The organism is Pseudomonas sp. 5.2 (assembly GCF_059025405.1).
Window position 1 is genome coordinate 57672 of record NZ_JBYBHH010000008.1, and the last position, 114787, is coordinate 172458.

Annotated in this window: 95 protein-coding genes and 16 tRNA genes (2 of these 111 only partly in view); 34 read left to right on the forward strand and 77 right to left on the reverse strand. The window is 63.1% G+C overall.

What is annotated here, in order from left to right; all coding sequences use genetic code 11:
- The 9 genes from AC5PZ0_RS14140 to AC5PZ0_RS14180 form a co-directional block, all read left to right on the forward strand.
- A protein-coding gene (locus tag AC5PZ0_RS14140; RefSeq protein ID WP_027596692.1) for an AAA family ATPase crosses the window boundary here: on the forward strand, positions 1-878 show its 3' portion. It extends 82 nt beyond the left edge of the window; 878 of the gene's 960 nt are visible here — the last part of the coding sequence; the start codon falls outside the window, past its left edge; it ends in the stop codon at positions 876-878.
- Positions 879-882: 4 nt separating this feature from the next.
- Entirely contained in the window at positions 883-1827 is a 945-nt protein-coding gene (locus AC5PZ0_RS14145) for a DUF58 domain-containing protein (protein ID WP_027596693.1), read from the forward strand.
- The gene (locus AC5PZ0_RS14150; RefSeq protein WP_027596694.1) at positions 1824-2318 is read left to right on the forward strand and encodes a DUF4381 domain-containing protein; all 495 of its coding nucleotides are present in this window, start codon (positions 1824-1826) and stop codon (positions 2316-2318) included. The genes AC5PZ0_RS14145 and AC5PZ0_RS14150 overlap by 4 nt, the downstream gene beginning before the upstream one ends.
- Positions 2311-3387 (forward strand): vWA domain-containing protein, encoded by a 1077-nt coding sequence (locus tag AC5PZ0_RS14155; RefSeq protein WP_027596695.1) that lies wholly within the window; start codon positions 2311-2313, stop codon positions 3385-3387. Before AC5PZ0_RS14150 ends, AC5PZ0_RS14155 begins: the two co-directional genes overlap by 8 nt.
- On the forward strand, positions 3384-5102 hold the full coding sequence (locus AC5PZ0_RS14160; protein WP_493855222.1) for a vWA domain-containing protein: 1719 nt from the start codon (positions 3384-3386) through the stop codon (positions 5100-5102). Before AC5PZ0_RS14155 ends, AC5PZ0_RS14160 begins: the two co-directional genes overlap by 4 nt.
- A complete protein-coding gene (locus tag AC5PZ0_RS14165) occupies positions 5099-6733 on the forward strand; it encodes a BatD family protein (RefSeq protein WP_493855223.1) in 1635 nt (544 codons plus the stop codon). Before AC5PZ0_RS14160 ends, AC5PZ0_RS14165 begins: the two co-directional genes overlap by 4 nt.
- Before the next feature lie 441 nt (positions 6734-7174).
- Positions 7175-8413, forward strand: coding sequence for an exonuclease SbcCD subunit D C-terminal domain-containing protein (locus tag AC5PZ0_RS14170; RefSeq protein WP_027596698.1), 1239 nt, complete (start codon positions 7175-7177; stop codon positions 8411-8413).
- A complete protein-coding gene (locus tag AC5PZ0_RS14175; protein WP_493855224.1) occupies positions 8410-12054 on the forward strand; it encodes an AAA family ATPase in 3645 nt (1214 codons plus the stop codon). Before AC5PZ0_RS14170 ends, AC5PZ0_RS14175 begins: the two co-directional genes overlap by 4 nt.
- A complete protein-coding gene (locus tag AC5PZ0_RS14180; protein WP_099430076.1) occupies positions 12051-12644 on the forward strand; it encodes a glutathione S-transferase in 594 nt (197 codons plus the stop codon). The genes AC5PZ0_RS14175 and AC5PZ0_RS14180 overlap by 4 nt, the downstream gene beginning before the upstream one ends.
- A 218-nt stretch (positions 12645-12862) precedes the next feature.
- On the opposite strand, the gene AC5PZ0_RS14185 is transcribed toward AC5PZ0_RS14180, so the two are convergent.
- The 10 genes from AC5PZ0_RS14185 to AC5PZ0_RS14230 all read right to left on the reverse strand — a co-directional run bounded on the left by AC5PZ0_RS14185 (position 12863) and on the right by AC5PZ0_RS14230 (position 24621).
- On the reverse strand, positions 12863-13993 hold the full coding sequence (locus tag AC5PZ0_RS14185; protein ID WP_493855225.1) for a lactonase family protein: 1131 nt from the start codon (positions 13991-13993) through the stop codon (positions 12863-12865).
- Entirely contained in the window at positions 13959-14249 is a 291-nt protein-coding gene (locus AC5PZ0_RS14190) for a DUF5629 family protein (RefSeq protein WP_027596702.1), read from the reverse strand. The genes AC5PZ0_RS14185 and AC5PZ0_RS14190 overlap by 35 nt, the downstream gene beginning before the upstream one ends.
- Before the next feature lie 148 nt (positions 14250-14397).
- Positions 14398-16773 (reverse strand): efflux RND transporter permease subunit, encoded by a 2376-nt coding sequence (locus tag AC5PZ0_RS14195; RefSeq protein WP_027596703.1) that lies wholly within the window; start codon positions 16771-16773, stop codon positions 14398-14400.
- A 20-nt stretch (positions 16774-16793) separates the two neighbouring features.
- Positions 16794-17819: a WD40/YVTN/BNR-like repeat-containing protein gene (locus AC5PZ0_RS14200; protein WP_493855226.1), complete on the reverse strand. Its 1026-nt coding sequence runs from the start codon at positions 17817-17819 to the stop codon at positions 16794-16796.
- A gap of 284 nt (positions 17820-18103) precedes the next feature.
- Positions 18104-20761, reverse strand: a complete 2658-nt coding sequence (gene pepN, locus AC5PZ0_RS14205; RefSeq protein ID WP_493855227.1) for an aminopeptidase N — start codon at positions 20759-20761, stop codon at positions 18104-18106.
- 13 nt (positions 20762-20774) lie between these two features.
- The gene (locus AC5PZ0_RS14210; protein WP_454242294.1) at positions 20775-21605 is read right to left on the reverse strand and encodes a DUF2797 domain-containing protein; all 831 of its coding nucleotides are present in this window, start codon (positions 21603-21605) and stop codon (positions 20775-20777) included.
- Positions 21602-21862: a YeaC family protein gene (locus AC5PZ0_RS14215; protein WP_051099822.1), complete on the reverse strand. Its 261-nt coding sequence runs from the start codon at positions 21860-21862 to the stop codon at positions 21602-21604. Before AC5PZ0_RS14215 ends, AC5PZ0_RS14210 begins: the two co-directional genes overlap by 4 nt.
- A 13-nt stretch (positions 21863-21875) precedes the next feature.
- Positions 21876-22763 (reverse strand): rhomboid family intramembrane serine protease, encoded by an 888-nt coding sequence (locus AC5PZ0_RS14220; protein ID WP_027596708.1) that lies wholly within the window; start codon positions 22761-22763, stop codon positions 21876-21878.
- The gene (locus AC5PZ0_RS14225; RefSeq protein ID WP_027596709.1) at positions 22760-23731 is read right to left on the reverse strand and encodes a metallophosphoesterase; all 972 of its coding nucleotides are present in this window, start codon (positions 23729-23731) and stop codon (positions 22760-22762) included. The genes AC5PZ0_RS14220 and AC5PZ0_RS14225 overlap by 4 nt, the downstream gene beginning before the upstream one ends.
- Positions 23731-24621, reverse strand: coding sequence for an NAD(+) kinase (locus AC5PZ0_RS14230; protein ID WP_027596710.1), 891 nt, complete (start codon positions 24619-24621; stop codon positions 23731-23733). Before AC5PZ0_RS14230 ends, AC5PZ0_RS14225 begins: the two co-directional genes overlap by 1 nt.
- A gap of 88 nt (positions 24622-24709) precedes the next feature.
- Between AC5PZ0_RS14230 and AC5PZ0_RS14235 the strand changes: the two genes are divergently transcribed.
- Together AC5PZ0_RS14235 and cybB are read left to right on the forward strand one after the other, a co-directional pair.
- Positions 24710-25645, forward strand: coding sequence for a DUF1853 family protein (locus AC5PZ0_RS14235; RefSeq protein WP_493855228.1), 936 nt, complete (start codon positions 24710-24712; stop codon positions 25643-25645).
- Positions 25646-25782: 137 nt separating this feature from the next.
- Entirely contained in the window at positions 25783-26328 is a 546-nt protein-coding gene (gene cybB / locus AC5PZ0_RS14240) for a cytochrome b561 (protein ID WP_099430082.1), read from the forward strand.
- On the opposite strand, the gene AC5PZ0_RS14245 is transcribed toward cybB, so the two are convergent.
- Together AC5PZ0_RS14245 and AC5PZ0_RS14250 are read right to left on the reverse strand one after the other, a co-directional pair.
- Positions 26319-27212, reverse strand: coding sequence for a 1-aminocyclopropane-1-carboxylate deaminase/D-cysteine desulfhydrase (locus AC5PZ0_RS14245; RefSeq protein ID WP_493855273.1), 894 nt, complete (start codon positions 27210-27212; stop codon positions 26319-26321). The genes cybB and AC5PZ0_RS14245 overlap by 10 nt on opposite strands.
- A 78-nt stretch (positions 27213-27290) precedes the next feature.
- On the reverse strand, positions 27291-29327 hold the full coding sequence (locus AC5PZ0_RS14250; RefSeq protein WP_493855229.1) for an oxidoreductase: 2037 nt from the start codon (positions 29325-29327) through the stop codon (positions 27291-27293).
- Positions 29328-29517: 190 nt separating this feature from the next.
- Between AC5PZ0_RS14250 and AC5PZ0_RS14255 the strand changes: the two genes are divergently transcribed.
- Both AC5PZ0_RS14255 and AC5PZ0_RS14260 read left to right on the forward strand, forming a co-directional pair.
- On the forward strand, positions 29518-30636 hold the full coding sequence (locus AC5PZ0_RS14255; protein ID WP_027596715.1) for a nitrilase-related carbon-nitrogen hydrolase: 1119 nt from the start codon (positions 29518-29520) through the stop codon (positions 30634-30636).
- A 4-nt stretch (positions 30637-30640) separates the two neighbouring features.
- Positions 30641-31681 (forward strand): AraC family transcriptional regulator, encoded by a 1041-nt coding sequence (locus AC5PZ0_RS14260; protein WP_027596716.1) that lies wholly within the window; start codon positions 30641-30643, stop codon positions 31679-31681.
- Between the two features lie 230 nt (positions 31682-31911).
- Here the strand turns inward: AC5PZ0_RS14260 and AC5PZ0_RS14265 are convergent, their stop codons facing one another.
- The 16 genes from AC5PZ0_RS14265 to AC5PZ0_RS14340 form a co-directional block, all read right to left on the reverse strand.
- Positions 31912-32760, reverse strand: coding sequence for a DUF2242 domain-containing protein (locus AC5PZ0_RS14265; RefSeq protein ID WP_493855230.1), 849 nt, complete (start codon positions 32758-32760; stop codon positions 31912-31914).
- A gap of 189 nt (positions 32761-32949) precedes the next feature.
- Positions 32950-33026 (reverse strand) — tRNA-Asp (locus AC5PZ0_RS14270).
- A 140-nt stretch (positions 33027-33166) separates the two neighbouring features.
- Positions 33167-33243 (reverse strand) — tRNA-Asp (locus AC5PZ0_RS14275).
- 101 nt (positions 33244-33344) lie between these two features.
- Positions 33345-33421: transfer RNA gene (locus tag AC5PZ0_RS14280), tRNA-Asp, on the reverse strand.
- A gap of 92 nt (positions 33422-33513) precedes the next feature.
- Positions 33514-33589, reverse strand: a tRNA-Val gene (locus tag AC5PZ0_RS14285).
- A gap of 321 nt (positions 33590-33910) precedes the next feature.
- Positions 33911-34684, reverse strand: a complete 774-nt coding sequence (locus AC5PZ0_RS14290; RefSeq protein ID WP_027596718.1) for an SDR family oxidoreductase — start codon at positions 34682-34684, stop codon at positions 33911-33913.
- Entirely contained in the window at positions 34681-35892 is a 1212-nt protein-coding gene (locus AC5PZ0_RS14295) for an O-succinylhomoserine sulfhydrylase (protein ID WP_099430085.1), read from the reverse strand. Before AC5PZ0_RS14295 ends, AC5PZ0_RS14290 begins: the two co-directional genes overlap by 4 nt.
- 15 nt (positions 35893-35907) lie before the next feature.
- Positions 35908-37413, reverse strand: a complete 1506-nt coding sequence (gene purF / locus AC5PZ0_RS14300) for an amidophosphoribosyltransferase (protein ID WP_027596720.1) — start codon at positions 37411-37413, stop codon at positions 35908-35910.
- 42 nt (positions 37414-37455) lie between these two features.
- Complete coding sequence (locus tag AC5PZ0_RS14305; protein WP_012313468.1) at positions 37456-38013, reverse strand: CvpA family protein; 558 nt, start codon at positions 38011-38013, stop codon at positions 37456-37458.
- A gap of 250 nt (positions 38014-38263) precedes the next feature.
- A complete protein-coding gene (locus tag AC5PZ0_RS14310) occupies positions 38264-38923 on the reverse strand; it encodes an SPOR domain-containing protein (RefSeq protein ID WP_493855231.1) in 660 nt (219 codons plus the stop codon).
- Between the two features lie 4 nt (positions 38924-38927).
- Positions 38928-40214 (reverse strand): bifunctional tetrahydrofolate synthase/dihydrofolate synthase, encoded by a 1287-nt coding sequence (gene folC, locus AC5PZ0_RS14315; RefSeq protein ID WP_493855232.1) that lies wholly within the window; start codon positions 40212-40214, stop codon positions 38928-38930.
- The gene (accD, locus tag AC5PZ0_RS14320; RefSeq protein WP_027596723.1) at positions 40214-41107 is read right to left on the reverse strand and encodes an acetyl-CoA carboxylase, carboxyltransferase subunit beta; all 894 of its coding nucleotides are present in this window, start codon (positions 41105-41107) and stop codon (positions 40214-40216) included. Before accD ends, folC begins: the two co-directional genes overlap by 1 nt.
- Positions 41108-41325: 218 nt before the next feature.
- On the reverse strand, positions 41326-41946 hold the full coding sequence (locus AC5PZ0_RS14325; RefSeq protein ID WP_099430089.1) for a phosphoribosylanthranilate isomerase: 621 nt from the start codon (positions 41944-41946) through the stop codon (positions 41326-41328).
- Between the two features lie 59 nt (positions 41947-42005).
- Positions 42006-42863, reverse strand: coding sequence for a tRNA pseudouridine(38-40) synthase TruA (gene truA / locus AC5PZ0_RS14330; RefSeq protein ID WP_027596725.1), 858 nt, complete (start codon positions 42861-42863; stop codon positions 42006-42008).
- A gap of 110 nt (positions 42864-42973) precedes the next feature.
- Positions 42974-45667, reverse strand: a complete 2694-nt coding sequence (locus AC5PZ0_RS14335; RefSeq protein ID WP_493855233.1) for a motility hub landmark protein FimV — start codon at positions 45665-45667, stop codon at positions 42974-42976.
- A 70-nt stretch (positions 45668-45737) separates the two neighbouring features.
- Positions 45738-46742: an aspartate-semialdehyde dehydrogenase gene (locus AC5PZ0_RS14340; protein ID WP_493855234.1), complete on the reverse strand. Its 1005-nt coding sequence runs from the start codon at positions 46740-46742 to the stop codon at positions 45738-45740.
- Positions 46743-46952: 210 nt separating this feature from the next.
- Between AC5PZ0_RS14340 and AC5PZ0_RS14345 the strand changes: the two genes are divergently transcribed.
- Positions 46953-50027, forward strand: a complete 3075-nt coding sequence (locus AC5PZ0_RS14345) for a TagA domain-containing protein (RefSeq protein WP_493855235.1) — start codon at positions 46953-46955, stop codon at positions 50025-50027.
- A 111-nt stretch (positions 50028-50138) separates the two neighbouring features.
- Here AC5PZ0_RS14345 and asd read toward each other — a convergent pair whose 3' ends face one another.
- The 5 genes from asd to leuC all read right to left on the reverse strand — a co-directional run bounded on the left by asd (position 50139) and on the right by leuC (position 55440).
- Positions 50139-51251, reverse strand: coding sequence for an aspartate-semialdehyde dehydrogenase (gene asd / locus AC5PZ0_RS14350; protein WP_027596728.1), 1113 nt, complete (start codon positions 51249-51251; stop codon positions 50139-50141).
- Between the two features lie 63 nt (positions 51252-51314).
- Positions 51315-52397: a 3-isopropylmalate dehydrogenase gene (gene leuB / locus AC5PZ0_RS14355; protein WP_027596729.1), complete on the reverse strand. Its 1083-nt coding sequence runs from the start codon at positions 52395-52397 to the stop codon at positions 51315-51317.
- A 54-nt stretch (positions 52398-52451) separates the two neighbouring features.
- Positions 52452-53216: a class I SAM-dependent methyltransferase gene (locus tag AC5PZ0_RS14360; protein WP_027596730.1), complete on the reverse strand. Its 765-nt coding sequence runs from the start codon at positions 53214-53216 to the stop codon at positions 52452-52454.
- A gap of 149 nt (positions 53217-53365) precedes the next feature.
- On the reverse strand, positions 53366-54010 hold the full coding sequence (leuD, locus tag AC5PZ0_RS14365; RefSeq protein ID WP_085273679.1) for a 3-isopropylmalate dehydratase small subunit: 645 nt from the start codon (positions 54008-54010) through the stop codon (positions 53366-53368).
- Entirely contained in the window at positions 54007-55440 is a 1434-nt protein-coding gene (gene leuC, locus AC5PZ0_RS14370; RefSeq protein ID WP_027596732.1) for a 3-isopropylmalate dehydratase large subunit, read from the reverse strand. The genes leuD and leuC overlap by 4 nt, the downstream gene beginning before the upstream one ends.
- Positions 55441-55570: 130 nt before the next feature.
- Here leuC and AC5PZ0_RS14375 point away from each other — a divergent pair, with 130 nt between their 5' ends.
- Together AC5PZ0_RS14375 and AC5PZ0_RS14380 are read left to right on the forward strand one after the other, a co-directional pair.
- Complete coding sequence (locus AC5PZ0_RS14375; protein ID WP_027596733.1) at positions 55571-56449, forward strand: LysR family transcriptional regulator; 879 nt, start codon at positions 55571-55573, stop codon at positions 56447-56449.
- 61 nt (positions 56450-56510) lie between these two features.
- Positions 56511-59807, forward strand: coding sequence for a PAS domain S-box protein (locus AC5PZ0_RS14380; RefSeq protein WP_493855236.1), 3297 nt, complete (start codon positions 56511-56513; stop codon positions 59805-59807).
- A 56-nt stretch (positions 59808-59863) separates the two neighbouring features.
- On the opposite strand, the gene AC5PZ0_RS14385 is transcribed toward AC5PZ0_RS14380, so the two are convergent.
- From AC5PZ0_RS14385 to gltX, 12 genes are all read right to left on the reverse strand, one after another.
- Positions 59864-60307, reverse strand: coding sequence for an Hsp20 family protein (locus AC5PZ0_RS14385; RefSeq protein ID WP_027596735.1), 444 nt, complete (start codon positions 60305-60307; stop codon positions 59864-59866).
- Between the two features lie 261 nt (positions 60308-60568).
- Positions 60569-61540 carry a tRNA dihydrouridine synthase gene (locus AC5PZ0_RS14390; protein ID WP_274887376.1) on the reverse strand — a complete coding sequence of 324 codons (972 nt, stop codon included), beginning with the start codon at positions 61538-61540 and terminating at the stop codon, positions 60569-60571.
- Between the two features lie 51 nt (positions 61541-61591).
- The gene (locus tag AC5PZ0_RS14395) at positions 61592-62026 is read right to left on the reverse strand and encodes an acyl-CoA thioesterase (RefSeq protein ID WP_027596737.1); all 435 of its coding nucleotides are present in this window, start codon (positions 62024-62026) and stop codon (positions 61592-61594) included.
- Between the two features lie 49 nt (positions 62027-62075).
- Positions 62076-62909 carry an alpha/beta hydrolase gene (locus AC5PZ0_RS14400; RefSeq protein WP_274887375.1) on the reverse strand — a complete coding sequence of 278 codons (834 nt, stop codon included), beginning with the start codon at positions 62907-62909 and terminating at the stop codon, positions 62076-62078.
- A 25-nt stretch (positions 62910-62934) separates the two neighbouring features.
- A complete protein-coding gene (locus AC5PZ0_RS14405) occupies positions 62935-63474 on the reverse strand; it encodes a TetR/AcrR family transcriptional regulator (protein WP_493855237.1) in 540 nt (179 codons plus the stop codon).
- A 165-nt stretch (positions 63475-63639) separates the two neighbouring features.
- Positions 63640-63715: transfer RNA gene (locus AC5PZ0_RS14410), tRNA-Glu, on the reverse strand.
- Between the two features lie 42 nt (positions 63716-63757).
- Positions 63758-63833: transfer RNA gene (locus tag AC5PZ0_RS14415), tRNA-Ala, on the reverse strand.
- A gap of 65 nt (positions 63834-63898) precedes the next feature.
- Positions 63899-63974 (reverse strand) — tRNA-Glu (locus tag AC5PZ0_RS14420).
- A gap of 41 nt (positions 63975-64015) precedes the next feature.
- Positions 64016-64091: transfer RNA gene (locus tag AC5PZ0_RS14425), tRNA-Ala, on the reverse strand.
- 53 nt (positions 64092-64144) lie between these two features.
- Positions 64145-64220 (reverse strand) — tRNA-Glu (locus AC5PZ0_RS14430).
- Between the two features lie 72 nt (positions 64221-64292).
- Positions 64293-64368, reverse strand: a tRNA-Ala gene (locus AC5PZ0_RS14435).
- A gap of 280 nt (positions 64369-64648) precedes the next feature.
- Positions 64649-66130 carry a glutamate--tRNA ligase gene (gene gltX / locus AC5PZ0_RS14440; protein WP_027596096.1) on the reverse strand — a complete coding sequence of 494 codons (1482 nt, stop codon included), beginning with the start codon at positions 66128-66130 and terminating at the stop codon, positions 64649-64651.
- 143 nt (positions 66131-66273) lie between these two features.
- Between gltX and AC5PZ0_RS14445 the strand changes: the two genes are divergently transcribed.
- Together AC5PZ0_RS14445 and AC5PZ0_RS14450 are read left to right on the forward strand one after the other, a co-directional pair.
- Entirely contained in the window at positions 66274-67329 is a 1056-nt protein-coding gene (locus tag AC5PZ0_RS14445; RefSeq protein WP_186682014.1) for an HlyD family secretion protein, read from the forward strand.
- Positions 67319-68869, forward strand: coding sequence for an MDR family MFS transporter (locus AC5PZ0_RS14450; RefSeq protein WP_027596094.1), 1551 nt, complete (start codon positions 67319-67321; stop codon positions 68867-68869). The genes AC5PZ0_RS14445 and AC5PZ0_RS14450 overlap by 11 nt, the downstream gene beginning before the upstream one ends.
- Positions 68870-69059: 190 nt before the next feature.
- Here AC5PZ0_RS14450 and uvrB read toward each other — a convergent pair whose 3' ends face one another.
- Complete coding sequence (gene uvrB, locus AC5PZ0_RS14455) at positions 69060-71075, reverse strand: excinuclease ABC subunit UvrB (RefSeq protein ID WP_493855238.1); 2016 nt, start codon at positions 71073-71075, stop codon at positions 69060-69062.
- 287 nt (positions 71076-71362) lie between these two features.
- Here uvrB and AC5PZ0_RS14460 point away from each other — a divergent pair, with 287 nt between their 5' ends.
- Together AC5PZ0_RS14460 and AC5PZ0_RS14465 are read left to right on the forward strand one after the other, a co-directional pair.
- The gene (locus tag AC5PZ0_RS14460) at positions 71363-72559 is read left to right on the forward strand and encodes an amino acid aminotransferase (protein WP_027596092.1); all 1197 of its coding nucleotides are present in this window, start codon (positions 71363-71365) and stop codon (positions 72557-72559) included.
- 73 nt (positions 72560-72632) lie between these two features.
- Positions 72633-72708: transfer RNA gene (locus tag AC5PZ0_RS14465), tRNA-Asn, on the forward strand.
- A gap of 126 nt (positions 72709-72834) precedes the next feature.
- On the opposite strand, the gene AC5PZ0_RS14470 is transcribed toward AC5PZ0_RS14465, so the two are convergent.
- The 4 genes from AC5PZ0_RS14470 to AC5PZ0_RS14485 all read right to left on the reverse strand — a co-directional run bounded on the left by AC5PZ0_RS14470 (position 72835) and on the right by AC5PZ0_RS14485 (position 75778).
- A complete protein-coding gene (locus AC5PZ0_RS14470; protein WP_493855239.1) occupies positions 72835-73395 on the reverse strand; it encodes a DUF1285 domain-containing protein in 561 nt (186 codons plus the stop codon).
- Between the two features lie 10 nt (positions 73396-73405).
- A complete protein-coding gene (locus AC5PZ0_RS14475; protein WP_027596090.1) occupies positions 73406-74011 on the reverse strand; it encodes a DUF4823 domain-containing protein in 606 nt (201 codons plus the stop codon).
- Positions 74012-74077: 66 nt separating this feature from the next.
- A complete protein-coding gene (locus AC5PZ0_RS14480) occupies positions 74078-75046 on the reverse strand; it encodes a GTP 3',8-cyclase MoaA (protein WP_493855240.1) in 969 nt (322 codons plus the stop codon).
- Between the two features lie 96 nt (positions 75047-75142).
- Positions 75143-75778, reverse strand: a complete 636-nt coding sequence (locus AC5PZ0_RS14485) for a TetR/AcrR family transcriptional regulator (RefSeq protein ID WP_027596088.1) — start codon at positions 75776-75778, stop codon at positions 75143-75145.
- Between the two features lie 72 nt (positions 75779-75850).
- Between AC5PZ0_RS14485 and AC5PZ0_RS14490 the strand changes: the two genes are divergently transcribed.
- Positions 75851-76984: an aminotransferase class V-fold PLP-dependent enzyme gene (locus tag AC5PZ0_RS14490; RefSeq protein WP_493855241.1), complete on the forward strand. Its 1134-nt coding sequence runs from the start codon at positions 75851-75853 to the stop codon at positions 76982-76984.
- A 222-nt stretch (positions 76985-77206) separates the two neighbouring features.
- On the opposite strand, the gene AC5PZ0_RS14495 is transcribed toward AC5PZ0_RS14490, so the two are convergent.
- The 12 genes from AC5PZ0_RS14495 to AC5PZ0_RS14550 all read right to left on the reverse strand — a co-directional run bounded on the left by AC5PZ0_RS14495 (position 77207) and on the right by AC5PZ0_RS14550 (position 87099).
- Entirely contained in the window at positions 77207-77992 is a 786-nt protein-coding gene (locus AC5PZ0_RS14495) for a TatD family hydrolase (protein ID WP_027596086.1), read from the reverse strand.
- Positions 77993-78023: 31 nt separating this feature from the next.
- Complete coding sequence (locus AC5PZ0_RS14500; protein WP_099453311.1) at positions 78024-79010, reverse strand: DNA polymerase III subunit delta'; 987 nt, start codon at positions 79008-79010, stop codon at positions 78024-78026.
- Positions 79003-79635, reverse strand: coding sequence for a dTMP kinase (gene tmk, locus AC5PZ0_RS14505; RefSeq protein ID WP_027596084.1), 633 nt, complete (start codon positions 79633-79635; stop codon positions 79003-79005). The genes AC5PZ0_RS14500 and tmk overlap by 8 nt, the downstream gene beginning before the upstream one ends.
- 9 nt (positions 79636-79644) lie before the next feature.
- On the reverse strand, positions 79645-80847 hold the full coding sequence (gene mltG / locus AC5PZ0_RS14510; protein WP_493855242.1) for an endolytic transglycosylase MltG: 1203 nt from the start codon (positions 80845-80847) through the stop codon (positions 79645-79647).
- Between the two features lie 4 nt (positions 80848-80851).
- Positions 80852-81667: an aminodeoxychorismate lyase gene (gene pabC / locus AC5PZ0_RS14515; RefSeq protein WP_493855243.1), complete on the reverse strand. Its 816-nt coding sequence runs from the start codon at positions 81665-81667 to the stop codon at positions 80852-80854.
- A complete protein-coding gene (gene fabF / locus AC5PZ0_RS14520) occupies positions 81667-82911 on the reverse strand; it encodes a beta-ketoacyl-ACP synthase II (protein ID WP_027596081.1) in 1245 nt (414 codons plus the stop codon). The genes pabC and fabF overlap by 1 nt, the downstream gene beginning before the upstream one ends.
- Positions 82912-83099: 188 nt before the next feature.
- Complete coding sequence (gene acpP / locus AC5PZ0_RS14525) at positions 83100-83336, reverse strand: acyl carrier protein (RefSeq protein WP_008096410.1); 237 nt, start codon at positions 83334-83336, stop codon at positions 83100-83102.
- A gap of 204 nt (positions 83337-83540) precedes the next feature.
- Positions 83541-84281: a 3-oxoacyl-ACP reductase FabG gene (gene fabG / locus AC5PZ0_RS14530; RefSeq protein ID WP_027596080.1), complete on the reverse strand. Its 741-nt coding sequence runs from the start codon at positions 84279-84281 to the stop codon at positions 83541-83543.
- Between the two features lie 15 nt (positions 84282-84296).
- Entirely contained in the window at positions 84297-85235 is a 939-nt protein-coding gene (fabD, locus tag AC5PZ0_RS14535; RefSeq protein WP_493855244.1) for an ACP S-malonyltransferase, read from the reverse strand.
- Positions 85236-85361: 126 nt separating this feature from the next.
- The gene (gene plsX / locus AC5PZ0_RS14540; RefSeq protein WP_099430112.1) at positions 85362-86372 is read right to left on the reverse strand and encodes a phosphate acyltransferase PlsX; all 1011 of its coding nucleotides are present in this window, start codon (positions 86370-86372) and stop codon (positions 85362-85364) included.
- Between the two features lie 3 nt (positions 86373-86375).
- Positions 86376-86558, reverse strand: a complete 183-nt coding sequence (gene rpmF / locus AC5PZ0_RS14545) for a 50S ribosomal protein L32 (RefSeq protein WP_003247154.1) — start codon at positions 86556-86558, stop codon at positions 86376-86378.
- Between the two features lie 13 nt (positions 86559-86571).
- Positions 86572-87099, reverse strand: coding sequence for a YceD family protein (locus AC5PZ0_RS14550; RefSeq protein WP_027596077.1), 528 nt, complete (start codon positions 87097-87099; stop codon positions 86572-86574).
- 95 nt (positions 87100-87194) lie between these two features.
- Between AC5PZ0_RS14550 and AC5PZ0_RS14555 the strand changes: the two genes are divergently transcribed.
- Entirely contained in the window at positions 87195-87773 is a 579-nt protein-coding gene (locus tag AC5PZ0_RS14555) for a Maf family protein (protein WP_265968195.1), read from the forward strand.
- A gap of 225 nt (positions 87774-87998) precedes the next feature.
- Here the strand turns inward: AC5PZ0_RS14555 and sppA are convergent, their stop codons facing one another.
- The 3 genes from sppA to rluC are packed head-to-tail and all read right to left on the reverse strand — an operon-like array spanning position 87999 to position 90631.
- Positions 87999-88988, reverse strand: coding sequence for a signal peptide peptidase SppA (sppA, locus tag AC5PZ0_RS14560; protein ID WP_027596075.1), 990 nt, complete (start codon positions 88986-88988; stop codon positions 87999-88001).
- A gap of 23 nt (positions 88989-89011) precedes the next feature.
- Entirely contained in the window at positions 89012-89671 is a 660-nt protein-coding gene (locus AC5PZ0_RS14565) for an HAD family hydrolase (protein WP_265968194.1), read from the reverse strand.
- A gap of 3 nt (positions 89672-89674) precedes the next feature.
- A complete protein-coding gene (rluC, locus tag AC5PZ0_RS14570) occupies positions 89675-90631 on the reverse strand; it encodes a 23S rRNA pseudouridine(955/2504/2580) synthase RluC (protein WP_493855245.1) in 957 nt (318 codons plus the stop codon).
- Between the two features lie 800 nt (positions 90632-91431).
- Between rluC and rne the strand changes: the two genes are divergently transcribed.
- Complete coding sequence (gene rne / locus AC5PZ0_RS14575; protein WP_493855246.1) at positions 91432-94641, forward strand: ribonuclease E; 3210 nt, start codon at positions 91432-91434, stop codon at positions 94639-94641.
- A 203-nt stretch (positions 94642-94844) separates the two neighbouring features.
- Here rne and bkdR read toward each other — a convergent pair whose 3' ends face one another.
- Positions 94845-95330, reverse strand: coding sequence for a Bkd operon transcriptional regulator BkdR (bkdR, locus tag AC5PZ0_RS14580; RefSeq protein ID WP_027593063.1), 486 nt, complete (start codon positions 95328-95330; stop codon positions 94845-94847).
- 197 nt (positions 95331-95527) lie between these two features.
- Between bkdR and AC5PZ0_RS14585 the strand changes: the two genes are divergently transcribed.
- Genes AC5PZ0_RS14585 through lpdA form a run of 4 tightly spaced genes read left to right on the forward strand, consistent with a single transcriptional unit; the run spans position 95528 to position 100489 of the window.
- Positions 95528-96760, forward strand: a complete 1233-nt coding sequence (locus AC5PZ0_RS14585) for a 3-methyl-2-oxobutanoate dehydrogenase (2-methylpropanoyl-transferring) subunit alpha (protein WP_027593064.1) — start codon at positions 95528-95530, stop codon at positions 96758-96760.
- A 1-nt stretch (position 96761) separates the two neighbouring features.
- On the forward strand, positions 96762-97820 hold the full coding sequence (locus AC5PZ0_RS14590) for an alpha-ketoacid dehydrogenase subunit beta (protein ID WP_027593065.1): 1059 nt from the start codon (positions 96762-96764) through the stop codon (positions 97818-97820).
- The gene (locus AC5PZ0_RS14595; RefSeq protein ID WP_493855247.1) at positions 97821-99107 is read left to right on the forward strand and encodes a dihydrolipoamide acetyltransferase family protein; all 1287 of its coding nucleotides are present in this window, start codon (positions 97821-97823) and stop codon (positions 99105-99107) included.
- A 2-nt stretch (positions 99108-99109) separates the two neighbouring features.
- Positions 99110-100489: a dihydrolipoyl dehydrogenase gene (lpdA, locus tag AC5PZ0_RS14600; protein WP_099430116.1), complete on the forward strand. Its 1380-nt coding sequence runs from the start codon at positions 99110-99112 to the stop codon at positions 100487-100489.
- A gap of 127 nt (positions 100490-100616) precedes the next feature.
- Here the strand turns inward: lpdA and AC5PZ0_RS14605 are convergent, their stop codons facing one another.
- Positions 100617-101615 carry a sensor domain-containing diguanylate cyclase gene (locus AC5PZ0_RS14605; RefSeq protein WP_493855248.1) on the reverse strand — a complete coding sequence of 333 codons (999 nt, stop codon included), beginning with the start codon at positions 101613-101615 and terminating at the stop codon, positions 100617-100619.
- Between the two features lie 215 nt (positions 101616-101830).
- Between AC5PZ0_RS14605 and AC5PZ0_RS14610 the strand changes: the two genes are divergently transcribed.
- The 6 genes from AC5PZ0_RS14610 (at position 101831) to AC5PZ0_RS14635 (ending at position 106918) form a co-directional block, all read left to right on the forward strand.
- Positions 101831-102346, forward strand: a complete 516-nt coding sequence (locus tag AC5PZ0_RS14610; RefSeq protein ID WP_493855249.1) for a hypothetical protein — start codon at positions 101831-101833, stop codon at positions 102344-102346.
- A gap of 125 nt (positions 102347-102471) precedes the next feature.
- Positions 102472-103092: a GntR family transcriptional regulator gene (locus AC5PZ0_RS14615; RefSeq protein ID WP_274885234.1), complete on the forward strand. Its 621-nt coding sequence runs from the start codon at positions 102472-102474 to the stop codon at positions 103090-103092.
- Positions 103093-103356: 264 nt separating this feature from the next.
- A complete protein-coding gene (gene abaF, locus AC5PZ0_RS14620; protein WP_099430119.1) occupies positions 103357-104730 on the forward strand; it encodes a fosfomycin efflux MFS transporter AbaF in 1374 nt (457 codons plus the stop codon).
- Between the two features lie 37 nt (positions 104731-104767).
- Positions 104768-105712 carry a dihydrodipicolinate synthase family protein gene (locus AC5PZ0_RS14625; RefSeq protein ID WP_420876197.1) on the forward strand — a complete coding sequence of 315 codons (945 nt, stop codon included), beginning with the start codon at positions 104768-104770 and terminating at the stop codon, positions 105710-105712.
- A 139-nt stretch (positions 105713-105851) separates the two neighbouring features.
- The gene (locus tag AC5PZ0_RS14630; protein ID WP_027593073.1) at positions 105852-106592 is read left to right on the forward strand and encodes an AzlC family ABC transporter permease; all 741 of its coding nucleotides are present in this window, start codon (positions 105852-105854) and stop codon (positions 106590-106592) included.
- Entirely contained in the window at positions 106592-106918 is a 327-nt protein-coding gene (locus tag AC5PZ0_RS14635) for an AzlD domain-containing protein (protein WP_099430121.1), read from the forward strand. The genes AC5PZ0_RS14630 and AC5PZ0_RS14635 overlap by 1 nt, the downstream gene beginning before the upstream one ends.
- A gap of 69 nt (positions 106919-106987) precedes the next feature.
- Here AC5PZ0_RS14635 and AC5PZ0_RS14640 read toward each other — a convergent pair.
- Together AC5PZ0_RS14640 and phnN are read right to left on the reverse strand one after the other, a co-directional pair.
- Positions 106988-107064 (reverse strand) — tRNA-Arg (locus tag AC5PZ0_RS14640).
- A 121-nt stretch (positions 107065-107185) separates the two neighbouring features.
- Positions 107186-107782, reverse strand: coding sequence for a phosphonate metabolism protein/1,5-bisphosphokinase (PRPP-forming) PhnN (gene phnN / locus AC5PZ0_RS14645; protein WP_274885231.1), 597 nt, complete (start codon positions 107780-107782; stop codon positions 107186-107188).
- 347 nt (positions 107783-108129) lie between these two features.
- On the opposite strand from phnN, the gene AC5PZ0_RS14650 reads away from it, so the two are divergent.
- Positions 108130-108456, forward strand: coding sequence for an Arc family DNA-binding protein (locus tag AC5PZ0_RS14650; protein ID WP_003254499.1), 327 nt, complete (start codon positions 108130-108132; stop codon positions 108454-108456).
- 191 nt (positions 108457-108647) lie between these two features.
- On the opposite strand, the gene mgtE is transcribed toward AC5PZ0_RS14650, so the two are convergent.
- The 8 genes from mgtE to alaS form a co-directional block, all read right to left on the reverse strand.
- Complete coding sequence (gene mgtE, locus AC5PZ0_RS14655) at positions 108648-110090, reverse strand: magnesium transporter (RefSeq protein ID WP_027593075.1); 1443 nt, start codon at positions 110088-110090, stop codon at positions 108648-108650.
- Between the two features lie 377 nt (positions 110091-110467).
- A tRNA-Arg gene (locus AC5PZ0_RS14660) sits at positions 110468-110544 on the reverse strand.
- Between the two features lie 72 nt (positions 110545-110616).
- Positions 110617-110693: transfer RNA gene (locus tag AC5PZ0_RS14665), tRNA-Arg, on the reverse strand.
- A 72-nt stretch (positions 110694-110765) separates the two neighbouring features.
- Positions 110766-110842 (reverse strand) — tRNA-Arg (locus AC5PZ0_RS14670).
- Positions 110843-110949: 107 nt separating this feature from the next.
- Positions 110950-111040: transfer RNA gene (locus tag AC5PZ0_RS14675), tRNA-Ser, on the reverse strand.
- Positions 111041-111112: 72 nt separating this feature from the next.
- On the reverse strand, positions 111113-111301 hold the full coding sequence (gene csrA / locus AC5PZ0_RS14680; protein ID WP_003254503.1) for a carbon storage regulator CsrA: 189 nt from the start codon (positions 111299-111301) through the stop codon (positions 111113-111115).
- A 159-nt stretch (positions 111302-111460) separates the two neighbouring features.
- On the reverse strand, positions 111461-112696 hold the full coding sequence (locus AC5PZ0_RS14685; RefSeq protein ID WP_027593076.1) for an aspartate kinase: 1236 nt from the start codon (positions 112694-112696) through the stop codon (positions 111461-111463).
- An 84-nt stretch (positions 112697-112780) separates the two neighbouring features.
- Positions 112781-114787 carry the 3' portion of an alanine--tRNA ligase gene (gene alaS / locus AC5PZ0_RS14690; protein WP_085272489.1) on the reverse strand. It continues 618 nt past the right edge of the window, so the window shows 2007 of its 2625 coding nt (coding positions 619-2625); the start codon falls outside the window, past its right edge; the stop codon is at positions 112781-112783.

Below are 114787 nucleotides of genomic sequence, written 5' to 3' on the forward strand. Positions count from 1 at the left end.
TGTTGATCGTGCTTTTGGCCGACGGCCATATGCTGGTCGAAGGTGCCCCCGGGCTGGCAAAGACCAAAGCCATCAAAGAACTCGCCGAAGGCATCGAGGCGCAGTTCCATCGCATCCAGTTCACCCCCGACCTGCTGCCGGCCGACATTACCGGCACCGAAATCTACCGCCCGGAAACCGGCAGCTTCGTCTTCCAGCAGGGGCCGATCTTCCATAACCTGGTCCTGGCCGACGAAATCAACCGCGCCCCGGCCAAGGTCCAGTCGGCGCTGCTCGAAGCCATGGCCGAGCGCCAGGTCAGCGTGGGCCGCAGCACGTACGACCTGTCACCGCTGTTCCTGGTCATGGCCACCCAGAACCCCATCGAGCAGGAGGGTACCTACCCGCTGCCCGAAGCCCAGCTCGACCGCTTCCTGATGCACGTAAAAATCGGCTTCCCCGACGCTGCGGTGGAACGGCGCATCCTGCTGCAGGCCCGCGGCGAGGCACTGGGCGGCGAGACCAAGCCCGAGCGCCGGGTCAGCCAGCAGGCCATTTTTGCCGCGCGCAAGGAAATCCTCGGCCTGTACATGGCCGATGCCGTGGAGGAATACCTGGTGCAACTGGTCATGGCCACGCGCACGCCGGCCAAGTTCGACGCCGAACTGGCCGACTGGATCGCCTACGGCGCCAGCCCGCGCGGCTCGATCTCGCTGGACCGCTGCGCGCGTGCGCACGCCTGGCTGGCCGGGCGCGACTTCGTCAGCCCCGAGGACATCCAGGCGGTGCTGTTCGATGTGCTGCGCCACCGCATCATCCTGTCGTTCGAGGCCGAGGCTGCGGGGATCGACCAGGACCGCGTGGTCCAGCGCATCCTCGACGTCGTCGCCGTTGCCTGACCCCATGCCCACCGCGCAGCTGGCCGAACCCGGCATCCGCATCGGCCTTGCCGAGCTGATCGACATGCGCCACCGCGTGCGCGAAATCCAGCTGTTTTCCCGGCCCGGCCAGCGCAGCCCGCTGGTGGGCCTGCACCACTCCAAGCTACGCGGGCGCGGCGTGGACTTCGACCAAGTGCGCGTGTACCAGGCTGGCGACGATGTGCGCAACATCGACTGGCGGGTCACTGCCCGCACCCAGGAGCCGCACACCAAGCTGTTCCATGAAGAACGCGAGCGGCCGATCTTTATCCTGGTCGAACAGAGCCAGCGGCTGTTCTTCGGCTCGGGGCTGATGTTCAAGTCGGTGCTGGCGGCCCAGGCTGCGGCCCTGTTCGGCTGGGCGGCACTGGGCCACAACGACCGCATCGGCGGGCTGGTGTTTGGCGACAACGAACACCACGAAATCAAACCCCGGCGCAGCAAGCAAAGCCTGCTGCAGCTGCTTAACCGCATGGCCAAGGTCAACCAGGCGCTGCACACCGAAGCCACGCCCCAGGCCGACAGCCTGGGCCTGGCCTTGCGCCGGGCGCGTGAAGTGCTGCGCCCTGGCAGCCTGGCGATCGTCATCTGCGACGAGCGCTCGCTGACCGACCAGGTCGAACAGCACCTGGCCATGCTCTCGCGCCACTGCGACCTGCTGCTGCTGCCGGTCTCCGACCCGCTCGATCATGCCCTGCCCGCAGCCGGCCTGCTGCGCTTCGCCCAGCGCAGCGCGCAACTGGAGCTCGACACCCTCGACGCCAGCTTGCGCCAGGCTTACCGCCAGCAGGCCGAGTCACGTATCGCCCGCTGGGAACTGATGGCACAGAAGCTGCGCGTAGTGCTGATGCCGCTGAGTACGCAAAGCGAGATGATCGAGCAACTGCGCGAATACCTGAACGCCCAGCGCCCGGGGAGCAGCAAATGACCCCGCTGGACCAGTTGCAACCGCTGATTGCCCCGCCGGCAGTCGGCCTGTGGCCACCGGCACCGGGTTGGTGGGTATTGCTGGCCTTGCTGCCGCTGCTTGCCTGGGGCCTGTGGCGCGTACGCCATTGGCGCCCGCGCAAACGCCGCATCGTGCGCGCCGAGCAACCGCTCGACCCGGTACGCGTGGCCGCCCTGGCCGAACTTGCCCAGCTGCCACGCCCGTATGACGGCGCCCCGGCCGGCGCCTGGCTGCAACAGATCAATGCCCTGCTCAAGCGCCTGTGCCGCAGCCACTACCCGGGCGCCAACAGCCATACCCTCAACGGCCGCCAGTGGCTGGCGTTTCTCGACAACCGCTGCCCGGCCGCCGGCCTCACGCGTTGGATGGTGCTGGTCGAAGGCGCCTACAAGCCTGAGTGCAAACTCGACGACAAAGCCATCGTCGGGCTTAGCCAGGCCGTCGAAACCTGGATCCGCAAGCATGTTTGAACTGGCCTGGCCGTGGATGTTCGCCCTGCTGCCGCTGCCGTGGCTGGCTCGCCTGGTGTTGCCAGCCGCCGACAGTGGCGAGCCGGTGCTCAAAGTGGGCTTCCTGAACGAGCTGGAAGGCCTGGCCGGGCGCCGGGCACGGCTCAACCTGCCCACCTGGCGCCAGCAAGCGCCCTTTGTCATCATCTGGCTGTTGCTGCTGTTGGCCGCGGCCCGCCCGCAATGGCTCGGCGACCCGGTACCGGTGGCCGCCAGCGGCCGCGACCTGCTGGTCGCGGTGGACGTGTCCGGCTCCATGGACTTCCCCGACATGCAGTGGAAGAACGACGAAATCAGCCGCCTCGACCTGGTCAAGGCGCTGCTTGGCGACTTTCTGCAGGACCGCGAAGGCGACCGGGTTGGGCTGATCCTGTTTGGCAGCCAGGCCTACCTGCAGGCGCCGCTGACCTTCGACCGGCGTACCGTGCGCACCTTCCTTGACGAAGCGCAGATCGGCATCGCCGGCAAGAACACCGCCATCGGCGATGCCATCGGCCTTGCGGTCAAACGCTTGCGCCAGCGCCCGGCACAAAGCCGCGTGCTGGTGCTGGTCACCGACGGCGCCAACAACGGCGGGCAGATCCACCCACTGACCGCCGCCCGCCTGGCCGCCCAGGAAGGCGTGCGCATCTATACCATCGGCATCGGCGCCAACCCCGAGGCCAGCGGCACGCCCGGCCTGCTGGGCCTCAACCCGAGCCTGGACCTGGACGAAGCCTCGCTCAAGGAAATTGCCGAGCTGACCCACGGCGCCTACTTCCGCGCCCACGACGGCGCCGAACTGAACGCCATCGGCGACGCCCTCGACCAGTTGGAGCCAGTGGCTCAGCAGCCAACCCAGGCGCGCACCGCCAAGGCCTTGTACGCCTGGCCATTGGCCCTGGCACTGTTGCTCAGCGTGCTGCTGGTGGTGGCCGTGCAGTGGCCAGACAACCGCTTGCAGCGCCTGCTGCGCAAACCGCGCTTTCTGCAGCCGCACCCAGAATGGCGCCAGCGCCTCAAACGCCTGCGCCTGAGGAAACGGCGATGATCGACCTGTGGCCACAATGGTTGCGCCCGCTCTGGCTGTTGGTAGTGCCGCTGCTCGGCTGGTTGCTGTTCAAGCTGTGGCACCGACGCAAACGCGCCGGGCGTTGGCAGATGATCCTGCCGCCCGCGTTCCACGCCGTGCTGCTCGGGGGCGGCAGCGGCAGCACTAGCAAACTGCCTTGGGTGGCGCTGGGCCTGGCGTGGACGCTGGTGGTGCTGGCCCTGCTCGGGCCCAGCTGGCAGCGCGTGGAAGAGAGCCGGCAGCGCCCTGCCGACCCGCTGGTCATCCTGCTCGAACTGACCCCACAGATGCTCGCCGAGGACAGCCCGCCCAACCGGCTGGAGCAGGCCCGGCGCAAGGTCCTCGACCTGCTCGAACGCCGCCACGACAGCCAGACCGCGCTGATCGTCTACGCAGGGTCCGCCCACACCCTGGTGCCACTGTCCGATGACCTGGGCACCACCCGCAACCTGCTGGAGGCGATCGACCCTTCGATCATGCCCAAACCCGGCCAGCGCGCCGACCTGGCCGTGCAAAAAGGCCTGGCCCTGCTGGCCCAGAGCGGCCTGGGGCAAGGGCGCCTGCTGCTGATCGGCTCCTCGCTCAGCGCAGCGGAGCGCGAGGGCATCACGCAGGCCCTCGGCCGCCAGGGCCCGAGCCTGCTGATGCTGGGCATCGGCAGCCGAGACGGGGCACCGGTGCGACAAGCCAATGGCGAATTCCTTAAAGACGACCAAGGCGGAATTCTGCTGCCGCGCCTGGACAGCGCCAGCCTCAAGGCATTTGTCAGCGGCACCGGCGGGCGCTACCGCAATGCCCGGGTCGACGACCTCGACCTGCGCGGCCTGGGCCTGTTCGACACCCCGCGCACCGCACGCAGCGACGGCCAGACCCTGCAATTGGACAGCTGGGCAGACCAGGGTTACTGGCTGCTGATTCCGCTGTTACTGCTGGCGGCCTGCGCCGGTCGTCGCGGCTGGCTGTTCTGCCTGCCCCTGTTACTGGCCTTGCCGCAGCCAAGCCAGGCCTTCGAGTTCAACGACCTGTGGCTGCGCCCCGACCAGCAGGGCCAGCGCATGCTCGAACAGAACCGCCCGGCCAGCGCCGCACGGCATTTCCAAAATCCACAGTGGCGCGGCATGGCGTTGTACCAGGCTGGCGATTACGCCGGAGCCGCCCAGGCATTCTCCCAAGGCAACACGGCAGCGGACCACTACAATCGAGGCAATGCCCTGGCCCGCAGTGGCGAGCTGGAAGCCGCCTTGGATGCCTACGAGCAGGCCCTGGAGCGCCAACCCGACCTGCAACCGGCACTGGACAACCAGGCACTGGTCCAGCAACTGCTGCAACAGCGCGAGGCCAAGGCCGAAGAACAACCCGCCAGCAACGAGGCCCAAGGCACACCCGGCAGCGAAACCGAAGGCAACAGCAGTTCGGCCAGCAGCCCGGCCCAGGGCACCCCTGGCAATGACGAACCCGCCAACGCCGAAGAACCCGGCGAAGGCAGCACCAACAGCCAGGCCACACCCGGCAACCAGGGGGGCGCCGACGACAGCGTCACCGTGCCACCCCAGCGCCCGGTGTCGACCAACCTCGACGCCGAACAGCGTCAGGCCCTTGAACAATGGCTGCGGGAGATCCCCGACAACCCGGCGGAGCTGCTGCGGCGCAAATTCTGGTATGAACAGCAATTGCATCAGGACAATTCACGATGAGTCGCTTCGGCGTCTTTCTGCTCGGTGTCTCATGGGCCTTCATGGCCCAGGCCGAGCCCATGCTGCAAGCCAGCGTCGACCGTACCCGCCTGGAGGCCGGCGAAAGCCTGGAACTGACCCTCGAAAGCCAGGACGTGACCCAGTTCGGCAAACCCGACCTGCGTGCCCTTGAAGGCGACTTCGAAGTGCGTGGCACACGCCAGCTGAACAGCCTGCACACCCTCGATGGCGAGACCCGCGCCAGCACCCGCTGGATCATCACCCTGCTGCCACGGCGCAGCGGCAGCCTGCGCATCCCGGAGCTGCAACTGGGCCAGTCGCGCAGCCAGGCCATCGACCTGCAAGTGCTGCAAGCCGATGCCAGCCGCCAGGAAAGCGCCTCCCAGGTGTTCATCGAGGCGACCCTGGACAGCAACGAGGTCTATGTTCAGGCCCAAGCCGTGCTGACCTTGCGCATCTACCATTCGGTGGCGCTGTATGACGACAGCAGCCTCAGCCCACTGCAGCTGGAAAACGCCAAGGTCGAGCCACTGGGCGAGTCGCGCACCTACGAGAAAGAAATCAACGGCGTGCGCCACGGGGTGATCGAAACCCGCTATGCCGTCTACCCGCAGCAAAGTGGCAGCCTCGAAGTGCCGGCGCTGACCTTCACCGCCACCGCGGCTGCCAGCGCCGACAACGAACAATCCGCCACGGCCGCCCCGCGTGCCGGCCGCCAGATCCAGGTCAGCTCGCTGCCCCTGCGCCTGGACGTGCGCCCGATTCCAGCAGCCTGGCCAGCCGGTGCGCCCTGGCTGCCGGCACGCAGCCTCACCCTTGAAGAACACTGGAACCCCGACCCGGGCAGCCAGCAGACGCAGATCGGTGATTCGCTCACCCGCAACATCACCTTGCGCGCCGACGGCTTGTCCAGCACCCAGCTGCCACCGCTGCCGGCCACCGAAATCACGGGCCTGCGCCGCTACCCCGACCAGCCGCTGCTGCGCAACGAAATCAACGAGCGCGGCATGACCGCCAACCGCGAAGAGCGCGAAGCGCTGGTGCCGACCCACAGCGGCGAACTGGCCTTGCCAGCGCTGGAGGTGGCCTGGTGGAACACCCGCGAAGACCACCTGGAGCACACCAGCCTGCCGGCGCGCACCCTGAACGTGCAGGACAACCCGGCCCTGAGCGCCGACACGCCGGTCGGCGACACCCGTGCGGGCAATAGCCTGTTGTGGCCATGGCAGTTGGCCACGCTGGTGTTTGCCCTGACCACATTGCTGGGCTTCGCCTTGTGGTGGCGTGCCCGTTCACAACCCGCGGTACTGCGCGCCGCGCAACAAGGCCCAAGCCCCCGCACGCTGTTGGACGACCTCAAGCGCGCCTGCCAGGCCAACGACCCCCAGACCACACGCCAAGCGCTGGACGCCTGGGCGCGGCAGCAGCCGGAGACCCTGGCGGAGATGGCTGCGCGGTTCGTGCCGTTGTCCGATGCGCTGGATGGGTTGAACGGGGCGTTGTACAGCGAGAGCGGGCAGTATTGGCAGGGTGAGGATTTGTGGCGCGCGATCGGGACGATTCCGCCGGCTGAGCAGGTGTTGCTGCCGTCGGGGGAGACCGGGAGCTTGCCGCCGTTGTATCCGAAATGAGGGGTGGGGGTGAGGTTGGGGTGCATGACATGGGTATTTTTAGCGCCTATCAGATCGAGCGCCGCCCGCGCGGCGCTTCGCAGCACAAGGCTGCTCCCACATCTGTTTCGGGCCAATTAATCCTGTGGCATGGGCGCGCGGCCCCGTGGTGCTCACGTTGATATCGAGACGGACAAACAAGGCGGTCGCGCGCAGATTTCCCAGGCCTCACTGGCCCGAAACAGATGTGGGAGCAGCCTTGTGCTGCGAAGCGCCGCGCGGGCGGCGCTCGATCTCATAGGCACTGCAAAACTCAAGACATGCGCCCCCACACGCAATCCGCCAACATCCCCCCAGCCATGCCCCCTCCCCCCACCATTGAGTTACCATACCCCCCCTGCGCAACGCCCATCATCCAAGCCAAGCCCCCCGCTTGCTCGACTCGACACCAACAGGTCATCCATGCGTCTGTTTCATACCTCCGACTGGCACCTGGGCCAAAGCCTGCACGGCCAGGAACGCGACTTCGAACACGCCTGCTTCCTCGACTGGCTGCTCGGCCAACTGCACCTGCGCCAGCCGGATGCGCTGCTGATCGCTGGCGACATCTTCGACACGGTCAACCCACCGGTCAAAGCCCAGGAGCGCCTCTACGACTTCATCGTCCAGGCCCATGAGCAACAGCCCAAGCTGGACATCGTGATGATCGCCGGCAACCACGACTCCGGCTCACGCATCGAACTGCCCGCTGCGCTCATGCGCCGCTTGCGCACCCACGCCTTGGGCCGTGTGCACTGGCTCGATGAAGGCCAGCTGGATGCCGAGCGCCTGCTGATCCCGCTGACCAACGCCCGCGGCAAGGTCAGCGCCTGGTGCCTGGCCCTGCCCTTCCTGCGCCCGGCAGAAGTGACCGGCCCGCAGTTGGGTGACGATTACCTGCACGGCATCACCCAGGTGCACCAGCAACTGATTGCCGCTGCCCAGCAAAAGCGCAAGAAGGACCAGGCGCTGGTCGCCATCAGCCATGCCCACATGGCCGGGGGTGCGGTGTCCGAGGACTCTGAGCGCAGCCTGATCATCGGCAACGCAGAGGCCCTGCCGGCCAAGCTGTTCGACAAGGCCATCAGCTATGTCGCCCTGGGCCACCTGCACAAGCCGCAGAAGGTCAACCGCGAAGCGCGCATTCGCTACAGCGGCTCGCCGATCCCGCTGTCGTTTGCCGAAATCAACTACCCGCACCAGGTGCTGGAGGTGGAGCTGGACGGCGCCGAGCTGGTCAGCGTCGAGCCGCGCCTGGTGCCCCGCGCCGTGGCCCTGCAACGCATTGGCCCGGCGCCGCTCGGCGAGTTGCTGGTACAGCTGGCTGAGCTGCCGGTGATCGACTTGCTCGAAGACCCCAATCGTCAGCCCTGGCTCGAAGTGCGTGTGGTGCTGGACGAACCGCAACCCGACCTGCGTCAGCAAGTCGAGGGGGCGCTGCAAGGCAAGGCCGTGCGGCTGATCCGCATCAGCGCCGAATACGCCGGGCGCACGAGTGCCGAGGACGACGACCTGGCCTTCGTCGAACTGTCCCAGATGACCCCGCAGGATCTGTTCAGCCGCGCCTGGGAACAGGCCTACGGCAACCCCGCCGATGAGCAGGCCCTGGCCGATTTCGCCCTGCTCTTGCAGGACGTCCAGTTGGAAGAGGAACAGCCATGAAGATTCTCGCCATCCGCCTGAAGAACCTGGCATCCCTGGCCGGCCCAATCGACATCGACTTCACCGCCGAGCCGCTGGCCAGCGCCGGCCTGTTCGCCATCACCGGGCCAACCGGCGCCGGCAAGAGCACGCTGCTCGATGCCCTGTGCCTGGCCCTGTTCGGCACCGTGCCGCGGCTCAACGACATCGGCCGCGAAGCCAAGGTACCGGACGCCGACGGCGAGATCCCGACCTCGGACCCGCGCAACCTGGTGCGCCGCGGCACGGGCAGCGGTTTTGCCGAAGTCGACTTCGTCGGCATCGATGGCCGTCGCTACCGCGCCCGCTGGGAGGCCAACCGCGCCCGCGACAAGGCCAATGGCAAGCTGCAACACAGCCGCCAGAGCTTCTATGACCTGGACAGCGAGCAGGTGCTGGCCAGCGGCAAGAACGAATACAAGCAACTGGTCGAAGCACGCCTGGGCCTGAACTTCGAGCAGTTCACCCGCGCAGTGATGCTGGCCCAGAGCGAGTTCGGTGCGTTCCTCAAGGCCGACGACAAGGAACGCAGCGAGCTGCTGGAAAAGCTCACCAACACGGCGATCTACACCCGCCTTGGCCAACGCGCATTCAGCAAGGCCCGCGAGGCCGGTGAAACGCACAACGCCCTGAAAGACCGTGCCAGCCACCTGCTGCCGCTGCTGGCCGAAGCCCGCGCCGAGCTCGACCAACGCCTGGAGCAGGCGCAGCAGCAATTCAAGGCCGACCAGGCGCGTGAGCGCCAGTTGGAGCAACAGCGTGGCTGGCTCAATGAGCAGCGCCTGCTGCAGGTACAGCAGGCCGAAGCCCATGCAACCCTGCAGGCCGCCGAACAGGCCTGGCAGCAGCTGGCCGAACAGCGCCTGGACCTGCAACGCCTGGAGCGCCTGGCGCCACAGCGCCACCAGTTCCACCGGCAGCAGGCCTTGGCCGCGCAACGCGCGCCACTGGCCAGCGAGCTCGACGCACAACAGCGCCAGCAAAGCGACCTGCACAACCGCACCGGCGAACTGGAGCAGGCCCTCGAATCAGCCCGCCAGGCGCTGAGCCAGGCCCAGGCCAGCCAAGGCGAAAACGCCCCGCGCTTGCGCCAGGCGTTCGCCGAGCAAGACACCCTCACCCGCCTGGAACAGGAACTGGGCAAGGCGCGCGAAACCGGCCAGCAGGCCGACCTGGCCGCAGCCGAGCTGCAGCAACAATTGCAGCAACTGACCGAGCACCAGCAGCGCGGCCAGCAGCAACTGGCCCACATTGAAGCAGCCCTGGCTGAGAGTGCGCCCCTGGCCGCCCTGACCAACGCCTGGCAGGCCTATCGCCCGCAGCTGCAACAGTTGCTGCAAATCGGCAACCGCCTGAACCAGGGCCGCGAAGAACTGCCCGGCCTGCAGGCCCAGGCCAGCCAGGCCAATGCGCAACTGCAGGAACAGCGCGACGCCCTCGACGTGTTGTTCCGCGAAGCCGCAGCAGAGCCTCAGGCCCTGGCCGAGCAGCTCGACCTGCTGGGTGGCATGCTGCAAGAAAACCGCAAGCAACAACGCGCCGTGGAAGAACTGTCGCGCCTGCACGCCCGCGAGCAGGAGCTGCAGCAGGGTATTCAGTCGCTGCGCGAACGCCAGCAACAGGCCCTGCAGCAACGCCAGCAACTGATTGGCGAAGGCACTGCCGCCAAGGCCGAGCTGGAAGCCGCCGAGCAGGCGCTGGCACTGACCCGGCAACTGCTGGAACGCCAGCGCCTGGCACGCAACACCAGCGTCGAAGAACTGCGTGCGCAGTTGCACGATGGCGAACCGTGCCCGGTTTGCGGCAGCGCCGAACACCCCTTCCACCAGCCTGAAGCGCTGCTGCAGAGCCTTGGCCGGCATGACCAGGCCGAAGAAGCCACGGCCCTGGCTCAGGTTGAGCAATTCAATACCCGCCTGATCGAACTGCGCACCCAAGTGGGTGTGGTCAACGGCCAGATCAAGGAATACCAGCACCAACAGGCGCAACTGAACGAGCAATTGCAGCCATTGGCCGGCCAACTCGCCGCCCATGCCTTGTGGCCCGCCCTCAGCGCCCATGAAGGCAAGGCCCGCAGTGGTTGGCTGGACAGCCAGTTGCAGCGCCTCGACCAAGAGATCGCCCGGGACGAAAAACGCCAGGCCACCCTGCTGACCCTGCAACGCGATGCCGCCCGCCTGAACCAGCAGTTGCAGGCTGCCAGCGAAGCCCAACAGCAGGCCCAGCGCCGCCTGGACCAACAGCATCAAGCCCTGGCCGCCGACCAGGAACGCCTCGAACAGGCCCTGGCTGATTTCGCCACCCTGCTGCCAGCGCCTGTGTTGCAGGCACTGCACGACGAGCCAGCGCACGCCTTCCTCAGCCTTGACCAGCAGATCGCCCAGCGCCAGCAACAGCTGGACCAGCAAAAGGACGAACTGCAGGAACAACAGCAACGCCAGCAACAGCTGGAGCGCCTGCTCGATCAGCAACACACCCGCGTGCAGCGCCAGCAAGACCTGCAGCAGCAGATCAACGGGCTGGCCGAGCAGATGGAAAAAGCCCGCGCCGCATTGGCCGAGTTGCTCGGTGATCACCCGCGCGCCGAAGACTGGCAGCGCCATCTGGAACAGCAGGTGGAGCAGGCCCGCACAAGCGAGGCCGAAACGGCCGAGCGCCTGCAACACGCCCGCACCCAAGCCCTGCAACTGGCCGGCGAACTCAAGGCCAACATCGCCCGCCAACAGGCGCTCGAACAGGAGCACCAGCAGTTGCAGGGGGAAATCGCCCAATGGCGCGCCGAACACCCCGAGCTGGACGACAGTGGCCTGGACCGCTTGCTGGCCATGGACGACGCGCAAATGGCTGAACTGCGCCAGCACCTGCAGGCGGCGGAAAAGGCTATCGAACAAGGCCGCGTACTGTTGCAGGAGCGTGAACAGCGGCTGCAGCAACATGCCGCGCAAGCCAGTGTCGAAGCCACGGCCGAAGACCTGGAGCAGTCGTTGCTCGAGCTACGCGAAGTGCTGGCCAACCATGAACAGCAGTGCGCCGAGCTGCGCGCCGCCCAAGCCGAAGACCAGCGCCGTCAACAGGCGTACCAGGCCCTGGCCACGGAAATCGAGCACGCCCATCAGCAGTGGCAGCGCTGGGCGCGGCTCAATGCGCTGATCGGCTCGGCCTCTGGCGATGTGTTCCGCAAGATCGCCCAGGGTTACAACCTCGACCTGCTGCTGCACCATGCCAACAGCCAATTGCGCCAGCTGGCGCGTCGTTACCGCCTGAAACGTGGCGGCAGCGCCCTCGGCCTGCTGGTGCTGGACACCGAGATGGGCGACGAGCTGCGCTCGGTGCATTCGCTGTCGGGCGGTGAAACCTTCTTGGTCTCGCTGGCCCTGGCCCTTGGCCTGGCGTCGATGGCGTCGAGCACCTTGCGCATCGAATCATTGTTCATCGACGAAGGCTTCGGCAGCCTCGACCCAGAGTCGCTGCAACTGGCCATGGATGCCCTCGACGGCCTGCAGGCGCAAGGCCGCAAGGTGGCGGTGATCTCCCACGTGCAGGAGATGCATGAGCGGATCCCGGTGCAGATCCAGGTACGCCGCCAGGGCAACGGCCTGAGTGACGTCGAGGTGTGCGGGTGATCCTCTACTCGTTCCGCCGCTGCCCTTGGGCCATGCGCGCGCGCCTGGCCTTGCGCTACGCCGGGTGCGAGGTGCAGATTGAAGAAGTGGCGATGAAGCACAAGCCCGCCGCGCTGCTGGCCTTGTCGCCCAAGGGCACGGTGCCGGTGCTGGACACCGGGGCAGGTGTGCTGGAAGAAAGCCTGGACATCATGCGCTGGGCACTGCAACGCAACGACCCGCAGGACTGGCAGCTACTGGCTGACCCTGCGGCGGCGCAACAGGCTGAGGCGCTGATCGCCCGAAACGACAGCACGTTCAAGGCGCAGGTGAACCTGTACAAGTACGCCGAGCGCTACCCCGAACATAGCCGCGAGCACTACCGCCAGCAGGCCGAAGCCTGGTTGGTGGAGCTCGAGGCTTTGCTCGAAGGGCGTGCGTACCTGCTGGCCGATCACCCGAGCCTTGCCGATGCCGCCTTGCTGCCCCTGATGCGCCAGTTTGCCGGGGTCGAACCGCAGTGGTTCGCCGAGGCGGCTTATCCGCGGGTGCGGAGCTGGCTGGAGGGCTGGCTGGGGTCGGATCTGTTCAAGGCAGTGATGGCGCGATAGCTGGCAGTGTCCGGCGGGCATGCTTGAGTAGTTTTGAGGTCGAGCGCCGCCCGCGCGGCGCTTCGCAGCACAAGGCTGCTCCTACAGGGCGGTCGCGCGCCGCCTTCACAGGCGTGACTGGCCCGAAACAAATGTAGGAGCAGCCTTGTGCTGCGAAGCGCCGCGCGGGCGGCGCTCGATCTCAAGAACGCCCAAAAACGAACGCCGAACACCTGGCGTCACTCGATGAACTTCAGGTCCGACGGCGCAGCCTGCGGCAGCGTCTGTACTGTCTCACCGAGCTTGCCGCTACGCGGGTCACGGCGCATGACCACGATCTGGTCACTCTTCTGGTTGGCCACCAACAGGAAGTTGTCGCTAGGGTCGAGGGTAAATTCCCGAGGGTGATCGCCCTCCACCGAACGGCGTTGCAAGAACGCCAACTGGCCATCGTCCTTGCCCACGCTGAAGGCCACGATCTCGTTGGCCGTGCCGCGATTGCTCACGTACAAGAAGCGCCCATCCGCCGACAGGTGCAGGCCGCCAGCGGCCTTGGCCGCAGCGTCCTGGTGGTCCGTCAGGGGCAGACGCTGGCGCTCGACCAGGTTGCCTTCCTGGACGTCGAACACCACCACCTCGGCGCTCATTTCCAGTGTCAGGTAGGCGTGTCGCCCCTTCGCGTCGAACAGCAGGTGACGCGGGCCGCTGCCCGGCGGCAGGGCCACCGACGCCGGTATCGCCGGCGTGAGCGGGTGGTCTGTGCTGGCACCGTCGTAACGGTAGATGAACACCTTGTCGGCGCCCAGGTCGCAGGCATACAGGTGCTGGCCGTCCGGCGACAGCACCAGCGAGTGCACATGGGCGCCGGCCTGGCGTTCGGGGTTTACGCCGCTTGGTTTATGGCGGGCTTGCTGCACCACGTCCTTGAGCTTGCCGTCCTTGGCCACCGGGATCACCACCAGGCTGCCGCCGGGGTCTGGCTTGACGGCGTAGTTGGCAACGAACAGGAAGCGCTGGTCGCGACTGAGGCTGGCGTGGGTCGGCTCATCGCCTCGGGTGGCCACCTGGTTGAGCGGTTTGATCTCGCCTTTGCGGCTCACGCTGAAACTGCTGACGTGGCCTTGCGCGGTTTCGTTGACTGCGAACAGTTGCCGTTGGTCGGCCGAGAGCACCAGCCAGGAAGGGTTCTCGCTCTTGACCACCTGTTGCGGCGTCGGCGTGATCTGGCCTGTCTTGCTGTCGAACAGGTAGCGGTAGATGCCTTGGCTCTGGCCATCGGTGTAGCTGCCCACCAGCAGCGTGGCGGCGTGGGCGTTGATTGTCAGGCTCATCAGGCTAGCGGTCAGCAGGCTCGTCCAGATCCGGTTCATCGTGGTCTTCATCCGGGGCGCGAAAGGCACTCATACAGACTAGACGATGCTCGCCCTGGGCACCGTTGAGCGTCCACTCGTCGCCCGTGGCGGTGGCGGCAGCGATCTGCTCGGGGGTGAAGTTCCAGCGACGCAGCTGGCGGCCGTCCATGCATTCGACGGTCAGGCCGGTTTCGTTGGACGTGAAATCGAAGGCGTGCAGGCCATCGATCAGCAGCATGTCGCAGGTTTGGAGGGCGGTGGCGAGGGGGGACATGAGGGTACCAATTTGAAATGTGGCGGCAGTATAACCCTGGGGCTGCTCTGCAGCCCATTCGCAGCACAAGGCTGCTCCTACAAACATCACTCAACCCCTGTAGGAGCAGCCTTGTGCTGCGAATGGGCCGCAACGCGGCCCCCAGCAATCAATGGGCAAAAATGGACCCGCCCTCCTTGCCCACCATCTTCTCAGGCTTGATCAGGAACCGCGCCAGCGCCGGCAACAGCCACAGCGCACCGAACATGTTCCACAGCAGCATGAAGGTCAGCATCAAGCCCATGTCGGCCTGGAACTTGATCGCCGAGAAGATCCAGGTGCACACACCAATGGCCAGGCATAACCCGGTGAACAACACCGCCTTGCCGGTCGAGCGCAGGGTTTCGTAATAGGCTTCCTGCAACGGCAGGCCTGCACGCAGGAAGCTTTCCAGGCGGCTGTAGATGTAGATGCCATAGTCCACGCCGATGCCCACACCCAAGGCCACCACCGGCAACGTCGCAACCTTCACGCCAATGCCCATGTAGGCCATCAGCGCATTGCCCAGCACCGAGGTCAGCACCAGCGGCAGGACGATACACAGGGTTGCGGCAAACGAGCGGAAGGTGATCAGGCACATCACCGCGACGCAGATGTACACCAGCACCAGAATGGTCAGTTCGGCCGACTTGATCACCTCGTTGGTGGCTGCCTCGATCCCGGCGTTACCGGCTGCCAGCAGGAACTGCAGGCCCTCTTTGTTGTGGCTGTCTGCAAAGGCCTTGGCGGCGGCAGTGACGCGCTCCAGGGTCTCGGCCTTGTGGTCGTTGAGGAACACCAGCACCGGTGCCAGTGAGCAGTCGGCGTTGTACAGGCCGTCGGCGCGGGCGATGGAGTTGTTGAGGATGTCCGGGTTGCGCGACAGGGTCTCCCATTTCAGGCTGCCCTCGTTCATGCCCTTGATCACCTGCTTGGACACGGTCACCAGCGAGATCGCCGACTGCACGCCCGGGGTGTTCTCCATGGTCCACATCAGCTCGTCTATCGGCGCCATGGTCGAGTGGATCGAGCAGCTTTCCGATGGCGTCTTGACCATGATCACCAGCACGTCCGAGCTGGTCGAATAGTTGCTGATGATGAAGTTGTTGTCCTGGTTGTAGCGCGAGTCCGGGCGCAGCTCTGGCGCGCCCTGGTCGAGGTCGCCGATTTTCAGGTTCTGGCTGTACCAGAGGCCACCGGCGAACATCACCAAGGCCACGGCAACAGACACCGGCGCCACCTTGGCACTGGCGAAGTTGGACAGCAGGCGCCAGAACGGGTGCTCGCGGGTCGCGTCCTTCTTGCTGCGCTCGACCGCCTTCTTGCTGATGCCGACATAGGAAATCGCCACCGGCAGCAGGATCAGGTTGGTAAAGACGATCACCGCGACGCCGATCGAGGCGCCGATGGCCAGCTCGCGAATGACCCCGATGTCGATGATCAGCAGGGTGATGAAGCCCACTGCGTCAGCAAGGATGGCGATCATCCCCGGCAGGAACAGCTGGCGGAACGTGCGCCGGGCAGCGGTCAGTGCGTTGTCGGCGCCACTCGACTGCAAGGCGATGCCGTTGATCTTCTGCACCCCGTGGGAAATGCCGATGGCGAAGATCAGGAAGGGTACCAGCATCGAATACGGGTCGAGGCCGAAGCCCACCGCATGCATCAAGCCCAGCTGCCAGACCACCGCCACCAGGGTGGTGATGAGCACAGCGATGGTGCTGCGGATGCACCAGGTAAACCAGTACAGCAGCACCCAGGTGATGCCCAGGGCCACGCCGAAGAACATCGCCACCATCACCAGGCCGTCGATCAGGTCGCCGACCTTCTTGGCGAAGCCGACGATATGGATCTTCACGTTGGGGTTCTGCGCCTGGAACTTGTCGCGGATCTTCTCTTCGAGCAGGTGCGAGAACTGCTGGTAGTCGAGCTTGACCTGCTTGCCTTGGTCCTGCGGGTCGGGGTAGCTCTCCAGCAGCGGCACATCGACGATGCTGGACTTGAAGTTGTTGCCCACCAGGCGCCCGACCTGGCCGGACTTGAGCACGTTGTCGCGCAAGGCATCGAGGCTTTCGGCCGAGCCGTTGTAGGTATTGGGGATCACCTCGCCACCGGAGAAGCCCTCTTCGGTCACCTCGGTCCAGCGCACGCTGGGGCTCCACAGCGACTTCAGCCCGGCGCGGTCGACGCCGGGGATGTAGAACACCTCGTCATGGATCTGGCGCAGGGTCTCCATGTAGTCCTTGTCGAAGATGTCACCGTTGACCGCCTCGACCGAAATACGCACGGTGTTGCCGAGGTTGGCCAGGTCGTTGCGGTGCTCCATCATCTGTTCGATGAACGGGTGCTCAAGCGGGATCATCTTCTCGAAACTGGTCGAGGGGCGGATCTGCGTGGCCTGCCAGAACAGGAAAATGCTGACCAGCACGCACAGGGCGATGACCACGGGGCGGTTGTTGAAGATCAGGCGTTCGAGCAGCGTGGCCTTGTCCTGGTGATGCGGGTGCATGGTGATGCTCTCCCTGCTAGTCATGGACGCGCATCCTTGGCAGCCTGGTCGGCGCCTTCGGCGGTGGCCAGGTGCACGCCCCCCTGCCCCACCAGCAGCAAGCCGCCGGTTGTCAGGCCGGTGACGCCGGCCAGGGCGATGCGGTCGGCACGGTTGTAGACGCTGAAGGTTTGCCCGTCGTCATGGCTGCGCAACACGCTGCCGCCGTTACCGACCAGCACCACGCTGCCATCCTCGACAAGCGTAGCGCTTGCCAGGCCGAATTCGAGCGTGCCGCGCGCGGCCTTGAGTTCGATCGGCTGCCAGCTGTCGCCGAAGTCGGTAGAACGGAACAAGTTGCCGCGCAGGCCATAGGCCAACAGCGTATTAGGCTGGGCGGTGCCCACCACACCGAACAGCGAGCCCTCGTAAGGGCCGTCGACCTTGGCCCAGGTCTGGCCGTTGTCACCTGAGCGGAACATGCTGCCCTGCTCGCCGACGATGAACAGGCCGGCGTCCTTGATTACGGCGATGCCGTTAAGGTGCAGTTGGTCGGCGTTATCCAGGCGCTCGGCAACGTCCTGCCAGTGCTGGCCGCCGTCGGTGGTTTCCAGCAGTGCGCCATAGGCACCCACGGCAAAACCGTGCTGGGCGTCGAGGAAGGTGACGTCGAGCAGCGGGGCTTCGCGGGACAGGTCTTCGAATTGCTTGCTCCAGGTCGCGCCGCCATCGGTACTGGCGAGGATCTGCGCATCGTGGCCGACAGCCCAGCCGCGCTTGTCGTCGAAGAAGAACACAGCGGTGAGCAGTTGCCGGGTGGGTACCCGGGCCTGGGTCCAGGTCTTGCCCTGGTCGTCGGAGAACAGGATATGACCGCGATCACCGACCACCACCAGACGCTTGCCGGCCTGGGCGGCGTCGATCAGCAGGCTCTGACTGGCCTTGGCCGATTCGGTGGAGTATTCGTCGGCAGGCGCCGCTTGCGCGGTGTCCGCCCACATCCCAAGTGCCAGCGCCAGCACCGCGCCAGCCGCCAACGGCCAGGCACCACGCCTAACCTGCGTCATCACACGCTCCCTCATGACCGTCCCCTGTTGTGTTCTTCTTGGTGGGTCTGTGCGTTGAAAAGCCTGTGTTAGAGGCTTGTGGGAATCGTATCGGGGAAGGCTAAAGAATTACAACGAACGGGACGTTATGTTTTGTTAACCGCCCAAAAGCCGGGGCCGCTGTGCGGCCCATCGCAGGCAAGCCAGCTCCTACAGGTACAGCGCCGCCCTTGAACTGTGCGCTTTACCTGTAGGAGCTGGCTTGCCTGCGATGGGCTGCACAGCAGCCCCTGGATCTGCCAGGCTCACGCCAAGCTCTTGCTCACCACCTCATACACATCACTGGACAGCGCCCCAGAAGCCAGAATCCGCTCCAGCTCACCCTTCATCAACGCCTGACGCGCGTCGTCGTACTTGCGCCAGCGGGTCAGCGGGGCCAATTGACGCGAGGCAATCTGCGGGTTCAGCGCATTCAGCTCGATCACCAGGTCCGCCAAGAAGCGATAACCCGAACCATCGGCCGCATGGAAGTTGACCAGGTTCTGCCCGGCAAACGCCCCCACCAACGCCCGCACCTTGTTCGGGTTTTTCAGGGTGAACGCCGGGTGCTGCATCAGCGCCTTGACCCGGGCCAGCCCGCCTGGCAGCGAACTGGCGGCCTGCACGCTGAACCACTGGTCCATGACCAACGGGTTGTCCTTGAAGTGCTCGGCGAAGGTTTCCAGCGCCTTGGCCCGCTCGGCTTCGAACGGCGAGTTGACCAGCACCGCCAGTGCGGTCAGGCGCTCGGTCATGTTGTCGCACTGGTCGAACTGCTCCAGGGTCGCCTCCAGCACCTGCGGCTTGCCGCTCTGCATCAGGTACGACAGGGCGATGTTCTGCAGGCTGCGGCGGGCGAAGTGCTCGGCCGCGGCGACGTAGGCCGTGCTGCGCGAGACCTCGCGGTGCGCCTGGTAGCGGGCCCACAGGCCATCGAACAGCTGCTCGGCGATCTGCTGGCGGGCGAACTCGCGGGCGGCGTGAATGGCATCGACGTCAGCTACCTGGCTGATTTCGGTGAGGTAGGCCTCGCCCGGCAGCGAGAGCATCTCGGCGACCATGGCGGCGTCCAGCGATTCGTTGCCCAGCACGGTACCAAGGGCGGTGATCAGGCGCGGGTCGAGCTTCAACGCTTCGCCACGTTGATGCTGGCCGATCAGCTCCTGCAGCACCTGCACCGACAGCTGTTGGCCCGCTTCCCAGCGGTTGAAACCATCGCTGTCGTGCTGCATGAGGAACATCAGCTGGTCGCGGTCGTACGGGAAGCTCAACTTCACCGGCGCGCTGAAGCCTCGCAGCAGCGAGGGCAGCGGCTTGGCCGTGAGGCCTTCGAAGGTGAAGGTTTGCTCCGCCTCGGTCACCGACAGCACGCGGCTGGTGACGCCAGCCGCGGCTTCACCCGCCAGGCGCAGCGGCAGGTCGTTGCCTTCGGCATCCAGCAGGCCCAGCTCGACCGGGATCACGAACGGCAGCTTCTCGGCCTTGTCCGGGGTCTGCGGGCAGCTCTGGCGGAAGGTCAGGCTGTAAGTCTGGGCGCCTGCATCATAGGCTTCGCTGACCTCCAGGCGCGGCGTGCCCGCCTGGTTGTACCAGCGTTTGAACTGGGTCAGGTCAACGCCGTTGGCATCTTCCATGGCCTTGATGAAGTCGTCGGTGGTCACCGCCTGGCCATCGTGGCGCTCGAAATACAGGTCGCTGCCCTTACGGAAGCCCTCGGCCCCCAGCAGGGTGCGGACCATGCGTACAACCTCGGCACCCTTTTCGTACACAGTCAGGGTGTAGAAGTTGGAGATTTCGATGAAGCTGTCCGGGCGTACCGGGTGGGCCATGGGGCCGGCATCTTCGGCGAACTGGTGGGTCCGCAGGTAAGCGACGTCTTCGATGCGCTTGACCGTGCGCGAGTTCATGTCGGCGCTGAACTCGGCGTCGCGGAACACCGTGAAGCCTTCCTTGAGCGACAGCTGGAACCAGTCACGGCAGGTGACCCGGTTGCCCGACCAGTTGTGGAAGTACTCGTGGGCCACCACGCCTTCGACACGCTGGTGGGCGGCGTCGGTGGCGGTTTCGGCCCGGGCCAGCACGCAGCTGGAGTTGAAGATGTTCAGGCCCTTGTTTTCCATGGCGCCCATGTTGAAGTCGTTGACCGCGACGATCATGAAGATGTCCAGGTCGTACTCGCGGCCATAGACTTCTTCGTCCCAGCGCATGGACTTCTTCAGGCTGACCATGGCGTGGTCACACTTGTCGATGTTCTCGGGTTCGACGTAGATGCGCAGGGTCACATCGCGGCCCGACTGGCGCACGAAATTGTCCTCGACGCACCAGAGGTCACCTGCCACCAAGGCGAACAGGTAGGCCGGTTTCATGAACGGGTCTTCCCACGTTGCCCAATGGCGGCCGTCTTCTGCCGGCCCGCTGCCGATGGGGTTACCGTTGGACAACAGCACCGGGTAGCGATGCTGCTCGGCGATCACCGTGGTGGTGAAGGTGCTCATCACGTCCGGGCGGTCGAGGTAGTAGGTGATCTTGCGGAAGCCCTCGGCCTCGCACTGGGTGCAGAACATCTTGCCGGACTTGTACAGGCCTTCCAGCGCGGTGTTGCTCTCGGGGTGGATCTTCACGCTGGTGTCGAGGGTGAAACGCTCGGCCTTGGGCTGCACGGTCAGGCTGTCGGCTTCGAGCTGGTAATCGCTCGCCTGCAGCTCGACATCGTCCAGCGAAGCGCGCAGCAGCTCAAGCTGCTGGCCGTCGAGCACCAACGGCGGCAGGCCGGCACCGCGTGCCGGGTTGCGGCGCATGACCAGTTGCGCATGGACCAGGGTGTGGTCCTCGAACAGCTCGAAGGTCAGGTGCGTCTCGTCGATCAGGTACTCGGGCGCCTGGTAGTCCTTGAGGTAGATCACTTGCGGTTGTTCGGTACGCATGTGCAGGTCCTTTTTACTGGAGCACGGCCAACTGGTAGGCCGTGTACTTGCGAATGTTGATCACGCCGGTGTCGAAGATCAGGTACTGGCCCTTGATGCCCAGCAGCGTGCCTTCCACTACCGGGTTCTTGTCCAGGTTGAAGCTGACGATCTTCGTCGGGTAGGCCTCGACCGGGTAACGCATTTGCACCACTTCGGCATCCGGCAGCGGCTGGATCGCCTGCAAGCCGAAGCGCGCTTGCAGCTCGCGCAGGCCGTCGGCGCAGGCATCGAAGATCTGTTCACGAATGGCCACCAGGTCCAGCGCCTCGGCGTCACCCTTGAGCAGAGCGCGCCAGTTGGTGCGGTCCGGTACCTGGCTACGCAGCACGTCTTCGACCAGGCCCGATTGCTGGCGGGTGGCCACGCGCATGATCGGTAGCGCCTGGCTGGCACCCTGGTCGAGCCAACGGGTGGGCAACTGGGTGGCGCGGGTGATACCGACCTTGACCCCTGACGAGTTGGCCAGGTAGACGACGTGGTCGGTCATGCAGAACTGCTCGCCCCAGGACGGTTCGCGGCAGGTGCCGGCATCATAGTGGCAGCGTTCCGGGGCCATGATGCACACGTCGCACTGGGCCAGCTTGGTCATGCACGGGTAGCAGTAACCCTGGCTGAAGCTGGTCTTGGTGCGCTTGCCGCAATGGCTGCAGTGAATGGCGCCGAGGTACTCGAGGCGCAAGCGCTGGCCGATCAACGGGTTGACCGGCACCTGCTCTTCACCCAGGCGAAAGCTGTATTGCACGACCGGTGCTTCAAGGCGCACCGCCATCTTGCTCAAAGAGCCACGAGCGAGTTCGATCAATGTACCGAGTCCGACTTGAACAGAATGTTAGCGATTGGCGCAGACTTCGAGGCGCACTCTTGCGGCCCCATGTAGCCGGTACGCTGGTCTTCGGGGAGGTTTTTCATTTCCCAGGCGATCACCGCCTGCAGCGACAGCTCTTTCTGCTCGGCAGTGAGCTTGCGGCCATCGGACCATTTGCCGATTTCCACGGCCGTTTTCAGGCTCTCGTAGATCTCGGGAGTAATGTTTTCGATCATTTGCGCGAAAGTGGACATAGCGTCTCCTAATTCAAGCCGACAGTTTACGCCGGGCCATGCCGCCACCCAAGAGCCCTGTCAGGCATCCGATGAGCAGGCCGCCGACGTGGGCGGCGTTGGCGATTTGGCCGAAGCCGAGCTGGCCGACCACGCCGGTCAGGCACACCACCAGCCAGATGAGCATCATCACCAGCACGCCCTTGGGCAGGTTGAAATGCGGGTTGGGCGCCAGCCACTGGTACAGCCAGATGTGCCCGAGCAGCCCGTACAGCACCCCAGAAAGGCCGCCGAACAGGCTCGCGCCACTGGTGTAGTGCTGGGCCAGGTTGGAAACCAGGCTGAACAACAGGGTCAGGCCCAGCAACAGCCATGGCCCCTGGCGCAGCTCGATGCGTTTGCCCAGTTCCCAGTACCACAGGCTGTTCATGGCCAGGTGCAGCACGCCGAAATGCAGCAGCATCGGCGACACCAGGCGCCACCATTGGCCTTCGGCGAGGCCCTGGGCCAGTGGGGTGAAGTACAGGTAGTCGCCCTGCACGCGGAAGTCGAGGAAGGTGAACCAGCCAATGGTCGAGAAGTTGTCGCCAAGGCCGGTGATGCCGGCAACGATGAAGCACAGCAGCAGGACAGCGGCGGTGACCTTGCAGGCTTTGACCTGGTCTTTGAGGGAGGGTTGTGTGGGGGCACTCGCGGCTGAATCCCCTTCCACAGGGGCCTGCGCAAGCTCAAGGTCGGCGTTACCGTCGGGATAGCGCTGGTAGAGTTGCAGCACATCCTGGGCCAGCGTGTCGGGGGCCCACAGCACCTGGACTTCACCTTCTTCACTGACCCGGTGTGGCACCTGCAAGCGTTGCAGCAGGTGCACGAAGCCGCTGAGGTCGACCGACAGCGGCAGGCGCATCACTTCGATTATGTTCATTGATTGGCCTGTGGGCGGTCGACGTCGACCCAGACGAACTTGTGCGGGTCGATACGGGTTTCATCATCCAGCCGATAGGCGACCAGCTTGCCGTAAAGCACCGCGCTGTAGTCGAGGCAGGCCAGGTTGTCGCGGATCGGCGCCGGGCGGCCGCTGCGCCAGTAGTGGCCGACGAACAACAAAGGCTCGTCCTCGGCATAGCGCAGCAAGGCGTTCTTCTGGGTATGGCTCAGTGGCGTGCTGGCGACGGCTTCAGGCAGCGCATCGGGCTGGAACACGATGTCGCCATAGGTTTGCGGGTCTTCTTCCCAGAACTTGGTGCGGAAGAAGGCGCGCGTCAGGCCATCGCCACCGGTCAGGGTCAAGCCGTCCGGCAGGCGCATGTCGGTGCCCCGCAGCAGGCGATTGCACACGGTGGCGGCAAAGCTGCCGGGCACGGCCGAGGCCTGGATGAAATGTTCGTCGATGCGCCCGTCCGGGTATTGCTGGCGCAGCGGCTCGATCAGCCGTGGGTCCCAGCAGGCATGCACCAGGCGGAAACGCCCGGCGTCGACGAACAGCGGCAGTTCGTAGAACCAGTTGACGAAGTCATGCCAGTCGCCGGGGTGGTGGGCGAACTGCGTGAGGGTCTCGTCAATCAGCCGGGCGTGGCGTGGCGTGTGTTCGCGCACATGGGCCTTGCCGCTGCCGGGCAGCGCCGGGGTGACCCAGCCCAGGGCGTTGTACTCATGGTTGCCCATGATGCAGAACGCCTGGCCGGCCTCGACCATGTCGTGGACGATGTGCAATGCCTCGCGGATGCGCGGCCCACGGTCGACGATGTCGCCCAGGAACAATGCCTGGCGCCGCGGGTGACGCCAGACGCCGGCCACGCGCTTGTAACCGAGGGCGTCGAGCAAGCGTTCAAGGGTCAGCGCACAGCCATGCACGTCACCGATGATGTCAAAACTTCGCGCCGGATCGAGCATCAGTCGTCCCTGCTTCCAAGGCGGCTGCCCCAGCCGAGTTTGGTACGGCACACTTCGTAGTAGTTATGGTCCAGCGGGTGGATCAGGCGCAGCTTCTGCGGTTTCTTGCTCACCGTGATGGTGTCGCCAGGGGCGCAGGTGAAGTGGTTCTGGCCGTCACAGGACACCTGCGGGTAAATCTGCAGGTCCTTGGCCACGACAATCTTCAGTTCGCTGTTGCCGTCCACCACGATCGGCCGGCCCGACAGGGTATGCGGGTACATCGGCACGATGACGATAGCGTCGAGCTTGGGGTGCATGATCGGGCCGCCAGCCGACAACGCGTAGGCGGTCGAGCCGGTCGGGGTGGCAACGATCAGGCCGTCGGCCTTCTGGCTGCAGACGAACTGGCCGTCGATGTAGATTTCGAACTCGATCATCCGCGTCGACTTGCCGGGGTGCAAGACCACGTCGTTGAGCGCGTCGCCCTGGCCGATGGCCTCGTGGTGACGGCGTACTTCGGCCTGCAGCAGGAAGCGGTTTTCCACCAGGTAGTGGCCGTCGAGCACTTCGGCGACCTTTTCTTCCAGCTCGTCAGGGCGGATGTCGGTGAGAAAGCCCAAGTTGCCGCGGTTGATGCCGAGCACCGGGATGTTGTGCCGGGCCAGCGCGCGGGCGGCGCCGAGCAGGCTGCCGTCACCGCCGACGACGATGACCAGGTCGCAGACCTCGCCCAACAGCTTGCGCGTGGACGTCTGCAGGCCGTGGCCGGGCAGGACTTCGGCGATGGTGTCCTCGAGGATCACGTGCAGGTGGCGCTCGAGGAGGAATTTTTTCAGTCGGCGAATGGTGTCGAGCACCTGCGAGCTGCCAAGGCGTCCGATGATACCGATATTGCGAAATTGCTCCATGGGGCTCCTGCGAGGCTCTGCGGCGGGTGACTATGCGCCGATTATGGGCGAAACGACCGGGTAGCGGCAAACCGGCTATGCTCGCTGGATGATGCCTTTCGCCGAACTCCACGACTTGCCTCGCCAGTTGCGCCGCCCTGCCGTGCGCGACCTGGCCTGGGCATTGCTGTCGCCCCCGCTGCTGAGCGCCCCGCCCTGCCCCCAGCGCCACCCGTTGGCCGGCAGCGCCTGGGCCGATGATCCGCAACGCCTGAAGGCCTGGCTGCTGGCCCTGGATGCCGACGAGCAAGCGCTGCGCGACAGGCTGGCGCGCCTGACCAGTCGGCGGCTGGGCCTGTACTACGAATGCCTCTGGCAGTTCGCCCTGGGCCAGGCGCCGGGCCTTGAGTTGCTGGCAGCGAACCTGGCGATACGCGCAGGCGGGCAGACGTTGGGTGAGCTGGACATTCTGCTGCGGGATGACGAGGGGGTGCAGCATTTCGAGTTGGCCATCAAGTTTTACCTGGGGCCGACCCACAGCAATGGCCGAGACCCGACGCAATGGCTTGGCCCAGGTTGCCATGACCGGCTGGGGATCAAACTGGCGCACCTGACTGGGCATCAGTTGCCGATGTCCAGTGGCGCACAGAGCCGCGCGGCCTTGGCCGGGCTTGGCGTGCAGCAGGTGCAGGCGCATCTGTGGCTGGCCGGTTACCTGTTCTACCCCTGGCCTGGGCAGGCAGAACCGCCCGAGGGGGCCAACCCACTGCACCTGCGCGGGCGCTGGTTGCGGCGGCGGGATTGGTCGATGGCCACTGGCGAACGCTGGCAGCCTTTGCCCCGCGATGCCTGGTTGGCACCGGCGCGGGTCGAGGCGGATGAGTGCTGGACGGCACTGCAGTTCGGGGCCTGGCTGCAGGGGCTGGATGAGCATGCGCCGGCGCAGATGCTGGTCAGGCTGGAGCAAGAAGCCGAGGGTGCCTGGCATGAAGTGGAGCGGGTGTTTTTGGTGGCTGATTGCTGGCCACTTTTGCCCACGCGATGATTGCGCCCGCGAAGAGGCCGGTACAAGCAACACAATTTTCACCGACCTGGAGCAAAGATTGGTTCCCTCAAGCGGATACAGTGAGTGCTGAGCGTCACCAAGAGCGCCACTTCAAGACCTGATGACGAGGATCCTCCATGGTTTCATCCACCCCCACACAACATTACGCGCGCCTGTCTATCGCCCTGCATTGGCTGATGCTGGTGCTACTGGCCGTCGTATACGCCTGCATCGAGTTTCGCGGCCTGTTCCCCAAGGACAGCGCCGAGCGCAACCTGATGAAGGACCTGCACTTCATGCTGGGCCTGACCGTGTTCGTGCTGGTCTGGCTGCGCCTGGCCGTGCGCCTGAGCCGCCCCACCCCGCCCATCCTGCCCAAGCCACCGGCCTGGCAGACCGGCCTTGCCCACCTGATGCACCTGGCGCTGTACCTGCTGATGATCGGCCTGCCCCTGGCCGGCTGGCTGATCTTGAGCGCCGCCGACAAGCCAGTCCCCTTCTACGGGCTGGAACTGCCGCACCTCATCGGCGCGGACCCAGACCAGGCCAAATTCATCAAAGGCTGGCATGAACGCATCGGCAGCTGGGGTTACTGGCTGATCGGCCTGCATGCATTGGCCGGGCTGTATCACCACTATGTGCAGCGCGACAACACGCTGCTGCGCATGCTGCCCTACAAATAACCGCGCCGGCCTTGCAGGCCGCCGGTATGCAGCACGATCAGGCGGGTGCCGGGCGCGAACAGGCCGGCCTCGACCTGCTCGCGCAGCGCCAGCAGGGCCTTGCCGGTGTAGAGCGCTTCCAGCGGCACGCCTGTGTGCCGCTCGCAAGCGTCGATGAACGCCAGCAGTTCGTCGTCGATCCGAGCGAAACCGCCTCGGCAGGCATCATGCAGTTGATAGCCACTGCCGCCGGCCAGATCCCTCACAACGTCCGGCACGCCGTGATCGCGGGGCACCGCCAGCGCGCCGTGCACGTCATGCGCGCCCGCCTCTTCCAGCACCAGGCCGGCCAACGTTGTACCGGTACCCACGGCCAGCCACCAGGCGCTGTAATCGTCCCAACCGATCTCGGCCAGTTGCGCGCGCGCCTGCGCGACGATCAACCCGCAACCCTGCGCGCCGGCCAAGCCGCCGCCGCCTTCGGGAATGCAGTGCCAACCAGGGTAACGTGCCTGCCAGGGTTGCCAGAAACCCGCCTCATGACGGGCGCGGTAGCCACCATAGCCGAGCCAGTGCACGTGCATGCCCAACGCCTGCAGATCGCGCACGGTGGGCGTGTCCTGGGGGTGGCCACGCAGCAGGCCGGCCGTGGCGAAGCCAAAGCGTTTGCCGGCAGCGGCCAGGGCATGAAGGTGGTTGGAGTGGCTGCCGCCGAGGCTGATCAGGCCAGGGGCACCTGATTCATGAGCGTGCTGGAGGTGGTGGCGCAGCTTGAACCCCTTGTTGCCGCTGATCAGGGGGTCGATCAGGTCCAGGCGCAGGATGGCGACTTCGACCTTGGCGTTTTGTAGCCAGGGCAGGTTCAAGGGGTGTAGAGGAGCCTGGGGCAGGTCGAGAAAATCGATAGACATGGAACGGGGCCTGAAGCGAAGGCTTCAGTTTATCAGCGAACATCGGGGGCCGCTTCGCGGCCCCCGGCTATCTCAAAGCTCGGCAGCCAACCGCGAGCCTTGGTTGATCGCCCGCTTGGCATCCAGCTCGGCCGCCACATCCGCGCCACCAATCAAGTGCACCGACTGGCCTGCCGCCAGCAAGCCTTCTTGCAGCTCTCGCAGCGGCTCCTGCCCGGCACAGATCACCACGTTGTCCACCGCCAGCAATTGCGGCTCACCGCCACCGACCCGAATATGCAAGCCGGCATCATCGATACCCAGGTACTCCACGCCGTTGAGCATCTGCACCTGCTTGTTCTTCAGCCCCGTCCGGTGGATCCAGCCGGTGGTCTTGCCCAACCCGTCGCCAACCTTGGACTGCTTGCGCTGCAGCAGATACACCTGGCGTGCCGGCGCGTGCGGCGCAGCCTTGATGCCGGCCACACCACCGCGGGCCTCGAGCTGGGTGTCGATGCCCCACTCTTTCCAGAACGCCTCGCGGTCCTGGCTGCTGGCCACGCCCTGGTGCACCAGGTATTCGGACACATCGAAACCGATGCCACCCGCGCCAATCACCGCGACAGCCTGGCCGACTGGCTTACGCTGGAGCAGCACGTCCAGGTAGCTGAGCACCTTGGCATGCTCGACCCCCGGTATCGCGGGCGTACGCGGCGCGATCCCGGTGGCCAGGATAACCTCGTCGAAGCGGCCGTCCACCAGCGCCTGTACATCGACGCGGGTGTTCAGGCGCAGGTCTACGCCAGTGCTGCTCAGCTTGTTACGGAAATAGCGCAGGGTCTCGAAGAACTCTTCCTTGCCCGGCACCCGCTTGGCCACGTTGAACTGCCCGCCGATCTCGCCAGCGGCATCGAACAAGGTCACCTGGTGGCCCCGCTCGGCGGCCACGGTGGCGGCAGCCAGGCCGGCCGGGCCAGCACCGACAACGGCAATACGCTTCACGTTGCGCACAGGCAGGTAGTTGAGTTCGGTCTCGTGGCAGGCGCGCGGGTTGACCAGGCAACTGGTCAGCTTGCCGCCGAAGGTGTGGTCCAGGCAGGCTTGGTTGCAACCGATGCAGGTGTTGATCTCGTCAGCGCGCCCAGCAGCGGCCTTGTTGACGAAGTCCGGGTCGGCCAGGAACGGCCGGGCCATCGAAACCATGTCGGCATCGCCTTCGGCGAGCACCGCCTCGGCCACTTCCGGGGTGTTGATGCGGTTGGTGGTGATCAGCGGAATGCTCACGGTGCCACGCAGCTTGGCGGTGACCTTGCTGAACGCCGCCCGCGGCACTTTGGTGGCGATGGTCGGGATACGCGCTTCGTGCCACCCGATACCGGTATTGATCAGGGTCGCCCCCGCCTGCTCGATGGCCTTGGCCAGCAGCTCGATTTCGTCCCAGGTGCTGCCCCCTTCGACCAGGTCGAGCATCGACAGGCGGAAGATGATGATGAAGTTCGGGCCCACCGCGCCGCGCACACGGCTGACGATCTCGACGGCCAGGCGCATGCGGTTTTCATAGCTGCCCCCCCACCTGTCGGTACGGTGGTTGGTGTGGGCGGCCAGGAACTGGTTGATGAAGTAGCCTTCCGAACCCATGATCTCGACGCCGTCATAGCCGGCCCTCTGAGCCAGCGCGGCGCAATTGACGAAGTCGACGATCTGTTTCTCGATGCCTGCTTCGTCCAGTTCTTTGGGCTTGAACGGGTTGATCGGCGCCTGGATCGCGCTGGGCGCGACCTGGCGCGGGCTGTAGGCATAGCGCCCGGCATGGAGGATCTGCAGGCAGATCTTGCCGCCAGCGGCATGCACCGCCTCGGTCACGATGCGGTGCTTGTCGGCCTCTTCCTCGGTGCTGAGCTTGGCAGCGCCGGAATAGACGCCGCCCTCGTCATTCGGAGCGATACCGCCGGTGACCATCAGGCCGACGCCGCCACGGGCGCGCTCGGCAAAATAGGCCGCCATGCGCTCGAAGCCGCCGGGGCGTTCTTCAAGGCCCGTGTGCATCGAGCCCATCAGGGTGCGGTTGCGCAAGGTGGTGAAGCCCAGGTCAAGCGGTGCGAGCAGGTGCGGATAACGGTCGGCAGCCATGGAATGTCCCCATGTGGCGTGATCACGGAATGCGGGTGCCTCGCCAGCTGGCGGGCCCCGTCGTTTATCTGCCACTGACATTAAACAGCTGTTTGAACAGCCTCAATGATCGAAACTGACAACTTATTGATCCTCCCGTACAGCAGGGCTACCCTACACAACTCCAACTTCCAAGGCGCTGTACCGCTTCATGCGAAAACTTCTGGCAAGCGCCCTGGCGCTGGTGATGATTGCCGCCCTGTGCGGCTACGGCTTCTGGACCCAGCAGCGCCCGGAAGGCCACTACCTTTCCGACCTGCGCATCGAGCTGGCGCTCAACCATGGCGTGCCCGGTGAGCGAGGCAATTTGCTTGGCGTCGAACCGCTGCTCTACCCCAGTGACTACCAGAACCTGCAACGCCTGCACCGCAAGCTTTCGGCCTATTTGCAGCAGGCTCGCGTACAGGGGTTGGTCGGCCCACGTACGGTGGTGGTGCTGCCTGAGCACATCGGTACCTGGCTGTGGGCACGGGGTGAAAAGAACGAGCTGTACCAAGTCACGCAGAGCCGCGAGGCCTTGCAATGGCTGGAACTGAGCAACCCGCTGCGCTATGGCCTGGCCATGCTGCGCGCCAACGCCGACGACTGGCGCAGCGACGCCCACCTGCGCATGAAGGCGGAGCAGATGGCCGCCGATTATCAGCAGTTGTTCGGAGGCCTGGCCAAGGAGTTTGGCGTCACCTTGGTGGCCGGCTCCATCGTGCTGCCGGCCCCCTATGTCAAACAAGGCGTGCTGCACGCCGGCAATGGCCCGCTGTACAACAGCAGCGTGGTGTTTGCCGGCGACGGCTCGCTGCTGGGCCAGCCACAGCGTCAGCAGTACCCGGACAGCGAAACGCGCCGCTTCATCCATGATGGCCGCCAGCAACCGCTGCAGGTGCTGCAAACCCCGGCCGGGCGCCTGGGCGTGCTGGTCGGCAGTGACAGCTGGTACCCGGAAAACCACCAGCAACTGACACAACAATCCGTGCAATTGATCGCCAACCCGGTATTCCTCAGTGGCAAAGGCAGCTGGGAGGCGCCATGGCGTGGCAATCGCCATCAGGACGCGGCGGCCGAACTCGCCCTCAAGCGTGGCGAAGTCAGCGAACAAAACGCCTGGCAACGCCTGACCCAGGCCGCTGGCGAAGACGTCAGCAGCATGAGCGTGTTCATGCGTGGGCAGTTCTGGGAGCAGGCCAGCGATGGCCAGGGCTTCGCCCATCAGTCGGGTCAACTGCTGGCGGGCAACCCCAGCCATGGCGCCCGCCTGCTGAACCTCTGGTTGTAACCCCGTGGCCCGCCCCCGCGTGCGCCTGGGTGATCTGTCGGTAGGGTTTGTCCAGCCACTGGCCGAGGCCCTGCGCGTGCTGGGCCACGACCCTGCGCCCCTGCTGCAACGCTATGGCCTGGATGCGGCACGCCTGGCCGAAGCCGGAGCACGCCTGTCGATCCCGCGTTACATGCACCTTGGGCATGCCGCCATCGCGCTGTGCGCCGAGCCGGCGCTGGGCCTGCACATGGGCCGGCTCAGCCGCCTGGCGCATGCAGGCCTTGCGGGCATTACCGCGGCCCAGGCGCCCACCGTGGGCGAAGCGGCGCGCACCTTGTTGCGCTTTGAGCCGCTGTACGCTGCCAACTACCGGGGCCACTCGCGCTTTCAGGAAGATGCCCAAGGCGCCTGGCTGCGGTTTTACTCCATCAGCCCCTACAACACCTACAACCGCTTCGTGGTCGACTCCCTGCTCGCCGGCTGGCTGGCGCAACTGGGCGACCTGGCGGGGACTGTGCTGCAGGCCGAACGGCTTGAAATTGAATTTGCCGCGCCGCCCTATGCCGCCCAATACCAGGCGCTGTGCAGCACCCCAGTGCAGTTCGGCGCCGACGGTAATCAACTGCGCCTTAGCCGCGCCACCCTGCAGATGGCCAACCCGCAGCATTGCCCGAGCACCTGGCAGCACCTGCTACAGCTTTGCGAAGCGGAGTTGCAGCAGCGCACGCGGGTGCGCAGCCTCGGTGAACGCATCACGCACCTGCTCGGCCCGCTGCTCAATGGCGGCCGCGAGCCGGACCTGGACGAAGTGGCGCTGAGCCTGCAGTTGCCGACCTGGACATTGCGGCGCAAGCTGGCCGAAGAAGGGACGCGTTTTCGCGACGTGTTGAACGAGACACGGCGCGACCTGGCCGAAACCTACATCCGTGACACGGAGCTGGCTTTCGGCGAAATCGCTTATCTGTTGGGGTTTGCTTCGGCAGAGGCTTTCCAGCGCGCATTCAAGCGCTGGACCGGCCTCACGCCGGGGGAGTTTCGCCGCAGTCAGCGGCAGGCCGGCTAAAGCTCGGTGGCGTCGTCGGCGGGTTCCGGGGGGTCCAGTTCGTATGCCTGGAACTCGAGCAGCTCTTCCTGATATTCATCCATTGCCCTGCGTCCTCTTTTCTCATTTGTCTTCGTAGATGTCGCCTTCAACCTAAGCAGGTTGGGTGAAGGAATGATGACAAGCTCATGAGAAGTAAACGTAGCAGGTATCGACGGCGTTATCGCCGCCTGTCTGTAACAGGGAATGTGTCAGAGCGCCGCGGGTGCGGGCTCTGCAGGCTGTGCCTCTTGTTGCACCTGGATAGGCGCAGGTTCGGCGGGCGGCGCTACAGGCTGCGACCCCTGGCTGTCATTTGCCACTGGCGCCGCTGGCACTTCGCTGGCGGGGGCAACGGCGGCAGCTGCAGGCGTGCTTTCAGCCGCTGGTGTGGCTTCAGCCGCAGGCGTTACGGGAGCGGCCACAGGCGCTGCAGCCGCCTGCTCCGGCAGCCCCAGGTCTACGGCTGGCTTTTCAACCTTGGGTGCGGGCGCCTCAGGCTCGACTTTGGCCTTAGCCTTGCTGGCCTTTTTCGGCTTCGGCAGATAGCTCTCTACCAGTGCGAAGTAACGGTCGTAGAACTGCGCCGCCGTCACCGTCTCACTGGCGACCTTGACCATCGAGTCATCACTGGAGCCTATCGGCATGGACACCGAACCCAGCACGCCCACGCCAAGGCTGGCGGAAGTGTTGGATTTCTTCAGGCTGTAGCGGTCCTGCAGGGCGTTGGCGAACATGGTCGAGCGCTGCTCGTCGCTCACGTCGGGTGCGCAGGTAACGTTGAAGCTGATCTGCAGGTGGTTTTCGCTATTCTGCTGAAAGCTCTTGTTGCCGGTCACCTGGTTGGCGCCGCTGCTGGTAATGATGTAACCCTGGCTGAGCAAGGCGCGGCGAGCGGCCTCGCAGGAGCCGGCATCGGTCACCGGGAAGCTGCGCGAGAAGGTGCCCGAGTCATCGAAGTTCTCGTGTTCGTAGATGGCAGCTTTTTTCGAGGAACAACCGGTCACGCCCGCCAGCACCAGGGCCAGCCCGAGCGCACCAAAGACGGATGATCTGGTCATTGCGAATTCCGGGTAAGTCGAGAAGGTGCCTATTGTGCATCACTGCGCACGGGCACTGAAACCGTTCATCCGTGAAGAGTCTGTCAGCTTCGTGTAAATGTGGACTGGCGGGACGTTAAAACGAAAAAAGCGACCCTAAGGTCGCTTTTCACGTTGCTTCGAGGCGTTCAAGGGGCCTCGAGGCGAAGATGGCGCAGCGGACGGGACTCGAACCCGCGACCCCCGGCGTGACAGGCCGGTATTCTAACCGACTGAACTACCGCTGCGTATCGCTTGGGCTTGCGCCCAGTTGAAACCTGTTGCCTGCTTACTGGCCAAGGGCACAGTGAAGTCAGGCACAAAAAAAGCGACACGTTGATCGCTCTTTTTGTTGCTTCGAAGCGTTCAAGGGGCTTCGAAGCGAAGATGGCGCAGCGGACGGGACTCGAACCCGCGACCCCCGGCGTGACAGGCCGGTATTCTAACCGACTGAACTACCGCTGCGTATCGTTCAGGCTTGCGCCCGATTGAAACTGGGATCGACCTCAGGCATATTTGCCTTTCGGTCTCAGACCGGTGCAAGGCACCCATCTGTTACTAAAAAGTGGCGCAGCGGACGGGACTCGAACCCGCGACCCCCGGCGTGACAGGCCGGTATTCTAACCGACTGAACTACCGCTGCGCATAGTGACTTACGTCGTGGCTTATCAGGCCTTGTTCCTCTCTGGCTATCTGCTTCTTTCGAAGCTTCCTGCACCAGGAACGCTCAGGAATTGGTGGGTGATGACGGGATCGAACCGCCGACCCTCTGCTTGTAAGGCAGATGCTCTCCCGGCTGAGCTAATCACCCCCGCGATGTTGCTTGTTGCGTTTGCTTCGCTGAGGCCGCGAAATTTACGCAGGTACCGATGCTAAGTCAATACCCCCATTGAATTTTTTTTCAAAAAGGGCAAAAAAGAGGTTTGCCAGTGCGAGGGCAATGGATCGATCCCGCCTTCACTGTAGGAGCAGCCTAGTGCTGCGAAGAGGCCGGTGAATGCACCGATGATTCAGCATGAGCTCACGGCCCTCTTCGCAGCACAAGGCTGCCCCTACCCCAAGTGGTCGCGCGATGATTAATCGCTGGAAACAAGAAGGGGACCTTTCGGTCCCCTTCTTAACATCTGACAGCTCAGGTGTAGATCATCTTGCGGGTCATGCCGCCATCGACCACGAACTCCTGGCCGGTGACGAAAGCCGCTTGGCGCGACAACAGCCAGGCCACCATGGCCGCCACGTCTTCCACCGTCCCTACCCTGCCCGTCGGGTGCTGGGCATGGTCGGCATCGGTCAACGGTTCGGCACGGCGCTGGGAAGGGTCTCGTGCATCGATCCAGCCCGGGCTCACCGCATTGACGCGGATCTCCGGGCCCAGGCTCATGGCCAGGGCATGGGTCAACGCAACCAGGCCGCCCTTGCTTGCCGCATAGGCTTCGGTGTCCGGTTCGGACTGCCGTGCCCGGGTCGAGGTCAGGTTGACGATCGCCCCGTTATGCGCACGCAGGTAAGGTGCGCAATGCTTGGCCAGCAGCATCGGGCCATTGAGGTTGACCGCCAGTACGCGGTTCCATTGCGCCAGGCTAAGGCTTTCCAGCGTCTGGTTGTGCGGGTTGGCGATCGCCGCATTGCACACCAGCGCGTCGAGCCGACCGAACTGCCCCAGTACCTCGGACACCCCGGCACTGACCTGCGCCTCGTCGGCAACGTCCATGGTGATGAACCAGGCGTTGTCACCCAACGCCTTGGCCACCTTGGCCCCGCGTGGGCGGTCAAGGTCGCTGAGCACCACCTGCCAGCCTTCGCAGATCAACCAGGCGGCAATCCCCAGGCCGATGCCGCGAGCGGCACCGGTCACCAAGGCTACCCGGCCGTTATGGCCTGGCTTACTGCCGCTGATTTCAATCACAGTGCCGCCAACCCACGCGCGAGGTCTGCCTGCAGGTCGGCCACATCTTCAAGGCCCACGGCAACGCGGACCAGGCTGTCGCGGATACCCGCTGCCTCACGCTCCTGCGGCGACAAGCGGCCGTGGGAGGTGGTGGCAGGGTGCGCGATGGTGGTCTTGCTGTCACCCAGGTTGGTGGTGATCGAGATGACCCGCGTGGCATCGATGAAGCGCCAGGCGCCCTCTTTGCCGCCCTTGACCTCGAAGCTGACCACCGCACCAAAGCCGCTCATCTGGCGCTTGGCCAGTTCGTGCTGCGGGTGGCTAGGCAGGCCGGCGTAATGCACCTTCTCGATGCCGTCCTGCTGCTCCAGCCACTCAGCCAGGTGCTGAGCGCTCTCGCAGTGCGCACGCATGCGCAGCTTGAGCGTTTCCAGGCCCTTGGTGAAGATCCACGCATTGAACGGGCTGAGGGTCGGGCCTGCGGTACGCAGGAAGCCCACCACTTCTTTCATCTGCTCACTGCGCCCAGCCACCACACCGCCCATGCAACGGCCTTGGCCATCGATGAACTTGGTTGCCGAGTGGAACACGATGTCGGCACCCAGCTTGAGCGGCTGCTGCAGTGCCGGGGTGCTGAAGCAGTTGTCCACCACCAACATGGCGCCACGCGCGTGGGCGACCTCGCTGAGGGCAGTGATATCGACCAGCTCGGCCAGCGGGTTGGACGGCGACTCGACGATCAGCAGCTTGGTATTGGCCTTGATGGCCTTTTCCCAACCCGACAGGTCGACCAGCGGCACATAGTCCACCTCGACGCCGAAGCGCTTGAAGTATTTCTCGAACAGGCTGATGGTCGAGCCAAATACGCTCTGCGACACCAGCACATGATCACCGGCGCTGCACAGCGACATGACCACGGCGAGGATCGCCGCCATACCGGTGGACGTCGCCACTGCCTGCTCGGCGCCCTCCATGGCCGCCAGGCGTTCCTCGAAGGCACGCACAGTCGGGTTGGTGTAGCGCGAGTAGACGTTACCCGGCGTTTCGCCAGCAAAGCGTGCAGCCGCATCGGCGGCCGTACGGAAAACATAGCTGGAGGTCAGGAACAGCGCTTCGCTGTGCTCGGCCTCCGGTGTACGGTTTTGCCCGGCGCGCACCGCCAGGGTGTCGAAGCCGACACCCTCGAGGTCACTGTCCAGTCGTCCGGCATCCCATTGATCCGTCATGCCGTCGCTCCCTAATCAGTTGTTGTAGAGGTCGATGATCGCGCTGACCGCCTGGGTCTTCACCTTCGCCAGGTCGTTACGGGCCTGCTCGATACGATCAAGGTAGGCTGCGTCGATGTCGCCGGTGACGTATTCACCATTGAACACTGCGCAATCGAAGTGCTCGATCTTGATCTTGCCGCCACCGACCGATTCGATCAGGTCCGGCAGGTCCTGGTAAATCAGCCAGTCGGCGCCGATCAACTCGGCCACCTGTTCGGTGGTGCGGTTGTGGGCGATCAGTTCGTGAGCGCTCGGCATGTCGATGCCGTAGACGTTGGGGTAGCGCACCGCAGGGGCTGCGGAGCAGAAGTAGACGTTCTTGGCGCCGGCTTCGCGGGCCATCTGGATGATCTGCTTGCAGGTGGTGCCGCGCACGATCGAGTCGTCCACCAGCATCACGTTCTTGCCGCGGAATTCCAGCTCGATGGCGTTGAGCTTCTGGCGTACCGATTTCTTGCGCGCGGCCTGGCCGGGCATGATGAAGGTACGGCCGATGTAGCGGTTCTTGACGAAACCTTCGCGGAACTTGACGCCGAGGTGGTTGGCCAGCTCCAGCGCCGCAGTGCGGCTGGTGTCCGGGATTGGGATGACCACGTCGATGTTGTGCTCAGGGCGTTCACGCTGGATTTTCTCGGCCAGCTTTTCGCCCATGCGCAGGCGCGCCTTGTACACCGAGACGCCATCCATGATCGAGTCCGGACGGGCCAGGTAGACGTGTTCGAAGATGCACGGCTGCAGTTTCGGGTTTTGCGCACACTGCTTGGTGTACAGCTGGCCTTCTTCGGTGATGTACACCGCTTCGCCCGGCGCCAGGTCGCGGATCAGGGTGAAACCGAGCACGTCCAGGGCGACGCTTTCGGAGGCGATCATGTACTCCACACCTTCGTCGGTGTGACGCTGGCCGAACACCACCGGGCGAATACCGTTCGGGTCACGGAAACCGACGATGCCATAACCGGTGACCATGGCCACTACCGCATAACCACCAACGCAGCGGCTGTGCACGTGGGAAACCGCAGCGAACACGTCTTCTTCGGTCGGCTGCAGCTTGCCGCGTACGGCCAGCTCGTGGGCGAACACGTTCAGCAGCACTTCCGAGTCGGAATTGGTGTTGACGTGGCGCAGGTCGGACTCGTAGATCTCCTTGGCCAACTGCTCGACGTTGGTCAGGTTGCCGTTGTGCGCCAGGGTGATGCCGTACGGCGAGTTGACGTAGAACGGCTGGGCCTCGGCCGAAGTCGAGCTGCCCGCCGTTGGGTAGCGCACGTGGCCGATACCCATGTGGCCGACCAGGCGCTGCATGTGGCGCTGCTGGAAGACATCGCGCACCAGGCCATTATCCTTGCGCAGGAATAACCGGCCGTCATGGCTGGTCACGATACCGGCAGCGTCCTGGCCGCGGTGCTGGAGGACCGTAAGCGCGTCATACAGCGCCTGATTGACGTTCGACTTACCGACGATACCGACGATGCCACACATGCGACGCAACCCCTACTTTGACGAAACTTGAGTGAATAGCGCTCAGGGCTTTGCCGGCCCGAGCAACTGTTCCTTGAACGGGAGATCAGCCGGTGTGCTGATCACCCCACTGGACATCCACTGGCTGGTGAAACCCAGAATCAGGTTTTTCGACCAGTCAGCGACCAAGAGAAATTGTGGTATCAGGCGTGATTCCTGCCACCAGGTGTCTTGTTGAACCGGCCCCAGGCTAAGCAGCCCGATGGCCACTACCACCAGCAAGGCCCCGCGCGCGGCGCCGAAGGCCATGCCGAGGAAACGATCGGTACCCGACAGCCCGGTCACGCGGATCAGCTCGCCGACAAGGAAGTTGACCATGGCCCCCACCAGCAGGGTGGCGACGAAAAGAATGGCGCAGCCTGCGATGATGCGCATCGATGGCGTCTGGATGTAGCTTTCAAGATACACCGAGAGCGAGCCACCGAACATCCAGGCAACCGCACCGGCAATGATCCAGATGAGCAAGGACAAGGCTTCCTTGACGAAGCCGCGCTTGAGACTGATCAGTGTGGAGACGGCGATGATCGCGATGATCGCCCAATCAACCCAGGTAAATGCCACGGTGCTGCCTGCAGACGTTTGAGGCGGCGCATTTTACCAGAGCGGCGAGCTGGGGGTAAGCGGAATGTCGGGCCGATTAGCGATGGCGAAAGGCCGCTCCAATTAAGACTGGATCGCTGCATGGCCTGCACGGTCTGTAGGTCAGCAACCGCCTTATGTTGCTGGTTCTGGCCTCTTCGCTGGCAAGCCAGCTCCCACAGGTGCGGCGATCCGACTTGTCCCGCGAATGGGCTGCAGAGCAGCCCCTGGCTCAACCTTTTTCAGGCTGGAAGCGCACCACAAAGCCTTTGAGGCTGTGCTTGCGGTTGATTGCATCACGTACGCGCTCGGCCTCGGCGCGCTCGATAAGTGGCCCGACGTACACCCGGTTCATACCGCCCGCCGAGCGGATGTAGGCGTTGTAGCCCTGGCTTCGCAACGTCTGCTGCAGGCTTTCTGCCCCGGCACGATTGGACAGGCTGGCCAGCTGGATAGACCAACTGACCGGCAACCCATTCACGTCGATCTTCGACGGCGCTGCCGGCTTGGCGGCGGCAACGGCAGGCGCAGGCGTGGCGGCTGGCTTGGCTTCAACCTTGGGCGCTGGCGGCTTGGCAGCCTGGGCCTGCGTTTGCGTCTGCGGGGATGGCGTAATCGGCTGGCTAGGCGTGCTGGCTGGCGCGGTAGACTCGTCAACCACCACCGGTGGCTGCTGCGGCTCCTCTGCAAGCACCTGCGGCTCCGGCACGGCGACCGGCTCCACTTGCACCTCTGGCAGGCTCGGCATGGCCGGCGCCTGCGGGGCCTCGACACGCACCTGGCGCATCTCGTCCTCGCGGGTGAACAGCATCGGCAGGAAGATCACCGCCAGCGCCACCAGCACCAACGCACCCACCATGCGCTGTTTCATCCCTTTATCCAGCACTGCCATCTACTCAACCCTCCGGGGCCTGCCGCGCCAACCACTCCAGGGCCTGGGCGACACAGAAAAACGAACCGAACAGCAGGACCTGATCATCCGCCGTCGCCTGCGCGCATTGCCCTTCGAGGGCCGCGTCGACGCTGGCATAAGACTTCACCGCGGCGCCGAGGTTCGTCAAGGCGTCAGCCAGTTCTGCGGCCGGACGGCTGCGCGGCGTGTCCAGCGGCGCGACTGCCCAGTCGTCGACCAGCGCCTGCAAAGGCTCGACAACGCCCGGCAGGTCCTTGTCGGCCAGCAGGCCGAACACCGCCAGGCGGCGCCCCTTGACCGGCCTTGCCGCCAGGCGCCGCGCCAGGTACGCCGCAGCATGCGGGTTATGCCCGACATCCAGCAACAGTTCCACACGTTTGCCCTGCCAGCACACTTCACGGCGATCGAGGCGACCGGTGATACGGGTATTGAGCAGCGCCTGGCGCAACTGACTGGCATCCCAGGGCAGGCCCATCAAAAGGTAGGCCTGCAGAGCCAGGGTGGCGTTTTCCATGGGCAGGTCTAGCAATGGCAGATCGCGCAACGCTACCAGGCCACCCTCGGCCGTTTTCCCACGCCAGTGCCAGCTGTCGCCTGTGCTTTCCAGGTCGAAGTCACGCCCACGCAAGAACAACGGCGCCGCCAGCTCATGGGCCTTGTCCAGCAAGGGCTGCGGCGGGTCAAGGTCGCCACACAGCGCCGGCTTGCCAGCACGGAAGATGCCGGCCTTCTCGAAGGCGACAAGCTCACGGGTATCACCCAGGTAATCGACATGGTCGACACCAATGCTGGTCACCAGCGCCAGGTCGGCATCCACCACGTTCACGGTATCCAGACGGCCACCGAGCCCCACTTCGAGCACCACGGCATCCAGCTTGGACTGGTAGAACAACCAGAACGCCGCCAGGGTGCCCATCTCGAAATAGGTCAGGGAAATGTCGCCTCGCGCCGCCTCGACGGCGGCGAAGGCTTCGCACAGGCGCTCATCACTGGCCTCTTGGCCATCGATGAGCACCCGTTCGTTGTAACGCAACAGGTGTGGCGAGCTGTACACGCCCACCTTGAGCCCCTGGGCACGCAGCATCGCGGCAACGAAGGCGCAGGTGGACCCCTTGCCATTGGTGCCAGTGACGGTCACCACGCGCGGCGCCAGCTTGCCCAGCGCCAGGCGGGCAAGCACGTTCTGCGAACGCTCCAGCCCCATGTCGATGGCCGAAGGGTGCAACTGCTCGAGGTAGGCGAGCCATTCGCCCAGGGTTCGCTGTGTCATCACGCGACCGCAGCCGCCTCACGTGCCTGCTCCGGGGTTTCCTGGCCGGTCATCTGGGCCAGCAGACGGGCCAGGCGCGGGCGCAGTTCGCCACGGGAGATGATCAGGTCGATGGCGCCGTGCTCCAGCAGGAACTCGCTGCGCTGGAAGCCTTCTGGCAGCTTCTCGCGTACGGTCTGCTCGATCACGCGCGGGCCGGCAAAGCCGATCAGTGCCTTGGGCTCGCCGACGATGACGTCGCCCAGCATCGCCAGGCTGGCGGAAACGCCGCCGTAGACCGGGTCGGTCAGCACGGAGATGAACGGAATGCCTTCTTCACGCAGGCGCGCCAGCACAGCCGAAGTCTTGGCCATCTGCATCAGCGAGATCAGTGCTTCCTGCATGCGCGCGCCACCGGAGGCCGAGAAACAGACCATCGGGCAGCGGTTTTCCAGGGCGTAGTTGGCGGCGCGAACGAAACGCTCACCGACGATGGCACCCATGGAGCCGCCCATGAAGGAGAATTCGAACGCGCTGACCACGATCGGCATGCCCATCAGGGTACCGCTCATGGAGATCAGCGCGTCTTTTTCGCCGGTCTGCTTCTGCGCACCGGTGAGGCGGTCCTTGTACTTCTTGCCATCGCGGAATTTCAGGCGGTCGACCGGCTCCAGCTCGGCGCCCAGCTCAGCACGGCCTTCGGCGTCGAGGAAGATGTCGATACGCGCACGTGCGCCGATGCGCATGTGGTGGTTGCACTTAGGGCAGACATCGAGGGTCTTTTCCAGCTCCGGACGATACAGCACGGCCTCGCAAGCCGGGCACTTGTGCCACAGGCCTTCAGGCACCGAGCTCTTCTTCACCTCGGAACGCATGATCGAAGGGATCAGTTTGTCGACTAACCAGTTGCTCATGCTTTCTTTCTCCAGTATCGGCGGGCGGGGGCCGGCGTAACCGGCCTGCCCTGCCCTTGAGCTCAAAATCTTTTATGAAACGATGATGGCACGGCCGCCGGGGCTTCCGGCGCGCCACGCCACCGTTAATGTGTTGTTCGCCCACCGCATCGGCGGGCGCCCCGCAGGGGCTGCGATAGCTATGGACGATGGTGCGCCGCCAACCGTCACATCCACCGTCACGCCTGTTGCACCGCACGCATGAAGGCTTCGATCTTTGCCGCATCCTTGATGCCCTTGGCCTGCTCCACCCCGCCGCTGACATCCACCGCATAAGGCCTGACCTGGGCAATGGCCCGGCCGACATTCTGCGCGTCCAGGCCACCGGCCAGGATGATCGGCTTGCTCAGGCGCGCCGGCACCAGCGACCAGTCAAACGCTTCCCCCGTGCCCCCAGGCACGCCGGGCACATAGGTGTCCAGCAAGATACCGCGGGCGCCAGCATAAAGCCGGCAGGCCGCTTCCAGGTCATCACCCGGGCGCACGCGCAAGGCCTTGATCCAGGGGCGATGGAAGCCTTCACAGTCTTGCGGGGTTTCGTCGCCGTGGAACTGTAGCAGGTCCAGGGGAACCACTTCGAGGATCTCGTTCAGCTCGCAACGCGAGGCGTTGACGAACAACCCGACGGTGGTCACGAACGGCGGCAGCTCGGCAATGATCGCGCGCGCCTGGCGCACGTCCACGGCACGCGGGCTCTTGGCGTAGAAGACGAAGCCGATGGCATCGGCCCCCGCCTCGGCGGCAGCCAGCGCGTCTTCGATGCGGGTAATCCCGCAGATCTTGCTGCGAACGTTGCTCATGGACTGCGAACCCTGCTGTATCGGTGAAGGCCGGATGTTAGCAAAAGGCTTTTGGCCCGTCAGTCTGCCAATGCCTCGTAGCCGGTCAAAAAGTGTGGGCCGATGTAACGCTGGGGCAATTGGAAGGCTTCGGGGTATTCCACTTGCACCAGGTACAAACCGTACGGGTGTGCCGTCACCCCACCCTCGCGGCGGTTGCGCCCTTCCAGTACTTCCCGCGCCCAGGTGGCGGGCCGCTCACCCGCGCCGATGGTCATCAACACACCGGCGATGTTGCGCACCATGTGGTGCAGGAACGCCGTGGCGCGCACGTCCAACACGATCATCTGGCCATGGCGAGTGACGCGCAGGTGATGGATGTGCTTGATCGGCGACTTGGCCTGGCACTGGCTGGCGCGGAAGGCGCTGAAGTCGTGGGTACCGAGCAGGAACTCGGCGGCTTCGGCCATGCGTTCGACATCCAGCGGGCGGTGGTTCCAGGTCACCTCCTCGGCCAGGTGCGCGGGGCGGATCGGGTCGTTGTAGATGACGTAGCGGTAACGCCGGGCGGTGGCCTTGAAGCGGGCATGGAAGTCCGCCGGCATCGGGCGCGACCAGACCACGCTGATGTCGTGGGGCAGGTTGAAATTGGTGCCCAGGGTCCAGGCGCGCTCATCGCGAATGGCGCGCGTGTCGAAGTGCACGATTTGCCCGCAACCGTGAACCCCGGCATCAGTTCGCCCGGCACAGATCACGGAAATCGGCTCGTTCGCCACTTTCGACAACGCCTGCTCGAGGGCTTGCTGGACGCTGGGCACGCCGCTGGCCTGGCGCTGCCAGCCGCGGTAGCGCGAGCCCTTGTATTCCACGCCCAGGGCGATGCGGGAGTAGCCTTCAGCCGCGGATTCGGCGGCGGTGTCGATGATGTCCAAAAGCATGAAACCTGTGGTGATTACGCAATGGCGGGATTATAACGACAACGGCAGCCCTGTTGGGCTGCCGTTGGGGGTGGTTACATCTGTTTAGCCGCGAAGCCTCAGAACCGGGCTCAGACCAACCGAGACAACAGGTCCTCGGCTTCCTGACGCTGCGTCCCGTCGCCATCCTTGACGACTTCATCGAGGATGTCACGGGCGCCCTGGTGGTCGCCCATGTCGATGTAGGCGCGCGCCAGGTCGAGTTTGGTGGCGACTTCATCACTGCCAGAGAAGAAGTCGAAGTCCAAGTCGTCCAGCGGCTCGGGCTCGGGCTGCTCAACGGCGTCTTCAGCGGTGAAGTGCGGCTCCAGCGAAGGCGACTCGAGGTTCTGGGACAGCTTGTCCAGCTCGGCGTTGACGTCATCCAGCTCCGAAGCAAAGCTCTTGGCAGCGGGCGAGTCATCCTCCAGCGACAGCGAAAGATCGAAGTCCGACGGCAGGCCCAGTTCGGTGATCGGGTCAAACTCTGGCACGCTGTCGAAGGCTGCCAGCTCGGCGGCAACGTCTACCGGCGCCTCTTCGGCGACAGCCGGGGCCACGGGCTCGCTGACGTCGAGGTCGAAGTCATCAAGATCGGCAACGGGCTGCGGCTCGGCTTGCGCCAGCATCGCTTCGAAATCAGCATCGGCATCGGCGGCAATGTCTGTTTCAGCGCCAGCTTGCAGCTCAGCCTCCACGGCAGCGGGCTGTTCCTCTACCTGCACTTCGTCCAGCACAACTTCGTCCAGCACCGGCTCGTCCAGCACCGGCGCTGCCAACGGGTCTTCCTCGGGCAGGTCTTCACCCAGGCTCAGGTCGAAGTCGCTGTCCAGGTCCGACTCATCAAGCGACGGAACCTCGCTGATGGCCTCGGCCTCAGGCTCGACGATGTCGTCCAGCGCTTGCTCTGCGACAAAATCGGGCTCCGCCAGCACCTCTGGCTCGGCCTCGGGCACGATGTCTTCAACCACCGGCGCCTCAGGCTGATCTTGCAGCAGGCCCTGCACGTACTGCTCATCCATCTCGGCAGCCAACGCTGCCGCACCCAAACCGGCGGCGGCAAGCCCCAGCATGGCTGGGAAACGGCCTTTGAGTTCGTCGACCTGAGCAACATTCTGCTCAGTCGCTGGCAGCACACGCTCCTGCTCGACGAACGCACTGTGATCACCCTGACGGGCATACACTTCCATCAGTTTCAGGCGCAGTACGTCACGCTCAGGCTCAGCGGCAAGGGCCGTTTCAAGCAGCTCTGCGGCATGATTCAGGCGGCCGCTTTGCAGGCTTTGCTCGACTTCCGCCAACAGGGCGGCCGTCGTGTCTGGCTGCGGCGCTGGCTCGGCGAGCGCGACCGCGGGCTTTTCTGCAGCAGTGGCGGCAGCGGCAGACGCCGCGACCACCGCTGGCGACAGCGTTACGCTCGGCGCCGAAACCTCCAGGCCTTCAAAGCTGTCGGCATCGATATCCAGGCCCGCACCCTGCTCTTCCTCAGCCAAGGCCCGCGCCATGCGCAGGTGTTTCTCGGCTTCTTCCTGGGCCTTGCGCTTGCGCATCAACAGCACCAGCAGCAACAACAGCACGAGGAACGCAGACCCTGCAATCAGCCACAGCAGCAACGGGTTGCCGAGCACGCCGTCAGCGCGCGGCTGGGCGTCAGGCACACTGGCCGGCGCGGTATCGACGGCCGCCGGTGCAGGTTTTACGTCCGGCTCGGCATTAGCTGCCGGATTGGCCGGCGCAGGCTCGCCTGGCAGAGCAGCGGCGACTGGCGCCTCACCTGCTGCGCCCTGGGCTTCAAGCCGGGCCAACTGGTCGTTTTTCAGCGCGATCAGACGCTGCAGCTTGTCCAGTTGGCTCTGCAGGTCCGCCATGCGGCTCTTGAGCTCATCGTTGTCACGACGGCTGGTATCGAGGCTTTCCTGGGCCACGGCCAGTTTGTCGTTCAGCCCTTTGGCCGGCGCAGCGCCTGCCTGGTTGCCGGGGCTGACCAGGCGCAGGTTGTCACCCTGGGCAATGCGCTCTGGCGCGGCCTCGGCGGCACCGCGGCGGGTGGCGTCGAGCTGACGGGCACGCGGCCCCAGGCGCCGGCCTTCACGCCAGGCCGCATACTGCTCGGCCACGTCGCGAACCGCCTCACCCTGAGCAATGGCCTGGACTTGTTGCTGGTCGGGCAGGCGCAGTACCTGGCCCACCTTCAACTGGTTGATATTGTTGCCAATGAAGGCGTCCGGGTTCAGCGCCTGGATCGCGATCATGGTCTGCTGAATCGAGCCGCCCTGGCTGTTGCGCGCAGCAATCTGCCACAAGGTGTCGCGGCGCTGGGTGGTGTAGTTGCTGGCGCCCGTCACTGCGGGTGCGACATTGCCTGGCGCAGGCTGTTTGCCCTGGGCCTTGGCCTGGTCGAGCAGGACGCTGTAGTCACGCAGCAGTCGCCCCTGCGGCCACATCACCTGCACCAGAAACTTGACCACAGACCCCGGCAGCGGCTGGCTGGAGGTGACGCGCAGCACGCTCTTGCCGTTGGGGTTGATCACCGGCGTGAATGTCAGGTCTTCGAGGTAAGTCGCAAAGGTTACCCCCGCCTTGCTGAACTCTTCCGGTGGCGCCAGGCTGGGCGCCACTTCGGCGGCAGTGAGGTCGCGCACGTCGAGCAATTCGATCTCGGCGTCCAGCGGCTGATTCTGTGCCGACTTGAGGGTCAGCTCCCCCAAGCCCAACGCATTGGCCATGCCCGACGACAGCGCCGAGGCAGCAGCCATGGCCAGGACCAGTTTGCGAATTCGAAGCATGACCTCTTCCCTTGTATGAATCGTCCCGAAACCTGCATGCAGAGCAGGACAAAAGTGCTCGCAGTATCTTTTACAGCCTGTGTTTAATCAACAATTGCGCCACTTGCACAGCGTTGAGTGCGGCGCCTTTGCGCAGGTTGTCGGTGGTCAGCCAGAGGTTGAGCTGCTGGTCGTCATCGACACCATGGCGTACACGTCCAACATAGACCACGTCTTGGCCCACTGCGTCACCTACCGGCGTCGGATAATCGTCGCGCGCGACCAGTTCGACGCTGCCGGCGCTCTCCAACACAGCATTGACTGCCGCCAGGTCTACCGGTTTACGGCTTTGCACCGCCACACTGAAGCTATCGCCGAAAAACACCGGGACTTGAATGCAGGTCACGGATATCTTCAGTTCGGGCTGCCCCAGCAGCTCGCGCAGCTCGCTGACCAGGCGCCGCTCAAGGCCAGCATGGCCTTGTTCGTCAACCGCACCCACCTGAGCCAGCAGGTTGAACGCCACCTGGCGGTCGAAGAAGCGCGGCTCCAACGGGCGGGCATTGAGCAGCTCGGCGGTTTGACGGGCCAATTCGTTGACCGCTTCGCGGCCTTGGGCAGAGACCGCCAGGTTGGCCATGACCTGCACCCGCTCGATGTCCAGCAGGCCTTTCAGCGGTGCCAGCGCGACAGCCAGGGCAACGGCTGCAGAGCCTGGGCTGGCCAGGCGCGCAGGCAGCTTCAGGTTGGCGATGCTGTCGGCATTGGCTTCCGGCACCACGGCAAGGGCGTCGTCAAGGCCGCCGGACAGGTCGATGACCGTGCAGCCCGCCTGCTGGGCCTTGTTGGCGAAACTGCGGCTGACGCCAGGGCTGGCAGCGAAGAAGGCCAGTTTGACCTGGGCGAAATCGAAACTGTCGACTTCACGCACCTTGATCTTCTTGCCTGCGAACATCACGCTGCTGCCCGCCGACTCCATACTGGCCAGCAGGTGCAGGGTCGCGACCGGAAATGCCAGCTCTTCGAGGATCTGTACGAGGGTTTCACCGACGCTACCGGTGGCGCCGACGACGGCGATGTCCAGGGGTTGGGTCATGGAGGGGATCCTTTTGCTGAAACGGCGGGGGGGCGGCACTTTACTCGGATTATGGAACAACGAACACCCTCAATACGCCAGCCCCTCTGCGACCGACCGTCGAACATCAGGCCGGCCAGAATGACAGGCGCTACCTGACATTTTTGCCAGTATCAGAATTTCTCGATCGCACCCAATCTTGCATGACGTCTATTCATCGAGGCACACGTTATGCGCCCACTCCTGATAACAACGCTGCTGTCATGTTTGGTCACTAGCGCCTGCGTACCTCAGGATTACGGCCCGACTAACTTCGCGGATGCGCCGAGAAATGATCTGCAGGGCGCTCTGGGGGGGCAGGTCGATTTTGCCCAAACGCATGTTGTAGCGGCGACCCGCAGAATCTTCGACCCGTTTCTGGTGCCGCACAAAGCGGCCCTGGTGCTGTTCAGGCCCAACATGCCCGTCACTGACGTGGAAATGACCATAACGCTAGATGGCCGCACCACCACCGTACGCATGGATCGCCCGGAAGCACTTCCAGGCACCGCGGTATATGACCAGGAGAACACCTTCTCTGGAAAGATCATTGAAGGCAGCTACCCGAAGTTCAGGGAAAACACGTTCACCTATCAGATACCCTGGAACCTGTTCACCGCCGATGCACGCATCAGTTTTCAGCAAGCTGGCAACCCGAGCAATCAAGGCTCGTTACCCGCTGACAAATTCGTGTTCATGACCCCTGAAAGCGAGGGGCTGACGCTGATGAACATCAAGGGCTGCATCTTCAAGGATGAGTCGACGTGCAGGGATACCCTCGATCAGTTCGACGGTGAGTACAACCCCACTGCCGCGCGTATTGCAGCACGGGAAATGCTTTCCGAAGTGCCCACTCAGCGCCTTCACCTAGGCACCGGCAAGGCCTACTGGCCACGCATCATTGCTATGGGGCCCGATCAAAAGCCGCATGTTTACGACAAGAGGAATGGCATGGAGTGGGCTGTGTTCGGCGACAAAACGTTACCGGCCAAAGTGGGCATGGGCCATTACTGGCGCGCGGCTTCGAACCTGGGCGACAAGAAAGCAGGATACCCTGTGGCCATTACGGGGCAATTGCTCGACACGCCAGAAGACATGCCTCCATTGCCGCCAGGCGTAGCCGCCAGTTGTGGAGGTAACAGCTGTAATTACCCTTACTTCCCCGATGGCTTCTGGCATGAAACAGGCCACGCCTTTGGCCTTCCTCACGATACACCCCCACGCTACGAAGACTGGTCGTATAGGGCGTATGACAATGTCTTTCTGCCACACACACACCCTGACCCACACCGTTATCGGCTGCCGGTGGACTACCTGGGATTGCATTACTTCGGTCACGTTGTTGGATCACTCTCCGCCCCTCCTTGGGCTTCCGGTCCCGCTTCGGCGCCCTTGATTGACGAGTTCGAAAAACTGGGCCTGAAATCGACAGAGGGTGCTAGCTGGAAACGCTATATCGCACCCTATACCCCCCAGCAGACGTTGCGTGTACAGCAGCGCTTCGGACGGCTACCGGACGGCGCAAAGTACGCTGAATTGGGTGACGACCACCGCCCCCCGGCCATTGGTGTCACTGCCGTTGCCGCCAAGGAACGCAAAGGCCTTGCAGTGACTCCCCCCTCTCACGGCCTCCCTGACTCAGGCATTCAGCAACCTGCCCCCCCGCTGTCGTTGCTTTCGCCCGAATCAAATCAAGTCCCTATTGAAACTGCAGTGCCGGTACATACCTTGGTGGCGACCTTTTCAGACCCGTCCCACAATCGGGACGGCATCAACCAAATCTATCCGGCCATTTTGAGCAACTATGGGAATGTCTTCAGGCCTGCACAGTTATCCGCCAGTGCTGCGACCCGCCCACAGCGCAGCGCGAGCTATTCCGTATTGATGACGACAACCTCGCAATGCCTCGCCTCGGATAACGACCTGCTGGTATTGAAAGCTTGCGATGACGAATCGGCTCAATTAACCATAGAAACCGTACCCCCTAATAACGCAGCGGAAGCGCCCTACGTGCCGATTGTCATCGTGCGTAACAGGGAGGGAAAATGCCTGGAATTCAATTTTCACTTTCGCAGTTGCGTCAACGCCGAACGACAAGTTCGCTGGCGCGGCCGCATAGACCTCACGAATCATTCTCGCCTGCTGAAGCTGCAAGAGAGCAACACAGGCAAATTCATTACCCCCACTGGCCCCCGCGACCTGGCCTTGCTCCCCAATAGCAGCGATAACGAATTGCAACATTTCATGCCAGGCGACGATCACAACCCGCACAGTTATCGGGTCGATATTCATTACGCCAGCGGCGCCGTCGAAACACACCCACTCTACGCCGGCCCCATCGCGAAAGACACATTGAAAACGGCCGTTTTCAATGTCAACTCCCAGCGCAAACCTGTTAAAGCGGTGCTCAAGGTGGATAACGCCGTCGTTTATGAGCGACAACTGGAAGATAACCGCCTTCCCCTGGTCATCAGCATGGGGGCTGAGCACGGCGAGCAGATAAATCAGGTCTGGGAGCCGCAATATCTGTATTCAAAAGAACGGAACGCCTGCCTAACAGCCACCGATCATGGTTTGAAACTTGCGACCTGCAATGCGGACGCAATTTGGCGCCTCCCCCCCAAGAATATGTTCCCCCATCAGTTCGACGCATACGAGCCAGTCGACCTCTCGGGCCGTTGCATCAACGCCCGTCTAGCAACTGGCGAATGCCATTTCCCGCGCAAAGATACCGTTTGGTGGACACGCCAAGACCTGACCCAGACCCCTTCTGACATCTATCTACAGGAACTGACTACCGGAAAGTTCATCACCACCACGCAAGGTAACGACACCCCAGTGCTTGCCCCGCTGACCTACAGCCCAGGCCAACGTTTCCAGAAACAAGTGCTAGTGAAGCACACAGTGGTGCATAAAAATCGCTGCCTGATAACTTCGGGCGAAACAGTAGCAATGTCGACCTGCGAGCCCAATCACCTGAAACGCTGGTACTGGATCAGCACGACCAACATGCCAGGTGGAAGTAACGAGATCACACTCATGAACGGCGCTGGCCAATGCCTGAACGACGAGTTGAAGCTTCAGGGGTGCGCGCAACCGCGTGCGGACAGACTCACCTGGTTAATGCTAAGCGCGCAGCTCTACACGATTCGACTTCAGAACAAGAAGACTGGTCAATTCCTGGATGTAGGGCAGGATGGTACGGTTTCGCTTAAACCCTTGGGGGGTGACTCTCAGTTCTTTAGCTACGGACTTGACCTGCCGTGATTGCAGCTGACAAACCGCTCGATCGCGCATGAGCTGCCCATCGCCAACGCTGTGCAAAAAAAAGCCCTGCAAGGCCAACGCCTTGCAGGGCTTCGAACGCTCAAACCCGGTTCAACGTTCCAGCAGAATCCGCAGCATGCGGCGCAGCGGCTCGGCAGCGCCCCACAACAGCTGGTCGCCGACGGTGAACGCGCCCAGGTACTGAGAACCCATGTTCAGCTTGCGCAGGCGACCTACCGGAATGTTCAGGGTACCGGTGACATTGGTCGGGCTCAGCTCCTGCATGCTGATCTCGCGCTGGTTCGGCACCAGCTTCACCCACGGGTTGTGCTGGCTGATCATGCCTTCGATATCGGCCAGCGGCACGTCCTTGTTCAGCTTGATGGTCAGCGCCTGGCTGTGGCAGCGCATGGCGCCGATGCGCACGCAGATGCCATCGACCGGGATCGGGCTCTTGAAGCGGCCGAGGATCTTGTTGGTTTCGGCCTGGGCCTTCCACTCTTCACGGCTCTGGCCGTTCGGCAGTTCCTTGTCGATCCACGGGATCAGGCTGCCAGCCAGCGGCACGCCGAAGTTCTCGGTCGGGTAGGCTTCGCTGCGCATGGCCTCGGCGACCTTGCGGTCGATGTCGAGAATGGCGCTGGCCGGGTTGGCCAGGTCATCGGCCACAGCCGCGTGGGTAGCGCCCATCTGCTTGATCAGCTCACGCATGTTCTGCGCGCCGGCACCGGAGGCCGCCTGATAGGTCATGGCGCTCATCCACTCGACCAGGCCAGCTTCGAACAGGCCGCCCAGGCCCATCAGCATCAGGCTGACGGTGCAGTTGCCGCCGATGTAGTTCTTGGTACCGGCGTCGAGCTGCTGGTCGATCACCTTGCGGTTGACCGGGTCGAGCACGATCACTGCATCGTCCTGCATACGCAGCGACGAGGCGGCATCGATCCAGTAACCCTGCCAGCCCGCTTCACGCAGCTTGGGGAAGACCTCGTTGGTGTAGTCGCCGCCCTGACAGGTCAGGATCACGTCGAGGGTCTTGAGTTCTTCAATCGAATAAGCGTCCTTGAGCGGAGCAATATCCTTGCCCACGTTCGGGCCCTGGCCACCGACATTGGAGGTGGTGAAGAACACCGGCTCGATAAGGTCGAAATCCTGCTCCTCCAGCATCCGCTGCATGAGCACGGAACCGACCATACCGCGCCAACCGATCAGACCTACACGTTTCATCGCAACTACACCTTTGCTAAAAGTGGGCCGCCACCGACCAAAAACGGTGGCGGGCCAGAGAGATTACAGATTCCGCAGCGCTGCGACTACTGCGTCGCCCATTTCCTGCGTGCCTACTTTGTCGCAGCCGGCCGACCAGATGTCACCGGTGCGCAGCCCTTGGTCCAGCACCAGGCTGACCGCCTGCTCGATGGCCTCGGCGGCAGCGTGCTGGTTGAAGCTGTAACGCAGCATCATCGACACCGACAAAATGGTCGCCAGCGGGTTGGCGATGCCCTGCCCGGCGATGTCCGGCGCCGAGCCGTGGCACGGCTCGTACATGCCCTTGTTGTTGGCATCCAGCGACGCCGACGGCAGCATGCCGATGGAACCGGTCAGCATGGAAGCTTCATCCGACAGGATGTCACCGAACATGTTGTCGGTCACTACCACGTCGAACTGCTTGGGCGCGCGCACCAGCTGCATGGCCGCGTTGTCCACGTACATGTGGCTCAGCTCGACATCCGGGTAATCCTTGGCCACGTCTTCGACCACTTCGCGCCACAACTGGCTGGACGCCAGAACGTTGGCCTTGTCCACCGAACACAGCTTCTTGCCGCGCACACGGGCCATGTCGAAGCCGACGCGGGCAATACGGCGCACTTCGCTTTCGCTGTAGGGCAGCGTGTCATACGCCTGGCGCTCGCCGCCTTCGAGTTCACGCTGGCCACGTGGCGCGCCGAAATAGATGCCACCGGTCAGTTCGCGAACGATGAGGATATCCAGGCCCGAGACGATTTCCGGCTTGAGCGACGAGGCATCGGCCAGTTGCGGATAGAGGATGGCCGGGCGCAGGTTGGCGAACAGGCCCAATTGCGAACGGATTTTCAGCAGGCCGCGCTCAGGGCGGATGTCACGCTCGATCTTGTCCCATTTCGGGCCACCCACAGCGCCCAGCAACACGGCATCGGCCTGGCGCGCACGTTCCAGGGTCTCGTCAGCCAGCGGTACGCCGTGCTTGTCGATGGCCGCGCCACCAATCACGTCGTGGGCCAGGCTGAAGCCGAGCTGGAACTTGTCGTTGGCCAGCTCCAGCACCTTGACCGCCTCGGCCATGATTTCCGGACCAATGCCATCACCTGGGAGAATCAGAATCTGCTTGCTCATGCTTTCCTCTATCCATTCAAGCGGTGCGGCCAGCTCGGCCACACCGAAAAAAACTCAGCGCTCAGCCCACAGTACCAGCACATCGGTGCTGAACGAGCCGTCGGCTTCGATCTGGTAATACTGCCGCACTTCCTCGCCCATGGCTTGCTGCAATTGGCGTATGGCCACACGCATGGGTTCGGGGGTACGCATACGCTCGACCCAGGTGCCAAACTCCAGGCGCAGCGGCTGCCGGGTGTGGCTGCGCACATACAGGCCGGCTTCGCTGACTTGGCGCTGCCATTCGGCGACGGAATAGTCGCGCACGTGGCTGGTGTCGCGCAGCACCTCGACGGTTTGCAGGTAGGTGTCGAGCAACGGGCTGCCCGGCGACATGACATCGATGAAGGCCGCCACACCGCCCGGTTTCAGCACGCGGCGCACTTCGCGCAGGGCCAGGCCCAGGTCGCTCCAGTGGTGTGCCGAGTAGCGGCTGAAAACGAAGTCGAACGAGGCGTCGGCGAACGGCAGGCGTTCGGCGGCGCCGCGCTGCGTGGTGATATTGCCCAGGCCACGGTCGGCGGCGGCGCTGGCAACCACGTCGAGCATGGACTGCGACAGGTCGTAAGCGACCACTTCGGCGACCAGGGGCGCAACGTGGAAACTGACATGCCCGGCACCGCAGCCCAGGTCCAGCACGCGGGCCTCGGCCTGGCCGGCCAGCGCGGCTTGCAGCAGGGCGAATTCGGTGCCCTGGGCGTGTACGGCGCTGCTGAGGTAGGCGTTGGCCTGCTCGCCGAACTGGCGTTGGACCACGTCGGTGTGGGTGGTGCTGGTCATGTATAAATCCTTTTGGTTTCTTGTTGCCTTTACCGGCCCTTTCGCGGGTAAACCCGCTCCCACAGGTACTGCACAAGACTTTAGGGCAGAGGAGTTCCTGTGGGAGCGGGCTTGCCCCGCGAAGGGGCCAACCCTGTCACCTACGCCTATCAGGCATCCCGAAACAGCCAAGGCTGGCTGGCGCGGTGCTTGACTTCGAAGGCCTTGATCGAATCGCCGTCCTGCAAGGTCAGGCCGATGTCATCGAGGCCGTTGAGCAAGCAGTGCTTGCGGAACGCGTCGATCTCGAAGTGCAGCACCTTGCCATCAGGACGGGTCACGGCCTGGGCTTGCAGGTCGATGGTCAGCTGATAGCCAGGGTTGGCTTCGACCTGCTTGAACAGCTCGTCGACTTCCTCATCGCTGAGGATGATCGGCAGCAAGCCGTTCTTGAAGCTGTTGTTGAAGAAGATGTCGGCAAAGCTCGGTGCGATGACGCTGCGGAAGCCGTACTCGTCCAACGCCCATGGCGCGTGTTCGCGGCTCGAACCGCAACCGAAGTTTTCCCGCGCCAGCAACACGCTGGCACCCTGGTAGCGCGCGTGGTTAAGCACGAACTCTTCGTTCAACGGGCGCTTGCTGTTGTCCTGGTAGGGCTGGCCCACGTCCAGGTAGCGCCACTCGTCGAACAGGTTGGGGCCGAAGCCGGTGCGCTTGATCGACTTGAGAAACTGCTTGGGGATGATCTGGTCGGTGTCGACGTTGGCACGGTCCAACGGCGCGACGAGGCCAGTGTGCTGGGTAAAGGCTTTCATGCTGCGCTCCCTTGGATCAACTCGCGGACATCGATGAAGTGGCCAGTCACCGCAGCGGCGGCGGCCATGGCCGGGCTGACCAGGTGGGTACGACCACCGGCACCCTGGCGGCCTTCAAAGTTGCGGTTGGACGTCGAAGCACAGTGCTCGCCGCTTTCCAGGCGGTCCGGGTTCATCGCCAGGCACATCGAGCAACCCGGCTCGCGCCACTCGAAGCCGGCTTCGAGGAAGATCTTGTCCAGGCCTTCACGCTCGGCTTGCGCCTTCACCAGGCCCGAGCCCGGGACGACAATGGCCTGCTTGACGGTAGCGGCCACTTTGCGGCCCTTGGCGATTTCGGCCGCGGCGCGCAAGTCTTCGATTCGCGAGTTGGTGCACGAGCCGATGAACACGCGGTCCAGCTGAATATCGGTGATCGCCTGGTTGGCGGTCAGGCCCATGTACTTCAAGGCACGCTCGATCGAGCCCCGCTTGACCAGGTCAGCTTCGGCAGCTGGGTCCGGTACGCGCTGATCAACGGCCAACACCATCTCGGGCGATGTGCCCCAGCTGACCTGTGGCTTGATTTGCGCGGCATCCAGTTCGACCACGGTGTCGAACACGGCGTCTTCATCGGAGACGAGGTCTTTCCACGACTCGACGGCTTGCTTCCATTGCTCGCCCTTCGGTGCATAGGGGCGGCCTTCGACATAGGCGACGGTGGTGGCATCGGTCGCCACCAGGCCCACGCGGGCACCGGCTTCGATCGACATGTTGCAGATGGTCATGCGGCCTTCCATGGACAAGCCACGGATCGCGCTGCCGGCGAATTCCATGGCGTGGCCGTTGCCACCCGCGGTGCCGATCTTGCCGATGACGGCGAGGACGATGTCCTTGGCAGTGACGCCGGCAGGCAATTCGCCTTCGACGCGCACCAGCATGTTCTTCATCTTCTTGGCGACCAGGCACTGGGTGGCGAGCACATGCTCGACCTCGGAGGTGCCGATGCCGTGGGCCAAGGCACCGAAAGCGCCATGGGTGGACGTGTGCGAATCGCCGCAGACCACGGTCATGCCCGGCAAGGTGGCACCTTGCTCCGGGCTGATGACGTGGACGATGCCCTGGCGCTCGTCATTCATCTTGAATTCGACGATGCCGTACTCGTCACAGTTCTCATCGAGGGTCTGCACCTGGAGGCGCGACACCTGGTCGACGATGGCGTCGATACCGCCCTTGCGCTCTGGCGTGGTCGGCACGTTGTGATCAGGGGTGGCGATGTTGGTATCGATGCGCCATGGCTTGCGGTTCGCCAGGCGCAGGCCTTCGAAGGCCTGGGGCGACGTCACTTCGTGGATGATGTGGCGGTCGATGTAGATCAAGGACGAGCCGTCATCACGGCGCTTGACCTCATGGGCTTCCCAGAGTTTGTCGTAGAGCGTTTTGCCAGCCATCAGACTGTTCCTCATCAGCGTCTTTCTATGCCAAAGACCCCTTGGCTTGTACGGACGATGCTATGGCGATAGATTGAATAACTCAAATTCATAATTTTTATGCTTTGCATAACCACCAGGAATCTGAAAGATGGATCTGGCCAACCTCAGCGCTTTTATCGCCATTGCCGAGACCGGCAGCTTCTCGGGGGCCGGCGAACGCTTGCACCTGACCCAGCCCGCCATCAGCAAACGCATCGCCGGGCTTGAGCAGCAATTGGATGTGCGCCTGTTCGACCGCTTGGGTCGTGAAGTGACCCTGACCGAGGCCGGGCGGGCGCTGTTGCCACGGGCCTATCAAATTCTCAATGTGCTTGATGATACCCGACGCGCGCTGACCAATTTGACGGGGGAAGTGAGTGGTCGGTTGACCCTGGCCACCAGCCACCATATCGGCTTGCACCGCTTGCCCCCGCTTTTACGGGCCTTTACCCGGCAGTACCCTTCGGTGGCGTTGGATATTCAGTTCATGGACTCAGAAGCTGCCTACGACGAGATACTCCATGGCCGCGCTGAAATTGCCGTTATCACCCTGGCACCAGAGCCCCACCACCTGATCAAGGCGATCCCGGTGTGGGACGACGCGCTGGACTTCGTGGCGGCCCCGGAACACCCGCTGGCCAACAACCATGCGGTCAGCCTGGCCGATGTCGCGCGCCACCCGGCAGTCTTCCCCGGTGGTAATACCTTTACACACCACATCGTCCAGCGGCTGTTCGAAAGCCAGGGCCTGACGCCGAACATCGCCATGAGCACCAACTACCTGGAAACCATCAAGATGATGGTTTCCATCGGCCTGGCCTGGAGCGTGCTGCCGCGCACCATGCTCGATGATCAGGTTGCACCCATCGCTTTACCCGGCATACAGCTGTCGCGCCAGCTAGGCTACATTCTGCACACGGAGCGAACGCTATCGAATGCGGCGAGGGCCTTCATGGCCCTGCTCGACAGCCATGCAGGGTCCGCCTGACCGGTCGTCAGTACGGCATTTCCAACTCAAGGACGCGTCAAACGCCAAAGGTCTGGTACCAATGCCCAAATCAGCAAACCGCTTTCCGCGCCTGCCGCGCATTCCTGCGGCCGACCCACAGGAATCCGAACAGGCCTGGCAAAACGCCCCGCAACTGCTCGCCGCGCTCAACGGCGCCCGCCTGGGGGCCTGGCTGTGGGACATCGAAACCGGCCGGGTCAGCTGGTCACGCGGTACCCAGGCGCTGTTCGGTTTCGACCCGCTACGCCCGCTGCCCAACGACATCGACTACCTCGACCTGCTGCCCGAAGAAGACCGCGCACGCACCCGCCAGCTGTTCCAGGCAGTGGTCAACGGCGAACCCGTGGAGCAAGCCATGCGCCACCGCATCCGCTGGCCGGATGGCAGCCTGCACTGGCTTGAGATCAACGGCAGCCTGACCCACGACCGCCACGGCCGACCGCAGATGATCGGGGTCATCCGTGAGATAACCCGCCAGCGCGAGCGCGAAACGGCGCTGATCAACTCGGAAAAACGCTTTGCCACGCTGTTCCACCTGAGCCCCAATGCCATCCTCCTGACCCGCCGCCACGACGGCATGATCTTCGAGGTCAACCAGCATTTCGAAGACATGTTCGGCTGGCCAGGCAGCCAGGTGATCGGCAAGACCAGCCTGGAGCTGGGTCTGTGGGTGCACCCCGAGCAGCGCCCGCAACTGCTGGACGCTACCCGCGCCAGCGGTGGCCCACTGATCATGGAAGTGCAGTTCCGGGCCAGCAATGACAAGGTGCACGACGGCATCCTCTGCACCCAGGCCATCGAACTGGAGGGGGTGACGTTTTTGCTCAGCACCTTCGTCGACACTACCGAACGCAAGCGTGCCGAACAGGCCCTCAAGGACAGCCAGGAACGCCTCGACCTGGCCCTGGACTCAGCCCAGCTGGGCACCTGGGACTGGCACATCCCCAGCGGCATGCTCTATGGCTCGGCCCGTGCCGCGCAACTGCACGGGCTGGACCCGATCCCCTTCCACGAATCGTTCGATGCCTTCTTCGAGGGCGTACCGGAGGAAGAGCGCAATGTCATGCGCCAGGCCTACCGCAGCCTGCGCGAAGGGCCTGCGGGCAATTACCAGATCACTTACCGCGTGCAGCTGGAGAACGGCGCGTCACGCTATATCGAAAGCCGCGCACGGCTGTACCGGGACGACCAAGGCAACCCCTTGCGCATGGCCGGCACCCTGCTGGACATCACCGACCAGGTCGAGCGCGAGCAACGCCTCAGCGCCTCGGAAGAAAAATTCGCCAGCCTGTTCCAGGTCAGCCCTGACCCCATCTGCGTGACCCGCCAGGACACCGGCCAGTTCATCGAGATCAACCCGGCCTTTACCCAGACGTTCGGCTGGAGCGCCGACCAGGTGATCGGCCGCACCGCCGAGGAAATCGGCCTGTGGGCTGAGTCCATCGAACGTGCGCAACGCATCGAGCGGGTGATCCGCGAACAGGCCTTGAGCAACGTGGCGGTGGTGGTCAACCATCGCAACGGCGCGCCCTTGACCTGCGTGATATCCAGCTGCCTGATCAGCGTCGATGACCAACCCTGCAGCGTCACCACCCTGCGCGACATTACCCAGCAGCAACGGGCCGAGGCGGCGCTGAAATCCAGCGAAGAGAAGTTCGCCAAGGCCTTCCACTCAAGCCCTGATGCCATCACCATCACCGAGCGCTACAGCGGCCGCTACCTGGAAATCAACGACGGTTTCTGCCGGCTCACCGGCTACAGCGCGGCAGAAGTGGTCGGGCGCAGCGTGTATGAACTGGGCATCTGGGCCGATGACAAGCAGCGCAGCGCCCTGCTCGCCGAGCTCAAAGAGCGTGGCCGGGTGCACCATCGGGAGATGCTCGGGCGCAATAAGCGCGGCGATATCCTCACCGTCGAAGTGTCGGTGGAACCGATCACCCTCAACGAGACCGACTGCCTGCTGCTGACCGCCCGCGATGTCAGCCAACTGAAAAATGCCCAGGCGCAGATCCGCCACCTGGCGTACCACGACCCGCTGACCAACCTGCCCAACCGCGCCCTGCTGATGGACCGCCTGAGCCAGCAGATCGCCCTGCTCAAGCGCCACAACCTGCGTGGCGCGCTGCTGTTCCTTGACCTCGACCACTTCAAGCACATCAACGATTCCTTGGGCCACCCGGTAGGCGATACGGTACTGAAGATCATCACCGCGCGCCTGGAGGCCAGCGTGCGCCTGGAAGACACCGTGGCGCGGCTGGGGGGCGATGAATTCGTGGTGCTGCTCAGCGGCCTGGAAGGCAGCCGCGAACAGGTCGAAAGCAAAGTGCGCGAGCTGGCCGATACCCTGCGCGAACTGCTGGCCGAACCGATGTCGCTGGATGGCCAGCGCCTGCAGGTAACCCCCAGCATCGGCGTGGCGCTGATCCCCGACCACGGCACTACCCCTGCCGACCTGCTCAAGCGTGCCGATATCGCCCTGTACCGGGCCAAAGATTCCGGGCGCAATACCACCCAGTTGTTCCACACCACCATGCAAAAGGCTGCCAGCGAGCGCCTGCGCATGGAAAACGACCTGCGCCTGGCGCTCGCACGGGGTGAGCTGGCCTTGCACTTCCAGCCCCAGGTGGATGCCCGCGACAACCGTATCGTCGGTGCCGAAGTGCTGCTGCGCTGGCACCACCCGCAGCTCGGACAGCAGCCACCGGCACAGTTCATTCAGGTACTGGAAGAAAGCGGCCTGATCCTCGAAGTAGGCAGCTGGATCCTCGACGAAGCCTGCGACGCCTGCGCGCGCATGCTTATGGACGGGTTGATCGACGCCGATGATTTTAGCCTGTGCGTAAACATCAGCCCGCGGCAGTTCCGCCAAAACGATTTCGTCGGGCGGGTGCTGCGCAGCCTGGACGACTACCGCTTGCCACGGCGGATGCTGAAGCTGGAAATCACCGAAGGCATCGTCATCCAGAACCTGGAAGACACCATCAGCAAGATGCGCGAGCTGAAGCGTTACGGGGTAAGTTTTGCCATGGACGACTTCGGCACGGGCTATTCGTCACTGACCTACCTCAAGCGCTTGCCGGTGGATGCACTGAAGATCGACCAGACGTTCGTGCGCGACGCACCGATAGACCCTAACGACGCCGAGATCGTCCGCGCCATCGTCGCCATGGCCCACAGCCTGGACCTGGCGGTAATTGCCGAAGGGGTGGAGCTGACCGAGCAACTGGAGTTTCTGGAGAAACTGGGCTGCCATTTGTATCAAGGGTATCTGCACAGCCGGCCGCTGCCGTTGCAGGAATTCCGGCAGATGCTGCTGGAAGCGCCTGCGGATTACTGACTGCCCGCACGCAAAAAAGGGCACCCGAAGGTGCCCTTTTTGTCACAGCCTTACACTCAGTTCAGCGCTGGCTTGTCGCCATTGATCGGGATGCGTTTGGCCTTGGCTTCTTCAGGCACGATGCGCAGCAGATCGATGCTGAGCAAACCATTGGCCAGGCCCGCAGCCTTGACCTCGATGTGGTCGGCCAGGCGGAACGACAGCTTGAAGGCGCGCTGGGCGATGCCCTGATGCAGGTAGGTCACTTCTGCGGCGCTGTTGTCGCGCTTGCCACCGGAGACGGTCAGGACACCTTTTTCGACTTGCAGGTCGAGGTCCTGCTCCTGGAAACCGGCTGCGGCAACCACGATGCGGTAGTGGTCTTCGCCATGTTTTTCCACGTTGTAGGGCGGGTAGCTGCTACCGGCCTCGTTACGTGCCGCGGATTCGAACAGGTCGTTGAAACGGTCGAAGCCAACGGAATGACGGAACAGTGGAGCGAGAGAGAAAGCGGTGGTCATGGTCATAAACTCCTGAGATTCAGCAAGTAAGTCACTGCGCGACCCGAGTTCGGCATCGCGTACTCAAAAGATAAGGTCGGTGAAATGGCTTTCAAGAGGGACCACGAAAATTTTTTGAGCGGGTTTGCGTTCCAACACAACCGGTGTAGAAGCAGCCTTGCGCTGCGAAGGGGCCAGTGCTCGCAGCGAGAAGTCACTGGGGTCGCCGGCCGCTTCGCAGCACAAAGCTGCTCCTACCGTGAATCGGGCGATTCCTCGTGATCAGGCAACACACGCCTCGAATGCCTGCACCTCAACCCCCAACAACCGGCTGATCCGCGCGCAATCATCTTCGCGACGCAATTCGGCAAACAGCACGACCGCCTCCGGGTAGCTGCGGGTCAGCATCGCCAGCCATTGCTTCATCCGCCCCGGCGCATAGCGCGGCGACAGCTTGGCCTGGGCCTGGCGCCAGAACTCGCGCAGCAGCGGTAGCAGGTCGTCCCAGCTCATCGGCTGGTAGTCGCGCCCCTCGCGGGCAGCGGCAATCTGTACGCCCAGGTCGGGCCGCGACACCAGCCCACGCCCCAACATGATGTGTTCGGCACCACTGACCTCACGGCAGCGGCGCCAGTCGTCCACGGTCCAGATTTCGCCATTGGCGAACACCGGCACCTTGACCACATCCTGCACCCGCGCCACCCACTCCCAGTGAGCGGGCGGCTTGTAGCCCTCGACCTTGGTGCGGGCGTGCACCACCAGATGCGCCGAACCGCCTTCGGCCAGGGCCGTGGCGCAGTCCAGCGCGCCATCGGGGCTGTCGAAGCCCAGGCGCATCTTCGCCGTCACCGGGATATGCGCCGGGACCGCACGGCGCACTTCGCGGACGATGGCGTGCAGCAGTTCTGGCTCTTTGAGCAGCACCGCGCCGCCGCGCGACTTGTTCACGGTCTTGGCTGGGCAACCGAAGTTCAGGTCGATTACCGGTGCGCCCAGCTCACAGGCCAGCGCTGCGTTCTCGGCCAGGCAGACCGGGTCGGAGCCCAGCAGTTGCACACGCATCGGCACCCCGGCCGCGGTCCGCGCGCCTTGGCGCAATTCAGGCGCCAGCTTGTCAAACGAGGATGGCGGCAGCAGGCGGTCGCACACGCGGATGAACTCGGTGACGCACCAATCGATGCCACCCACTCGGGTCAGGACGTCGCGCAGGATGTTGTCGACCAGCCCCTCCATGGGGGCCAGGGCAATTTGCATGTGTGGGTCTCGGCGGGAAAAGGCGGCAGTCTAACAAAAAACCACAGCCCTTCAGGCACCGATCAGCGCTTGGCCGTACCCCTCGATGAACGCTGCAGGCATGCGCTTGGGCTTGCCGCTGGACAATTCGATACAGGCGAAGGTGGTCTGCGCCCGCAACAGGGTCACGCCATCACGCGGGCGCTTGAGCTGGAAGCGGCGGGTCATGCGCAGGCGCTGGTCCCAGTCGATGATCCAGGTCGCCAGTTGCAGTTCGTCGTCTTCGTAGCCGGCCGCCAGGTAGTCGATTTCGTGGCGCACCACCGCCATGGCCCGGTCCAGGCGGCGGTACTCGGCGAGGTCCAGGCCAAGGCGCTGAGAGTGGCGCCAGGCGCAGCGTTCGAGCCACGTGACATAGGTGGCATTGTTGGCGTGGCCGAGGCCGTCGATGTCCTCGCTGCCGACACGCAGGTCGATGATGAAGGGTGTTGCCAAGTCCCAGCTCATGCACGCTCCTAATAACAAAAACACAACTGAAAGCCAGTGTAACGGATGCTCAGGCCGTTTGCCGGGCCGGCGCGCTGGCCCGTGCAAGCAATTCGAGCACCGCCTCGCCCAGGCGCGGGTCGGCCAGCACCCGCTGGTGCCCGCCCTCCTCCAGCAGCAGCAAGCGGCTGTCGAACCAGGCCTTGTGAATGATATGGGCCTCATCGGCAGCCACCAGGCCATCGTCAGCCGCATGTACCACCAAGCCTGGCAGTTCCAGCTGGTAACCACTGACATCCAGGCGCGTGATCTGCATCCCCACATCCCGCTCCACCTGGCGTATGAATGCGGCCCGTGCGCGCGCCGGCAACCCCAGGCGATGCGCGAAGCCGCGCAACACGCCGAGCAACCGGGCGGGTGCAGCGATGCTCACTGCCGCCTCCGCGCGCAGCCCCATCTGCAACGCCAGCAACACACTGGCTCCGCCCATGGAGTGGCCTATCACCGCGCGCAACGGCGGCAACTCGGCAGCCGCTTCCAGCAGTGCGCGGGCGAACAACACCACGTGAGCTTGATGGCCTGGAGAGCGACCATGTGCCGGCCCCTCCAACGACACCACTGTATGCCCGGCCTGGACCAGGGCCTCGATCAACGCGGCAAACTGGGTGGGGCGCCCTTCCCACCCGTGCATCAGCAATACTGTCGGCCCCTTGCCCCAACGCAACGCCGACAGCCCGAAGCGCAGGGTGATGCGCTCGGCCTTGGCCAGCAGCGGCAACTCCCACGCTTTTGGGGGCAATGTACGTGGGGTCATGAATGCGCGGCGCATCTTGCCGGCCACATGCTCAGGGGCCAGGTGGCCCAGGGTGCCATTGACGCCACGAATCCAGCTCAGGGTAGTCATCGCCTTGCTCCAGCATTGTGGTTATTCAGATCACCGCCGACTTGGCGGCACGCAATACACGGTCAGAAAGTTCGCTCGTGCCCAAGGCGCGCGCCAGGGCCAGGCCACCGACCATCAGCGCCAGGTCGGCCAGCGCTTTGTCGATGTCTTCGGGGCGGTCGACCATTTTCGCGGTCATCAGCTCGATGTGCTCGGCCAGCACCTCGCGGAACACCTCTGGCAGGCGCTGCATTTCGCCCAGGGCGTTGGGCAGCGGGCAGGCATGCACTTGCGCGTCGCGGTGCTTGCGCGAAAGGTAGAACGCCGTCACCAACGCCCGGCGCGCCTCGCCATCCAGGCTGGGGTCGACCTGCGCCAGCAAGTCCCGACGTTCGCCCAATAACTGGCGAAACGCCTCCAGCATGAGTTCGTCCTTGCTCTCGAAATGGGCATAGAACCCCCCTACCGTCAGGCCTGCAGCCCCCATGACCTGGCTGACGCTCGGTTCAGCCGGCCCGTGCTGGATCAAGGCGCTGCGCGCAGCTTCGAGAATCCGCTCGCGGGTTTTGCTCTTTTTGTCGTTCATGGCCACCTCGAATATGATGCTTGTAATATTATAAGCATCATATTTTTTGGCAAGCGAAATTAGCGACCACCTGTCGGTGCCCGAAAAAATGGGAAAGGGAGAAAAACAAAAGGCCCATTCAATAAGCGAATGAGCCTTTAAAGTCCCGCAAAACGCGGGTAAACATGGCGTCCCCTAGGGGACTCGAACCCCTGTTACCGCCGTGAAAGGGCGGTGTCCTAGGCCACTAGACGAAGGGGACGTAACCTTCGTGCCGGTTCGTTTTCACAAACCGCGGCAAAATTGGTGGAGCTAAGCGGGATCGAACCGCTGACCTCCTGCATGCCATGCAGGCGCTCTCCCAGCTGAGCTATAGCCCCGAAAACAAAAGGCTCATCCAATAGACGAATGAGCCTCTTTAAGCCCCGCAAAACGCGGGTAAAAGTGGCGTCCCCTAGGGGACTCGAACCCCTGTTACCGCCGTGAAAGGGCGGTGTCCTAGGCCACTAGACGAAGGGGACGTAACCTTCGTGCCGGTCCGTTTTCACGTACCGCGGCAAATTGGTGGAGCTAAGCGGGATCGAACCGCTGACCTCCTGCATGCCATGCAGGCGCTCTCCCAGCTGAGCTATAGCCCCAGATTTTTAGCCTCGCGGCCCAGCGACATCGTGAAACATCGCTTGTGTAAAACTGGCGTCCCCTAGGGGACTCGAACCCCTGTTACCGCCGTGAAAGGGCGGTGTCCTAGGCCACTAGACGAAGGGGACGAACCTTCTTACCTTCAAGACCCGGTTGCTGGACCCGGTCTTGCTTATCAGCCGTGGCTGGTAAGCGGAATTTGGTGGAGCTAAGCGGGATCGAACCGCTGACCTCCTGCATGCCATGCAGGCGCTCTCCCAGCTGAGCTATAGCCCCACTATGTCGCTCTGAGCAGAATCGCTGGCTGGGTGCCTGGCGTTTCGTTTAGCTCATCGCTGTGGACGGGGCGCATATTAAGATCGGATTGCACGGCTGTCAAACGAATTTTTGAAAATATTCAAAAGTTTTTTCACAGATAACAATCACTTACCGCCCTGCCCCTTGCAGGAGCAGCCTTGTGCTGCGAAGAGGCCGGTACACACTAGCTACATTGCTGGCGTCTGTACCGACGTCTTCGCAGCACAAGGCTGCGCCTACATCACTACGGGCTGCTGTGTCAGGCGATGTTCGCCAGCAGCTTTTCCCACTCTTTGTTTTCTTTTTTCGACACACCACCCAGCAAGTCCAGAGCCTGGCGCAAGCGGTAGCGGGTCAGGTCCGGGCCGAGGATTTCCATGGCATCGAGCACCGACACCGAGCTGGCCTGGCCAGTAATGGCGGCGAACATCAGCGGCATGGCGTCACGCAGTTTCAGCTCCAGCGATTCGACCACGGCCTGGATGCAACCGGTGATGCGGTCTTTTTCCCACTGGCGCAGGCTTTCGAGCTTCCACAGGATCAACTGGATGACCTGGCGCACCTGATCAGCCGACAGCTTCTTGCTCTCGAACAGCTTGGCATCGAGCTTCAGCGCGCCCTCGAAGAAGAAGCCACCCAGCGGCGCAACCTGGCTGAAGGTCTCGACCCGGCCTTGAACATGCGGGGCGATCTTCATCATGTAGTCGCTGTTGAACGCCCATTTCTGCAAGCGCGCGGCGAACTGTTCGACCGGCAGCTCGCGCAGCCACTGGCCGTTGAGCCAGGACAGTTTTTCGATGTCGAAAATCGGCCCGCCCAGGGAGATGCGCGACAGGTCGAAGTGCTCGACCATTTCGGCCAGGGAGAACTTCTCGCGCTCGTCCGGCATCGACCAGCCCATGCGGCCGAGGTAGTTGAGCATCGCCTCGGGCATGAAGCCCATGCGCTCGTAGAAGGTGACCGAGGTCGGGTTCTTGCGCTTGGACAGCTTGGACTTGTCCGGGTTACGCAGCAGCGGCATGTAGCACAGCTTGGGCTGCTCCCAGCCGAAGTACTCGTAAAGCTTGATCAGCTTGGGCGCCGACGGCAGCCACTCTTCACCCCGCAGGACGTGAGTGATGCCCATCAGGTGGTCGTCGACCACGTTGGCCAGGAAGTAGGTCGGCAGGCCGTCGTTCTTCATCAGCACCTGCATGTCCATGCGGTCCCATGGGATTTCGACGTCACCGCGCAGCATGTCCGGCACCACGCAGATGCCTTCGCTCGGTACCTTCATGCGGATCACGTGGGGCTCGCCGGCGTCCAGGCGGCGTTGCACTTCTTCAGCGCTCAGCAACAGGGCACGGCCGTCGTAACGCGGGGTCTCGCCACGGGCCATTTGCTCGGCGCGCATCTGCTCCAGCTCTTCAGCGGTGCAGAAGCAGTAGAACGCATGGCCGGCATCGACCAGTTGCTTGGCGTATTTGGCGTAGATCTCGCCACGCTCGCTCTGCCGGTAAGGGCCGTGCGGGCCACCGACGTCCGGGCCTTCGTTCCACTCGATGCCAAGCCAGCGCAAGGCGTCGAAGATCTGCTGTTCCGACTCGCGGGTGGAGCGCAGTTGGTCGGTATCTTCGATGCGCAGGATGAACTCACCGCCGTGCTGCTTGGCAAAGCAGTAGTTGAACAGAGCGATGTAGGCGGTGCCGACATGGGGGTCGCCCGTGGGCGATGGCGCGATACGCGTGCGTACGGTGGTCATGGAAGGTCTCGAACGAAAGATGAAACAAAGGCGGGATGTTAGCAGGGAGCAGGCACCCGGCTCCAGCAATGGCGCGAACGACACTTGTCGAATTGCCGTCCGTCGCTGTTAAATTTGTTTACATTTCTGGAACCATAGTCCTCATGCCTGCTCAACTCAAACGCCGCCTGCTGATCTTCTTTGTCGTGGTTGCGGCCATCGCCCTCGCCTTTCTGGCCCACTGGTACTTCAAGGGGCGCTTTTACGAAAGCACCGACAACGCTTACGTTCAGGGCGAAATCACCCGTATTTCCAGCCAACTTGGCGCCCGTATCGAAGATGTACGGGTGCAGGACAACCAGCACGTGGTCAAAGGCGAACTGCTGGTACGCCTGGAAGCCGCCGATTTCCAACTCGCCGTCGAGCGCGCCCGAGCCGCCCTGGCAACCCGTGAAGCGGAACACGTGCAAGCTGAAAGCCGCCTGACGCAACAAGGCAGCTTGATCGCTGCGGGCCAGGCCCAGGTCGCCGCCAACCAGGCCACGCTCAACCGCTCACGCCTGGACCTCAACCGCGCAGAAGCCCTGCGTAAGCCTGGCTTCGTGTCCGAGGAGCGGGTGACTACCCTTTCGGCAGAAAGCCATGTCGCCAGCTCCCAAGTCGACAAGGCCCGCGCCGACCTGCAAAGCCAGCGCCAGCAGGTCAATGCCCTGACTGCCGAGCTCAAACGCCTTGATGCGCAGATCGCCAATGCCCGTGCCGACCTTGCCCAGGCCGAATTGAACCTGACCCGCTGCGAGATCCGCGCCCCGATCAGCGGCACCATCGGCCAACGCAACGCACGCAACGGTCAGGTGGTACAGGCTGGCGCCTATCTGCTGTCAATCGTGCCCGACGAAGACATCTGGGTGCAGGCCAACTTCAAGGAAACCCAGATTGGCCACATGCAACCAGGGCAGCGCGCCGAATTGCTGTTCGACAGCTACCCAGACACCCCCATCGAAGCCCGGGTCAACAGCCTGTTCGCAGCTTCCGGCGCCCAGTTCAGCCTGCTGCCACCGGACAACGCCACCGGTAACTTCACCAAGGTGGTGCAGCGCATCCCGGTGAAGCTGACCTTCAGCGCCGACAACCCGCTGCATGGCCGCATCCGCCCCGGCATGTCGGTCACCGCCACTGTCGATATCCGCACCGAGGATGAAGGCCGCAATGGCCGGTGATCAGTTGCTCCGGCCCACTGCCGAGCCCACCCGGCGCGACTGGATTGCGGTGATGAGCGTGATGCTCGGCGCCTTCATGGCCGTGCTCGACATCCAGATCACCAACTCGTCGCTGAAGGACATCCAGGGCGCGCTTTCCGCGACCCTGGAAGAAGGCTCGTGGATCTCCACCTCCTACCTGGTGGCGGAAATCATCATGATCCCGCTGACCGCCTGGCTGGTGCAGTTGCTGTCCGCCCGGCGCCTGGCGGTGTGGGTTTCGGCCGGTTTTTTGCTGTCGTCCCTGCTCTGCTCCATGGCCTGGAACCTGGAGAGCATGATCATGTTCCGTGCCCTGCAGGGCTTTACCGGTGGCGCGCTGATCCCCCTGGCCTTCACCCTGACCCTGATCAAGCTACCCGAGCACCACCGTGCCAAGGGCATGGCCATGTTCGCCATGACGGCCACCTTCGCGCCCTCGATCGGCCCGACCCTGGGTGGGTGGCTGACCGAGAACTGGGGCTGGGAGTACATCTTCTACATCAACATCCCGCCAGGCTTGGTGATGATCGCTGGGCTGCTGTACGGGCTGGAGAAAAAAGAGGCGCATTGGGAGCTGCTGAAGAGCACCGACTATGCCGGCATCGTCACGCTCGGCCTGGGGCTGGGCTGCCTGCAGGTCTTTCTCGAGGAAGGCCATCGCAAGGATTGGCTGGAATCGAACCTGATCGTCAGCCTGGGCACCGTCGCCCTGATCAGCCTGATTACCTTTGTCATCCTGCAGTTTTCCAAGCCGCACCCTTTGATCAACCTGCGCATCCTCGGCAACCGCAACTTTGGGCTGTCGAGTATTGCCAGCCTGGGCATGGGGGTCGGGCTGTATGGCTCAATCTATTTGTTGCCGCTGTACCTGGCGCAGATCCAGGGCTACAACGCCCTGCAGATCGGCGAGGTGATCATGTGGATGGGGGTACCGCAGCTGTTTCTGATTCCGCTGGTGCCCCAGCTGATGAAAGTGGTCTCGCCGAAAATACTGTGCGCATTAGGCTTCTGCCTGTTCGGGGCCGCCAGCTTTGGCTCGGGGGTACTTAACCCGGACTTTGCGGGGCCGCAGTTCAACCACATCCAGATCATTCGGGCACTGGGGCAACCGATGATCATGGTGACCATTTCGTTGATTGCCACGGCCTATATCCAGCAACAAGATGCCGGGTCGGCATCGAGCCTGTTCAACATTCTGCGCAACCTGGGTGGGGCGATTGGCATTGCCTTGCTGGCCACCTTGCTGGATGCGCGGACCAAGGTGTACTTCGACTACCTGCGCGAATCGGTGGTGCCCAGCAACCCACAGGTGGCAGAGCGCTTGGCGCAACTGGCGGAGCGACTGGGCAGTGAGACGGCGGCACTTGGCAAGCTGAGTGAGATCACCCATCAGCAGGCGCAAATCATGGCGTACAACGATGCCTTCCACTTTGTCGGCATCGGCTTGGCGGTGAGCATGGTGGCGGTGCTGTTGACGCGCAAGCTGCCGGAGGGGTTGAAGGCTGGGGAGGCTCATTGAGCTGATTTGTTTGTTGCCTGTGCCGGCCTCTTCGCGGGGCAAGCCCGCTCCCACAAATGCCTACTGACTTTGAGAGCTGCGTTCATCCTGAGACAAGCCCGCTCCCACAGACACCTCACTTTCACAAGGGCAGTGAGGTACCTGTGGGAGCGGGCTTGCCCCGCGAAGAGGCCTAACCGGGAGCAAAGGATCAGCTGGTGATCAGCCGCTCCCGCAACTGGGTAATCTCGTCGCGCATTTGCGCTGCCGCCTCGAACTCCAGGTCCCGGGCAAACTGCATCATCTTCTCTTCCAGCTGCTTGATACGCTTGGTGATCTCGCCCGGCGTGCGCAGCTCGGCTTCGTAGCGGGCGCTCTCCTCCGCGGCCTTGGCCATACCCTTGCGCTTCTTGCTGCGCGAGCCAGGTACGGTAGCGCCTTCCATGATGTCGGTGATGTCCTTGACCACGCCCTTGGGCACGATACCGTTGGCCAGGTTGAAGGCAATCTGCTTCTCCCGGCGCCGCTCGGTCTCGTCGATGGCCCGCTGCATGGAGCCGGTCATCTGGTCGGCGTACAGGATGGCGCGACCATTGAGGTTACGCGCGGCCCGGCCAATGGTCTGGATCAGTGACCGCTCGGAACGCAGGAAGCCTTCCTTGTCGGCATCGAGAATAGCCACCAGCGACACCTCCGGCATGTCCAACCCCTCACGCAGCAGGTTGATGCCCACCAGCACATCGAAGGTGCCCAAGCGCAGGTCGCGGATGATTTCCACCCGTTCGACCGTGTCGATGTCCGAGTGCAGGTAACGCACCCGCACGTCGTGGTCGGCCAGGTAATCACTGAGGTCCTCGGCCATGCGCTTGGTCAGCGTTGTCGCCAGCACCCGCTCGCCCGCATCGACACGCTTGCGGATCTCCGACAGCAGGTCGTCGACCTGGGTCAACGCCGGGCGTATCTCCACTTGCGGGTCGACCAGGCCGGTAGGCCGCACCACCTGCTCAACCACGCGGCCGGCATGTTCGGCCTCGTAGGGACCGGGGGTTGCGGAAACGAAAATGGTCTGCGGGCTGACCGACTCCCATTCATCGAAGCGCATGGGCCGGTTATCCAGCGCCGAAGGCAGGCGGAAGCCGTATTCCACCAAGGTTTCCTTGCGCGAGCGGTCGCCCTTGTACATGGCGCCAACCTGGGGGACGCTGACGTGCGACTCGTCGATCACCAGCAGCGCATCCGCGGGCAGGTAGTCGTAAAGGGTGGGTGGCGGCGCGCCGGAGGGGCGCCCGGACAGATAGCGCGAGTAGTTTTCGATACCGTTGCAGTAACCCAGCTCCAGGATCATCTCCAGGTCGAAACGGGTGCGCTGCTCCAGCCGCTGCGCCTCCACCAGCTTGTTGCCCTTATGCAGGTATTCGAGCCGGTCCTTGAGCTCTTCCTTGATGCCTTCGACGGCGTCGAGCAGCGTCTCGCGCGGGGTCACGTAGTGGCTCTTGGGGTAGAACGTGAAGCGCGGCAGCTTGTGGAAGACCTCCCCCGTGAGCGGGTCGAAGGCAGCGATGTTTTCCACTTCATCATCGAACAGCTCGATGCGGATGGCTTCAAGGTCGGATTCGGCCGGGAACACGTCGATCACGTCGCCGCGCACGCGGAAGGTGGCGCGGGCGAAATCCATCTCGTTGCGGGTGTACTGCAAGTCAGCCAGGCGGCGCAGCAGGGCGCGCTGGTCGAGTTTGTCGCCGCGGTCCACGTGCAGGACCATCTTCAGGTAGGTCTCGGGGCTGCCCAGGCCATAGATGCACGACACGGTGGTGACGATGATCGCGTCTCGCCGCTCCAGCAAGGCCTTGGTCGCCGACAGGCGCATCTGCTCGATGTGGTCGTTGATCGACGCATCTTTCTCGATGAAGGTATCGGACGAGGGCACATAGGCTTCGGGCTGGTAGTAGTCGTAGTAGGAAACGAAATACTCGACCGCGTTGTTCGGGAAGAACGCCTTGAACTCGCCATACAGCTGCGCCGCCAGAGTCTTGTTCGGCGCCAGCACCAGGGTCGGGCGCTGCACCTGCTGGATGACGTTGGCGATGCTGAAGGTTTTGCCCGAGCCGGTCACGCCGAGCAGCGTCTGGTGCGAAAGCCCCGCCTCGATGCCTTCGACCATCTGGCGAATGGCTTCGGGCTGATCGCCGGCCGGCTGGAAACGGGTGACGAGCTGGAACTCGGACATGAGGGACCTCGCGGTGTCGCAGCAACTGTAAATTTAGCCAGTAGTCTATACCCAAATGCGCTCGCTCGGGGCCGGTTTCAAGCCCCAGGTGTGAACGCTTATTGCTGTGGACACGGCAATAAGACCAATGGTCAAAAAATATTTGCGTAAATGGCCGGAAAAGCTGCGCCAGAGTGTCGCAGTGACCGGTCGGTATCACTATACTGACTCCCCGTTTGTGCACCGCTTCAGTGCATTCGGCTGGAGCGTGTACGTCCTATCACTCTCCAATCAGAGCCAAGGTAACAATGAGCCTGTTTTCCGCTGTCGAGCTGGCACCCCGCGACCCTATTCTGGGCCTCAACGAAGCATTCAACGCCGATCCACGTACCGACAAGGTCAACCTGGGCGTGGGCGTCTACTGCAATGAGGAAGGCCGCATTCCGCTGCTGCGCGCCGTGATCGAAGCCGAGACCCAGCGTGCTGCCCAGCATGCCTCGCGCGGCTACTTGCCGATCGACGGTATCGCGACTTACGACCAGGCCGTGCAAAAACTGCTGTTCGGCGCCGAGTCGCCGCTGCTGGCCGCTGGCCGTGTCGTCACCGTGCAAGCCGTTGGCGGCACCGGTGCGCTGAAGATTGGCGCCGACTTCCTCAAGCGCCTGTCGCCCAATGCCGTGGTTGCCATCAGCGACCCAAGCTGGGAAAACCACCGCGCCCTGTTCGAGACCGCAGGCTTCCCGGTACAGAACTACCGCTATTACGACGCACCGAGCAACGACGTCAACCGCGCCGGCATGCTCGAAGACCTGAACAGCCTGCCGTCCGGCTCGATCGTCGTCCTGCACGCCTGCTGCCACAACCCGACCGGCGTCGACCTCACCCTGGACGACTGGAAAAACGTCCTGGAAGTGGTCAAGGCCAAAGGCCATGTGCCATTCCTCGACATGGCCTACCAGGGCTTTGGTGACGGCATCGCTGAAGACGCCTTCGCCGTGCGCCTGTTCGCCGAGTCGGGCCTGGACTTCTTTGTTTCCAGCTCGTTCTCCAAGTCGTTCTCGCTGTATGGCGAGCGCGTCGGCGCCCTGTCGATCGTGACCGGTTCCAAGGACGAAAGCACCCGCGTGCTGTCCCAGGTCAAGCGCGTGATCCGCACCACCTACTCCAACCCGCCGACCCATGGCGCGACCATCGTCGCCACCGTGCTCAACAACGATGAGCTGCGTCAGATGTGGGAAGCGGAGCTGGGCGAAATGCGCCAGCGCATCCACGGCATGCGCAAACAGATGGTCGAGCTGCTGGCCACCTACGGTGCTCAGCGCGACTTCAGCTTCGTTGGCCGCCAAGTGGGCATGTTCTCCTACTCCGGCCTGACCGTGGAGCAAGTAGCACGCCTGAAGAACGAGTTCGGCATCTACGCGCTGGACACTGGCCGCATCGCGGTTGCCGCACTGAATCAAAGCAACATCCACGTGGTCACCAAGGCTATCGTCGAGGTGCTGTAACTGCTTGATTCGGTTCTGATTTACCAGGGGGAAGCTTGACTTCCCTTTGGTGATCAGTAAGATATGCACAGATTCCGCGATAGCTCAGTCGGTAGAGCAAATGACTGTTAATCATTGGGTCCCTGGTTCGAGTCCAGGTCGCGGAGCCAAACACTGAAAAGCCCCCGGGTGCGCAAGCAACCGGGGGCTTTTTCGTTGTACGGCTGGAATGTTGCGGCGCTCGGTCTTATTGACACCGCCATACTCAAGGCATGCGCATGCCAGCCACACAGGTCTCAGCCGGTACGCCCGATCGGATAGAACTCACCCCGGCTCCATACCCCCAACCACTCTTCACCGTCGATAATGCGCGGCACCGCCAGCTCGACCAGTTGGTAGAACACATTGCGATGAATCAGCGCCTCAAGGTTGCTGCGCATCAGCACGTACGGAGATGGCTCTTGCGTGACAGGATCGAGCTCGACCCGCAATGGGTTATCCGGCCCCGCCTCGACCTGGTCGTCGACATTGCTGGTGAAGCGCAACACTTGTTGCTCGCCCTCGCCCTGCACCTCCAGAGTAACCGCGACAAAGGGCGCATCGTCGACACGGATGCCGACCTTCTCCACCGGGGTTATCAGGAAGTAGTCATCGCCGTCGAGGCGGATGATCGTGGAAAACAACCGCACCATCGGCTTGCGCCCGATCGGAGTGCCCAAGTAATACCAGGTACCGTCACGGGCGATGCGCATGTCGATGTCGCCGCAGAAGTCCGGGTTCCACAGGTGCACGGGCGGCAAACCCTTCGCCTTGGGGATTTGCGCCAGAAGGTCATTGGCCTTGCCGGAATCGCTCATCACGCTTGCCTCATTCGCTCATGCCCAGAAGGCTCCGAGCGTACTCGCGCATCGGCGCGGCAAGCAAATCTTCCGGCGTATTGTCGTGGAACGTCAACAAACCGCCACGGCTTTTGATGCGTGCGGTGTCGATCAAGTAGCGGGTATTGGTTTCGATCAGCATCATCTGCACCACCCCAGTGTCCCAGCCGAGGCGGTCGACAGCCTGCTCGTCATACCATTCGTCGCCATTGCCGATGCGGTCATCGGTACGTGCGAAACGGGTGTACAGCACATAGTCCGCGCCCACCGAGCGGGCCTGGGCGATCGCGTCCTCCAAGCCGAGCGGGCCTTGGGCGCGGCGTACCAGGGGGAAATACTCGACGAAGCTCTTGAAGGCCTGGTCGGCAACCACATTCTGGTGCGGTACCGGCCCTTTACCGGGCGGCACAAAGGCACCCTGGCCAATGAATATGAACGAGTCGGGCTGCAGGCGGATCGACAGGGTCCTGCGGGTATCGCTGTGGTCGAGCAGACCGGCGTCGCTCATGTGGTAACGGACGCCTTCGCCCATATCGCTGACATTCATGCAGCCGCCCAACGCCATCAGCGCCAGCAGCAAGACCAAGCTACGCATCTTTCCTCCAGTGGCCGGCGACGAAAAACCGGCGAATAGCCGGCGGATGCAGCTTTTGCGCCAGACTCAGCCGCCAATCACCTTCATCACCGTAACACCCCCGGAAAACGCCACATCCTGCTTGTCTGCCAGGGCTTTGACCAGCAGCCGCTGCAAGGCAGGAAGCGCTTGATGACGCGGCTTTTCCAGCAGATCGCCGACAAAGTGGCGGTTGCTCGACGACAGGCAGCCATGCAGCCAACCCGTCGATGACAAACGTAGCCGTGAGCAACCGCGGCAAAACGGCACGCTCTCGTTGGCAATTACGCCAAAATGGCCTTTACCCGGGATCTGGTAACGCAGGGCCGTAGCATCCACCGGCACATCGACCTGCTCGAAGGCATGATTGGCACCAATCAGCCCGAGCAGCTGGTCGAGGCCCACGAACTGCTGCAAAAATGCGTTGCGATCACTGGCCAGGTGGCCCATGCGCATGAGCTCGATGAAGCGCAGCTCAAAACCACGCTCGAGGCAGTAATCCAGCATCGGCAACACCTGGTCGAGGTTTTGCCCACGCATCGGCACCATGTTCACTTTGATGCGCATGCCCTGCTCGCTGGCGCGCTGCATGCCTGCCAGCACACTGGCCAGGTCGCCACCGCGGGCGATGCGGCGAAACGCCAGCGGGTCGAGGGTATCGAGGGAAACATTCAAGCGGCGGATGCCGGCGGCATGAAGCGCTGGCAGCTTGCGCGCGAGCAACTGGCCATTGGTGGTCAGCGAGATATCGTCGAGGGGGAGTTTGGCAATGGCAGCCAGAAAGCCATCCAGCCGGGGGCTGACCAGCGGCTCGCCACCAGTAATGCGTAAACGCTCGATACCTGCGGCCTCGATGAGGTAAGCAACGCCCCGCGCCAGGGCTTGCGCCGACAGTTCGTCCTGCGCCGCCACCAGGCGTTTGCCATTGGGCACGCAGTAAGTGCACGCGTAGTTACAGGCAGCCGTCAGGCTGACACGCAGGTTGCGAAAACGCCTGCCTTGACGATCGACGATCATGGATGACTCCAGCATGGATGAAGCGGGGCTGGCAAAACCTGACTCATAAATCAGGTTTTTGCAAGCACCTTGTTCATGCTGGAGCCACCGGACCGGTCAGTGGGTGGGTTCCGGGTCGCGTTTGCGCTTGTTGCCCATGCGTACGCCGATGTCCATGAGGAACTGGAAGAAACCTTCCTGATCTTCAAGCACATTGCTCCAGAACGGCGAGTGGTACAGCGCCACGGCGCCATGTACCAACGCCCAGGCCGCGCAGTAGTGGAAGTACGGCGGTACGTCTTCGAGCTTGCCTTCGCTGATACGGCCCTTGATCAACTGGGTGAGGCGATCGAAGTTGGAGGCGCGGATGCTATGCAACTGCTCGACCATCTCCGGCACCTGATTACCCTTGACCACCTTTTCTTCCAGGCGGTCGAACAGGCGATAGCGCTGAGGGTCGCGCATGCGGAACTCGAAGTAGGCGCGCGACAGGGCTTCCTTGTCACGGTCGACGTCGGCCGAATGCAACAGCTCGTTCAAATCACGCTCGTAGTCGAGCATCAGGCGCAGGTAGATCTCCGCCTTGGACTTGAAGTGCTTGTAGATCGTGCCTTTGCCGATACCTACCGCGTCAGCGATCATCTCGACGGTGACACTGTCTTCACCCTGTTCGAGAAACAGCTTGAGCGCGGTATCGAGGATTTCCTGTTCGCGACGGCGAAACTCACGGACCTTACGAGGTTCTTTCTGCATAGGAAGGACTGGATGACAATCGAAGCGGTTTATTATGCCTAACTTGCGGGAAATTGCACGGATCATCCAACCATGTCTATGTTTCACGATGAGTTCGACCATGCCCCGGGGCTGCGCTACCTGAACCACGCCGCCATCGCCCCCTGGCCACGGCGGGCTGCCGAGGCAGTGGCCCGCTTCGCCCGCGACAACGTTTGCCTCGGTGCCAGCGAGTACCCATCCTGGCTGGCCACCGAGCGACGCCTGCGCGCGCGGCTGGCGCGGCTTATTCATGCGCCCTCGCCTGGCGATATCGCCCTGGTGAAGAACACCTCCGAAGGGCTGTCGCTGGTCGCCTTTGGGCTGGACTGGGCAGCGGGCGACCAGGTGGTGATCAGCGACGAGGAGTTCCCTTCCAACCGCGTGGTGTGGGAGGCGTTGGCCGACCGTGGCGTACAGGTGATCGAGGCCAACCTGGCCGGCCCAGACCCCGAAGCTACCTTGCTGACGGCCTGCGGCCCGCGCACCCGGTTATTGGCGGTCAGCGCGGTGCAGTTCGGCAGCGGCCTGCGCCTGGACCTGGCGCGCCTGGGTGAAGGTTGCCGGGCGCGTAATGTACTGTTCTGCATCGATGCCATTCAGCAGGTCGGCGCCCTGCCCTTCGACGTACAACGCTTTCAGTGTGATTTTGCCGTGGCCGATGGCCATAAGTGGATGCTCGGCCCTGAGGGGCTGGGGATGTTCTATTGCCGCGCCGCACTACGCCCGCAACTTGAACTCAATGCCTATGGCTGGCACATGCTGGAACACCTGGGCGACTTCGACCGACGCCAATGGCAGCCCGCACACAGCGCGCGGCGTTTCGAGTGTGGCAGCCCGAACATGCTCGGCGCCCATGCGCTGGAGGCAAGCCTGTCACTGCTGGAGGAGGTCGGTATCGGCACGGTCGCGCAGCAATTGCAGCAGCGCGTGGCCCAGTTGTACGAAGGCTTGGCATCAGTGCCCGGTGTTGTGCTGCATACTCCGGCTGACCCAGACCGACGAGCGGGCATCGTCACATTCAGTATCAAAGGGCAGGCCAGCGTGAACATCCACAAGGCCTTGATGGCCGAGCGCACAATTTGCGCTTTGCGCGGCGGCGGTGTGCGATTTTCACCGCATTTCTATACCAGTGAGCAGCTGATCGACGAAACTGTTCAGCAGGTGCGGCGCCTGGCCATGCACTGAGAGTGCAACGGAACGCGGGCGTATTCCAAATCTGTTTAAAAAACGACCAACAGCCACTGGCACTGCGCCAAACCTGACCAATACTTGAAGTGTTGGCGCGGCGCATCCCCCCCAAGTGGCGCGCCGATAAAGGTGCTCAGGGACCGCGTACCTTTGTTTTACTCCTAATGGTCTTAACCCGGATTCCCTCCCCCAGAACCCGGGTTTTTTTTGCCTGTCGCGCTACCCGGCCACGCGAGCCAGCGGGAACAACCGCTTGAAGTTGGCGGTGGTCTGCTCCGCCAACTGCTCATAACTGGCCCCTCGCAACGAGGCGACGTATTCGGCCACCTCACGCACATACTGCGGCAGGTTAGGCTTGCCCCGGTGCGGAATCGGTGCCAGGTACGGCGAATCGGTCTCCACCAGCAGGCGGTCGACAGGCACCTGGCGCGCCACCTCACGCAAGGCATCGGCATTGCGGAAGGTGACGATGCCCGACAACGAGATGTAGTAGCCCAGGTCCAGCGCCGCCTTGGCCATGTCCCAGTCTTCGGTGAAGCAGTGCAGCACACCGGCCTGGGGCAGGTTCGCCTCGCGCAGCAGCGCCAGGGTGTCGGCCCGCGCAGCACGGGTATGCACGATCACCGGCTTGCCGGTCTGGCGCGAGGCCTCCAGGTGCAGGCGAAACGATGCCTGCTGCAACTCGGCGGCTTCCGGCTCGTAGTGGTAGTCCAGGCCGGTTTCACCGATCGCCACCACATGCGGATGCGCCAACTCACGCAACAGCCACTCCAACGCCGGGGTTTCGCCCGGTGCCAGGTCAAGCGGGTGCACCCCCACCGAACAATCGACATCGGCGTACTGCTCACTCAGCGCTTTGACCGCACCAGCGTTCTCGGCGCTGACGCCAATGCACAGGAAGTGCCCCACCCCGCGCTCACGCGCGGCTTGCAGGGCGGCATCGAGGGAGCCCTGGTGGGCGCTCAGGTCAAGACGGTCAAGGTGGCAATGGGAATCTACGAGCATGGGATAACGGCACACATGAAAAAAGGGAAAGTCAGCGGGCGCCTGGCAACTGCTGCCAGTGCGCCAGCAGCGCTTCGAGCAGCAGGGCGCGGTTCAGGTTAGCCTTGCCCAGCACCTTCTGGCGCTGTTCCAGGATCCACGCCTGCACCTGAAGCACGTTGGCCTGGCGGCTCTTTTGCGCCAGGTACTGCACAACCTTGCGCATATCGGCCAAGCCTAACCCTTCTTCGTCCTGGGTCAACTGATAGCGCAGGATCAGGTGCGACCAGTCGCAGAACCAGTCGAACAACAGCAACAACGGCACGCCATTCCAAGCCTCTGCCAACTGACTGGGCGATTGCTGCTGCTTGAGCAGTTTCTTCACCCCGTCGGTGACCAGCGCACGCTGCTCGCGCACGCCCTGCGCCTGCAAGCTCACCGCCATCAATGGCGAACCAGCGGCCAGGGTCAGCAACTCATCGCGCTCGGCTTCATCGCTGTCGGCCAGCGCATGGGCCAGCCAGGCTTGGCTCTGGGCCAGGCTAGGCTGCGGGCAAGCGACCTGCTGGCAACGGCTCTTGATGGTCGGCAACAGGCGGCTGGGCTGGTGCGTGACCAACAACAGAACGGTGTCGCCGGAGGGCTCTTCAAGGCTTTTGAGCAGGGCGTTGGAAGCGTTGATGTTCATCGCCTCGACCGGCTCAATCAACACGACTTTGCGCCCACCCAACTGCGCAGTCTGCACCACGAAAGCCACCAACTCACGCACCTGGTCGACCTTGATCGGCTTGTCGGCCTCTTCGGGCTCCAGTACGTAGTTGTCCGGGTGGCTACCGGCCTTGAGCAGCAAGCAGGACTTGCAGCTACCGCAGGCATCCAGGCCCTGCGGCTGCTGACACAGCAGGCGCGCCATCAGCCGCTCGGCCAGGGCCCGCTTGCCAATGCCCTGCGGCCCATGCAGCAGGTAGGCGTGGGCGTGCTGGCTGCGACCGGCCAGCTGCTGCCAGATGGCCTGCTGCCAGGGGTAGGCTTCAGCCACGGCAACGCTCCAGAATACCCGGTAGCAGCGCATCGATGGCGCGCTGCACGGCCTCCAGCGGTTGCGCGGCGTCCAGCAGGCTGTAGCGCTGCGGCTCACGATGGGCACGCTGCAGGTAGGCCTGGCGCACGGCCTCGAAGAACGCCTGGCCTTCCTGCTCGAAACGGTCCAGGCGGCCACGCGCAGCGGCGCGGGCGAGGCCGACTTCTACGGGCAGGTCGAATACGAGTGTCAGGTCAGGGCGCAGGTCGCCCTGGACGAATTGCTCCAAGGTGGCGATACGCTCGACGGATAACCCGCGACCACCACCCTGATAGGCGTAGGTGGCATCGGTAAACCGGTCACATAACACCACGGCGCCGCGGGCCAGCGCAGGACGGATCACCTGCGCCAGGTGCTGGGCGCGCGCAGCGAACACCAGCAACAGCTCGGTATCGGCCGCCATGGATTCATCGCTGGGTGCCAGCAACAGTTCACGCACCTTCTCGGCCAGCGGCGTACCGCCCGGCTCGCGGGTCAGCAACACATCCAGGCCTTGCTCGCGCAGGCGCGCCGCCAGGTATTCACGGTTGGTGCTTTTGCCCGCGCCTTCGGGGCCTTCCAGAGTAATAAACAAGCCGCTCACAGGCAGTCCTTAATGTTGTTCGTCGGGCGTCGGCGCAGTGGCCGGTCCATCGACGGGGGCAGGGTCGCTGGCCGGGGCGGCATCCTGCGCGGGCGCCTCATCGGGCTCAGGCTGCGCAGTCGGCTGGTCCACTGCGGGCGCCTCGGGCTCCACGGCCTCCCCCGCTCCCGGCTGGGCCTGCGGAGCCGGGCTGGAGCGGTAATCCGCCCGCCGCTTGAGCTGGAACTCGCGCACCGCCGAGTTGTGATCGTCCAGGTCGTCGGAGAACACGTGGCTGCCATCGCCGCGAGCGACGAAATACAAGCTGGTGCCATCGGACGGATTGAGCGCAGCGTGAATCGCCTCGCGGCCGACCATGGCGATGGGCGTCGGTGGCAGGCCAGTAATGGTGTAGGTGTTATAGGGCGTTGGCTCACGCAGGTCGGCACGGGTGATTCTGCCGTTGTAGCGCTCGCCCATGCCATAGATCACGGTCGGGTCGGTCTGCAGCATCATGCCTAGGCGCAAGCGCCGCACGAACACGCCGGCAATCTGCCCACGCTCTTGCGGGATGCCGGTTTCCTTCTCCACCAACGAGGCCATGATCAGCGCCTGGTAGGGGTCGCGATAAGGCAGGTCGGTGGTGCGTTCCGACCACTCTTTGGCCAGCACTTCGTCCAGGCGCATGTAGGCTTGCTGCAACAATTCGATGTCGCTCATGCCACGCACGAAGCGGTAAGTGTCCGGGAAGAAGCGGCCTTCAGGGAACACCCCGGTGTGGCCAAGCTTGTCCATGACCTCGGCGTCGGTCAGGCCGTCCAGCGTGTGCTTGAGCTTTTCGTGCTTGGCGATCGCCGAGCGTACCTGGCGGAAGGTCCAGCCTTCGACCAGGGTCAGGTTGTACTGCACGACATCGCCGCGGCGCCACGCATCGAACAACTGCTCGACCGTCATGCCCGGGGTCAGGCGGTACTCACCGGTGTGCAAGGGCGTACCGGCCATGTTGAAGCGCCAGTAAAGCCGCAGCCAGAAGGCGTCATCGAGCAACCCCTCGCTCTGCATGCGGTAGAACATGCGGTTGGGGTTGGTGCCATTGGGCACATCGAGCAGGCGCTCCTGCGTCACGTGCAAGGGCTGCTCCAGGACCGAGTTGACCTTCCAGGCCGACCAGCCGAATGCCAGGCCAGCCAGGATCAACCCCATTTCCAGCAGCAGCAGGAATTTGCGTCTCACGAATTCAGGTATCCAGTAACGTACGGGCAACGGCCTGCAGTTTACGGGTGAGTGGGCCTGGCGACCAGTTCAGCGCGGCAATTCCCCGCACAGGCCAAACCCCATAGACACTGTTGCAAACGAATACTTCATCCGCCTGCTGCAGTTCATCGAATGCCAGGTCACGAACCTGCACGGGAATGGCCAATGCCTGGGCCTGCTGCAACAACGCGGCACGCATCACCCCCGCCACGCCGCATCGGCTGAGGTCTGCGGTCAGCAGCACGCCGTCACGCACCAGGAATAGATTGCTGTACACCCCTTCGACCACCCTGCCCTGCCCATCTCGCATGAGGCCTTCGGCATGCTCGCTGTCCTGCCATTCGGCACGCGCCAGCACCTGCTCCAGGCGATTGAGGTGTTTGAGCCCGGCCAGCAGCGGTTGTTCCCCAAGCCGGGTCTGGCACGGGAACAAACGCACGCCACGCTCGGCATGCTCGACAGGATAGCTGGGCAGTGGGCTGCCCTGAAGGATGCGCCGTGGCGCGGCACCAGCAACCGGGGCATAGCCGCGCTGGCTGTCGCCACGGGTCAGGATGAGTTTGGCGACGCCATCACCGAGCTGGCTGGCGTAACGCAGGAGCTCGTCTTCAACCAACGCCAGGTCGACGTCGATTGCCAGGCGCTGGCAACCCAGCGCCAAGCGTGCGAGGTGGCCCGCCAGCAAACTGGGCCGGCCACCGTGCACGGCGACGGTCTCGAACAGACCATCGCCGTATGCCAGGCCGCGGTTTTGCAGGTTGACTGCATCCGCCGGCTGGCCGTCGACCCAGCTGTGCATCAACCGGCGAACCGGCGGAACACCAGCGAGCCGTTGGTGCCACCAAAGCCGAACGAGTTGGACAGCACCACATCGATCGGCATGCTGCGTGCCTGGTGCGGCACGAAGTCCAGGTCACACCCTTCGTCCGGCTCGTCCAGGTTGATGGTCGGCGGCGCCATCTGGCTGTTGATCGCCAGCACGCTGAAGATCGCCTCCACCGCGCCAGCAGCACCCAGCAGGTGGCCAGTCATCGACTTGGTCGAGCTGACCGCGAGCTTGTAGGCATGCTCACCGAACACACGCTTGATCGCCGCCACTTCGGCGATATCGCCGGCCGGGGTCGAAGTGCCGTGGGCGTTGATGTAGCTGACCTCTTCAGGCTGGATACCCGCATCGCGCAGGGCATTGGCCATGCAACGGGCAGCGCCTTCGCCGGTATCGGGTGGCGAGGTCATGTGGTAAGCGTCGCCGCTCATGCCGAAACCAACCAGCTCGGCATAAATGGTCGCGCCACGGGCCTTGGCGTGCTCGAGTTCTTCCAGCACCAGGGCACCGGCACCGTCAGACAGCACGAAACCATCACGGCCTTTGTCCCAAGGACGGCTGGCACGGCTAGGCTCATCGTTGCGGGTCGACAGCGCACGCGATGCGCCGAAGCCGCCCATGCCCAGGCCGCAGGCGGCCATTTCGGCACCACCGGCGATCATCACGTCGGCTTCGCCATAGGCGATGTTGCGCGCGGCCATGCCGATGCAGTGGGTGCCCGTGGTGCAGGCAGTGGCAATGGCGTAGTTCGGGCCCTGCAACCCCAGGTGGATCGACAGGAAACCGGAGATCATGTTGATGATCGAACCCGGCACGAAGAACGGCGAAATACGCCGCGGGCCCTGCTCGTGCAGGGTCCGGCTGGTTTCTTCGATGTTGGTCAGGCCACCAATGCCCGAACCCATGGCCACGCCAATGCGTTCACGGTTGCTGTCGTTGACCTCCAGGCCCGCATTACGCACGGCCTGGAACCCGGCCGCCAGGCCGTACTGGATGAACAGGTCAAGTTTGCGGGCCTCTTTGGCCGACAGGTACTGTTCGACCTCAAAGCCTTTCACCGAGCCGCCGAAACGGGTGGAGTAGGCAGACAGATCCGTATGTTCGATCGGACCGATGCCACTGCGGCCAGCCAGAATGCCCTGCCAGGTGCTCGGTACATCGGTACCCAGTGGCGACAGCATACCCATACCGGTGACCACGACGCGTCTACGCGACACAGTACTCTCCTTTTCTAATAACAGAGTCTCTTGGCATTGCATTCATGCGATGGAATGGAATGACAACAGGCTCTCGGTGCGCGGTGAACGATACCCTTGAGCTAAAGGCAGGGGGCTCGCAAAGAAAAAACCGCACGCCAGCAAAGGCAGTGCGGTTTTTCCCGACAAGAAGCGTCGACTACTGCGTCTTAGGCCTTGTGGCTGTTGACGTAGTCGATAGCGGCTTGAACGGTAGTGATCTTCTCGGCTTCTTCGTCAGGAATCTCGGTCTCGAATTCCTCTTCCAGAGCCATCACCAGCTCAACGGTGTCAAGCGAATCGGCACCCAGGTCATCGACGAAGGACTTCTCGTTGGTCACTTCCTCTTCCTTGACGCCCAGTTGCTCGGCGACGATTTTCTTGACGCGTTCTTCGATGGTGCTCATACCTAGTTTTCACTCCTAATGGACATATGTCAGGCAGCTGGCCGGTGACCAATTTTATAGAAAGACGTTCGCTTTTCAAGCTAAACGCACCTTCGGATTAGTCACCGCACCCGCTGCCTGGAATCTGGTTGCAGCTTTATAACGGATTTTAGGCTCGCAGTATGACTCTTTTTTTACGAAATCCGTCACATTGAGTTGCAGTTGTTACATGTACATCCCGCCGTTGACCGGCACAGTAGCGCCGGTTACATAGGCTGCGCCGTCGGAGGCCAGGAAGGAAACCACCTTGGCGATTTCCTCGGCCTGGCCCAGGCGGCCCAGCGGAATCTGGGTCTGCAGGGCTTCGCGCTGCGCTTCTGGCAGCTCGCGAGTCATGTCGGTGTCGATGAAGCCCGGGGTCACCGAGTTGACGGTGATACCACGCGAGCCCACTTCACGCGCCAGGGCGCGGCTGAAGCCTTCGAGGCCGGCCTTGGCCGCCGCGTAGTTGGCCTGACCAGCGTTACCCATGGCACCGACAACCGAGCCGATGCTGATGATACGACCCCAACGCGCCTTGGTCATGCCGCGCAGCACGCCCTTGGACAGACGGTAGAGGCTGTTCAGGTTGGTGTCGATCACATCGAACCACTCGTCGTCCTTCATGCGCAGCATGAGGTTGTCGCGGGTGATGCCGGCGTTGTTGACCAGGATGGTCGGCGCACCAAACTGTGCGCTGATGGCACCCAGCACCGCTTCCACGGACTCGGCGCTGGTCACGTTCAGCTCCATGCCGGTGCCGGCGATGCCGTGCTCTTTGAGGGTGGCGGCAATGCGCTCGGCGCCGGAAGCCGACGTGGCGGTGCCGATCACGGTCGCGCCCTGGCGGCCCAGTTCGAGGGCAATGGCCTGGCCGATGCCACGGCTAGCGCCGGTGACCAGTGCAACTTTACCTTGCAGGCTCATGCAAGCTTCTCCAATTCAGGCCAGCGCCGCACGGGTGGCGGCGACGGCGTCAGGGGTATTGAGGTTGTAGGTGGTGACACCGTCGGCGCAACGCTTGTTGAGGCCGGCGAGGACTTTGCCCGGGCCGCACTCGACCAGGTTGACCGCGCCATTGGCGGCCAGGGTCTGCACGCACTCGACCCAGCGCACGGGCTGGTAAAGCTGTGCCAGCAGGTCATGCTTGAGCGCATCGAGGTCGGCGGCGATAGCGGCGGTGACGTTCTGCACCACCGGGATCTGCGGGGCCTTCCATTCGATGGCGTTGACCGATTCGGCAAAACGCTCGGCAGCCGGCTTCATCAAGGCGCAGTGCGACGGCACGCTGACCGCCAGCGGCAGGGCGCGCTTGGCACCGTCCTTTTTGCACAGCGCCATGGCACGGTCCACGGCAGCCTTGTTGCCCGCGATCACGACCTGGCCTGGCGAGTTGAAGTTCACCGCGCTGACCACTTCATCTTCAGCGGCCTTGGCACAGATCTCGACCACCACGACGTCGTCCAGGCCGAGAATCGCAGCCATGGCGCCGTGACCGGCAGGCACGGCCTCCTGCATCAGTTCGCCACGGCGCTTGACCAGCTTCACTGCATCTTTGAGCGAGAGGCTGCCAGCGGCAACCAAGGCGCTGTATTCACCCAAGCTGTGCCCGGAAACGAACGCCGGCTGCGCGCCGCCCTCTTCCAGCCACAGGCGCCACAGGGCGATCGAGGCAGTGAGGATGGCCGGCTGGGTCTTGTCGGTTTGGTTGAGTTGTTCTTCCGGGCCTTCCTGGACCAGCTTCCACAGGTCATAGCCCAGAGCCTCGGAGGCCTCCTTGAAGGTCTCAACGATCACCGGCTTTTCGGCGCCCAATTCCTTGAGCATGCCGAGCGACTGGGAACCTTGACCGGGAAAGACGAATGCGAGGGATGCAGACATTGAACAAGCCCTTATGATCTTGTCGTCGGATAGGGTGCGCCGGGCATCAGCCTGACGCGGAATCTGAAAACTTGGATGGAGACGCGGACCAAGCGGTCACATTTAAGCACTTCATCGGCGAATTGCCTAAGGCAACAGGTCTTCAAGGCGGCCATGCAGCCGCTGCGGCAGGTTTTCCTGAATCTCGATCAGCGCCCGCTGAATCGCACTCTGAAAGCCCTGCACCCCTGCCGAACCGTGACTCTTGATGACGATCCCCTGCAAACCCAGGAAACTCGCACCGTTGTGCCGCGCCGGTGCCAGGTCGGCCTGCAGGCGCTTGAGCAGTGGCATGGCCAGCGCGCCGGCAGCGCGCGACAACACGCCACCCTTGAACAGCTTCTCGATGCGCGCAGCGATCATCGTCGCCAGGCCCTCGCTGGACTTGAGCAGGATGTTGCCGACAAAACCGTCACACACCACCACGTCAGCCTCGCCGCGATACAGGCCATCGCCTTCGACGAAGCCCACATAGTTAAGCCCACGGGCGTTTTGCAGCAAGGTGGCCGCCAGCTTGACCTGCTGGTTGCCCTTGATGTCCTCGGTGCCGATGTTCAACAGCGCCACGCGCGGCCGATGCACACCCAGCGCCTGAGCGGCCACCGAGCCCATCACGGCGAACTGGAAGAGGTTCTCGGCACTGCAATCGACATTGGCGCCCAAGTCGAGCAACTGGCAGTACCCCGCCTGGGTCGGGATCGCCGCCACCATGGCTGGCCGATCGATACCCGGCAGGGTTTTGAGCACGAAACGCGACAACGCCATCAGCGCCCCGGTGTTGCCGGCGCTCACGCAGGCCTGGGCCTTGCCGTCACGCACCAGTTCGAGCGCAATGCGCATCGACGAATCCGGTTTGCCACGCAACGCCTGGGATGGCCGCTCGTCCATGCCAATCACCTCGCTGGCCGCGACAATCTGCAGGCGCGCGCGATCCGCCGCCGCAAGGCCGCTGACAAGATCTTCAAGGAGGGAGGGTTGACCGACGAGGGTCAGGTGCAGCGAGGGAGTAGCCGAAAGGCAGGCAATGCTAGCCTGGACAATGCTGCGGGGACCGAAGTCCCCGCCCATTGCGTCGATCGCGATGATCTGAGCGGACAAGGATTACTCGTCAGCGCCCTTGTCGACCACTTTGCGACCACGGTATACGCCTTCTGGCGATACGTGGTGGCGCAGGTGAACTTCACCGGTGGTTTTCTCTACCGACAGCGCGTTTTCCGACAGAGCGTCGTGCGAACGGCGCATGTCACGGGCAGAGCGGGATTTTTTGTTCTGCTGAACAGCCATAATTGATTAACTCCTAAACGTTTGGGTCACGCTTTAACTGCGCCAAAACACTGAACGGGTTGGACCGCGATACCTCGTCCTTGCTCGAATCGGGCTCGTCTGCGCCCGCCGGCTGCTGGCATTCTTCCGGATGATGAGCAGGCACGATTGGCAAGGCGAGCAGAAGCTCCTCCTCGACCAGCGCCTGCAGATCCAATGGATCTTCGCCCAGTTCCAGCACGTCATAGCCTTTCGGCAACGACTGGGTATTCGCACCCTCCTTCACCACGGCGTAAGTACATTCGCTGTGGATCGGCAGGGTGACCAGCTCAAGACAACGCTGGCAAACCATCTTGACCTCGACGTCGAGCTCGCTGTGGATAACCACCACGTGCTGTTCATCTCGTTCAAAATTTAATTTCGCCTGCACCGTACCGACATTGTCGGAAAGCGGGTCGCAGAGTCTTTCCAAATCAGCGAGTTGCAGCGAACCGTTAAGGGTTACGCCACGATCGGCTAATTTGCGCGGGTCAACGTGAGGTGGAATCGGGTCATTCAACATAGGCGCAGCATTCTAGGGATGCCCCCCGCACCTGTCAAAGGAAATTAGGCGGCATGTTGCATGTTAGAATTGGTTCAACTGACCAGGAGTCTACCATGCTTCCCTTATTACTGGCTTCCAGCTCCCCTTATCGACGCGAACTGCTCGCCCGCCTGCGCCTGCCATTCACCTGCGCAAGCCCCGATATAGACGAGCAGCGGCTGGGTGACGAGCCTGCCGTGGAGCTGGTACGGCGCCTGGCCAGGCAAAAGGCTGAAGCATTGGCGGGCAGCCACCCTGGGCACCTGATCATCGGCTCTGATCAGGTCGCCGTGCTGGGTGAACAGATCCTGGGCAAGCCACACACCTTCGCCCGCGCCTGCGAGCAGCTGCTGGAGGCGAGTGGGCAGCAGGTGACCTTTCTGACCGGGCTGGCACTGCTGAACAGCGCCACGGGGCACTGCCAGGTCGATTGCGTGCCCTTTACCGTCACTATGCGAGAATTGGACCGCAAACGGGTCGAGCGCTATGTAACGGCAGAGCAGCCACTGGATTGCGCCGGGAGCTTCAAGGCGGAGGGACTGGGGGTGAGCCTGTTCCAAAGCACGCACGGGTGCGATGCGACCAGCCTGGTGGGGCTGCCGCTGATTCGGCTGGTGGATATGCTGATGAAGGAAGGGGTGGAGATACCTTAGGCTCAACCTTGTGGCGCCTGTGAGATCGAGCGCCGCCCGCGCGGCGCATCGCGAGCAACGCTCGCTCCTACGTTTGTTTCGGGCCAGTTATTCCTGGGGCATTTGCGCGCGACCCTTCTGGCACCCACCTCAATATCGAGTCATGCCATAGAGCAGCCTTGTGCTGCGAAGCGCCGCGCGGGCGGCGCTCGATCTCACAGGCACCAAAACTGCGACGGCGAACCCTCAGCGCAACGACGGCCCCTGGAACCCCATGTACATCGCCAGATGCTCCGCCACGCTAGCGCCCAGCCGCTTCGAGAAGCGATCAAACGGGGATTCCTCGACCGTGAAATCCACCAACTCCTTCTCGCCGACAATCTCCCGCGCGACATAGCTGGCACTGCCCAGGCCATCCACCAGCCCCAGCGCCTTGGCCTGCTCGCCGGTCCAGATCAGGCCACTGAACAGCTCCGGGTGCTCTTTGTCTTTCAGGCGGTCACCCCGCCCCTGCTTGACCATGGCGATGAACTGCTGGTGCGTGGTGTTCAGCACACCCTGCCAGAACGCCCGCTCTTCCGGCTTTTCTGGCGAGAACGGGTCCAGGAAGGCCTTGTGCTCGCCTGCCGTGTAGGTACGCCGCTCGACCCCAAGCTTCTCCATCGACCCGACAAACCCGTAACCCGCTGCCGTCACCCCGATGGAGCCGACCAGGCTAGCCTTGTCGGCATAGATCTCGTCCGCCGCACTGGCAATGTAGTAAGCACCGGAAGCGCCCAGGTCGGTAATTACCGCATACAGTTTGATGGCCGGGTACTCGGCACGCAGGCGACGAATCTCGTCATAGACATAACCCGCCTGCACCGGGCTGCCGCCTGGGCTGTTGATGCGCAGCACCACCGCCTTGGTCTTGGCGTCCTTGAACGCCTCACGCAGGCTCTTGACGAGGTTATCGGCACTGGCAGCCTCCTGGTCGGCGATCACGCCTCGCACTTCGATCAGCGCTGTATGGCTGGCACTGCGCGAAGCCGCCTTGTCCATGTCCATCAGCGGCGTGAACAGCACCAGCATGCCGAACAGGTAGACGAAGGTCAGCAGCTTGAAGAAGATCCCCCAGCGCCGTGCGCGACGCTGCTCCTGGACGCCCGCCAGCAGGGTCTTCTCCAACAGCTTCCAACTCTTGCGCTCTTCGCGCTCCTCGGGTTCGGACTCAGGGGCTTTCCATTCGTCTGCCATGCTTACCTGCCTTGGGCGTGAAATTACGCGGAACGGCCCAGCCACTCACGCAACTGGGAAAAATGATCGATGCACAGCTGCGGGCCGAATTCGGCCAATGCCTGCAACGACATTGCGCCATACCCGACAGCCACCGAATGCATGCCAGCATTGCTGGCCATCTGCAGGTCGAACGCCGAATCGCCAACCATCAGCGCACGTCCTGGTTCGACACCACAATGGCCGAGAATTTCCTCGAGCATCAGCGGGTGCGGCTTGCCACGGGTCTCGTCGGCAGCACGGGTGATGTCGAAGTACTGCTCCCAGCCATTGGCCTTGAGCACCCGATCCAGTCCGCGACGCGCCTTGCCGGTCGCCACCGCCAGGCGGTAACCCTCAGCACGGAAGGCATCCAGCGATTCGACCACGCCCTCGAACAACGGCGAGGGCTGCTGATCGAGCGCCATGTAGATGTCGGCATAATGCTGCCGGAAGCGCTCGAGCGCTGCCGGCGTCAGGTGCGGGTACAGGGTATGGATCGCCTCACCCAGGGCCAGGCCGATGATGCCCTTGACCGCCTCTTCGTGGCTTGGCGCCTCACCGGCACGCTCAGCGGCGGCATTCATGGCCTCGACGATGCGGCCAATGGAATCGGCCAGGGTGCCATCCCAGTCGAAAATCAGCAGTTCATACGGCTTTTTCATAGATCAGGACGCACTCAAACGCTCAATCGTCTTAGCCCACATCTCATCCACCGGCGCCTCGAGCTTGAGCTCACCGCCATCAGGCAGCGGCACAGTCAGGGCGTAGGCATGCAGGAACAAGCGCTTGCCGCCCAGCTCGCGGATTTCGCGGCTGAAGTCTTCATCGCCGTACTTGCTGTCGCCTGCGATCATGTGCCCGGCATGCAAGGTGTGCACACGAATCTGGTGAGTACGACCGGTGATCGGGCGCGCCTCGACAATGGTCGCGAACTCGCCAAAACGGCGCAGCACGCGGAACAGGGTCAGCGCTTCCTTGCCCTCGTCATTGACCTCGACCATACGCTCGCCAGAACGCAGGTTGCTCTTGAGCAACGGTGCGTTGACCTGCTTCTTGGCGGTCGGCCAATGGCCGCGCACCAAGGCCATGTAGCGCTTGTCGACACCGTCGCCACGCAACGCGGCATGCAGGTGGCGCAGCATGCTGCGCTTCTTGGCGATCATCAGCAGGCCGGATGTGTCGCGGTCCAGGCGGTGCACCAGTTCAAGTTCCTTGGCGTCCGGGCGCAGTTGGCGCAGCGCCTCGATCACACCGAAGCTCAGGCCACTGCCGCCATGCACGGCGATACCGGCCGGCTTGTTCATCACGATCAGCGCTTTGTCTTCATAGACAATCGCCGCTTCCAGGCGCTGCAACAGGCCTTGCGCCACCGGCGCAGGCGCATCACGTTCGGGCAAGCGGACGGGCGGCACCCGCACGATATCGCCGGCCTGAATCTTGTACTCAGGCTTGACGCGCCCCTTGTTGACCCGCACTTCACCCTTGCGCAGGATGCGGTAGACAAGCGTCTTGGGCACGCCCTTGAGGGCCGTGATGAGGAAATTGTCGATGCGTTGGCCGGCAAGCTCCGGCGCGACTTCGATCAGCTGAACGCCGGAAGTCGGAGGGGTATTGGTCGTCATCAAGGGATCATAACAATTTTTTATGGAATTGAAGCACTTAATCATTGCTGCTATAGTCGCGAACGCCGCCAAAAGCGGCAGGCCAGCGGCACCAGGCTCTTCGCCGGTCCCTGACCTTCGCAATTCTCCAGGACGCGAGGCCGTCCTACGGGGTTTTCGCCAGTTTACCGAATTGCCTGGAATCGCCACCAGCGCTGTGTAGAGAAGACCGAAAAAAAACGACAAGTGCGGTGTTTCACCTGCTTACCCGATTCTTTTCGCTGCACCTCTGCCCGCCTCGTCGCTTCCACGCAACGCACGGCGAATGCTTCGGAAATACCTGCCTTGGACATGAATGGCGCCAGCGCGGAACCCGCGCTGGCGAAAAATGCAACCCGTTGCGGATTCAGCGCGCGGCAGCACCCGAATTATCAGGGATACGTGCAGGGTGGAGATGCACAGCCCTCGGACCGTGTAGCACCGCGTCCGGCCACCGGCCCACTGACATGGGCGGCGAGCGGATAAGGTCCTGAAACAGATGCCTCCGGGCGTCCACGGCTGAAGGTTGATTCCTCCTCCTGACTGAGTGCACTTGGCCCGCTGGGTTGATTCGGATACCTATTCGAAAGCCACAAGGGCCTGGTAGGCACCGCAGCAAACAGGACGCGTCGTCGTGACAACGGCAGGCTGGGCAACCGGCTGGTGCCGAACGTCGCTCGACACGGGGGTGGCCCGCCACCCTTTGCGCACCTTGGCACCGACCATGAGACGTCGTGTGTGCCGAACGCCGTTTCCGGCAGCCCGGAAACCGACGGTACAACATGAAAAGAATGCTGATTAACGCAACTCAACCCGAAGAGTTGCGTGTAGCCCTGGTGGACGGCCAACGCCTCTACGACCTGGACATCGAGTCCGGCGCCCGTGAGCAGAAAAAGGCCAACATCTACAAAGGCAAGATCACCCGCATCGAACCTAGCCTCGAAGCCGCCTTCGTCGACTTCGGCTCCGAACGTCACGGCTTCCTGCCGCTGAAAGAAATCTCCCGCGAGTACTTCAAGAAGGCCCCCGAAGGCCGCGTCAACATCAAGGACGTCCTCAGCGAAGGCCAGGAAGTCATCGTCCAGGTCGAGAAGGAAGAGCGCGGCAACAAAGGCGCCGCCCTCACCACCTTCATCAGCCTGGCCGGCCGCTACCTGGTGCTGATGCCCAACAACCCACGCGCTGGCGGCATCTCCCGCCGCATCGAAGGCGAAGAGCGCAACGAGCTGCGCGAAGCCCTGAACGGCCTGACCGTGCCGGGCGACATGGGCCTGATCGTGCGCACTGCCGGCCTTGGCCGCAGCAGCGAAGAAATGCAATGGGACCTCGACTACCTGCTGCAGCTGTGGACCGCCATCAAGGAAGCCTCCCTTGACCGCGCCGCGCCATTCCTGATCTACCAGGAAAGCAACGTCATCATCCGCGCCATCCGCGACTACCTGCGCCAGGACATCGGCGAAGTGCTGATCGACAGCATGGACGCTCAGGAAGAAGCCCTGACCTTCATCCGCCAGGTGATGCCGCAGTACGCCAGCAAGGTCAAGCTGTACGAAGACAGCGTCCCGCTGTTCAACCGCTTCCAGATCGAAAGCCAGATCGAGACCGCCTTCCAGCGTGTTGTCGACCTGCCGTCCGGCGGTTCGATCGTGATCGACCCGACCGAGGCCCTGGTCTCTATCGACATCAACTCGGCGCGCGCCACCAAAGGCAGCGACATCGAGGAAACCGCCCTGCAGACCAACCTGGAAGCGGCCGAAGAAATCGCCCGCCAACTGCGTCTGCGTGATATCGGCGGCCTGATCGTCATCGACTTCATCGACATGACCCCGGCCAAGAACCAGCGCGCCGTCGAAGAGCGTGTGCGTGAGTGCCTTGAGGCCGACCGCGCCCGCGTTCAGGTTGGCCGCATCTCGCGCTTCGGCCTGCTGGAAATGTCCCGTCAGCGCCTGCGCCCATCGCTGGGCGAAAGCAGCGGCATCGTCTGCCCACGCTGCTCGGGTACCGGCATCATCCGTGACGTCGAGTCGCTGTCGCTGGCCATCCTGCGCCTGATCGAGGAAGAAGCGCTGAAGGACCGCACTGCCGAAGTGCGCGCCCAGGTGCCGATCCCGGTCGCTGCGTTCCTGCTGAACGAGAAACGCAACTCGATCACCAAGATCGAACTGCGCACCCGTGCACGCATCATCATCCTGCCGAACGATCACCTGGAAACCCCGCACTTCGAAGTCCAGCGCCTGCGCGACGACAACCCGGAAGTGCTGAACAACCTGTCCAGCTACGAGATCGCCGCCACCGAAACCGAAGAAGCGCCGCAGCCGACCGCCACCCGTACCCTGGTTCGCCAGGAAGCCGCGGTGAAGACTGCCCCAGCCCGCGCCAACGCGCCGGTGCCGAGCACTGTCGAAGAGCCGCAGCAGCCTGCCGCACCGGTAGCCCCAGCGCCAAGCGCCCCAGAGCCAAGCCTGTTCAAAGGCCTGGTCAAGTCGCTGGTCAGCCTGTTCGCCGGCAAGGACGAACCGGTCGCCGCACCGGCCGTCACAGCCGAAAAACCAGCTGCTGAACGCACCCCACGCAACGAAGAGCGTCGCAACGGCCGCCAGCAGACCCGCAACCGTAACGGCCGTCGCGACGAAGAGCGCAAGCCACGCGAAGAGCGTGCCGAGCGCGCACCACGCGAAGAGCGTCAGCCTCGCGAAGAACGCGCACCACGTGAAGAACGTGCCCCGCGTGAAGAACGTGCACCGCGCGAAGAGCGCCAACCACGTCAGCCTCGCGAAGACCGTCGTGGCAACCGCGAAGAACGCCCGGTACGCGAACTGCGCGAGCCGCTGGAAGCCACGCCAGCACCCGCTGCCCGTGAAGAGCGCCAGCCACGCGAAGAGCGTGTAGCCCGTGAAGAACGCGCCCCACGCGAAGAGCGTGCACCGCGTGAAGAACGTGCCCCTCGCGAAGAGCGCGCGCCACGTGAAGAACGTGCTCCGCGTGAAGAGCGTGCCCCGCGTGAAGAACGCGCACCTCGCGAAGAACGCGCCCCACGTGAAGAGCGCGCCCCACGCCCACCGCGTGAAGAGCGCCAGCCACGTGCCAGCGAAGAAGCCACCGAGCAGGCTGCAGAGCTTGCCGAAGAGCAACTGCCGAACGAAGAGCTGCTGCAAGACGAGCAGGAAGGCGCCGATGGCGAGCGTCCGCGCCGCCGTTCCCGCGGCCAGCGTCGTCGCAGCAACCGTCGCGAGCGTCAGCGCAATGCCAACGGTGAGCTGATCGAAGGTAGCGAAGACGACGGCAGCGAAGAGCAGCCACAACAGCACCAGGCCAGCGAGCTGGGTGCCGAACTGGCTGCCGGCCTGGCTGTGACCGCGGCTGTTGCCAGCAGCAGCATCAGTGCCGATGCCGAAGCCCAAGCCAATCAGCAGGCCGAGCGCGCCACCGCTGAAGTCGCCGAAACCGACACCCGCGAAGTCGCCAAGCCCGCCGAGCAGGTCGAAGCCGTTGCACAGGCCGAGGAAGTCGCCATTGCTCCGGTGGTCGAACAACCTGTCAGCGAACCCGTAGTAGTGGAAGCGACTGCCGAACCTGTGGTTGAAGTTGCGCCACAGCCGGTCGTGGAAGAAGCCCCTGCGGCCGAACCTGCAGTGGTTGCCGAAGCCCCAACGGAAGCTGCAGCGGTCGAAGCCGGTGAAATCGAAAAGGCCCCGGCCTTCATCGAACAAGCACCGGTCATCGAAGCACCTGCTCCGCTTGCCGAAGCCCAGCCTGAAGTGGTCGTTGAGCCTGCTCCAGTTGCGGTAGAGCCTGCGCCGGTCGAAGCACCTGCGGCGGTCGAAACCGCCACTGTGATGCTGGCAAACGGCCGCGCGCCTAACGACCCACGTGAAGTTCGTCGCCGCAAGCGTGAGGCCGAGGCTGCTGCCAAAGCTGCGCAAGAAGCTGCTGCATCGACGCAGGAAACTGCCCTGGAAACCGCTGATGAGCACAAACCTCATCACGGCTGATAGCCAAGGCTGAATGAAAAAGCCCCGCCAGTGCGAACTGGCGGGGCTTTTTCTTGCTTGCCTCTATTCAGGCCTCAACCCGAAACAGGTAGGAGCAGCCTTGCGCTGCGAAGAGGCCAGTGTAAACACCAAAGATCTGCGGTGATTTCACCGGCCTCTTCGCAGCGCAAGGCTGCTCCTACAGGTGTGTAATTCCGCTTCCCTTATTCGCGCAGGGTCATCCCATTCGCTGGCAATGGCAGCGCCGTTTTATAGCGCACCTGCTTCAAGGCAAAACTCGACCGGATATTCGCCACGCCCGGCAACCGCGTCAGGTAATCGAGAAAGCGCTCCAGCGCTTGAATACTGGGCAGCAGCACCCGCAGCAGGTAATCCGGGTCGCCCGTCATCAGGTAGCACTCCATCACCTCGGGGCGCTCGGCGATCTCTTCCTCAAAGCGGTGCAGCGACTGCTCGACCTGTTTTTCCAGGCTCACATGGATGAACACATTCACGTCCAGCCCCAACGCCTCCGGCGACAACAAGGTCACCTGCTGGCGGATCACCCCCAGCTCTTCCATGGCCTTGACCCGATTAAAACAGGGGGTGGGCGACAGGTTCACCGAGCGCGCCAGCTCCGCGTTGGTGATGCGGGCGTTTTCCTGAAGGCTGTTGAGAATACCGATATCGGTACGATCGAGTTTGCGCATGAGACAAATTCACCGGTTTTTTGTGTTTATGCGGAATGTTTATCTGCGCCCGTCAGCAAAGGCAACCAACTTGAGAGAAAAATTCTCCTGCCGTGCCACTAAGATGTAGGTGACGCTGACTTACCAGTCACAAGCCGGTACTCAGCGGCGGCCGCTTCAGAGCTCACAAAAACAACATTCGAGCGAGCGTAAAAAGCATGAACGAGTACGCCCCCCTGCGTTTGCATGTGCCCGAGCCCACCGGCCGGCCAGGCTGCCAGACCGATTTTTCCTACCTGCGTCTGAACGATGCAGGTGTTGTCCGCAAACCGTCCATCGACGTCGACGCTGCCGACACCGCAGAGCTGTCCAACAGCCTGATCCGCGTGTTGGACGCGCACGGTGACGCCCTCGGCCCATGGGCCGAAGACATCGACCCGCAGGTGCTGCGCCAAGGCATGCGCGCCATGCTCAAGACGCGCATCTTCGACAGCCGCATGGTGGTTGCCCAGCGCCAGAAAAAGATGTCCTTCTACATGCAGAGCCTGGGCGAGGAAGCCATCGGCAGCGCCCAGGCCCTGGCCCTGAACCGCACCGACATGTGCTTCCCCACCTACCGCCAGCAGAGCATCCTGATGGCCCGCGACGTGTCGCTGGTGGAGATGATCTGCCAGTTGCTGTCCAACGAGCGCGACCCGCTCAAAGGGCGCCAGCTGCCGATCATGTATTCGGTACGCGAGGCCGGCTTCTTCACCATCAGCGGCAACCTGGCGACCCAATTCGTGCAGGCGGTCGGCTGGGCCATGGCCTCGGCGATCAAGGGCGATACCAAGATCGCCTCAGCCTGGATCGGCGACGGCGCTACCGCCGAGTCGGACTTCCACACCGCCCTGACCTTTGCCCACGTGTACCGCGCGCCGGTGATCCTCAACGTGGTCAACAACCAGTGGGCGATCTCCACCTTCCAAGCCATTGCTGGCGGTGAATCGACCACCTTCGCCGGCCGTGGCGTGGGCTGCGGTATCGCCTCCCTGCGCGTCGACGGCAACGACTTCGTCGCTGTGTACGCCGCCTCGCGCTGGGCCGCCGAACGCGCCCGCCGTGGCCTGGGCCCGTGCCTGATCGAATGGGTCACCTACCGTGCCGGCCCGCACTCCACCTCCGACGACCCGTCCAAGTACCGCCCTGCCGATGACTGGAGCCACTTCCCGCTGGGCGACCCGATCGCCCGCCTGAAGCAGCACCTGATCAAGATCGGCCACTGGTCCGAGGAAGAACACCAGGCGGTCACCGCCGAGTTCGAGGCTGCGGTCATCGCCGCGCAGAAGGAAGCTGAACAGTACGGCACCCTGGCCAACGGCCATATCCCGAGCGCGGCCTCGATGTTCGAGGACGTGTACAAGGAAATGCCCGAACACCTGCGCCGTCAACGCCAGGAACTGGGGGTTTGAGATGAACGACCATAACAACAGCATCAACCCGGAAACCGCCATGGCCACCACTACCATGACCATGATCCAGGCCCTGCGCTCGGCCATGGATATCATGCTCGAGCGTGACGACAATGTCGTGATCTACGGCCAGGACGTCGGCTACTTCGGTGGCGTGTTCCGCTGCACCGAAGGCTTGCAGACCAAGTACGGCAAGTCGCGCGTGTTCGACGCCCCGATCTCGGAAAGCGGCATCGTCGGCACTGCCGTGGGCATGGGCGCCTACGGCCTGCGCCCGGTGGTGGAAATCCAGTTTGCCGACTACTTCTACCCGGCCTCCGACCAGATCGTGTCGGAAATGGCCCGCCTGCGCTATCGCTCGGCCGGCGAGTTCATCTCCCCGCTGACCCTGCGCATGCCCTGCGGTGGCGGCATCTATGGCGGCCAAACGCACAGCCAGAGCCCCGAAGCGATGTTCACCCAGGTGTGCGGGCTACGTACCGTCATGCCGTCCAACCCCTATGACGCCAAGGGCCTGCTGATCGCCTCGATCGAATGCGACGACCCGGTCATCTTCCTTGAGCCCAAACGCCTCTACAACGGCCCGTTCGACGGCCACCACGACCGCCCCGTGACGCCGTGGTCCAAGCACCCGCACAGCGCCGTGCCGGATGGCTACTACACCGTGCCGCTGGACAAGGCGGCAATCACCCGCCCCGGCAGCGACGTTACCGTGCTGACGTATGGCACCACGGTCTACGTGGCCCAAGTGGCCGCCGAGGAAACCGGCGTCGACGCCGAAGTCATCGACCTGCGCAGCCTGTGGCCGCTGGACCTGGAGACCATCGTCGAGTCAGTGAAAAAGACCGGCCGTTGCGTGGTGGTGCACGAGGCTACCCGTACCTGTGGTTTCGGTGCCGAGCTGGTGGCGCTGGTCCAGGAGCACTGCTTCCATCACCTCGAAGCGCCGATCGAGCGCGTCACCGGTTGGGACACCCCCTACCCTCACGCACAGGAATGGGCTTACTTCCCAGGGCCTTCGCGGGTAGGTGCGGCATTGAAACGGGTCATGGAGGTCTGAATGGGCACGCACGTCATCAAGATGCCGGACATTGGCGAAGGCATCGCGCAAGTCGAGTTGGTCGAGTGGTTCGTCAAGGTCGGTGATGTGATCGCCGAAGACCAGGTGGTGGCCGATGTCATGACCGACAAGGCGACCGTGGAAATCCCTTCGCCGGTCAGCGGCAAGGTATTGGCCCTGGGGGGCCAGCCGGGTGAAGTGATGGCGGTCGGCAGCGAGCTGATCCGCATCGAAGTGGAAGGCAGCGGCAACCATGTCGACGCGCCACAGGGCAAGCCCGCTGAAGCCAAGCCCGTCGAGCCAGTGGCCGCGCCAGTAGCCAACACACCGCCAGCGCGTGCCGCAGTCGCAGCGCCAGCCTGCCAGGCCGCAGCCACCGCCACAGCCGCGCCCATCGTGCCGCGCCAGGGGGGCGACAAGCCGCTGGCCTCCCCAGCTGTGCGCAAGCGTGCGCTGGATGCCGGCATCGAGCTGCGCTACGTGCATGGCAGCGGCCCAGCCGGGCGCATCCTGCACGAAGACCTCGATGCGTTCATGAGCAAGCCACAGACCGCCGCCGGGCAAGCGCCCAGTGGCTACGCCAAGCGTACCGACAGCGAGCAGGTGCAAGTCATCGGCCTGCGCCGCAAAATCGCCCAGCGCATGCAGGACGCCAAGCGCCGGGTCGCGCATTTCAGCTACGTCGAAGAGATCGACGTCACGGCCCTGGAAGCCCTGCGCCAGCAGCTCAACCAGAAGCACGGCGACAGCCGCGGCAAGCTGACCCTGCTGCCGTTTTTGGTCCGCGCGTTGGTCGTGGCCCTGCGCGACTTCCCGCAGATCAACGCCACCTATGACGACGAAGCGCAAGTCATCACCCGGCATGGCGCGGTGCATGTGGGCATCGCCACCCAAGGCGACAATGGCTTGATGGTACCGGTACTGCGCCATGCCGAAGCCGGCAGCCTGTGGGGCAATGCCAGCGAGATCGGCCGTTTGGCGACCGCCGCGCGCAGCAACAAGGCCAGCCGCGAGGAGCTGTCCGGCTCGACCATCACCCTGACCAGCCTCGGCGCGTTGGGCGGCATCGTCAGTACACCGGTGGTCAACACCCCGGAAGTGGCGATCGTCGGCGTCAACCGCATGGTCGAGCGGCCGATGGTGATCGACGGCCAGATCGTCATACGCAAGATGATGAACCTGTCCAGCTCGTTCGACCACCGGGTGGTCGACGGCATGGATGCTGCGCTCTTCATCCAGGCCGTGCGTGGCCTGCTTGAGCAACCCGCCTGCCTGTTCGTGGAGTGAGCATGCAACAGACTATCGAAACCACCCTGCTGATCATCGGCGGCGGCCCTGGCGGCTATGTGGCCGCCATCCGCGCCGGGCAACTGGGTATTCCCACCGTGCTGGTGGAAGGCCAGGCGTTGGGCGGCACTTGCCTCAACGTTGGCTGCATTCCGTCCAAGGCGCTTATTCATGTCGCCGAGCAGTTCCACCAGACCTCGCGCTACACCGAGCCATCGGCACTGGGCATCAGTGTCAGCTCACCGCGCCTGGACATCACCCGCAGCGTGGCCTGGAAAGACGGTATCGTCGACCGCCTGACCACCGGGGTGGCTGCCTTGCTGAAGAAGCACGGGGTCAAGGTGATCCATGGCTGGGCGAAGGTCCTCGACGGCAAGCATGTCGACGTCGACGGCCAACGCATCCAGTGCGAGCACCTGTTGCTGGCCACAGGTTCCAACAGCGTTGAACTGCCGATGCTGCCGCTGGGCGGGCCGATCATTTCCTCGACCGAAGCGCTGGCACCCGAAACCTTGCCGCAGCATCTGGTTGTGGTGGGCGGTGGTTACATCGGCCTGGAGCTGGGTATCGCCTACCGCAAGCTGGGCGCGCAGGTGAGCGTGGTGGAAGCGCGCGAGCGCATCCTGCCGACCTACGACAGCGAACTAACCGCCCCAGTGGCCGAGGCGCTGAAGAAGCTGGGCATCGCCGTGCACCTGGGCCATAGCGTCGAGGGTTACGAAAACGGTTGCCTGCTGGCCCGTGACGGCCAGGGCCAGCAACTGCGCCTGGAGGCCGACCGGGTGCTGGTGGCTGTGGGTCGGCGCCCGCGTACTCAAGGCTTCAACCTTGAATCGCTGGAACTGAAGATGAACGGCGCCGCCATCGCCATCGACGAACGCTGCCAGACCAGCATGCGCAATGTCTGGGCCATCGGCGACGTGGCGGGTGAACCGATGCTCGCACACCGGGCCATGGCCCAGGGCGAGATGGTCGCCGAGATCATCGCTGGCAAGGCACGGCGCTTCGAGCCGAATGCGATCGCCGCGGTGTGCTTCACCGACCCGGAAATCGTGGTAGTCGGCAAGACGCCGGAGCAAGCCAGCCAACAAGGCCTGGACTGCATCGTTGCGCAGTTCCCGTTCGCGGCCAATGGGCGGGCCATGAGCCTTGAGTCAAAAGCCGGCTTCGTTCGCGTGGTGGCGCGCCGCGACAATCACCTGATCTTGGGTTGGCAGGCGGTTGGCGTGGCGGTCTCGGAACTGTCCACGGCGTTTGCCCAATCGCTGGAAATGGGCGCTTGCCTTGAGGACATCGCCGGTACCATCCACGCCCACCCGACGCTGGGTGAAGCGGTACAGGAAGCTGCGTTGCGAGCACTGGGCCACGCCTTGCATATCTGACACTGAAGCGGCTGAGGCCGATTTGGCCCGCTGCGCCGCAAGGCGCCGCGGGTCTTTTTTCTTTCGCTCAGCGGGGACCTGTGGCGGCCAAAGGGGCCGCTGTGCGACCCATTCACCCATCGTTAGCTCATTCAGCTATCGCGTTCTTGCCCACGCCTTTGGCGCGATACAGGGCTTTGTCAGCGCGGGCCAACAAATCATCCGGGTCTTCACCCTCCTGCCACTGCACCACCCCATAGCTCATGGTCAGGCGACACTCGCCAACCGGCTCCACCTGCTCCATTACCTGACGCAACCGTGCGGCCACTTCAAGCGCATCGTCCAGCGCCGTCTGCGGCAGCACGATGACGAACTCGTCACCGCCCCAGCGCGCCAGCAGGTCATGCTCGCGCAGGCAGGTGCGCAGGTTGTCGACCACCTGCACCAGCGCCGCATCGCCACGGGCATGGCCGTAGTAGTCGTTGATCGGCTTGAAGTCATCCACGTCCATGGCAATCAGCGACAAGGGGTGGCGGAAGCGTTGGGCGCGCTCGCACTCTTGCTGCAACACCTTTTCCAGCCGGTACCGATTGGCGATGCGGGTCAGCGCATCGCGCTCGGCCAGCTCGCGGTTTTCATCCAGCTGACGCTGCAATTGCTGGTTGACCCAGGACAGCTCGCGGGTGCGCTCGGCCACCAGGGTTTCCAGCGACAGGTTCTGCTGCTCAAGCTGGGCCACCCGCCGCTTGCCGGCATCGATATTGCGGTGGGCGCCAAGCATGCGGGCCACCGAGCCGTCGTCGTTGCGGGCGATGATGTAGCCGCTGTCTTCGATCCACAGGTAGCTGCCATCCTGGCAGCGGCAGCGGTACTCGATCAGGTAGCGCTCGTTGCGGTGATTGATGTAGGCCTCGAAATGCGCCATGACCCGCGGGTAGTCCTCCGGGTGAATCACGCTTTCCCAGGTCAGCACCGAGTTGGCCATGGAATGGCTGGCATAGCCGAGCATGGCGTACCAGCCTGGGTTGCGGTAGACGTAGCCGGTGTTGGCATTCCAGTCCCAGATGCCGTCACTTACCAACGCGAACAAGGTCTGCAGTTGCTGCTCACTGAAGCCGGCGGGTGCCGGCATGGTTTCCTGACTCATGGACGCTCTCCCTGATGCCCAGCAACTGCGCTCCGTTCAAGGGGCTGCCGACAGTATTGATGGTTGCCGCATGCGGCAAGGCAATGCCTCTGACGGGCAAGCATATGCCCAGCGGGAAGTAACCGGAATAGGCCCAAAGCCCTATTTTGCGCCTGTTCAGTGCTGGCATGGCTTTTGCGCGTAATGCCTGCCAATAAGATTTCCAAGGAGGAAACATGATAATCGCCCACAACGGCGTCAGCTGGCAGCCCACCGCTCACCAACCCCAGCGCGTCACTGATGAACAGGCCGTTGCCCAGGCCGCGCAACTGCGCGCGCCAGTGGCTACCGGCAACGCCGCAGCCCAACAGCACAATCAAAGCAATACCTCACAGCAAAACGCCGAGGATGCACGCGAAGAAGCCTTTGCCAAACTCAAGGTAGCGCTGCAAAACCCTGAGGCCGCTGCGCGCCAGCAAACCGGTGCTGAAACAGAGGCGACCAGCAGCGCCCTGCAAGAGTTTCGGGAGTACATGGCCAAGTCGCCTGGCGAGATGATGAAGGAAAAATTACTGCGTGAGATCGGCATGACGCCAGAGGAGTACGATGCCTTGCCGCCGGAGATGAAGGCAAAGGTCGACGAACTGATCGCCCAGCGCATGAAAGAGGACATGCACCAAAAGGTACAAGCGAAGATCGAGGAGCAGGTTGCCGCATCGGAAGATGAGGAACTGGCAGCCAGCCAGGTGTGAGGCCGCAGCGGCGCTTGATTTGGATAGCCCTGGGTTTCGTATAAGATATCCGCCAAGCCCACCTGCTGGAAAATCCTGTGCCGCTGCCGTCGTTCAAAGCCACCAACCTGGGGGCGACCCCTTCAATGTCCGAAATCATCGCCAAGCACCTGCGTGAGGCGATCATTTCAGGCCAGCTCGCCGAAGGCGAACCCGTGCGCCAGGACGAAGTGGCGCAAGCCTTCAATGTCAGCAAGATTCCCGTGCGTGAAGCCTTGAAACGCCTTGAGGCGGAAGGCCTGGTGGACTTTCATCGCAACCGTGGCGCGTTGGTCACGCGCATCTCGGAGCCGGAACTGGCGCAGATGTTCGAGGTAAGGGTGCTACTGGAAGTGAAGGCGATCCGCCTGGCGGTCCCCAACATGACCGAAGAGCATTTTGCCCGTGCCGAAGCCATCTGCGCAGAGTTCATCGGCGAGGATGACATCGGCCGTTGGGCCGACCTCAACTGGGCGTTGCACGCTTGTTTGTACGAGCCTGCGAAACGCCCCTACCTGATCGGCCTGATTCGCTCCATCCATGACAAGGTCGAACGGTATTTGCGTATGCAGATGAGTTTGTCGGCGGGCAAGGACCGGGCCGATCACGAGCATCGCGATATCGTCGCCGCCTGCCGTGCGCGGGATGTGGAGCTGGCCGCTCGGCTGATCGAAGCGCACATCAATGGTGTGTGCCAAAGCCTTTACGATCACCTGCCCCATAACTAACTCACTCACCCACCGCGCGCCCTTTGTAGGAGCAGCCTTGTGCTGCGAAGAGGCCCGTAATAGCCCCGTAAATCTCCGCCGACAGCACCGGCCTCTTCGCAGCACAAAGCTGCTCCTACACGCCATGCCGAGACCGGCCTGTTTGGCTTCGTTTTTGCTTATCTAGATATCGTATACGAAATACCATATAAGGAATGCACGGCACCCAATCGATGCCGAACTGCCTACTCCTTCTTCCAATAATACGTATCGGAGTGCAAAACGATGGCCACACCCTCAACGGCGGCATCAGTGAATGCCGTGAACACAGCAGACAAGGCGCCTGCGGGCATCAAACGTGTGGTGGCAGCCGCGATGGCGGGCGCTGTTGCCGAGTGGTACGAGTTCTTTCTCTATGGCACAGCATCGGCCTTGGTGTTCGGCCAGCTGTTCTTCCGCCAGACCGGCAGTGCGATGGACGGCATCATCGCGGCTTTCGCCCTTTACGCCGTGGGCTTTCTCGCACGCCCCATCGGCGGCTTGGTGTTTGGCCACTACGGCGACAAGGTCGGCCGCAAGCACTTGCTACAGATCAGCCTGATCGTCGTCGGGGTGACCACCTTCCTGATGGGCTGCTTGCCCACCTTCGAACGCATCGGTTACGCCGCCCCCATCTTGCTGGTGGTACTGAGGTTGATCCAGGGCTTTGCCTTTGGCGGTGAATGGGGCGGCGCGGTATTGCTGGTGTCCGAACACAGCCCGGATAACCGCCGCGGCTTCTGGGCCAGCTGGCCGCAAGCCGGCGTGCCAGCAGGCAACCTGATTGCCACGGTCATCCTCCTGCTGCTCTCCACCAACCTGACCGAAGCGCAGTTCCTGGACTGGGGTTGGCGCGTTGCGTTCTGGTTCTCGGCGGTGGTCGTGCTGATTGGCTACTGGATCCGTACCCGGGTCGACGATGCGCCCATCTTCAAAGAAGCCCAGGCCCGCCAGCAGTTGATGGAAAGCCAGCAGCTGGGCGTGGTCGAGGTGGTCACCAAATACTGGCGCGAGGTGCTGATCGGCATTGGTGCGCGGTTTGCCGAAAACATTCTGTACTACATCGTCGTCACCTTCTCCATCACCTACCTCAAACTGGTGGTGCACAAGGACACGTCGCAGATCCTGCTGTTGATGTTTGGCGCTCACCTGCTGCACTTCTTCATGATCCCGTTCATGGGCTACCTCTCGGACATCATCGGGCGCAAGCCTGTGTACCTGATCGGCGCCGTGCTCACCGCGTTCTGGGGGTTCATCGGCTTCCCGATGATGGACACCGGCAACAACTGGCTGATCATGGCCGCCATCACCCTGGGGCTGGCCATCGAGTCGATGACCTACGCGCCCTACTCCGCCCTGATGGCCGAGCTGTTCCCCACCCATGTGCGCTACACCGCCCTGTCGCTGTGCTACCAGGTCGCGCCAATCCTCGCCGGCTCGCTGGCCCCGCTGATCGCGGTGACCCTGCTCAAGGAATACAACAGCTCCACACCGATCGCCTGGTACCTGGTGGCCTCCGCCGTGATCTCGATCATTGCCGTCGCCGGTGCCAGGGAGACACGCGGCAAATCACTGCGGGCGGTGGACGAAGAGTCCGTGGCGCGCACTGCCAAGCGCTGACCGACCAACAAGAACGACAACTCTCGAGGTAATGACCATGAGCAACATCTTCACCGGCACCATCCCCGCACTGATGACCCCTTGCACCCCGGACCGCAAACCGGACTTCGACGCACTGGTACGCAAAGGCCGCGAGCTGATAGACGCCGGCATGAGCGCCGTGGTGTATTGCGGCTCCATGGGCGACTGGCCGCTGCTGACCGAGGCCGAGCGCCAGGAAGGCGTGGCCCGCCTGGTCGCCGCCGGCATCCCGACCATCGTTGGCACCGGCGCGGTCAATTCCCGCGAAGCCGTGGCCCATGCCGCCCATGCCGCCAAAGTCGGCGCCCAGGGCTTGATGGTGATCCCCCGCGTGCTGTCCCGCGGCGCCTCGGCGGTAGCCCAAAAGGCCCACTTCAAGGCCATTCTCGACGCTGCCCCTCAGCTGCCGGCGGTGATCTACAACAGCCCGTACTATGGTTTCGCGACCCGCGCCGACCTGTTTTTCGACCTGCGCCGCGAACACCCGAACCTGATCGGCTTCAAGGAATTCGGCGGCGGTGCCGACCTGCGCTATGCCGCAGAATTCATCACCTCCAAAGATGACGACGTGACCTTGATGGTGGGCGTCGATACCCAGGTGGTGCACGGTTTCGTCAACTGCAATGCCACCGGCGCCATCACCGGCATCGGCAATGCCCTGCCGCGCGAAGTGCTGCACCTGGTCGCGCTGGCCAAACGCGCAGCCAAAGGCGATGCAAAAGCTCGCCGGCTGGCCGGCGAGCTGGAAGCGGCCCTGGCCGTGCTGTCGTCGTTCGATGAAGGCTGCGACCTGGTCCTGTACTACAAGCACCTGATGGTGCTCAATGGCGACCAGGAATACGCCCTGCACTTCAACGAAAGCGATGCATTGAGCGACGCCCAACGCCGCTATGCCGAACAGCAGTACGCGTTGTTCCGCACCTGGTACGCCGATTGGTCCGCGGCCAACAACATAGACTGACCGCGCTGATCCATCGCTGAGCAATGCCCCCTTCCTCTGGCAGGGGGCGACACCTTGAACACGCAGCCATTGCGGGCAACTTTCACGCGCATTACCTTGGGAGCGAGCATCCCCTCCCGTACACCGTCAAGGAATTCAAATGCCGTACCCCAGCGCGACCCAAGCGTTCAGACAGGGCGCCCACAGCGTCCTGCCATTGACCTCCGGGGTCGTACCCTTTGGTTTGATCACGGGGGTCACCGCCATCGGCATGGGCCTGTCGCCCGCCGATGCCATCGGCATGACGCTGCTGTTCTATTCAGGCTCCGCGCAGATGGTAGTGATGCAATTGATGCAAAGCGGCGCCCTGCCGGTGACGATGGTAGTCACGGCGCTGGTGATCAACCTTCGCTTCCTGATGTACAGCGCCAGCCTCGCCCCGCACCTGAGCCACCTGCCACGGCGCCACAAATGGCCGATGGCCTACCTGCTTTCCGACCAATCCTTTGCCTTGTGCTCATTGAAGATGTCTTCAGGCGAGCTCGGGCGCTTCGCCTTTCACTACTACGCTGGCACGGCGATTACCATGTGGTTTGGCTGGAACCTTTCGGTGCTTGCCGGCATGTACCTGGGCGCGGGTATCCCCGAAGACTGGTCGCTGGGCTTTGCCATCCCTTTGTCGTTCCTGGCGCTGCTGATCCCCAGCATCCGTAACCGGGCGACGCTCGGCGCCGCGCTGACCGGCGGGCTGCTCGCGGTGCTGGCGGTCGACCTGCCTTATAACCTGGGCCTGTTGGCGGGTGCATTGGGTGGGATCATCGCCGGCTTGACCCTCGAGAACCTGCAGAAAACAAAACCCGTACAGCCCGTGGCGGATGAACACATCGAGCAGGACGCATGATGAGCGAAATGAGCCAGTGGATTACCTTCCTGCTGATCGGCCTGGGCACCTTCGCGGTCCGGTTGTCGTTCATCGAGTTCTACACCGTGCTGCGCATCCCGCCGCTGTTTCGCCGCGCGTTGGCCTATGTGCCAGCCAGCGTGCTGGCTGCACTGGTGCTGCCGGCCGTGGTGTTCCCTGACCGGCACGCCGACTTCGACTGGATGAACCCGCAAATTCCCGCCGCGATACTGGCGGGCCTAGTGGCCTGGCGTACGCGCAGCACGCTGTTGACGCTGGGCGTGGGCATGGGCGCGCTGTGGGCATTGAAGCACTGGGGGCTGTAGGCAAAGCGCGCGCACGTCTGCCGACAAAAGCGTCGGAGGGCGATGAAGGTGTGGGATCGTTTTGAAGAATGGCGTCCCAGGCAGGAATTGAACCTGCAACCTTCCCCTTAGGAGGGGGATGCTCTATCCAATTGAGCTACTGAGACGCAAGAACCGGGCAGTGAACACTGCACGGTTGGACGGCCAGCATGTTAACCAGCATGCTGCCGTTTGTCATGCTGCAACAGGCCTTTTTCACGTAATCCTTTTCTGCGGTTCCGTGGCTGGTTAGTCCAGGTACGGAATCACGCCTTCATCATGAAGCAGTTTGAACAACCCGGTAACCGCTGCCTCGAGCGTAGTGGAATTGTCCAGCACATGCACAGCAGGGTCATCGAAGGCTTGCAGCCCCGCATTACGCGCCAACCGCTGTTCGATCTCGTCCGGGGTTTCCCTGCCTCTGGCCAGCAAGCGCTGGCGCAATACCTGGGGCTTCACATCAATGAGCACTGCCAGAAGATCCGGGTACCGCCGCCGCGCTTCAGCCAGATAGGCACGAGAGCCGTTCACCAGCACCGCGCTGCCCGCTTCCAGCCATTGATCAACGTGCTGCGCGATCCCGTAGTTCAGCCCATTGGCTTGCCAATGCATGGCAAAGGCACCCTGCGCACGCATCGCTTCGAACTGTTGGGCAGTGACGCCTTGGGCTGCTTCGCCCTTGGCTTCGGCCGAGCGCGTGATGATGCGGCGAGCAATTTTTACCCCGGCAGCAGTGAGTTGCTCGCGCGCGGCATCGATCAGGGAATCTTTCCCTGAACCCGACGGTCCTATCAGAAATATCAGGCGGCCTGTCGCTGATCGCCGTGCGCTTGCGTCATGTTGCATAGCCACTATGCTCTATGGAAGGAAACCCGCGCATTCTAGGAGTTTTCTTGGCCTTTTGCTGCGTTTTACCAGTTTTTGACGGCAGAAGACTGACGGCGGGACAAGTCGGAGCATGTAAAACTTTTCAAACCAGTGCTCATTTCTGATAATTGGTACTGGCAGAAAGCCTTTACCGGGCTCACTATTTGTCACAGAATTGACGCCAAGGAAACGGCGACCATGAGGCAAGATGAGCATCCAATTTTCCACGAGGGTTGAACATTTTGTTGTCGCCACGGTCGTATTTCCACCCCGTGCGGCCAATTTGAGAACCGCGTCCCCTGAACCAGTAAATCCGGTCAATTTATATGCGCCCAATGAAACAGGCTATTTACTCCAGCCGCACCGCTGACAAGTTTGTCGTCCGCCTGCCAGATGGGATGCGTGAGCGCATTGCCGAGGTAGCGCGCAACCATCACCGCAGCATGAACTCCGAGATCATCGCGCGCCTGGAACAGAGCCTTATCCAGGAAGGCGCGTTGGGTGACGAGCTGAGCATGCGCCTGGACAGCCCTGAACTGTCCCTGCATGAGCGCGAGTTGCTGCAACGCTTCCGCCAACTGTCCCACCGCCAGCAGAACGCTCTGGTCGCCCTCATCGCTCACGATGTAGAAATGGCCGCCGACGCTTCCTGAAGGTTGCCAGCGAACACAAAAAAGCCAGCGTAAGCTGGCTTTTTTATTGTTCGTCACATCATCAACAATCGCCTGTAGGAGCAGCCTTGCGCTGCGAAGAGGCCAGTGACAACACCATGAATGTTGGCTGCTATCAGGGCCTCTTCGCAGCACAAGGCTGCTCCTACAGGCCATGGGCTGGCCCCCACGAATTAGAGCAGGAACAGCGTCGCCAAGCCCAGGAAGATGAAGAACCCGCCGCTGTCGGTCACCGCCGTGATCATCACGCTGGAGCCCATCGCCGGATCGCGCCCCAGGCGTGTCAGGGTCATCGGGATCAACACCCCCATCAACGCTGCCAACAGCAGGTTCAAGGTCATAGCCGCGGTCATCACCAGGCCCAACGACCAACTGCCATACAGCCAGAACGCCACCGCACCGATCACGCCACCCCAGATCAAGCCGTTGAGCAACGATACGGCCAGCTCCTTGCGCATCAGGCGGCTGGTATTGCCCGGCGACACCTGGTCCAGCGCCATCGCACGCACGATCATGGTGATGGTCTGGTTGCCGGAGTTACCACCGATACCCGCCACGATCGGCATCAAGGCGGCCAGTGCCACCAGCTTCTCGATCGAACCCTCGAACAGGCCGATCACCCGCGAAGCCAGGAATGCAGTAATCAGGTTGATGGCCAGCCACGCCCAGCGGTTGCGCAGCGAACGCCAGACCGAGGCGAAGATGTCTTCTTCTTCGCGCAGGCCGGCCATGTTCAGCACTTCGCTTTCGCTCTCCTCACGGATCAGGTCGACCATTTCGTCAATGGTCAGACGGCCGATCAGGCGATCGCTCTTGTCCACCACCGGGGCGGATACCAGGTCGTAACGTTCGAAGGCTTGAGCCGCGTCGTAGGCATCTTCCTCGGGGTGGAAGGACACAGGGTCGGTCGCCATGACCTCTGCCACCTTCTTGTCCGGGTCGTTGACCAGCAGGCGCTTGATGGGCAGCACGCCCTTGAGAATGCCGTCATAGTCGACCACGAACAGTTTGTCGGTGTGGTTAGGCAGCTCTTTCAGGCGGCGCAGGTAGCGCAATACGACTTCGAGGCTGACGTCTTCGCGGATGGTGACCATCTCGAAGTCCATCAACGCACCGACCTGCTCCTCGTCGTAGCTCAGCGCCGAACGCACACGCTCGCGTTGCTGGGCATCGAGGGTTTCCATCAACTCGTGAACGACGTCGCGCGGCAGCTCGGGTGCCAGGTCGGCCAGTTCGTCGGCGTCCATTTCCTTGGCAGCGGCGAGCAGCTCGTGATCGTCCATGTCGGCGATCAGCGATTGGCGAACCGAATCGGATACTTCAAGCAGGATGTCGCCGTCGCGGTCCGAGCGCACCAGCTGCCAGACCGTCAGGCGGTCTTCCAGGGGCAATGCTTCGAGGATGTAGGCGACGTCGGCGGGGTGCAGGTCATCGAGCTTGCGCTGCAGCTCAACGAGGTTCTGGCGGTGGACGAGGTTTTCGACCAGGTCGTGATGAGCACCCTCCTGGCGGTGGGTGAGGTCTTCGACGACGCGCTGGCGCTGCAGCAGTTCAACCACCTGAGCCAGGCGATCCTGCAGGCTCTCTTGCGCTTTCTTTACTTCTACTTCAGTCATAGGCGAACTCCACTCCCAGCAGCGGAGCACGCCGGGGGAATCAATCGGTCAGATCTTTCTGTATGAATCTTGTTAGGGAGTAACTACTGGGTAAGTCCATGGTGGTATTCCACAAGCCCCGGCGGGGCTGACGGGCGCAATCATACACTGCCTAAGCTGTCAGATCGCTTAAATTTTTGGCCAGAACAATCGTTTGCGAGATAAAGCTAGGACAACGCTCGAAGCTATCTGTGCGACGGCGCAAGCAAAAGAAAAAACACAGATGCCGCGCAAAAGATTATCGGGCCGGTTTATGTGCAGTCTAGCGGGCATCACTGAGAAACAGTGAACGGGAGAAAACAAAAAGCCCGCTCATTTGAGCGGGCTTCTTGATTGTATGGCGGACTCAGCAGGATTCGAACCTGCGACCGCTCGGTTCGTAGCCGAGTACTCTATCCAGCTGAGCTATGAGTCCGTGGTCGGTATTTTTAGGCCAGGTTACCACTGGCTTGTTGAAGCGTCTTTGCAAGCAGAGCCACTTCAAAAGTGGCGGACTCAGCAGGATTCGAACCTGCGACCGCTCGGTTCGTAGCCGAGTACTCTATCCAGCTGAGCTATGAGTCCGTGGTTGGTAGTTTTAGACCAGATTACCACTGGTTGTTTGAAGTAGCCTTGTAAGCAAAGCCACTTCAAAAGTGGCGGACTCAGCAGGATTCGAACCTGCGACCGCTCGGTTCGTAGCCGAGTACTCTATCCAGCTGAGCTATGAGTCCGTGTCTTGCCGCGCATTATAGGTCGCTGAAACATTTTTGCAAGAACTTTTTTCGTTTAATTTCAACTACTTAGCGTTCTTACTGTTTACAGCGGCCTAAGCGAATAATGGCGGTGAAGGGGGGATTCGAACCCCCGATACCCTTATGAGGTATACTCCCTTAGCAGGGGAGCGCCTTCGGCCACTCGGCCACCTCACCGCAACACGAGGCGAATATTAAAGAACCTCTTTCACCTTTGCAACCCTTTTTTTGAAAAAAACTTCAAAAGAATTAAAGGCTTGGCTCCTCGTCCTTCTCTTTCTTGATCCGCAGGTAGATTTCCTCGCGGTGCACAGCCACTTCTTTCGGGGCGCTGACGCCAATACGCACCTGGTTGCCTTTGACGCCAAGCACCGTCACGGTGATCTCGCCGTCTCCAATGATCAGGCTCTCGGCGCACCGGCGAGTCAGAATCAACATAGCTTTCTCCTTACGCAAAACATTCAGGGATAACAGTCTTTGGTATCGGGGCCTGGTCGCGGACGACGACCCAGCCCTGGTTGCCCACCCCGCAGCAGCGCGTGCGTGGCGAGCAGAAACGCGAAGGGCGCGGCAAGCCGCGCCCTTCCAGGCAGCGCCTTACTCGCCCTGTCGGGCAGGAGCGTCCAGTTCGAACGCGGTGTGCAGCGCGCGTACGGCCAGCTCCAGGTACTTCTCTTCGATCACGACCGACACCTTGATCTCGGAGGTGGAGATCATCTGGATGTTGATGCTCTCCTTGGCCAGGGCTTCGAACATGCGGCTGGCAACACCTGCGTGGGAGCGCATGCCAACGCCAACGATCGAGACCTTGGCGATCTTGGTGTCGCCGATCACTTCACGGGCACCGATTTCGCGGGCGGTGTTTTCCAGCACGTTCTGCGCCTTCTCGTACTCGTTGCGGTGTACGGTGAAGGTGAAGTCGGTGGTGTTATCGTGCGCCACGTTCTGCACGATCATGTCGACCTCGATGTTCGAGGCGCTGATCGGGCCGAGGATCTTGAAGGCCACGCCCGGGGTGTCCGGCACGCCGCGAATGGTCAGCTTGGCTTCATCACGGTTGAAGGCGATACCGGAAATGATCGGCTGTTCCATGGATTCCTCTTCATCAATGGTAATGAGGGTACCCGGACCCTCCTTGAAGCTGTGCAGCACGCGCAGCGGGACGTTGTACTTGCCGGCGAACTCCACCGAACGGATCTGCAGCACCTTGGAACCGAGGCTGGCCATTTCCAGCATCTCTTCGAAGGTGATCTTCTCCAGGCGCTGTGCCTGCGGCACCACGCGCGGGTCAGTGGTGTAGACGCCATCGACGTCGGTGTAGATCTGGCACTCGTCAGCCTTGAGCGCCGCCGCCAGGGCTACGCCGGTGGTGTCGGAGCCGCCACGGCCGAGGGTGGTGATGCTGCCGTGCTCGTCGACCCCCTGGAAACCTGCAACCACGACCACACGCCCTTCCTTGAGGTCGGCGCGAATCTTCTGGTCGTCGATCTGCAGGATGCGGGCTTTGTTGTGCGAGCTGTCGGTCAGAATGCGCACCTGGTTACCGGTGTAGGACACCGCTGGCACACCACGCTTGATCAAGGCCATGGTCAGCAGGGCAATAGTGACCTGCTCACCGGTCGACACGATCACATCCAGTTCACGCGGAACCGGCTGATCGGTGATCTGCTTGGCCAGATCGATCAGGCGATTGGTTTCACCGCTCATGGCCGACAGCACGACCACCAGGTCGTCGCCCGCCTCACGGTGTTTCTTGACCTTTTCGGCTACCTGCTCGATCCGCTCGATGGAACCGACAGAGGTGCCGCCAAATTTCTGTACGATCAACGCCATTTCAATGGTGCCTCAGCCCATACAGGGCCCCAAAAAACAATCCAACATGAAGGAGCCGGCGACTAGACCGCCGGCCCCCTCATCTCAAAGTCCCTGCTCTGCGAACGGCACGGCCAGCGCCAGGGCCTGGTCCAGCGCAGCGACGTCGACGCCGCCACCCTGGGCCATGTCCGGACGGCCACCGCCCTTGCCACCCACTGCCGCAGCGGCTTGTTTCATCAGATCGCCAGCCTTGAGTTGGCTGGAGAGGTCCTTGGTCACGCCGGCCACCAGCACGACCTTGCCCTCATGCTCACTGCCCAGCAGGATCACTGCGTGGCCGAGCTTGTTCTTCAGCTGATCGACCAGGGCCAGCAAGGCCTTGCCATCTTGCCCATCCAGGCGAGCGGCAAGCACCTTGGCACCCTTGACCTCAACGGCCGCGTTGGAGAGGTCATCCCCGGCGGCGCTGGCGGCCTTGGCCTGCAGCTGTTCCAGCTGCTTCTCCAGCTGACGGTTGCGCTCGAGCACCGCCGACAGCTTGTCGATCAGGTTGTCACGGTTACCCTTGACCAGTTGCGCGGCTTCCTTCACCTGCTCTTCGGCAGCGTTCAGGTAGGCCAGCGCAGCCGCGCCGGTAACCGCTTCGATACGACGTACCCCAGAGGCCACGCCGCCTTCGCTGATGATCTTGAACAGGCTGATATCGCCAGTGCGCTTGGCATGGATACCCCCGCACAGCTCCACCGAGAAGTCGCCACCCATGCTCAGCACGCGCACGGTATCGCCGTACTTCTCGCCGAACAAGGCCATGGCGCCTTTGCGCTTGGCGGTCTCGATGTCGGTCACCTCGGTCAGCACTTCGGTGTTGCGGCGCACTTCACGGTTGACGATGTCTTCCAGCGCCTTGATCTGCTCTGGCTTGACCGCCTCGAAGTGGCTGAAGTCGAAACGCAGGCGCTGGCTGTCGACCAGCGAGCCCTTCTGCTGTACGTGATCGCCCAGCACCTGGCGCAGCGCTTCGTGCAGCAGGTGAGTGGCCGAGTGGTTCAGCGAGGTGGCGTGCTGCACGTCGGCGTCGACCTTGGCCTCGACCTCGGCACCCACGCTCAATGCACCGCTGGCAACCACACCGTGGTGCAGGAAGGCACCGCCGGTCTTGGTGGTGTCGCGCACGTCAAAGCGCACGGCGCCGGCCTGCAGGAAGCCGCTGTCACCCACCTGGCCGCCGGACTCGGCGTAGAACGGCGTGCGGTCGAGGATCACCACGCCCTGCTCGCCTTCGCCCAACTGCTCGACGGCCTGGCCGTCCTTGTACAGAGCAATGACCTTGGCCTGGCCTTCGGTGGTGGTGTAGCCCAGGAAGTCCGTGGCGGTGTCGACCTTGACCAGGCTGTTGTAGTCCATGCCGAAGGCGCTGGCAGAGCGCGCACGCTCACGCTGAGCGTCCATTTCACGCTCAAAACCGGCTTCGTCGATGGTCAGCTCGCGCTCGCGGGCGATGTCGGCGGTCAGGTCCATGGGGAAGCCGTAGGTGTCGTACAGCTTGAACACCACGTCACCCGGCACCACGTCACCCTGCAGTTGCGCCAGGTCCTGCTCGAGGATGCGCAGGCCTTGCTCCAGGGTCTTGGCGAATTGCTCTTCTTCAGCCTTGAGCACGCGCTCGATATGCGCCTGCTGGCTCTTCAGCTCTGGGAAGGCTTCGCCCATCTCGGCCACCAGTGCGGCAACGATCTGGTAGAAGAAGCTGCCCTTGGCGCCCAGCTTGTTGCCGTGGCGGCAAGCGCGGCGAATGATGCGGCGCAGCACGTAGCCACGGCCTTCGTTGGACGGCAGCACGCCGTCTGCGATCAGGAAGCCGCACGAACGGATATGGTCGGCGACCACTTTCAGCGACGCCTGGCTGTCATTGCTGCAACCGATGGCCTTGGCCGCGGCGCTGAGCAGGTTCTGGAACAGGTCGATCTCGTAGTTCGAGTGAACATGCTGCAGTACCGCACTGACACGCTCCAGGCCCATGCCGGTGTCTACCGAGGGGGCAGGCAGCGGGTGCAGGACGCCATCGGCGGTGCGGTTGAACTGCATGAAGACGTTGTTCCAGATCTCGAT

Bases quoted from the DNA above. Each gene is read 5' to 3' on its own strand.
- AC5PZ0_RS14630 (WP_027593073.1), top strand. From the start codon at position 105,852: ATGCCGTACCCCAGCGCGACCCAAGCGTTCAGACAGGGCGCCCACAGC.
- leuD (WP_085273679.1), bottom strand. From the start codon at position 54,010: ATGAAAGCCTTTACCCAGCACACTGGCCTCGTCGCGCCGTTGGACCGT.
- AC5PZ0_RS14480 (WP_493855240.1), bottom strand. From the start codon at position 75,046: ATGATCGTCGATCGTCAAGGCAGGCGTTTTCGCAACCTGCGTGTCAGC.
- AC5PZ0_RS14195 (WP_027596703.1), bottom strand. From the start codon at position 16,773: ATGCACCCGCATCACCAGGACAAGGCCACGCTGCTCGAACGCCTGATC.
- AC5PZ0_RS14375 (WP_027596733.1), top strand. From the start codon at position 55,571: ATGGATCTGGCCAACCTCAGCGCTTTTATCGCCATTGCCGAGACCGGC.
- AC5PZ0_RS14340 (WP_493855234.1), bottom strand. From the start codon at position 46,742: ATGACCCAACCCCTGGACATCGCCGTCGTCGGCGCCACCGGTAGCGTC.
- AC5PZ0_RS14265 (WP_493855230.1), bottom strand. From the start codon at position 32,760: ATGACCAGATCATCCGTCTTTGGTGCGCTCGGGCTGGCCCTGGTGCTG.
- AC5PZ0_RS14295 (WP_099430085.1), bottom strand. From the start codon at position 35,892: ATGACGGATCAATGGGATGCCGGACGACTGGACAGTGACCTCGAGGGT.
- abaF (WP_099430119.1), top strand. From the start codon at position 103,357: ATGGCCACACCCTCAACGGCGGCATCAGTGAATGCCGTGAACACAGCA.
- AC5PZ0_RS14470 (WP_493855239.1), bottom strand. From the start codon at position 73,395: ATGAGCGATTCCGGCAAGGCCAATGACCTTCTGGCGCAAATCCCCAAG.
- AC5PZ0_RS14335 (WP_493855233.1), bottom strand. From the start codon at position 45,667: ATGCTTCGAATTCGCAAACTGGTCCTGGCCATGGCTGCTGCCTCGGCG.
- bkdR (WP_027593063.1), bottom strand. From the start codon at position 95,330: ATGCGCAAACTCGATCGTACCGATATCGGTATTCTCAACAGCCTTCAG.
- gltX (WP_027596096.1), bottom strand. From the start codon at position 66,130: ATGACCACCGTACGCACGCGTATCGCGCCATCGCCCACGGGCGACCCC.
- AC5PZ0_RS14185 (WP_493855225.1), bottom strand. From the start codon at position 13,993: ATGAACCGGATCTGGACGAGCCTGCTGACCGCTAGCCTGATGAGCCTG.
- AC5PZ0_RS14555 (WP_265968195.1), top strand. From the start codon at position 87,195: ATGCTTCCCTTATTACTGGCTTCCAGCTCCCCTTATCGACGCGAACTG.
- AC5PZ0_RS14160 (WP_493855222.1), top strand. From the start codon at position 3,384: ATGATCGACCTGTGGCCACAATGGTTGCGCCCGCTCTGGCTGTTGGTA.
- AC5PZ0_RS14360 (WP_027596730.1), bottom strand. From the start codon at position 53,216: ATGACCAGCACCACCCACACCGACGTGGTCCAACGCCAGTTCGGCGAG.
- AC5PZ0_RS14325 (WP_099430089.1), bottom strand. From the start codon at position 41,946: ATGAGCAACGTTCGCAGCAAGATCTGCGGGATTACCCGCATCGAAGAC.
- AC5PZ0_RS14390 (WP_274887376.1), bottom strand. From the start codon at position 61,540: ATGCAAATTGCCCTGGCCCCCATGGAGGGGCTGGTCGACAACATCCTG.
- AC5PZ0_RS14485 (WP_027596088.1), bottom strand. From the start codon at position 75,778: ATGCAGAAAGAACCTCGTAAGGTCCGTGAGTTTCGCCGTCGCGAACAG.
- AC5PZ0_RS14475 (WP_027596090.1), bottom strand. From the start codon at position 74,011: ATGCGTAGCTTGGTCTTGCTGCTGGCGCTGATGGCGTTGGGCGGCTGC.
- AC5PZ0_RS14490 (WP_493855241.1), top strand. From the start codon at position 75,851: ATGTCTATGTTTCACGATGAGTTCGACCATGCCCCGGGGCTGCGCTAC.
- pepN (WP_493855227.1), bottom strand. From the start codon at position 20,761: ATGCGTACCGAACAACCGCAAGTGATCTACCTCAAGGACTACCAGGCG.
- AC5PZ0_RS14215 (WP_051099822.1), bottom strand. From the start codon at position 21,862: ATGTCCACTTTCGCGCAAATGATCGAAAACATTACTCCCGAGATCTAC.
- AC5PZ0_RS14495 (WP_027596086.1), bottom strand. From the start codon at position 77,992: ATGCTCGTAGATTCCCATTGCCACCTTGACCGTCTTGACCTGAGCGCC.
- AC5PZ0_RS14255 (WP_027596715.1), top strand. From the start codon at position 29,518: ATGCGAAAACTTCTGGCAAGCGCCCTGGCGCTGGTGATGATTGCCGCC.
- truA (WP_027596725.1), bottom strand. From the start codon at position 42,863: ATGCTTTTGGACATCATCGACACCGCCGCCGAATCCGCGGCTGAAGGC.
- AC5PZ0_RS14550 (WP_027596077.1), bottom strand. From the start codon at position 87,099: ATGTTGAATGACCCGATTCCACCTCACGTTGACCCGCGCAAATTAGCC.
- AC5PZ0_RS14225 (WP_027596709.1), bottom strand. From the start codon at position 23,731: ATGCTCGATCCGGCGCGAAGTTTTGACATCATCGGTGACGTGCATGGC.
- rpmF (WP_003247154.1), bottom strand. From the start codon at position 86,558: ATGGCTGTTCAGCAGAACAAAAAATCCCGCTCTGCCCGTGACATGCGC.
- AC5PZ0_RS14165 (WP_493855223.1), top strand. From the start codon at position 5,099: ATGAGTCGCTTCGGCGTCTTTCTGCTCGGTGTCTCATGGGCCTTCATG.
- AC5PZ0_RS14235 (WP_493855228.1), top strand. From the start codon at position 24,710: ATGATGCCTTTCGCCGAACTCCACGACTTGCCTCGCCAGTTGCGCCGC.
- AC5PZ0_RS14445 (WP_186682014.1), top strand. From the start codon at position 66,274: ATGCCTGCTCAACTCAAACGCCGCCTGCTGATCTTCTTTGTCGTGGTT.
- AC5PZ0_RS14585 (WP_027593064.1), top strand. From the start codon at position 95,528: ATGAACGAGTACGCCCCCCTGCGTTTGCATGTGCCCGAGCCCACCGGC.
- uvrB (WP_493855238.1), bottom strand. From the start codon at position 71,075: ATGTCCGAGTTCCAGCTCGTCACCCGTTTCCAGCCGGCCGGCGATCAG.
- AC5PZ0_RS14220 (WP_027596708.1), bottom strand. From the start codon at position 22,763: ATGAACATAATCGAAGTGATGCGCCTGCCGCTGTCGGTCGACCTCAGC.
- AC5PZ0_RS14610 (WP_493855249.1), top strand. From the start codon at position 101,831: ATGATAATCGCCCACAACGGCGTCAGCTGGCAGCCCACCGCTCACCAA.
- AC5PZ0_RS14590 (WP_027593065.1), top strand. From the start codon at position 96,762: ATGAACGACCATAACAACAGCATCAACCCGGAAACCGCCATGGCCACC.
- AC5PZ0_RS14150 (WP_027596694.1), top strand. From the start codon at position 1,824: ATGACCCCGCTGGACCAGTTGCAACCGCTGATTGCCCCGCCGGCAGTC.
- AC5PZ0_RS14395 (WP_027596737.1), bottom strand. From the start codon at position 62,026: ATGAGCTGGGACTTGGCAACACCCTTCATCATCGACCTGCGTGTCGGC.
- AC5PZ0_RS14400 (WP_274887375.1), bottom strand. From the start codon at position 62,909: ATGACTACCCTGAGCTGGATTCGTGGCGTCAATGGCACCCTGGGCCAC.
- fabG (WP_027596080.1), bottom strand. From the start codon at position 84,281: ATGAGCCTGCAAGGTAAAGTTGCACTGGTCACCGGCGCTAGCCGTGGC.
- leuC (WP_027596732.1), bottom strand. From the start codon at position 55,440: ATGGCTGGCAAAACGCTCTACGACAAACTCTGGGAAGCCCATGAGGTC.
- AC5PZ0_RS14565 (WP_265968194.1), bottom strand. From the start codon at position 89,671: ATGAAAAAGCCGTATGAACTGCTGATTTTCGACTGGGATGGCACCCTG.
- AC5PZ0_RS14450 (WP_027596094.1), top strand. From the start codon at position 67,319: ATGGCCGGTGATCAGTTGCTCCGGCCCACTGCCGAGCCCACCCGGCGC.
- asd (WP_027596728.1), bottom strand. From the start codon at position 51,251: ATGAAACGTGTAGGTCTGATCGGTTGGCGCGGTATGGTCGGTTCCGTG.
- AC5PZ0_RS14635 (WP_099430121.1), top strand. From the start codon at position 106,592: ATGAGCGAAATGAGCCAGTGGATTACCTTCCTGCTGATCGGCCTGGGC.
- rluC (WP_493855245.1), bottom strand. From the start codon at position 90,631: ATGACGACCAATACCCCTCCGACTTCCGGCGTTCAGCTGATCGAAGTC.
- AC5PZ0_RS14250 (WP_493855229.1), bottom strand. From the start codon at position 29,327: ATGGCTGCCGACCGTTATCCGCACCTGCTCGCACCGCTTGACCTGGGC.
- leuB (WP_027596729.1), bottom strand. From the start codon at position 52,397: ATGAGCAAGCAGATTCTGATTCTCCCAGGTGATGGCATTGGTCCGGAA.
- AC5PZ0_RS14625 (WP_420876197.1), top strand. From the start codon at position 104,768: ATGAGCAACATCTTCACCGGCACCATCCCCGCACTGATGACCCCTTGC.
- pabC (WP_493855243.1), bottom strand. From the start codon at position 81,667: ATGCACAGCTGGGTCGACGGCCAGCCGGCGGATGCAGTCAACCTGCAA.
- sppA (WP_027596075.1), bottom strand. From the start codon at position 88,988: ATGGCAGACGAATGGAAAGCCCCTGAGTCCGAACCCGAGGAGCGCGAA.
- lpdA (WP_099430116.1), top strand. From the start codon at position 99,110: ATGCAACAGACTATCGAAACCACCCTGCTGATCATCGGCGGCGGCCCT.
- AC5PZ0_RS14200 (WP_493855226.1), bottom strand. From the start codon at position 17,819: ATGACGCAGGTTAGGCGTGGTGCCTGGCCGTTGGCGGCTGGCGCGGTG.
- AC5PZ0_RS14155 (WP_027596695.1), top strand. From the start codon at position 2,311: ATGTTTGAACTGGCCTGGCCGTGGATGTTCGCCCTGCTGCCGCTGCCG.
- AC5PZ0_RS14650 (WP_003254499.1), top strand. From the start codon at position 108,130: ATGCGCCCAATGAAACAGGCTATTTACTCCAGCCGCACCGCTGACAAG.
- rne (WP_493855246.1), top strand. From the start codon at position 91,432: ATGAAAAGAATGCTGATTAACGCAACTCAACCCGAAGAGTTGCGTGTA.
- AC5PZ0_RS14595 (WP_493855247.1), top strand. From the start codon at position 97,821: ATGGGCACGCACGTCATCAAGATGCCGGACATTGGCGAAGGCATCGCG.
- AC5PZ0_RS14380 (WP_493855236.1), top strand. From the start codon at position 56,511: ATGCCCAAATCAGCAAACCGCTTTCCGCGCCTGCCGCGCATTCCTGCG.
- AC5PZ0_RS14685 (WP_027593076.1), bottom strand. From the start codon at position 112,696: ATGGCGTTGATCGTACAGAAATTTGGCGGCACCTCTGTCGGTTCCATC.
- AC5PZ0_RS14385 (WP_027596735.1), bottom strand. From the start codon at position 60,307: ATGACCACCGCTTTCTCTCTCGCTCCACTGTTCCGTCATTCCGTTGGC.
- AC5PZ0_RS14175 (WP_493855224.1), top strand. From the start codon at position 8,410: ATGAAGATTCTCGCCATCCGCCTGAAGAACCTGGCATCCCTGGCCGGC.
- phnN (WP_274885231.1), bottom strand. From the start codon at position 107,782: ATGCAACATGACGCAAGCGCACGGCGATCAGCGACAGGCCGCCTGATA.
- mgtE (WP_027593075.1), bottom strand. From the start codon at position 110,090: ATGACTGAAGTAGAAGTAAAGAAAGCGCAAGAGAGCCTGCAGGATCGC.
- AC5PZ0_RS14605 (WP_493855248.1), bottom strand. From the start codon at position 101,615: ATGAGTCAGGAAACCATGCCGGCACCCGCCGGCTTCAGTGAGCAGCAA.
- AC5PZ0_RS14230 (WP_027596710.1), bottom strand. From the start codon at position 24,621: ATGGAGCAATTTCGCAATATCGGTATCATCGGACGCCTTGGCAGCTCG.
- acpP (WP_008096410.1), bottom strand. From the start codon at position 83,336: ATGAGCACCATCGAAGAACGCGTCAAGAAAATCGTCGCCGAGCAACTG.
- AC5PZ0_RS14145 (WP_027596693.1), top strand. From the start codon at position 883: ATGCCCACCGCGCAGCTGGCCGAACCCGGCATCCGCATCGGCCTTGCC.
- AC5PZ0_RS14310 (WP_493855231.1), bottom strand. From the start codon at position 38,923: ATGGCAGTGCTGGATAAAGGGATGAAACAGCGCATGGTGGGTGCGTTG.
- fabD (WP_493855244.1), bottom strand. From the start codon at position 85,235: ATGTCTGCATCCCTCGCATTCGTCTTTCCCGGTCAAGGTTCCCAGTCG.
- AC5PZ0_RS14345 (WP_493855235.1), top strand. From the start codon at position 46,953: ATGCGCCCACTCCTGATAACAACGCTGCTGTCATGTTTGGTCACTAGC.
- AC5PZ0_RS14460 (WP_027596092.1), top strand. From the start codon at position 71,363: ATGAGCCTGTTTTCCGCTGTCGAGCTGGCACCCCGCGACCCTATTCTG.
- AC5PZ0_RS14615 (WP_274885234.1), top strand. From the start codon at position 102,472: ATGTCCGAAATCATCGCCAAGCACCTGCGTGAGGCGATCATTTCAGGC.
- AC5PZ0_RS14190 (WP_027596702.1), bottom strand. From the start codon at position 14,249: ATGTCCCCCCTCGCCACCGCCCTCCAAACCTGCGACATGCTGCTGATC.
- AC5PZ0_RS14405 (WP_493855237.1), bottom strand. From the start codon at position 63,474: ATGAACGACAAAAAGAGCAAAACCCGCGAGCGGATTCTCGAAGCTGCG.
- purF (WP_027596720.1), bottom strand. From the start codon at position 37,413: ATGTGTGGCATCGTCGGTATCGTCGGTAAGTCGAACGTCAATCAGGCG.
- csrA (WP_003254503.1), bottom strand. From the start codon at position 111,301: ATGTTGATTCTGACTCGCCGGTGCGCCGAGAGCCTGATCATTGGAGAC.
- accD (WP_027596723.1), bottom strand. From the start codon at position 41,107: ATGAGCAACTGGTTAGTCGACAAACTGATCCCTTCGATCATGCGTTCC.
- AC5PZ0_RS14170 (WP_027596698.1), top strand. From the start codon at position 7,175: ATGCGTCTGTTTCATACCTCCGACTGGCACCTGGGCCAAAGCCTGCAC.
- cybB (WP_099430082.1), top strand. From the start codon at position 25,783: ATGGTTTCATCCACCCCCACACAACATTACGCGCGCCTGTCTATCGCC.
- folC (WP_493855232.1), bottom strand. From the start codon at position 40,214: ATGACACAGCGAACCCTGGGCGAATGGCTCGCCTACCTCGAGCAGTTG.